This is a genomic window from Brachybacterium sp. SGAir0954, from assembly GCF_005490785.1.
Classification (GTDB): domain Bacteria; phylum Actinomycetota; class Actinomycetes; order Actinomycetales; family Dermabacteraceae; genus Brachybacterium; species Brachybacterium rhamnosum.
The window spans coordinates 2,655,845-2,769,262 of the sequence record NZ_CP027295.1 but is presented as its reverse complement, the minus strand read 5'-3'; the positions used below and the strand labels follow the sequence as shown (position 1 = coordinate 2,769,262).

Annotated in this window: 101 protein-coding genes, 8 tRNA genes, 3 rRNA genes and 1 riboswitch (2 of these 113 only partly in view); of the genes, 70 read left to right on the top strand and 42 right to left on the bottom strand. The window is 72.7% G+C overall.

Going from position 1 to position 113,418, the window contains the following annotated elements:
• The 4 genes from C1N80_RS12450 to C1N80_RS15915 all read right to left on the bottom strand — a co-directional run.
• Positions 1-1,060, bottom strand: the 5' portion of a protein-coding gene (locus C1N80_RS12450; RefSeq protein WP_137771055.1) for a lactate utilization protein B. Its footprint begins 524 nt before the window's first position; only the first 1,060 of its 1,584 coding nucleotides appear in the window; it begins with the start codon at positions 1,058-1,060; its stop codon lies beyond the left edge, outside the window.
• The gene (locus tag C1N80_RS12445) at positions 1,057-1,842 is read right to left on the bottom strand and encodes a (Fe-S)-binding protein (RefSeq protein ID WP_137771054.1); all 786 of its coding nucleotides are present in this window, start codon (positions 1,840-1,842) and stop codon (positions 1,057-1,059) included. Before C1N80_RS12445 ends, C1N80_RS12450 begins: the two co-directional genes overlap by 4 nt.
• Positions 1,843-1,886: 44 nt before the next feature.
• Positions 1,887-3,377, bottom strand: a complete 1,491-nt coding sequence (locus tag C1N80_RS12440; protein WP_137771053.1) for a malate:quinone oxidoreductase — start codon at positions 3,375-3,377, stop codon at positions 1,887-1,889.
• Between the two features lie 131 nt (positions 3,378-3,508).
• A complete protein-coding gene (locus C1N80_RS15915; protein ID WP_255430879.1) occupies positions 3,509-3,634 on the bottom strand; it encodes a hypothetical protein in 126 nt (41 codons plus the stop codon).
• Between the two features lie 60 nt (positions 3,635-3,694).
• Here C1N80_RS15915 and C1N80_RS12435 point away from each other — a divergent pair, with 60 nt between their 5' ends.
• From C1N80_RS12435 to C1N80_RS12425, 3 genes are all read left to right on the top strand, one after another.
• Positions 3,695-6,286: an ATP-dependent Clp protease ATP-binding subunit gene (locus tag C1N80_RS12435; RefSeq protein WP_137771052.1), complete on the top strand. Its 2,592-nt coding sequence runs from the start codon at positions 3,695-3,697 to the stop codon at positions 6,284-6,286.
• A gap of 86 nt (positions 6,287-6,372) precedes the next feature.
• Positions 6,373-7,185 carry a DedA family protein gene (locus tag C1N80_RS12430; protein ID WP_137771051.1) on the top strand — a complete coding sequence of 271 codons (813 nt, stop codon included), beginning with the start codon at positions 6,373-6,375 and terminating at the stop codon, positions 7,183-7,185.
• Positions 7,182-7,679, top strand: a complete 498-nt coding sequence (locus C1N80_RS12425) for an amino-acid N-acetyltransferase (protein ID WP_103384780.1) — start codon at positions 7,182-7,184, stop codon at positions 7,677-7,679. The genes C1N80_RS12430 and C1N80_RS12425 overlap by 4 nt, the downstream gene beginning before the upstream one ends.
• A 34-nt stretch (positions 7,680-7,713) precedes the next feature.
• On the opposite strand, the gene C1N80_RS12420 is transcribed toward C1N80_RS12425, so the two are convergent.
• From C1N80_RS12420 to C1N80_RS12400, 5 genes are all read right to left on the bottom strand, one after another.
• Complete coding sequence (locus tag C1N80_RS12420; protein WP_240811120.1) at positions 7,714-8,604, bottom strand: A/G-specific adenine glycosylase; 891 nt, start codon at positions 8,602-8,604, stop codon at positions 7,714-7,716.
• Positions 8,605-8,717: 113 nt separating this feature from the next.
• Positions 8,718-9,119: a large conductance mechanosensitive channel protein MscL gene (gene mscL, locus C1N80_RS12415; RefSeq protein ID WP_137771049.1), complete on the bottom strand. Its 402-nt coding sequence runs from the start codon at positions 9,117-9,119 to the stop codon at positions 8,718-8,720.
• Between the two features lie 48 nt (positions 9,120-9,167).
• A complete protein-coding gene (locus C1N80_RS12410; protein ID WP_137771048.1) occupies positions 9,168-9,815 on the bottom strand; it encodes an SAF domain-containing protein in 648 nt (215 codons plus the stop codon).
• Between the two features lie 128 nt (positions 9,816-9,943).
• Positions 9,944-10,273 carry an FmdB family zinc ribbon protein gene (locus C1N80_RS12405; RefSeq protein ID WP_137771047.1) on the bottom strand — a complete coding sequence of 110 codons (330 nt, stop codon included), beginning with the start codon at positions 10,271-10,273 and terminating at the stop codon, positions 9,944-9,946.
• Between the two features lie 68 nt (positions 10,274-10,341).
• Complete coding sequence (locus tag C1N80_RS12400) at positions 10,342-11,043, bottom strand: 5-formyltetrahydrofolate cyclo-ligase (RefSeq protein WP_137771046.1); 702 nt, start codon at positions 11,041-11,043, stop codon at positions 10,342-10,344.
• 38 nt (positions 11,044-11,081) lie between these two features.
• On the opposite strand from C1N80_RS12400, the gene C1N80_RS12395 reads away from it, so the two are divergent.
• The 8 genes from C1N80_RS12395 to C1N80_RS12360 all read left to right on the top strand — a co-directional run bounded on the left by C1N80_RS12395 (position 11,082) and on the right by C1N80_RS12360 (position 18,455).
• Positions 11,082-11,729, top strand: a complete 648-nt coding sequence (locus C1N80_RS12395; RefSeq protein WP_137771045.1) for a GNAT family N-acetyltransferase — start codon at positions 11,082-11,084, stop codon at positions 11,727-11,729.
• A gap of 123 nt (positions 11,730-11,852) precedes the next feature.
• On the top strand, positions 11,853-12,719 hold the full coding sequence (locus C1N80_RS12390) for a hypothetical protein (RefSeq protein ID WP_137771044.1): 867 nt from the start codon (positions 11,853-11,855) through the stop codon (positions 12,717-12,719).
• Positions 12,720-12,745: 26 nt separating this feature from the next.
• The gene (locus C1N80_RS12385) at positions 12,746-13,981 is read left to right on the top strand and encodes an alanine racemase (protein WP_137771043.1); all 1,236 of its coding nucleotides are present in this window, start codon (positions 12,746-12,748) and stop codon (positions 13,979-13,981) included.
• A gap of 41 nt (positions 13,982-14,022) precedes the next feature.
• Positions 14,023-15,348 carry a D-arabinono-1,4-lactone oxidase gene (locus C1N80_RS12380; RefSeq protein ID WP_137771042.1) on the top strand — a complete coding sequence of 442 codons (1,326 nt, stop codon included), beginning with the start codon at positions 14,023-14,025 and terminating at the stop codon, positions 15,346-15,348.
• 23 nt (positions 15,349-15,371) lie between these two features.
• Positions 15,372-16,289 (top strand): inositol monophosphatase family protein, encoded by a 918-nt coding sequence (locus C1N80_RS12375; protein WP_137771041.1) that lies wholly within the window; start codon positions 15,372-15,374, stop codon positions 16,287-16,289.
• 77 nt (positions 16,290-16,366) lie between these two features.
• Positions 16,367-16,439: transfer RNA gene (locus C1N80_RS12370), tRNA-Ala, on the top strand.
• A gap of 158 nt (positions 16,440-16,597) precedes the next feature.
• The gene (locus C1N80_RS12365; protein WP_137771040.1) at positions 16,598-17,314 is read left to right on the top strand and encodes a response regulator transcription factor; all 717 of its coding nucleotides are present in this window, start codon (positions 16,598-16,600) and stop codon (positions 17,312-17,314) included.
• Between the two features lie 4 nt (positions 17,315-17,318).
• Positions 17,319-18,455 (top strand): cell wall metabolism sensor histidine kinase WalK, encoded by a 1,137-nt coding sequence (locus C1N80_RS12360; RefSeq protein WP_240811119.1) that lies wholly within the window; start codon positions 17,319-17,321, stop codon positions 18,453-18,455.
• 24 nt (positions 18,456-18,479) lie between these two features.
• Here the strand turns inward: C1N80_RS12360 and C1N80_RS12355 are convergent, their stop codons facing one another.
• Positions 18,480-19,049, bottom strand: coding sequence for a DUF1541 domain-containing protein (locus C1N80_RS12355; RefSeq protein ID WP_137771039.1), 570 nt, complete (start codon positions 19,047-19,049; stop codon positions 18,480-18,482).
• Between the two features lie 199 nt (positions 19,050-19,248).
• On the opposite strand from C1N80_RS12355, the gene C1N80_RS15910 reads away from it, so the two are divergent.
• Positions 19,249-19,380: a hypothetical protein gene (locus tag C1N80_RS15910; RefSeq protein ID WP_255430878.1), complete on the top strand. Its 132-nt coding sequence runs from the start codon at positions 19,249-19,251 to the stop codon at positions 19,378-19,380.
• A gap of 58 nt (positions 19,381-19,438) precedes the next feature.
• Here the strand turns inward: C1N80_RS15910 and C1N80_RS12350 are convergent, their stop codons facing one another.
• The 9 genes from C1N80_RS12350 to C1N80_RS12310 all read right to left on the bottom strand — a co-directional run bounded on the left by C1N80_RS12350 (position 19,439) and on the right by C1N80_RS12310 (position 28,291).
• Complete coding sequence (locus tag C1N80_RS12350) at positions 19,439-20,566, bottom strand: Mur ligase family protein (RefSeq protein ID WP_168198106.1); 1,128 nt, start codon at positions 20,564-20,566, stop codon at positions 19,439-19,441.
• Between the two features lie 113 nt (positions 20,567-20,679).
• Positions 20,680-21,186 (bottom strand): DUF6314 family protein, encoded by a 507-nt coding sequence (locus tag C1N80_RS12345; protein ID WP_137771037.1) that lies wholly within the window; start codon positions 21,184-21,186, stop codon positions 20,680-20,682.
• Positions 21,187-21,190: 4 nt separating this feature from the next.
• The gene (locus tag C1N80_RS12340; RefSeq protein ID WP_137771036.1) at positions 21,191-22,663 is read right to left on the bottom strand and encodes a bifunctional hydroxymethylpyrimidine kinase/phosphomethylpyrimidine kinase; all 1,473 of its coding nucleotides are present in this window, start codon (positions 22,661-22,663) and stop codon (positions 21,191-21,193) included.
• Complete coding sequence (gene thiE, locus C1N80_RS12335; protein ID WP_137771035.1) at positions 22,660-23,319, bottom strand: thiamine phosphate synthase; 660 nt, start codon at positions 23,317-23,319, stop codon at positions 22,660-22,662. The genes C1N80_RS12340 and thiE overlap by 4 nt, the downstream gene beginning before the upstream one ends.
• Positions 23,320-23,324: 5 nt before the next feature.
• Positions 23,325-24,143: a hydroxyethylthiazole kinase gene (gene thiM / locus C1N80_RS12330; protein ID WP_137771034.1), complete on the bottom strand. Its 819-nt coding sequence runs from the start codon at positions 24,141-24,143 to the stop codon at positions 23,325-23,327.
• Positions 24,134-24,227: riboswitch (TPP riboswitch) on the bottom strand. (Overlaps the previous gene by 10 nt.)
• Before the next feature lie 80 nt (positions 24,228-24,307).
• The gene (locus C1N80_RS12325; protein ID WP_137771033.1) at positions 24,308-25,504 is read right to left on the bottom strand and encodes an MFS transporter; all 1,197 of its coding nucleotides are present in this window, start codon (positions 25,502-25,504) and stop codon (positions 24,308-24,310) included.
• Positions 25,501-26,178, bottom strand: coding sequence for a GntR family transcriptional regulator (locus C1N80_RS12320; RefSeq protein WP_168198105.1), 678 nt, complete (start codon positions 26,176-26,178; stop codon positions 25,501-25,503). The genes C1N80_RS12325 and C1N80_RS12320 overlap by 4 nt, the downstream gene beginning before the upstream one ends.
• Positions 26,179-26,345: 167 nt before the next feature.
• Positions 26,346-27,470 (bottom strand): Gfo/Idh/MocA family protein, encoded by a 1,125-nt coding sequence (locus C1N80_RS12315; RefSeq protein WP_137771031.1) that lies wholly within the window; start codon positions 27,468-27,470, stop codon positions 26,346-26,348.
• A complete protein-coding gene (locus C1N80_RS12310) occupies positions 27,467-28,291 on the bottom strand; it encodes a sugar phosphate isomerase/epimerase (RefSeq protein ID WP_137771030.1) in 825 nt (274 codons plus the stop codon). The genes C1N80_RS12315 and C1N80_RS12310 overlap by 4 nt, the downstream gene beginning before the upstream one ends.
• 118 nt (positions 28,292-28,409) lie before the next feature.
• Here C1N80_RS12310 and C1N80_RS12305 point away from each other — a divergent pair, with 118 nt between their 5' ends.
• From C1N80_RS12305 to C1N80_RS12295, 3 genes are all read left to right on the top strand, one after another.
• Positions 28,410-29,105, top strand: a complete 696-nt coding sequence (locus tag C1N80_RS12305) for a TetR/AcrR family transcriptional regulator (protein WP_137771029.1) — start codon at positions 28,410-28,412, stop codon at positions 29,103-29,105.
• Between the two features lie 189 nt (positions 29,106-29,294).
• On the top strand, positions 29,295-29,609 hold the full coding sequence (locus C1N80_RS12300) for a multidrug efflux SMR transporter (RefSeq protein WP_137771028.1): 315 nt from the start codon (positions 29,295-29,297) through the stop codon (positions 29,607-29,609).
• Between the two features lies 1 nt (position 29,610).
• Positions 29,611-29,952 (top strand): multidrug efflux SMR transporter, encoded by a 342-nt coding sequence (locus C1N80_RS12295; protein WP_137771027.1) that lies wholly within the window; start codon positions 29,611-29,613, stop codon positions 29,950-29,952.
• 31 nt (positions 29,953-29,983) lie between these two features.
• On the opposite strand, the gene C1N80_RS12290 is transcribed toward C1N80_RS12295, so the two are convergent.
• The 3 genes from C1N80_RS12290 to C1N80_RS12280 are packed head-to-tail and all read right to left on the bottom strand — an operon-like array spanning position 29,984 to position 31,843.
• Complete coding sequence (locus C1N80_RS12290; RefSeq protein WP_137771026.1) at positions 29,984-30,868, bottom strand: formate/nitrite transporter family protein; 885 nt, start codon at positions 30,866-30,868, stop codon at positions 29,984-29,986.
• Positions 30,865-31,467 (bottom strand): cation transporter, encoded by a 603-nt coding sequence (locus C1N80_RS12285; RefSeq protein WP_240811118.1) that lies wholly within the window; start codon positions 31,465-31,467, stop codon positions 30,865-30,867. Before C1N80_RS12285 ends, C1N80_RS12290 begins: the two co-directional genes overlap by 4 nt.
• Before the next feature lie 40 nt (positions 31,468-31,507).
• Positions 31,508-31,843: a hypothetical protein gene (locus C1N80_RS12280; protein ID WP_137771024.1), complete on the bottom strand. Its 336-nt coding sequence runs from the start codon at positions 31,841-31,843 to the stop codon at positions 31,508-31,510.
• A 142-nt stretch (positions 31,844-31,985) separates the two neighbouring features.
• Here C1N80_RS12280 and C1N80_RS12275 point away from each other — a divergent pair, with 142 nt between their 5' ends.
• On the top strand, positions 31,986-32,714 hold the full coding sequence (locus C1N80_RS12275; RefSeq protein WP_137771023.1) for an alpha/beta fold hydrolase: 729 nt from the start codon (positions 31,986-31,988) through the stop codon (positions 32,712-32,714).
• A 34-nt stretch (positions 32,715-32,748) separates the two neighbouring features.
• Here the strand turns inward: C1N80_RS12275 and C1N80_RS12270 are convergent, their stop codons facing one another.
• A complete protein-coding gene (locus tag C1N80_RS12270; protein WP_137771022.1) occupies positions 32,749-33,156 on the bottom strand; it encodes a PH domain-containing protein in 408 nt (135 codons plus the stop codon).
• 145 nt (positions 33,157-33,301) lie between these two features.
• Between C1N80_RS12270 and C1N80_RS12265 the strand changes: the two genes are divergently transcribed.
• The 4 genes from C1N80_RS12265 to C1N80_RS12250 are packed head-to-tail and all read left to right on the top strand — an operon-like array spanning position 33,302 to position 36,347.
• Positions 33,302-34,345, top strand: a complete 1,044-nt coding sequence (locus C1N80_RS12265; protein WP_137771021.1) for a hypothetical protein — start codon at positions 33,302-33,304, stop codon at positions 34,343-34,345.
• 58 nt (positions 34,346-34,403) lie between these two features.
• A complete protein-coding gene (locus C1N80_RS12260) occupies positions 34,404-35,222 on the top strand; it encodes a hypothetical protein (protein WP_137771020.1) in 819 nt (272 codons plus the stop codon).
• Between the two features lie 41 nt (positions 35,223-35,263).
• On the top strand, positions 35,264-35,812 hold the full coding sequence (locus tag C1N80_RS12255; RefSeq protein WP_137771019.1) for a LysR substrate-binding domain-containing protein: 549 nt from the start codon (positions 35,264-35,266) through the stop codon (positions 35,810-35,812).
• Between the two features lie 43 nt (positions 35,813-35,855).
• Entirely contained in the window at positions 35,856-36,347 is a 492-nt protein-coding gene (locus C1N80_RS12250; protein WP_137771018.1) for an S-ribosylhomocysteine lyase, read from the top strand.
• Here the strand turns inward: C1N80_RS12250 and malQ are convergent.
• Together malQ and C1N80_RS12240 are read right to left on the bottom strand one after the other, a co-directional pair.
• Positions 36,334-38,454 carry a 4-alpha-glucanotransferase gene (gene malQ / locus C1N80_RS12245; RefSeq protein WP_137771017.1) on the bottom strand — a complete coding sequence of 707 codons (2,121 nt, stop codon included), beginning with the start codon at positions 38,452-38,454 and terminating at the stop codon, positions 36,334-36,336. The two genes, C1N80_RS12250 and malQ, sit on opposite strands and share 14 nt — an antisense overlap.
• 22 nt (positions 38,455-38,476) lie before the next feature.
• The gene (locus C1N80_RS12240) at positions 38,477-40,081 is read right to left on the bottom strand and encodes a dolichyl-phosphate-mannose--protein mannosyltransferase (protein WP_137771016.1); all 1,605 of its coding nucleotides are present in this window, start codon (positions 40,079-40,081) and stop codon (positions 38,477-38,479) included.
• A gap of 49 nt (positions 40,082-40,130) precedes the next feature.
• Between C1N80_RS12240 and rsmI the strand changes: the two genes are divergently transcribed.
• A complete protein-coding gene (gene rsmI / locus C1N80_RS12235; protein WP_168198104.1) occupies positions 40,131-40,982 on the top strand; it encodes a 16S rRNA (cytidine(1402)-2'-O)-methyltransferase in 852 nt (283 codons plus the stop codon).
• A gap of 90 nt (positions 40,983-41,072) precedes the next feature.
• On the opposite strand, the gene rpmF is transcribed toward rsmI, so the two are convergent.
• Positions 41,073-41,243, bottom strand: coding sequence for a 50S ribosomal protein L32 (gene rpmF, locus C1N80_RS12230; protein ID WP_137771014.1), 171 nt, complete (start codon positions 41,241-41,243; stop codon positions 41,073-41,075).
• A gap of 243 nt (positions 41,244-41,486) precedes the next feature.
• On the opposite strand from rpmF, the gene C1N80_RS12225 reads away from it, so the two are divergent.
• Genes C1N80_RS12225 through C1N80_RS12215 form a run of 3 tightly spaced genes read left to right on the top strand, consistent with a single transcriptional unit; the run spans position 41,487 to position 44,262 of the window.
• Positions 41,487-42,443 (top strand): TatD family hydrolase, encoded by a 957-nt coding sequence (locus C1N80_RS12225; protein ID WP_137771013.1) that lies wholly within the window; start codon positions 41,487-41,489, stop codon positions 42,441-42,443.
• The gene (gene rsmA, locus C1N80_RS12220) at positions 42,440-43,324 is read left to right on the top strand and encodes a 16S rRNA (adenine(1518)-N(6)/adenine(1519)-N(6))-dimethyltransferase RsmA (protein ID WP_137771012.1); all 885 of its coding nucleotides are present in this window, start codon (positions 42,440-42,442) and stop codon (positions 43,322-43,324) included. Before C1N80_RS12225 ends, rsmA begins: the two co-directional genes overlap by 4 nt.
• The gene (locus tag C1N80_RS12215) at positions 43,321-44,262 is read left to right on the top strand and encodes a 4-(cytidine 5'-diphospho)-2-C-methyl-D-erythritol kinase (protein ID WP_137771011.1); all 942 of its coding nucleotides are present in this window, start codon (positions 43,321-43,323) and stop codon (positions 44,260-44,262) included. The genes rsmA and C1N80_RS12215 overlap by 4 nt, the downstream gene beginning before the upstream one ends.
• Positions 44,263-44,300: 38 nt before the next feature.
• Here the strand turns inward: C1N80_RS12215 and C1N80_RS12210 are convergent, their stop codons facing one another.
• From C1N80_RS12210 to C1N80_RS12200, 3 genes are all read right to left on the bottom strand, one after another.
• Positions 44,301-46,109, bottom strand: a complete 1,809-nt coding sequence (locus tag C1N80_RS12210; protein WP_137771010.1) for an ABC-F family ATP-binding cassette domain-containing protein — start codon at positions 46,107-46,109, stop codon at positions 44,301-44,303.
• Between the two features lie 64 nt (positions 46,110-46,173).
• A complete protein-coding gene (locus C1N80_RS12205; RefSeq protein WP_137771009.1) occupies positions 46,174-46,734 on the bottom strand; it encodes a MarR family winged helix-turn-helix transcriptional regulator in 561 nt (186 codons plus the stop codon).
• 37 nt (positions 46,735-46,771) lie between these two features.
• The gene (locus C1N80_RS12200; RefSeq protein WP_137771008.1) at positions 46,772-47,419 is read right to left on the bottom strand and encodes a TetR/AcrR family transcriptional regulator; all 648 of its coding nucleotides are present in this window, start codon (positions 47,417-47,419) and stop codon (positions 46,772-46,774) included.
• Between the two features lie 143 nt (positions 47,420-47,562).
• Between C1N80_RS12200 and C1N80_RS12195 the strand changes: the two genes are divergently transcribed.
• From C1N80_RS12195 to C1N80_RS12125, 15 genes are all read left to right on the top strand, one after another.
• Positions 47,563-47,634 (top strand) — tRNA-Gln (locus C1N80_RS12195).
• 58 nt (positions 47,635-47,692) lie between these two features.
• Entirely contained in the window at positions 47,693-49,201 is a 1,509-nt protein-coding gene (gene glmU / locus C1N80_RS12190) for a bifunctional UDP-N-acetylglucosamine diphosphorylase/glucosamine-1-phosphate N-acetyltransferase GlmU (RefSeq protein ID WP_137771007.1), read from the top strand.
• Positions 49,198-50,178, top strand: a complete 981-nt coding sequence (locus C1N80_RS12185) for a ribose-phosphate diphosphokinase (protein WP_137771006.1) — start codon at positions 49,198-49,200, stop codon at positions 50,176-50,178. Before glmU ends, C1N80_RS12185 begins: the two co-directional genes overlap by 4 nt.
• A 368-nt stretch (positions 50,179-50,546) precedes the next feature.
• Positions 50,547-51,170, top strand: coding sequence for a 50S ribosomal protein L25/general stress protein Ctc (locus C1N80_RS12180; protein ID WP_137771005.1), 624 nt, complete (start codon positions 50,547-50,549; stop codon positions 51,168-51,170).
• 117 nt (positions 51,171-51,287) lie between these two features.
• A complete protein-coding gene (gene pth, locus C1N80_RS12175; protein ID WP_137771004.1) occupies positions 51,288-51,902 on the top strand; it encodes an aminoacyl-tRNA hydrolase in 615 nt (204 codons plus the stop codon).
• Positions 51,899-55,471 (top strand): transcription-repair coupling factor, encoded by a 3,573-nt coding sequence (gene mfd / locus C1N80_RS12170; protein WP_137771003.1) that lies wholly within the window; start codon positions 51,899-51,901, stop codon positions 55,469-55,471. The genes pth and mfd overlap by 4 nt, the downstream gene beginning before the upstream one ends.
• A gap of 24 nt (positions 55,472-55,495) precedes the next feature.
• Positions 55,496-56,335: a MazG nucleotide pyrophosphohydrolase domain-containing protein gene (locus C1N80_RS12165; protein ID WP_240811117.1), complete on the top strand. Its 840-nt coding sequence runs from the start codon at positions 55,496-55,498 to the stop codon at positions 56,333-56,335.
• A gap of 66 nt (positions 56,336-56,401) precedes the next feature.
• Complete coding sequence (eno, locus tag C1N80_RS12160; RefSeq protein WP_137771002.1) at positions 56,402-57,694, top strand: phosphopyruvate hydratase; 1,293 nt, start codon at positions 56,402-56,404, stop codon at positions 57,692-57,694.
• A gap of 30 nt (positions 57,695-57,724) precedes the next feature.
• Entirely contained in the window at positions 57,725-58,444 is a 720-nt protein-coding gene (locus C1N80_RS12155; protein ID WP_137771001.1) for a septum formation initiator family protein, read from the top strand.
• Positions 58,441-59,031 (top strand): DUF501 domain-containing protein, encoded by a 591-nt coding sequence (locus tag C1N80_RS12150; protein ID WP_370296996.1) that lies wholly within the window; start codon positions 58,441-58,443, stop codon positions 59,029-59,031. The genes C1N80_RS12155 and C1N80_RS12150 overlap by 4 nt, the downstream gene beginning before the upstream one ends.
• Positions 59,028-59,987 (top strand): exopolyphosphatase, encoded by a 960-nt coding sequence (locus C1N80_RS12145; protein ID WP_137771000.1) that lies wholly within the window; start codon positions 59,028-59,030, stop codon positions 59,985-59,987. The genes C1N80_RS12150 and C1N80_RS12145 overlap by 4 nt, the downstream gene beginning before the upstream one ends.
• Before the next feature lie 78 nt (positions 59,988-60,065).
• Positions 60,066-61,442, top strand: coding sequence for an NAD(P)/FAD-dependent oxidoreductase (locus C1N80_RS12140; RefSeq protein WP_137770999.1), 1,377 nt, complete (start codon positions 60,066-60,068; stop codon positions 61,440-61,442).
• Positions 61,443-61,660: 218 nt separating this feature from the next.
• On the top strand, positions 61,661-62,416 hold the full coding sequence (gene nagB / locus C1N80_RS12135) for a glucosamine-6-phosphate deaminase (protein WP_137770998.1): 756 nt from the start codon (positions 61,661-61,663) through the stop codon (positions 62,414-62,416).
• A gap of 121 nt (positions 62,417-62,537) precedes the next feature.
• Entirely contained in the window at positions 62,538-64,025 is a 1,488-nt protein-coding gene (locus C1N80_RS12130) for an NCS2 family permease (RefSeq protein WP_137770997.1), read from the top strand.
• Positions 64,022-64,474 (top strand): MarR family winged helix-turn-helix transcriptional regulator, encoded by a 453-nt coding sequence (locus C1N80_RS12125; RefSeq protein ID WP_137770996.1) that lies wholly within the window; start codon positions 64,022-64,024, stop codon positions 64,472-64,474. Before C1N80_RS12130 ends, C1N80_RS12125 begins: the two co-directional genes overlap by 4 nt.
• Before the next feature lie 105 nt (positions 64,475-64,579).
• Here the strand turns inward: C1N80_RS12125 and serC are convergent, their stop codons facing one another.
• A complete protein-coding gene (gene serC, locus C1N80_RS12120) occupies positions 64,580-65,737 on the bottom strand; it encodes a phosphoserine transaminase (RefSeq protein WP_137770995.1) in 1,158 nt (385 codons plus the stop codon).
• 159 nt (positions 65,738-65,896) lie between these two features.
• Between serC and C1N80_RS12115 the strand changes: the two genes are divergently transcribed.
• The 4 genes from C1N80_RS12115 (at position 65,897) to rrf (ending at position 72,401) form a co-directional block, all read left to right on the top strand.
• Positions 65,897-66,643, top strand: coding sequence for a demethylmenaquinone methyltransferase (locus tag C1N80_RS12115; protein ID WP_137770994.1), 747 nt, complete (start codon positions 65,897-65,899; stop codon positions 66,641-66,643).
• Positions 66,644-67,223: 580 nt separating this feature from the next.
• Positions 67,224-68,742: ribosomal RNA gene (locus tag C1N80_RS12110) — 16S ribosomal RNA — on the top strand.
• A gap of 360 nt (positions 68,743-69,102) precedes the next feature.
• Positions 69,103-72,166, top strand: a 23S ribosomal RNA gene (locus tag C1N80_RS12105).
• Positions 72,167-72,284: 118 nt separating this feature from the next.
• Positions 72,285-72,401 (top strand): 5S ribosomal RNA (gene rrf, locus C1N80_RS12100).
• The 16S, 23S and 5S rRNA genes sit together here, the layout of an rRNA operon.
• Before the next feature lie 417 nt (positions 72,402-72,818).
• Here the strand turns inward: rrf and C1N80_RS12095 are convergent.
• A complete protein-coding gene (locus C1N80_RS12095; RefSeq protein WP_137770993.1) occupies positions 72,819-73,730 on the bottom strand; it encodes a hypothetical protein in 912 nt (303 codons plus the stop codon).
• 81 nt (positions 73,731-73,811) lie between these two features.
• Between C1N80_RS12095 and C1N80_RS12090 the strand changes: the two genes are divergently transcribed.
• The 12 genes from C1N80_RS12090 (at position 73,812) to C1N80_RS12035 (ending at position 87,753) form a co-directional block, all read left to right on the top strand.
• The gene (locus C1N80_RS12090) at positions 73,812-74,852 is read left to right on the top strand and encodes a hypothetical protein (RefSeq protein WP_240811116.1); all 1,041 of its coding nucleotides are present in this window, start codon (positions 73,812-73,814) and stop codon (positions 74,850-74,852) included.
• Positions 74,849-75,871: an HAD-IIA family hydrolase gene (locus C1N80_RS12085; protein WP_137770992.1), complete on the top strand. Its 1,023-nt coding sequence runs from the start codon at positions 74,849-74,851 to the stop codon at positions 75,869-75,871. The genes C1N80_RS12090 and C1N80_RS12085 overlap by 4 nt, the downstream gene beginning before the upstream one ends.
• Complete coding sequence (locus C1N80_RS12080; protein ID WP_137770991.1) at positions 75,868-76,752, top strand: TlyA family RNA methyltransferase; 885 nt, start codon at positions 75,868-75,870, stop codon at positions 76,750-76,752. The genes C1N80_RS12085 and C1N80_RS12080 overlap by 4 nt, the downstream gene beginning before the upstream one ends.
• Positions 76,749-77,693, top strand: a complete 945-nt coding sequence (locus C1N80_RS12075; protein WP_137770990.1) for an NAD kinase — start codon at positions 76,749-76,751, stop codon at positions 77,691-77,693. The genes C1N80_RS12080 and C1N80_RS12075 overlap by 4 nt, the downstream gene beginning before the upstream one ends.
• Positions 77,694-77,707: 14 nt before the next feature.
• Complete coding sequence (recN, locus tag C1N80_RS12070) at positions 77,708-79,423, top strand: DNA repair protein RecN (RefSeq protein WP_137770989.1); 1,716 nt, start codon at positions 77,708-77,710, stop codon at positions 79,421-79,423.
• Positions 79,420-80,589, top strand: coding sequence for a putative cytokinetic ring protein SteA (steA, locus tag C1N80_RS12065; RefSeq protein ID WP_137770988.1), 1,170 nt, complete (start codon positions 79,420-79,422; stop codon positions 80,587-80,589). Before recN ends, steA begins: the two co-directional genes overlap by 4 nt.
• A gap of 15 nt (positions 80,590-80,604) precedes the next feature.
• The gene (locus tag C1N80_RS12060; protein ID WP_137770987.1) at positions 80,605-81,645 is read left to right on the top strand and encodes a copper transporter; all 1,041 of its coding nucleotides are present in this window, start codon (positions 80,605-80,607) and stop codon (positions 81,643-81,645) included.
• Positions 81,642-82,445, top strand: coding sequence for a hypothetical protein (locus C1N80_RS12055; RefSeq protein ID WP_137770986.1), 804 nt, complete (start codon positions 81,642-81,644; stop codon positions 82,443-82,445). The genes C1N80_RS12060 and C1N80_RS12055 overlap by 4 nt, the downstream gene beginning before the upstream one ends.
• Positions 82,442-84,223: a murein biosynthesis integral membrane protein MurJ gene (gene murJ, locus C1N80_RS12050; protein ID WP_137770985.1), complete on the top strand. Its 1,782-nt coding sequence runs from the start codon at positions 82,442-82,444 to the stop codon at positions 84,221-84,223. The genes C1N80_RS12055 and murJ overlap by 4 nt, the downstream gene beginning before the upstream one ends.
• On the top strand, positions 84,220-85,305 hold the full coding sequence (locus C1N80_RS12045; RefSeq protein WP_137770984.1) for a glycosyltransferase: 1,086 nt from the start codon (positions 84,220-84,222) through the stop codon (positions 85,303-85,305). The genes murJ and C1N80_RS12045 overlap by 4 nt, the downstream gene beginning before the upstream one ends.
• Before the next feature lie 65 nt (positions 85,306-85,370).
• On the top strand, positions 85,371-87,116 hold the full coding sequence (locus tag C1N80_RS12040; protein ID WP_240811308.1) for a CTP synthase: 1,746 nt from the start codon (positions 85,371-85,373) through the stop codon (positions 87,114-87,116).
• The gene (locus tag C1N80_RS12035) at positions 87,109-87,753 is read left to right on the top strand and encodes an NUDIX hydrolase (protein WP_137770982.1); all 645 of its coding nucleotides are present in this window, start codon (positions 87,109-87,111) and stop codon (positions 87,751-87,753) included. The genes C1N80_RS12040 and C1N80_RS12035 overlap by 8 nt, the downstream gene beginning before the upstream one ends.
• Before the next feature lie 13 nt (positions 87,754-87,766).
• Here C1N80_RS12035 and C1N80_RS12030 read toward each other — a convergent pair whose 3' ends face one another.
• The 3 genes from C1N80_RS12030 to msrB form a co-directional block, all read right to left on the bottom strand.
• The gene (locus tag C1N80_RS12030) at positions 87,767-89,014 is read right to left on the bottom strand and encodes an HRDC domain-containing protein (RefSeq protein ID WP_137770981.1); all 1,248 of its coding nucleotides are present in this window, start codon (positions 89,012-89,014) and stop codon (positions 87,767-87,769) included.
• Positions 89,014-89,640, bottom strand: coding sequence for a DUF3000 domain-containing protein (locus tag C1N80_RS12025; RefSeq protein WP_137770980.1), 627 nt, complete (start codon positions 89,638-89,640; stop codon positions 89,014-89,016). The genes C1N80_RS12030 and C1N80_RS12025 overlap by 1 nt, the downstream gene beginning before the upstream one ends.
• Before the next feature lie 140 nt (positions 89,641-89,780).
• Positions 89,781-90,218 carry a peptide-methionine (R)-S-oxide reductase MsrB gene (gene msrB, locus C1N80_RS12020; RefSeq protein WP_137770979.1) on the bottom strand — a complete coding sequence of 146 codons (438 nt, stop codon included), beginning with the start codon at positions 90,216-90,218 and terminating at the stop codon, positions 89,781-89,783.
• Between the two features lie 170 nt (positions 90,219-90,388).
• On the opposite strand from msrB, the gene C1N80_RS12015 reads away from it, so the two are divergent.
• Entirely contained in the window at positions 90,389-91,744 is a 1,356-nt protein-coding gene (locus C1N80_RS12015) for a S9 family peptidase (RefSeq protein WP_137770978.1), read from the top strand.
• A gap of 19 nt (positions 91,745-91,763) precedes the next feature.
• Here C1N80_RS12015 and C1N80_RS12010 read toward each other — a convergent pair whose 3' ends face one another.
• Positions 91,764-92,516 (bottom strand): dihydrofolate reductase family protein, encoded by a 753-nt coding sequence (locus C1N80_RS12010; protein ID WP_240811115.1) that lies wholly within the window; start codon positions 92,514-92,516, stop codon positions 91,764-91,766.
• 65 nt (positions 92,517-92,581) lie between these two features.
• Between C1N80_RS12010 and zapE the strand changes: the two genes are divergently transcribed.
• The gene (gene zapE / locus C1N80_RS12005; RefSeq protein ID WP_137770977.1) at positions 92,582-93,625 is read left to right on the top strand and encodes a cell division protein ZapE; all 1,044 of its coding nucleotides are present in this window, start codon (positions 92,582-92,584) and stop codon (positions 93,623-93,625) included.
• Between the two features lie 29 nt (positions 93,626-93,654).
• Here the strand turns inward: zapE and treZ are convergent, their stop codons facing one another.
• From treZ to C1N80_RS11980, 5 genes are all read right to left on the bottom strand, one after another.
• Positions 93,655-95,451 (bottom strand): malto-oligosyltrehalose trehalohydrolase, encoded by a 1,797-nt coding sequence (gene treZ / locus C1N80_RS12000; protein WP_137770976.1) that lies wholly within the window; start codon positions 95,449-95,451, stop codon positions 93,655-93,657.
• Positions 95,448-97,991 carry a malto-oligosyltrehalose synthase gene (gene treY / locus C1N80_RS11995; RefSeq protein ID WP_168198102.1) on the bottom strand — a complete coding sequence of 848 codons (2,544 nt, stop codon included), beginning with the start codon at positions 97,989-97,991 and terminating at the stop codon, positions 95,448-95,450. Before treY ends, treZ begins: the two co-directional genes overlap by 4 nt.
• A 79-nt stretch (positions 97,992-98,070) precedes the next feature.
• Positions 98,071-100,209, bottom strand: coding sequence for a glycogen debranching protein GlgX (gene glgX, locus C1N80_RS11990; RefSeq protein WP_137770974.1), 2,139 nt, complete (start codon positions 100,207-100,209; stop codon positions 98,071-98,073).
• A gap of 134 nt (positions 100,210-100,343) precedes the next feature.
• Positions 100,344-100,418: transfer RNA gene (locus tag C1N80_RS11985), tRNA-Val, on the bottom strand.
• Between the two features lie 27 nt (positions 100,419-100,445).
• Positions 100,446-100,521: transfer RNA gene (locus tag C1N80_RS11980), tRNA-Gly, on the bottom strand.
• A gap of 287 nt (positions 100,522-100,808) precedes the next feature.
• Between C1N80_RS11980 and C1N80_RS11975 the strand changes: the two genes are divergently transcribed.
• From C1N80_RS11975 to C1N80_RS11960, 4 genes are all read left to right on the top strand, one after another.
• Positions 100,809-100,880 (top strand) — tRNA-Val (locus tag C1N80_RS11975).
• A 26-nt stretch (positions 100,881-100,906) separates the two neighbouring features.
• Positions 100,907-100,982 (top strand) — tRNA-Gly (locus tag C1N80_RS11970).
• A 67-nt stretch (positions 100,983-101,049) separates the two neighbouring features.
• A tRNA-Cys gene (locus tag C1N80_RS11965) sits at positions 101,050-101,123 on the top strand.
• Between the two features lie 24 nt (positions 101,124-101,147).
• Positions 101,148-101,219, top strand: a tRNA-Val gene (locus C1N80_RS11960).
• Positions 101,220-101,276: 57 nt separating this feature from the next.
• Here C1N80_RS11960 and C1N80_RS11955 read toward each other — a convergent pair.
• Both C1N80_RS11955 and C1N80_RS11950 read right to left on the bottom strand, forming a co-directional pair.
• A complete protein-coding gene (locus tag C1N80_RS11955; protein WP_137770973.1) occupies positions 101,277-101,984 on the bottom strand; it encodes a transporter substrate-binding domain-containing protein in 708 nt (235 codons plus the stop codon).
• A gap of 82 nt (positions 101,985-102,066) precedes the next feature.
• Positions 102,067-103,860: a BCCT family transporter gene (locus C1N80_RS11950; RefSeq protein ID WP_370297287.1), complete on the bottom strand. Its 1,794-nt coding sequence runs from the start codon at positions 103,858-103,860 to the stop codon at positions 102,067-102,069.
• A gap of 418 nt (positions 103,861-104,278) precedes the next feature.
• Here C1N80_RS11950 and thrS point away from each other — a divergent pair, with 418 nt between their 5' ends.
• The 9 genes from thrS to secD all read left to right on the top strand — a co-directional run.
• A complete protein-coding gene (thrS, locus tag C1N80_RS11945; RefSeq protein WP_137770971.1) occupies positions 104,279-106,279 on the top strand; it encodes a threonine--tRNA ligase in 2,001 nt (666 codons plus the stop codon).
• A complete protein-coding gene (locus tag C1N80_RS11940) occupies positions 106,276-106,836 on the top strand; it encodes an HIT domain-containing protein (protein WP_137770970.1) in 561 nt (186 codons plus the stop codon). The genes thrS and C1N80_RS11940 overlap by 4 nt, the downstream gene beginning before the upstream one ends.
• 283 nt (positions 106,837-107,119) lie before the next feature.
• On the top strand, positions 107,120-108,286 hold the full coding sequence (locus tag C1N80_RS11935; RefSeq protein ID WP_240811114.1) for a PrsW family intramembrane metalloprotease: 1,167 nt from the start codon (positions 107,120-107,122) through the stop codon (positions 108,284-108,286).
• An 87-nt stretch (positions 108,287-108,373) separates the two neighbouring features.
• Positions 108,374-109,132, top strand: coding sequence for a YebC/PmpR family DNA-binding transcriptional regulator (locus C1N80_RS11930; protein ID WP_137770968.1), 759 nt, complete (start codon positions 108,374-108,376; stop codon positions 109,130-109,132).
• 7 nt (positions 109,133-109,139) lie between these two features.
• Complete coding sequence (ruvC, locus tag C1N80_RS11925; protein WP_137770967.1) at positions 109,140-109,730, top strand: crossover junction endodeoxyribonuclease RuvC; 591 nt, start codon at positions 109,140-109,142, stop codon at positions 109,728-109,730.
• A 26-nt stretch (positions 109,731-109,756) separates the two neighbouring features.
• On the top strand, positions 109,757-110,377 hold the full coding sequence (gene ruvA / locus C1N80_RS11920) for a Holliday junction branch migration protein RuvA (RefSeq protein ID WP_137770966.1): 621 nt from the start codon (positions 109,757-109,759) through the stop codon (positions 110,375-110,377).
• Entirely contained in the window at positions 110,374-111,462 is a 1,089-nt protein-coding gene (gene ruvB, locus C1N80_RS11915; RefSeq protein ID WP_168198101.1) for a Holliday junction branch migration DNA helicase RuvB, read from the top strand. Before ruvA ends, ruvB begins: the two co-directional genes overlap by 4 nt.
• A 155-nt stretch (positions 111,463-111,617) precedes the next feature.
• On the top strand, positions 111,618-112,052 hold the full coding sequence (gene yajC / locus C1N80_RS11910; RefSeq protein ID WP_137770965.1) for a preprotein translocase subunit YajC: 435 nt from the start codon (positions 111,618-111,620) through the stop codon (positions 112,050-112,052).
• Positions 112,053-112,100: 48 nt separating this feature from the next.
• Positions 112,101-113,418, top strand: partial view of a protein translocase subunit SecD gene (gene secD / locus C1N80_RS11905; protein WP_137770964.1) — the 5' portion only. It continues 458 nt past the right edge of the window; 1,318 of the gene's 1,776 nt are visible here — the first part of the coding sequence; the start codon lies at positions 112,101-112,103; its stop codon lies off the right edge, out of view.

Genomic DNA, 113,418 nt, shown 5'->3' with positions numbered 1-113,418 from the left:
CGTGGCCGCCGGCGCGCGCGTACACGGGGCACACGTTCAGGCAGGCGGAGCAGCGGATGCAGTGCAGCGCGGAGCGACCGTCCGGGTCCTCGAGCACCGCGGAGCGGCCGTTGTCGAGCAGCACCAGGTGGAACTCCTGCGGGCCGTCGCCCTCGCGCACGCCCGTGAAGAGGGTCGTGTACGGGTTCATCCGCTCCCCGGTCGAGGAGCGCGGCAGGAGCTGGAGGAACACCTCGAGGTCCTGGAAGCTCGGCACGACCTTCTCGATCCCCACGACGGAGATGAGGGTGCGCGGGAGGGTCAGGCACATGCGGCCGTTGCCCTCGGACTCGACGACCACGAGGGTGCCGGTGTCCGCGACGGCGAAGTTCGCGCCGGAGACCGCGACGGAGCCGGGGGAGTCCAGGAACTTCTCGCGCAGGTAGCGGCGGGCGGCGCCCGCGAGCTCGGCGGGGTCGTCGGTGATCGAGGGGTCGAGGTCCGGCATCGACGCGAGGAAGATCTCGCGGATCTGTGCGCGGTTGCGGTGGATCGCGGGGACCAGGATGTGGCTCGGGGTGTCCCCGGCGAGCTGGACGATGAGCTCGGCGAGGTCCGTCTCGATCGCGCGGATGCCCGCGTGCTCGAGGGTCTCGTTCAGCGCGATCTCCTGCGTGGCCATCGACTTGACCTTGAGGATCTCGCGGGCGCCGCGCTCGATCGCGAGGGAGGTGACGATCTCGCCGGCCTCCTCGGCGTCCCGTGCCCAGTGCACGGTGCCGCCGGCCGCGGTCACGGACTCCTCGAGCTGCTCGAGCAGCTCCGGGAGGTGATCGGTGACCTGCCACTTCAGGGCGCTGCCGGCGTTGCGGAGCTTCTGCCAGTCGCGCACCTCGCGCACCACGCCGGCGCGCTTCGCCTGGATCGTGGTGGTCGCGTGGCGGAGGTTGCCGCGCAGGACCTCGTCGGTCAGCTCCTCGCGGGCGGCGTCGGGGAACCCGCGGGTCCCGCGCAGCGTCGAGGAGGGGGAGGCGTGCTGCGGGCGCACCGCCGGCATGCCCAGGTTCACGGTCGCGCTCATGAGGCCCTCCCGAGGATCGTCTCCGAGGGCACGAACGGCTCCTCGCGGGTCGAGGCGAGGATCTGCGCGAGGTGCACGGGCCGGGGCGCCGCGCCTGTGCGGTGCAGCTTCCCGCCGATGTTCATGAGGCACGAGGCGTCCCCGGCGACGACGAAGTCCGCGCCCGTGCGCACCACGTTCGCGGCCTTGTCGGTGACCATCGCGTCGGAGGTCGCGTCGTTCTTCACCGAGAAGGTCCCGCCGAACCCGCAGCAGGTGTCCGACTCCGGGAGGTTCACGACCTCGATGCCCTCGACGGCCCGCAGGAGCTTCAGCGGGCGCGGCCCCACCTTGAGCACGCGCATCGAGTGGCACGTGGGGTGGTAGGTGACGGTGTGCGGGAAGTAGGCGCCGACGTCGGTCACCTTGAGCACGTCCACGAGTAGCTCGGAGAGCTCGTAGGTCTTCGCGGCCACGCGGCCGGCGCGCTCCTCGAGCTCGCTGTCCCCCTCGTGCCGTGCGACGAGCGCGTGCTGGTCGCGGACGCAGCCGGCGCACGAGCCCGAGGGCATGACGATCGCGTCGACCTCGTCGAGCGCGGGCTCGAAGGTGTCCACGAACTGCCGCACCACGGGAGCGGCCTCGGTGTAATAGCCGGTGTTCGTGTGCATCTGCCCGCAGCAGGTCTGTCGGCGGTCGAAGACCACCTCGTGACCGAGCCGCTCGAGCAGACGCACCGTCGACGCGGCGACGTCGGGCGCCATCACGTCCACCAGACAGGTGGTCATCAGCGAGATGCGCATGGGGATCCCTCCGGGTCCGCGGCCCCGGGAGGGCCGCCTGGTGGTCAGTCGTGGGTGAGGCCGAGGGCCGCGGCGGTGCGCTCGAGGGAGGCGTGCGCGGCGTCGGCGTCCGAGGAGAGCTGGGTGCCCCAGCTGGGCACCATGCGCGCGATGATCGGGCGCCAGGCGTCCTCGCGCTCGGGGAACATGCGCGTCAGCAGGCGGATCATGATGTCCGTCGCGGTCGAGGCGCCGGGGGAGGCCCCGAGCATGCCGCCGATCGAGCCGTCCGCCGCGGTGATCACCTGCGTGCCGAACTGCAGCACGCCGTGCTTGTCCTTGTCCGGGGCGATGACCTGGACCCGCTGGCCGGCGGTGATCTGCTCCCAGTCCTCCGGCCGCGCCGAGGGCATGTACTCCTCGAGCGCCGCGAAGCGCTGCTTCGACGTCGCGGCGAGCTGGGAGGCGAGGTACGTCATGAGGTCGAGGTTCGGCGGCGCCACGGCCATCATGCGGGTGACGTTCTTCGGCGTGATCGACGTGAAGAGGTCGGTGTAGCTGCCGGTCTTGAGGAACTTCGGGGACCAGCCGGCGTACGGGCCGAACATGAGCGAGCGCTCGCCGTCGATGTACCGGGTGTCGAGATGGGGCACGCTCATCGGCGGGGCGCCGACGGCGGCCTTGCCGTAGACCTTCGCGTCGTGACGGGCGATCACCTCGGGGTTCGTGCAGCGCAGCCACTGCCCGGAGATCGGGAAGCCGCCGAAGCCGTCGATCTCGGGGATCCCGGCCTTCTGCAGCAGCGGCAGCGCCGCGCCGCCCGCGCCGACGAAGACGAACGGGGTGCGCACGACCCGGGTCTCGCCGGTGCTCGTGGAGCGGGACATGACGCCCCAGTCCGTGCCCATGCGGCGCAGGTCCACGACCTCCCAGCCGGTGCTGACGGTCGTGCCGACGCGGCGCGCGTGCTCGAGCAGCAGGCCGGTCAGCGCGCCGAAGTCGACGTCGGTGCCGTCTGGGGACCAGGTCGCGGCGATCGTCTCGGTGACGGGCCGCTCCTGCGCGACCAGCGGCGCCCACTCGGAGAGCTGCGCGTGCTCGGTCGTGAAGCGCATCCGGTCGAACAGGGGGTTCGCCGTGAGCGCCTCGTGGCGGCGGCGCAGGTAGTCCACGCTGTCGATCCCGTGGACGAAGCTCATGTGGGGCACGGAGTGGATGAACGCGCCGGGGTCCCCGATGCGGTCGTTCTCCACGAGGTGCGCCCAGAACTGGCGGCTCACCTGGAACTGCTCGTTGATCGCGATGGCCTTGGCGGGGCTCACCGAGCCGTCGACGTCCTGCGGCGTGTAGTTGAGCTCGCACAGTGCGCTGTGGCCGGTGCCGGCGTTGTTCCAGCCGTCGCTCGACTCGAGGCCGATGTCGTCGAGCTTCTCGATCACCTGCACGTCCCAGCCGGGCTCGAGCTCGCTGATCATCGCCGCGAGGGTCGCGCTCGCGATGCCCCCGCCGATCAGCACCGCGTCCGCGCGGGTCACGTCCACCCTGAGGTCAGCCATGTCTCTCCGTTCCAGCTGGTTCGTGTGCTCCCGGCGACGCACGGCCCCCGCATCGCCGCGGGGGTGCGGGCGCGCCTGCCGGGCGGCCGCGTCCCAGCGTATCCCCCCTGGCCTGTGCATGCTCCGCGCTCTCACCCCGGCCCGGGGTCCACGAGCCCGCTGCGGTCGGCGGTGACGACGGCCTGGGTGCGGTCGCGGGCGCCGAGCTCGGCGAGCGCACCGGGGGACGGCGTCGTCACGCCCGCGGCGAACAGCACTGGCCCCTCCGGGATTCGCGCGTAGTCTCGATCCATCACCACCACGAATGGGGGAGGACCATGTTCGAACGGTTCACCGACCGGGCCCGCCGCGTCGTCGTCCTGGCACAGGACGAGGCTCGCCTGCTCAACCACAACTACATCGGCACCGAGCACATCCTGCTCGGCCTGATCCACGAGAACGAGGGCGTGGGCGCGAAGGCCCTCGAGGCCCTCGGCGTCACGCTCGACGCCGTCCGCGAGCAGGTGCGCGACATCATCGGTGAGGGCAACCAGACGCCGAGCGGGCACATCCCCTTCACGCCCCGGGCGAAGAAGGTGCTCGAGCTGTCCCTGCGCGAGGCGCTGCAGCTGGGCCACAACTACATCGGCACCGAGCACATCCTGCTGGGTCTGCTGCGCGAGGGTGAGGGAACGGCCGTCAAGGTCCTCTCCCGCCTGAAGGCCGAGCCCGCCGCCGTGCGCCAGGAGGTCATCGAGCGCCTCTCCGGCTACCAGGGCAAGGAGCCGGCCGCCGCCGGTGGCCCCGCCGAGGGTCAGCCCGCCGGTTCGCTCGTGCTGGACCAGTTCGGCCGCAACCTCACCCAGGCCGCGCGCGAGGGCAACCTCGACCCGGTGATCGGGCGCGAGCACGAGGCCGAGCGCGTCATGCAGGTGCTCAGCCGTCGCACCAAGAACAACCCGGTGCTGATCGGTGAGCCGGGCGTCGGCAAGAGCGCCGTCGTCGAGGGCCTCGCCCAGTCGATCGTCGCCGGGGACGTCCCCGAGACGCTCAAGGACAAGCAGCTCTACACGCTCGACCTCGGCTCCCTCGTGGCGGGCTCCCGCTACCGCGGCGACTTCGAGGAGCGTCTGAAGAAGGTGCTCAAGGAGATCCGCACGCGCGGCGACATCATCCTGTTCATCGACGAGATCCACACCCTCGTCGGTGCCGGTGCCGCCGAGGGCGCGATCGACGCGGCCAGCATCCTCAAGCCGATGCTCGCCCGCGGCGAGCTGCAGACCATCGGTGCGACCACGCTCGAGGAGTACCGCAAGCACATCGAGAAGGACGCGGCCCTCGAGCGCCGCTTCCAGCCGATCACCGTCGACGAGCCCTCGATCGTCCACACCATCGAGATCCTCAAGGGCCTGCGGGACCGCTACGAGGCGCACCACAAGGTGACCATCACCGACAGCGCCCTCGTCGCCGCCGCGAACCTCGCGGACCGCTACGTCAACGACCGCTTCCTCCCGGACAAGGCGATCGACCTGATCGACGAGGCAGGCGCGCGCCTGCGCATCCGCCGTCTCACCGCCCCGCCGGAGCTCAAGGCCTTCGACACCCGCATCGAGGAGACGCGGAAGAAGAAGGAGGAGGCGATCGACGGGCAGGACTTCGAGCTCGCCGCGAGCCTCCGCGACGAGGAGCAGAAGCTCAAGACCGAGCGCGACGAGAAGGAGAAGGCCTGGCGTCACGGCGAGTCCGACGCCGTCACGACCGTCTCCGAGGAGGTCATCGCCGAGGTCCTCGCGGCCTCGACCGGCATCCCGATCGTCAAGCTCACCGAGGAGGAGTCCTCGCGGCTGCTCCACATGGAGGACGAGCTGCACAAGCGCGTCATCGGTCAGGACGAGGCCATCAAGGCGCTGTCCCAGGCGATCCGCCGCACGCGTGCGGGTCTGAAGGATCCCAAGCGCCCCGGCGGCTCGTTCATCTTCGCCGGCCCCACGGGCGTCGGCAAGACGGAGCTGGCCAAGGCCCTCGCCGAGTTCCTCTTCGGCGACGAGGACTCCCTCATCCAGCTGGACATGTCCGAGTTCGGCGAGAAGCACACGGCCTCGCGCCTGTTCGGCTCGCCCCCCGGGTACGTCGGCTACGACGAGGGCGGCCAGCTCACCGAGAAGGTGCGCCGCAAGCCGTTCAGCGTGGTGCTGTTCGACGAGGTGGAGAAGGCCCACGTGGACATCTTCAACTCGCTCCTGCAGATCCTCGAGGACGGCCGCCTCACCGACTCGCAGGGCCGGGTGGTCGACTTCAAGAACACCGTCATCATCATGACCACCAACCTGGGCACCCGCGACATCGCCAAGGGCGTGTCGATGGGCTTCCAGGCCGGCGGCGACCTGTCCACGGACTACGAGCGGATGAAGTCGAAGGTCCACGAGGAGCTCAAGCAGCACTTCAAGCCCGAGTTCCTCAACCGTGTCGACGACGTGGTCGTGTTCCCGCAGCTCTCGCAGTCGGAGATCGTCGAGATCGTGGACCTCATGGTCGCGAAGCTCGAGACCCGCCTCGAGGAGAAGGAGATGAGCCTCGCGCTCACCGCGCCGGCGAAGGCCCTCCTCGCGGAGAAGGGCTACGACCCGGTGCTGGGCGCCCGGCCGCTGCGCCGCACCATCCAGCGGGACATCGAGGACGTGCTGTCCGAGAAGATCCTCTTCGGCCAGGTGCGGGTGGGCGACGAGATCGTCGTCGACGCGCAGGGCGAGGGGCTCCTCGGGGAGCTCACCTTCTCCCGTCGCGGTGAGGACGGCTCCCTCGAGCCGATCAGCGACACCATCGACGTGGAGCGGATGACCGAGGCGCGGTCGGACGAGGTCGCGCATCCGGACGCCGACGGGCGCACGGACGCGGAGTCCTCCGACAGCGCAGAGGCCAACGCCTCCTGATCGCCGCGGGCCGGTCCCCACCCTCCGGGGCGGGGGCCGGCCCGTCCTCAATCCGGGCACGCGCCCGGGGAAGCGAGCGGCAGCCCGTGCAGCACTTCCTGGACCAGGTGCTCCACCTCTCGGGAATCCTCGAGGAGTGGATCCTCGGCGTCGCCGACGCCTGGTGGGTGCACCTGATGGTGTACCTCTTCGCCGCGTTCGACGGCTTCTTCCCGTCCGTGCCCAGCGAGTCGACGATCGTCACGCTCTCCTCGCTGTGGGCCTCCTCGGGCCGCCCGTCGATCATCCTCGTGGGCCTGGCCGCCTGGCTCGGCGCCTGGACCGGTGACAACCTCGGCTACCTGCTGGGGCGGACCATCGGCTGGCAGCGCTTCCGCTTCCTGCGCGAGGGCAAGGGCCGCCGGGCGGTCGAGGCCGCCGATCGCGGCCTGCAGCGGCGCGCGCTGATCTTCCTCATGACGGCGCGCTACATCCCCTTCGGCCGCACCGCCGTGAACCTCGTGGCCGGGGCCGTGCGCTACCCGCACCGCGAGTTCTGGCCGCGCTCGCTGCTCTCGACCTTCGTGTGGGCCGTGTACTCGTGCGCGATCGGCTCCCTCGCGGGCGCCTGGTTCGAGGACAACCACCTGCTCGCGATCACCGTCGCGCTCATCGCCGCGGTGGTCCTCGCGCTCGTCGTCGAGCGCGTCATCAACGCCGTCCACCGGGTGCTCGACCGGCGCGCCGACCGTCGCGCCGCCGAGGAGGGCGCCGCCGGGGCCGACGCTGCCGGCTCCACGTCCGAGGGAACCGCCGGAGCCGGCACCGATGCCGATACCGCGTCCGAAGGCGACCGCACCGGCCACCTCGTCGCCCCCGGCGCCGAACCGACCTCGTCCCCCGAGGAGACCCGCCCGTGACCATCTCGATCCGCCTCGCCCTGCCGGCCGACGTCCGCGGCATCAACGCGCTCGTCGAGCCGCTCGCCCACAGCGGGATCCTGCTGGGCAAGGATCTCGTCTCCTTCTACGAGGCGGTCCAGGAGTTCCTGGTCGCCGTCGACGAGGACGGGACGGTCGTCGGCTGCGGTGCGCTCCACGTCATGTGGGAGGACCTCGCCGAGGTGCGCACCCTCGCCGTGAGCGACGCCCTGCGCGGCACCGGCACGGGCCACCGGATGCTCGAGGCGCTGCTGCAGCGCGCCCGGGACCTGGGCTTGTCCCGCGTGTTCTGCCTGACCTTCGAGACGGAGTTCTTCTCCCGCCACGGCTTCGAGGAGATGGAGGAGGTCGTGGACCCCGAGCTGTACAGCCAGCTGCTGCGCTCCCCGGACGAGGGCATCGCCGAGTTCCTCGACCTCGCCCGCGTCAAGCCCAACACCCTCGGCAACACCCGGATGATCGTCCACCTCTGAGGCGCGGTGCACGTCCCCGCGCAGGGTCAGGCGCTCAGGGCAGCCGGACCTGCTCGTCTTCGCGCACCGCGAGGCCGTCGGCGAGCAGGGAGGCCAGGCAGCGTGCGACGCGGGCAGGGTCGGCGGGATCGAGCGCGTCGAGCGCCGGGACGGCGACGACGCCGTGCTCCCGCAGCTGCGCCATGATCAGGCCGCGCATCTCGCGGTCGGTGCCGGCGAAGGACTGGGTGCGGCGGGCCCCGGGCTCGGGCTCGGGCTTCCCCGCGGCGACCCAGGCGCAGGAATGCGCGGCGAGCGGGCACTGCTCGCAGCGCGGTGAGCGGGCGGTGCACACGAGCGCCCCGAGCTCCATGACGGCCTGGTTCCAGCGCACGGAGCGGGGGACGTCCTCGGGGACCGAGGCGGTGATCCGGGCACGCTCGGCGGCGGTGTAGGAGCGTGCAGGGAGCGGGTCGCCCTGCACGGCGCGGGCGATCACCCGGCGCACGTTGGTGTCCGCGACGACGGCACGATCGTGATGGGCGAAGGCGGTGACGGCCGCCGCGGTGTACTCGCCGATCCCGGGCAGGGCGCGCAGGGCGTCCTCCCCGCGGGGCACCACGCCGTCGTGCTCGCGGACGATCGCACGGGCGCAGTCCTGGAGGCGCAGCGCGCGGCGGGGATAGCCGAGCCGGTCCCACGCGCGCAGCACGTCGGCGGTCGGCGCGGCGGCGAGGTCCGCCGGGGTGGGCCAGCGCGTCATCCAGTCGATCCAGCGGGGGAGGACCCGCACGACCGGGGTCTGCTGGAGCATGATCTCGGAGACGAGGATGCCCCAGGCGCCGGCCTCCGGGAGACGCCACGGGAGCTCTCGTGCGGACTGCTCGTACCAGGCGAGGACGGCGTCGACCGCACCGGTCGTGAGCGGGGCGGGGGTCTCGGGCACCTCGGGACCGTACACCGCTGCGGCCCCCGCACGCACGACGGCGGGGCGGGACCGTGAGGTCCCGCCCCGCCGTGGGGGTCGGTCCGCGGAGCGGACCTGGCCGATCGCGTCGATCAGGCCTGGGGGTTCGAGTTCGTGCGCAGGGCGTCACGGATCTCGGTGAGGAGGACGATGTCCTCGGGAGCCGCCTCGGCCTCGACGGGCTTGTTGCGGTTCGCGAACTCGCGCGCCTTGGTCATCGGCATCACGAACACGAAGTAGACGACCGCGGCCGTGATGAGGAAGGTGATGATCGCGGAGATCAGCGCGCCGACGTTGACGAACGTGGCCTCGTTGCCCGGGCGGACCATGAAGCCCAGACCGATGCTGTCCGCGCCGCCGGCGGCCGCGACGATCGGGTTGATGATGTAGGTGACGAAGCCGGTCACGAGCGCGGTGAAGGCGCCGCCGATGACCACGCCGACGGCGAGATCGATGACGTTGCCCTGCATCACGAAGTCCTTGAAGCCCTTCATGGGTCTCATCCTTTGCTGGGGGAGGGGACGGGAATATCGGTGGGGACTCTAGCCGACGACCGAGACCGTCAACCATCCGCCACGCTGCGCGGCGGCGAGGTCGTCGGACTCCTCCCGTCCCACCGCCACGAGCAGCTCGACCGTGCCGGCGTCCGCGGCCCCCGCGATCGCCGCCCCTCCAGGTGACCCGTCGGTCACCTCGACCACCCGCGCGGGGACACGTCGGGCGAGCCCGCTCTCGGGATCCGGCGCGAGGATCTCGAGCGTCGTGCCGGTCGCCAGATGCGCGGCCAGCGCGGCCGGCGCGTCGACGACCATGAGCGCCTCGCCGCTCCCGGGGCCGGCGTCCCCGCCCCCGCGCATGAGCGCAGGGTGGAGCGTCGTGCCCGCGGGGATCGCGAGGGCGGTGCGGCTGCCCAGCAACGCGGCCGGGTCGGAGACGGCTCCCGGCGGCACGAGCTGATCCGCGACGCGCACGGTGGTGAGATCCGCCGAGGTCAGGGGCTGCGCCGGATCGAGATCCCGGGCCGCGACCACGACCTCCGTGCCGCGCGCGCCCGGCGGGACCACGGCCGCGGCGATGCCGGGCAGCGCGGTCGCGGTGAGCGCCGCGGCGAGCAGCAGCAGGAGCAGGCGGCGCCGGCGGCGCAGAGCACGGCGCCAGAGCGGGAGACGGGCACGGATCCTCGGGAGCATGCCCGCACCGTAGGGCGGCGCGGGGCGCGCGATGGCCGCCCGTCGGCCCGCTGTGGACGGGGCGGTGGTGGGGAGGAGAGACCCTCACGCCCCTCGGCGCCGGTGGGCCGAGCCCGGGCTCGCTCGGATCAGGAGGAGGCGGCCTGCGAGGAGGACGAGGAGCTGCTCGAGCTCGCGGCGGCCGGCGCGGAGGTGCTGGGAGCGGGCGTGGCCGGAGCCGGGGTGCTCGAGGTGGAGCCGCTCTCCGAGGAGCTCGCGGGACCGGTGCTGGCGCCCGCGGACTTCGCATCGGTCGAGTAGAAGCCGGAGCCCTTGAAGACCACGCCCACGGAGTCGAAGACCTTGCGCAGCGCGTCCTGCGCGCACTCGGGGCACGTCACGAGGGAGTCCTCGGAGAAGGACTGGTACTTCTCGAAGCGGTGACCGCAGTTCTTGCAGGCGTAGACATAGGTGGGCACGCGGGATCCTCCGGGATGAGCTGGGGCCCCGGCCTCGGGGCCGGGTCGATTCTACGACCGCGACGTGCTCACGCCCCTGTGCCGTCCCCCACGCGTTCGAGACCCTCCGCCGTGAGCACCTCGGCGACGGGCCGGTCGAAGCCTTCCCGGGGCAGCGCGCCTGCGGCGAGGACCTCGGCCGGATGCACGACGGCGACTACACGGACCCCCGCCGCCGGGGCGAGCGCCCGGTCGTAGTACCCGCCGCCGTGCCCGAGCCGCGTCCCCGAGCGGTCCACCGCGAGCGCCGGGGCCAGCACGAGGTGCGCCGCGGCGAGCGCCCCCGCGCCGAGACGGTCCCCGGTGGGCTCCGCCCCGAAACCCCCCGCGGGGGAGGGGGTGAAGGCCGTCTCGTCCCCGTCCCAGAGGACCCAGTCGAGCTCCTCCCCGCCGGTCGCGACGGGGAAGAGGATCCCGGCGCCGGCATCCGCGAGAGCGAGGGCGAGCGGCATGACGTCCGCCTCGGTGGGGAGCGGGCGGAAGCAGGCGACGAGGACGGGCTCCCGGCCGGCTCGGGCGACGACCGCCGTGACCTCGGCGATGATGCCGGAGGCGCCCGCGAGGATCCGTGAGGCCTCCTCCTCGCGCCGCCGGGCGCCCTCCTCCCCGGCATAGCGTGCGCGGCGTGCACCGCGCAGTGCACGGCGCAGTCGCCGTTTGACCTCCTGCGGTGCGTCCTCGCCGCCCTCCGCGCCGTGCGTGGGCTCGCCCGTGCCCCTGTCGTCCACCATCGCGCCAGGGTGACACAGATCGCGTCTACGATGGCGCGATGGTGCACGTGTGGCCGCTGACCCTGCGCGACGAGGAGCTCGTCCTGCGTCCGCTGCGCCGTCGGGACCGCTTCGTCCACGAGGGCCTGCGCGCCCGCAACCACGAGTGGCTCCGTCCCTGGGACGCGACCGACCCCACCCGGCCCGGCCGCCCGCCGGGCTTCACGGCGCTGCGCCGATGGAGCGAGTCGCAGGCCCGGCAGGGGCTCGCCGTGCCGCTCGTCATCACGGTCGACGGTCGCCTGCTCGGGCAGATCACCGCGGGTCCGCTCCAGTACGGGGCGCTGCGCACCGCCGTGCTGGGCTACTGGATCGACCAGGGCGCCGCGGGCCGCGGCTATGTGCCGCGCGCCGCCGCGCTGCTCATGGACCACCTGTTCGTCGAGATGGCCATGCACCGGGTCGAGATGACCGTGCGCCCGGAGAACACGGCCAGCCTGCGCGTGGTCGAGAAGCTCCACCTGCGCGAGGAGGGGCTGCGGCGCGGCGCGATCCACGTCGACGGCGCCTGGCGGGACCACCTCGTCTTCGCGATGACCGCGGAGGAGGCCGGGGAGATCGGCGAGGAGCACGATCCCCGCGGCGGGAAGGGCATCCTCGCGCGCCTGCACCGCGAGCACCCGCCGCACGTGCGGCGCCTCGCCTGAGCGCGCCCGCAGCGCGCCGGCGGCGAGGGAGCGGGCGGCCGACGTCCCGTCCGGTCGATTCGATGCCCGACACGCCCAGCGCGTGACCAGCTGAATCACACGAGTGTCATTACGCTGGCCCTCGTGGAGTCCATCAACCTCGGCGCCGTCCTGTTCGCCCTCCTGCTGCTGCTGTGGGTGCTGTACGCCCTGCCGCGCACCGCCGGTCGCCGCGACGTGATGGGCCGAGCCCGCCGGACCGAGTCCGCTCCCGTCGACGCGAAGTCCCGTGACCTCTCCGCGGCCGTCCACTCCCGCCGTACGTCCCGTGAGGTGAGTCCCCCCATGAACCAGGACCGTCTGCTGCTGCGTCCCGCCGATCCCACCAGCCGCCCCCGCTTCGACGCGACGCCGGGGGAGCGGGTGGACCCGCTCGTCGAGGGCACCCGCCGCCGCGGCGCCATGAAGGCCGCGCTCGTGGGGCTGGCCGCCGCTGTGCTGGGCCTCACCGCGGGTGCCGTGCTCGGCGCGGTCCACTGGGTGCTGCCGCTGCTCGCCGCCCTGGTGCTCGCCGCGTACGTCGTGGGGCTGCGTCGTGCCGAGCTCGAGCGCCGCACCCTCGCCCGCCGCGCCGCCGCTCTCGCCCGCCTCGAGGAGTCCGATCGCGCCGAGGCCGCCGCCCGCGCGGCGCGGCCCGCGCCCGCCGCGTCGCGCCCCGCCCCGGAGCTCCCCGCGCGCACGCCCCTCGAGGACACCGCCGAGCGCGCCCAGGAGCACGTCTCCGCCCCCGGCGAGTGGACGCCGCGCCCCGTGCCCCGCCCCACCTACGCCCTGCGCGGCGAGGTCGAGGACCTCGCGAGCCGCCACGCCGCGCACCGCGAGTCCCTGCGAGCCTCGGTCGTGCCGCTCGAGCGCGACGGCGTCGAGGCGATCGAGGCGGCGGACGAGGTCACCACCGCCCCCGCGGTGGACCTGGGCCTGGACGAGGTCCTCGCCCGCCGTCGGGCCTGAGCCCGCCCCACCGCCCGGGTCACCCGATGACCGCCGCCGGCTCGCGGATCGCCGCGATCGCCCGCGCCCTCGACGAGGAGGGGTACCGCGAGCGGCCGATCGCCGTCCTCGACCTCGACGCCTTCGACGCGAACATCGAGGACCTCGCCCGCCGTGCGGGCGGCACCCCGATCCGCGTCGCCTCGAAGTCCCTGCGCGTGCGCGGCCTGCTCGAGCGGGCCCTCGCCCATCCGGCGACCCGCGGCGTGCTCGCCTTCACCCTGCCCGAGGCGCTCTGGCTCGTGCAGCGCGGGGTCGACGACGTGCTGCTCGCGTACCCGACGGCGGAGATCGGCGGGATCCGGCGCCTGTGCGCCCAGCCCGGCGCCCTCGAGGCCGTGACCCTCATGGTCGACGAGACAGCCCAGCTGGACCTGCTCGTCGCCGCGACGCGGGACCTCCGCCCCGGGCGGGACCGGCCACAGCTGCGCGTCGCGATCGAGCTCGACGTCTCCTACGCGCCCGCGCCCGGGCTGCGCTTCGGCGCCCACCGCTCCCCGGTGCGCACCGCCGCACAGGCCGCGGCCCTCGCCCGGGAGATCGCCGCCCGGCCCGCGCTTCGGCTCGTGGGCATGATGGCCTACGAGGGGCAGATCGCCGGGGTCACCGACACGGCCCGCGGCCCCTACGGAGCCGCCGTCCGCACGATGAAGCGGCTGTCGAGGCCCGATGTCGCCCGTCGGCGGGCCGAGGCGGTCGCGGCGGTGCGGGAGGTGGCCGATCTCGAGCTCGTCAACGGCGGCGGCACCGGCTCGCTCGAGTCCACCGCTGCGGAGCCCGCGGTCACCGAGGTCGCCGCCGGGTCCGGTCTCATCGGCCCCGGCCTGTTCGACGGCTACCGCGACTTCGCCCCGCGCCCCGCCCTCCATATCGGGCTGTCCGTGGTTCGTCGCCCCGCGAGGGAGGTCGCGACGCTGCTGGGCGGCGGGTGGGTGGCGAGCGGGCCGCCCGGCGCGGACCGCCTCCCCACGATCGCGCACCCTGCGGGCCTGCGCTTCGCCCCGCGGGAGGCCGCCGGAGAGGTGCAGACGCCCGTCCTCGGAACCGCCGCCGAGCGGCTCCGGGTGGGGGACACCGTGTGGCTGCGCCATGCGAAGGCCGGCGAGCCCGCCGAGCACATCAGCGGCTACGTGCTCGTGGCGGGGGCGGGCACCGACGCGGAGCCGATCCGCGTCGAGGGCTGGGTGCCCACCTACCGCGGCGAGGGCGCCGCGTTCCTGTGAGCCGCTGACCTCCCGACCGTCCCGGAGCGAAGGAGCCCCGCATGCGCATGCCGCCCGTCCCGAACGGCACCTGGAGCGGCGCCCACAGCTGGACCCCACAGCAGGTGCTCACGCCCGGGAGCGAGGAGGAGGTCCTCGACGCGATCGCCCTCGCCCGCACGCTCGGCACCGCGCTGCGGGTCGTGGGCGGCGGGCACTCCTTCACGCCGCTCGCCGCGACCGACGGCGTGCTCGTCTCCCTGGACCGGCACCGGGGCCTCGTCGCCGCGGATCCCACGACAGGCCTCGTGACCCTGCGCGGCGGCACCCGGCTGTGGGAGGTGGCCGGCCTCCTCGCACCCCACGGCCTCGCCCTCGAGATCATGGGCGACATCGACCGGCAGTCGATCGCCGGCGCGATCCAGACCGGCACCCACGGCACCGGCGCAGCCTTCACCGGCTTCTCCGGCACCGTGCGCGCGCTCCGCCTCGCCCTCGCCGACGGCTCCGTCGTCGAGACCTCCCCGCAGCGGGACCCGGACATGTTCCACGCCGCCCGCCTTGGCCTCGGCGCGATCGGGGTGGTGCTCGAGGTGACGCTGCAGTGCGTGCCCCGCTACCGGCTCGCGCTCACCGAGGCGACGCGCCCGCTCGCTGAGACCGTCGGCGGGTTCCTCGAGCAGTCCTCCGCCGTCGACCACCACGAGTTCTTCTGGTTCCCGCGCACCGACCGCGCGACCGTGCGCAGCAGCACGCGCCTGCCCGCCGACGCCCCCGTGCACCGCCCCGGCCGTGCCGCGGACCTCCTGCAGCGGGAGGTGCTCGGCAACGGCGCCTGGGAGCTGCTGTGCCGCGCGGCGAGCACGGTCCCGGCGCTCAGCCGGCCCGTCGGCGAGATCGCCTCCCGGGTCTTCGCCGGATCCCCGATGACGGACGACTCCGCCGCCGTCTACGCCGCCCCGCGCCGCGTGCGCTTCCACGAGTCGGAGTGGGCGATCCCCGCGGAGCGCTTCGAGGAGGCCTTCGCGGCACTGCGCCGCCGCTTCGAGGAGGAGCGCGTGCGGGTCACCTTCCCGCTCGAGATCCGCCGCGCCGCCGCGGACGACGTCTGGCTCTCCACCGCCCACGGCCGCGACACCGTCTACCTCGCCGCGCACCGCTACCACCGCGAGGACCCCGGCCCCTACCTCCTGCTCGTCCAGCGCACCCTCGCCCCCTTCGCCGCCCGGCCGCACTGGGGCAAGATGCACTGGCTCGGCGCGCGGGAGCTGCGCGCCCTCCACCCGCGCCTCGCGGACTTCACCGCCGTGCGCGCCGCGGCGGACCCGCAGGGCCTGCTCCTCACCCCCTACCTGCGCCACCTGCTGGGAGCCGGTTCCCCTCCCTGAGCTGGACTCGTAGGCTGGCGGTGATGAACGCCGAGACCTCCGCCCCCGTGCCCACCGTCCCCGCCGTGCCCGCTCCGCAGGAGCTGCTCGCGATCGCCGTCGCCGCCGCCCACGAGGCCGCCGAGTACATCCGCTCCCTGGACCGCGACCACCTCGCCCGCGAGTACAAGACGTCCAGCCACGACATCGTCACCGAGCACGACAAGCGCAGCGAGGAGATCATCGTCGCCTCCCTGCGCACGGCGCTGCCGGGCTGCCGGATCGTGGGGGAGGAGGGCGGCGAGCGCGCCGCCGCCCAGGCAGGCCCGGAGCAGGTCAGCTTCTACGTCGACCCGATCGACGGCACGAGCAACTTCGCCGCGGGGCTGCCGCTGTTCTGTGTCTCGATCGGCGTCGCCGTCGGCGCGGGGGAGCAGGAGCGCCTCGTCGCCGGGGTGATCGACGTGCCGATCCTCGAGCAGGTCTTCACCGCGGCCGACGGCCCCGCCGCGCTCAACGGCCGCGAGATCACGCCGCGCGCCACCCACGCCGCGGCGGACGCCCTGCTCGTCACCGGCTTCCCGAGCCAGCGCATCATCGCGGAGGAGCCGGAGGTCGCCGCCCGCGCCGCGACCGATCTGCACGTGGGCGTCTCCGCCGTGCGGCACCTGGGCTCCGCCGCGATCGAGCTCGCCTACGTCGCGGCCGGCTGGGCGGACGCCACCGGCCTCGGCTCCATCAACGCCTGGGACGTCGCCGCCGGCTTCCACATCCTCGAGCGCGCCGGCGGGTCCCTGCGCACCTGGCCCGCGCTCGGCGACGCCCGGCTCCCCGCGCACCACCAGCCCGCGTACGTCGCCTGCACCGGCCAGGAGCGGATCGAGGTCTTCGACCGCCTGCAGGACGAGCTGCAGGCGGCGCGCGAGGCACGGGCCGCCGGCGCTCCGGGCGCGCACGTGTGATCCTCGTCAACGGCGGCTGACCTGGTGTGCGAGCACCCTCCCGGCAGTGCTAACCTTTCCAGGTCGCTCGTTGACATGGGGCTATGGCGCAGTTGGTAGCGCGTCTCGTTCGCAATGAGAAGGTCGGGGGTTCGAATCCCCCTAGCTCCACAAAATTTCATGATTCGAAGGGCCCCGGTTCGCCGGGGCCCTTCGTCGTCCGGTTCTCCACTCCGCGTGCTCGTCCGCACCTCAAGATCACGTCCAGATCTTCTTCATTCCGCAGGCCCTCGGCGCGGGCGCCGGGTCCCGGGGCGCAGACTGATCCCATGAGCAGCACGTCCAACGCCGGTGGAGCGATGATCCTCGTCGTCGAGGACGAGGAGGCGCTGGCCGGTGTGGTCCGCTCCTACCTCCATCGAGCCGGTCATCGGACCGCGGAGGCGAGGACCGGGCCCGCGGCCGTGCTCGCCGCACGGGATCTCGGCCCGGACGTGATCGTCCTCGACCTGGGGCTGCCGGGTCTGGACGGACTGGAGGTGATCCGCAGGATCAGGGCGTTCTCCGACTGCTACGTGCTGATCACGACCGCGAGGGCTCAGGAGCCGGACCGTCTGGCGGGCCTCGCCGAGGGTGCCGATGACTACCTCGTCAAGCCGTTCAGCGTCCGTGAGCTCGTCGCCCGGGTCGATGCCGTGCTGAGGCGTCCCCGCGCCATCGACGGGACCGCACCTCCTGTGGCCCCCACGTTCGCGGTGGGAGGGCTCGAGATCGACGAGGCGGCTCAGCAGGTGCGCCTGGAGGGGAGGGAGCTCGCGCTGACCCCCACGGAGCGAGGGCTCCTCCTGACCCTGGCCCGGAGGCCGGCACAGGTCTTCACCCGCCGTCAGCTGCTGGAGTCCGTCTGGGGGGACACCTGGCTCGGGGACGATCACCTCGTCGACGTGCACATCGCGAACCTGCGACGGAAGCTCGACGAGTCGGCGGCCGCCCCTCGCTTCGTCACCACCGTCCGCGGGGTCGGCTATCGGATGGGGAAGGGGTGAGGTGATGGGCGCAGCTGATGCGGAGGGCGCGCGACCCGGTCGAGGACTGTCCTCGCGGCTCATGGCCGGCCAGCTCGTCGTGCTGCTCCTCGGGGCGGTTACGATCGTGGCGCTGACCGCGCTGATCGGGCCCATGGTCTTCCACCGGCACCTGCTCCAGACCGATCTCCCGGTGGACGGGGAGGACCTCGTCCACATCGAACGGGCCTACCGGGATGCGCTCGCCGTGTCGCTGGGCGTCGGTGGGGCCGTCTCCCTCCTGGCGGCGACGGTCGTCACCTGGAGCTGGGTGCGACGCCTGCGGCACAAGCTCGCCGTGCTCGGGAGGGCGGCCGAGCTCCTCTCCCGCGGGCACTACGGAACCCGGGTCCCCGCGCTGGGCGCGGGCGCGGAGCTGGATGCGTTGGCGGGGGCCCTGGACGACATGGCCGGACGGCTCGATGCGGTCGAGCGGAACCGTCGACGACTGCTCACCGACCTCGCCCATGAGCTCAGGACGCCGATCGCCACTCTCGTGGCCCATCACGAGGCGATCGCCGACGGGATCATCGAGCTCGAGGATGCCCTGCCCGTGCTCGAGGCCCAGACCGGTCGTCTCTCGCGACTGGCCGAAGACGTCGACGTGGTCTCCCGTGCCGAGGAAGGGCGGCTCCCTGTCGTCCGGAGGGCCACCGCCCTGGCGGGTCTCCTTGAGCTGTCGATCGCGGAATGGCAGGAGGCGTACGCGAGCTCCGCCGTGACGCTCCATCTCGAGCTCGCACCATCGGCGGAGGAGATCGACGTGGAGGTCGATCCCCAGCGGCTCACCCAGGTCCTGGGGAACCTGCTGGGCAACGCCCTGCGACACACGCCCCGCGGGGGTCACGTGGTCGTCGCGTGCTCCGTCGAGGGGGAGCATGTCGTGATCACCGTGTCCGACGACGGCGAAGGGTTCACCGCCGAGGATGGTGCGCACCTCTTCGAACGGTTCTACCGCGCCGACCACTCGCGCAGCCAGGAGTCGTCGGGGTCCGGGATCGGCCTGACGATCAGCCGATCGCTCGTCGAGGCCCATGGTGGTTCGCTCGACGCCGCGAGCGAGGGGCCCGGACGCGGCGCCGTCCTCACGATCAGGGTCCCCCGCGGGAGCGCCCGGGGCTGACAGGGACCTCCGCTGCCCTCCTCGCTAGCCGAGAGGGGCGACCTCGCTCTCGACGACCCATTTGTGATGCGTGATGCTCATGCCGTCGGCCTCGTAGTCGACCATGTACACCGTCTCGTCGGTGGAGCTGTCGATCGTTCCGTGAGCTCCCTCCATGCCGGGCATGTGGTCGGCGGAGATGACCACATCGGTGCCGTCGGCCACGGGGGCCGCCCCCGGGTCCTGGAGCTCCTCCTGCACCACCCAGCGGTGATCGGTCACGGGCTCGCCTCCGTCGGTGGGCGTGTAGCTGACCGCGTAGGCGGTCGTGTCGAAGGCGCCGGAGATCGTCGCTGTGGCGCCCGTCATCCCGTCCATGTGGTCCGCGGTGATCATCACCTGCGTGCCGACCGGGTAGGTGGGCTCCTGCGCCGCGGTGATCCCTGCGGGTGCCGGCCCGCCGTCCATCGGATGATCCATCCCTGCATGGGCTCCGTCGCTCGCCTCGCTGGACGCGTGGTCGCTGTGGGTGGAGCCGTTCGAGCATCCGGAGAGTGCGACGGCGGTGGCGAGGGTGATGGCCGTGAGACGGCCGAAGCTGCGGCGTGTGCGCATGGGGGGCTCCTGTTCGAGGTCGGTACGTCTTCAACCTAAGTCGCTCGGATCAAGGTCCCGTCAAGGCTCGAGAGCGGTGCCGGAGACCCTGTCCACGAGGAATGCACGAGTCCGGAAAAGTTCGAGGATCCTCTGGCGTGTCGGTCGTGGAGAGCGTTGGATCACAGGTGCGCCACCCCGACGAGAGCAAGGCGGCCCCATGACCGACGCCGATCTGACCTCCCCGTACGACCCGGGCGGGGGTTACGACCCGGACGGGGGCTATGACCCGGGCGGGGGTTACGACCCCGACGATGGCCATGACCCGGACGGCGGCATCGGCCTCGTCTGACCCTGCTCGACATCGCTGACGTGCGGTGCCCGCCCTCCCGGCGGGCGCCGCGGGTCGTTCAGGCTCCGTCGACCCAGGCCCGCAGCAGCGCGCGGTCGTCGTGCGGCAGCCGGCGCGTGCCCACGATCTGCTCGGTCTCGTCGCCCTTGCCGGCGACGAGCACAGTGTCCCCGGGGCGGGCCATCGCGAGCGCCGCTCGGATCGCATCGGCCCGGAAGGGCACCTCGATGCACTCCGGGCAGCCGGCGCGCACCTCGGCGCGGATCCGCGCGGGCGGCTCGCGGCGCGGGTTGTCGTCCGTGAGCACCACGAGGTCCGCGAGCTCCGCCGCGATCGCGCCCATCTCCGGTCGCTTGGAGCGGTCCCGCTCGCCGCCCGCGCCGACCACGAGCAGCACGCGCCCGGCGGTGCGCTCGCGCACGCTGCGCAGGGCCGCCCGCAGCGCGCCGGGGTTGTGCGCGGTGTCGACCATCGTGCGCACGCCCTCGCGCTCGCCGATCACCTCGAGCCGCCCCGGCGGCGGCGTCACCCCGGCGAGGCCCTCCACGACCGCGCCCGGGTCCCCGCCGAGGCCGATCACGGCGGTGGCCGCGAGCAGCAGGTTCGTCACCGCGACCGCGTGCACCGTGGGCAGCACGGCCTCCCACATCCCATCCCCGATCCGCAGCCGGCCGCGCAGCGAGCCCTCCTCCTCGACAGCGTCGAGCAGCTCCACGTCGCCGCCCGAGCCCACGGTCACCAGGTGCGCCCCGCGGCCGGAGACGGCCTCCGCGACGAGGTCCCCGTGGGCGCTGTCCGTCGCGACGACGGCGAGACCGTCCGGGCGCAGGTGCTCCGCGAACAGGCGCAGCTTCGCGGCGCGGTACGCCTCGAGCGAGCCGAGGGTGTCGAGGTGATCGCTCTCGATCCCGGTGCTCACGGCCACGTCCACGGTGACGCGGTCCAGCAGGCCGTCCTTGAGGATCCCGACGAATGCCTCGAGGGACACCGCCTCCGCCCCGTCGCGGGACTCCTCCGCGATGATCCCGGGCAGGTGGTCGGGCGACTTCTGGAAGCGGGTGGGCTCCCGCGTGCCGTCGACGTGGGCGACGCCGAGCGAGTCCACGCCGGCCGCCGCCCACCCCGCGGCGCGCATCAGCTGCACCGTCGCGCTCACGACGCTGGTCTTTCCGTTGGTGCCGGTCACCGCGCTGATCCTCGGTGCTCCTGGCATGATCTCCACCCCTCGCAGCATGTGCCGCCCCCTGCCGTCGTCGAACGGGCCGGGGCGCCGACGCAAGCCGTCCCGGCCCCATCCCATCACGGCCTCGCGGAGGGCGGGAGCCCCCGGGCGGTCCCGTCGTCGCCGGGGCGGTGCGTCGGGATCGCGGTGTACAGGCCCGCGGGTCGCTCGAGCTCGCTCATGAGCAGCAGGTCCTTGCGCGGCCCCGTCACCTGCCAGGTGAGGGTCCAGCGATCCTCGCCCGGCAGCTCGAGCCGGCCCCGGTAGACGTCCTCGCCGCACAGGTGCACGAGCGGCGAGCGCGCCTGCCAGCGGTGGAAGGGCGAACCGTCCGGCAGATGCACCGTCCAGCCGTCGTCCCCGCGCAGGATCCGCAGGGTGCGGGAGACGGGGCTGCGGCGGCCGTCCCCGCGCCGCAGCTCGCCGCTCTCCGACCAGCGCACCTCGCCGGGTCCGCACAGCTCCAGCAGCGCCGTGCCCCGCACGCTCATCCGCTCGCCGGCGGCCCGGTCCTCGATGCGCCGGGTCAGGTCCCAGGCGCCGAGGAGCTGCGTCGGCTCGGGGGTGCGGTCGGACCCGTGCATCCGCTCACCGGCCCCCGCCGAGCGGCGCCGCGAAGAAGTCCCGCTCGTGCCGCACCGAGACCAGGAAGGCGGTGCGCATCGCGGCGCGCACCTCGCTGCTCGCCCGTGCCGCGCAGGCCGTGACCAGCTCGATCGCGCGCAGCGTCTCCGCGTGGAAGTCCGGGCCGCCGTAGGTCGCGAGCCAGTCGCCGTAGGGATGCCCGGCGGTCCCGGCCCGGGAGAGCCGGGCGCCCACGTCGTCGTAGATCCAGAAGCAGGGGAGCAGGGCCGCCGCGAGCTCCTCGTAGCGGCCGCGCGCCGCGAGGGCCAGGAGGTGGTCCACGTAGGCGCGGGTGGTCGCATCGGGCTGGGCCGCGAAGAGCTCCTCGGGGCCCAGGCGTCCCGCGTGCAGCTCGGTCTCCGCGGCGATCGCGCCCTGGGCGGCCCCGGCCCAGAAGGCCTGCTCCTCGGCGGAGGGGGCGAGGGTCGAGGCGGCGGCGAGGGCCCGCGAGTACTCCTGGAGGTAGAGGGCGTCCTGGGCGAGGTAGCGGTGGAACGCGGGGCGCGGGAGGGTGCCGTCGGCGAGGCCGCGCACCATGGGCAGCGCGTCGATCTGCGTGCGCAGCTCGGCGGCCGCCTCCCACCACTCCTCGGCGATCGTCGCCGCGGACGGGGCATGGGTGCCGGCCGCCTCCCACAGCGCCGCGAAGTGGGAGACCGGCCCGCTGCCGCGCCCCGCCTCGAGGGAGTCCGCGGCGGCGATCGCTCCGGCGAGCCAGTCCTTCGCCCCGCGCACGGCGCCGGCCCAGTCCTCGCCGCGTCCGCGGAGGGTCGCGATCGCGGAGGAGAGCGAGCAGCCGGTGCCGTGCGTGTTCCGCGTCGCGATCCGCGCGCCGGGCAGCTCGGCGAGCACCCCCTCGGGGCCGACGAGGGCGTCGGGGGAGTCCGGTCCGCTCAGGTGACCGCCCTTGGCGAGCACGAGCACCGCGTGGCGGGCGGCGAGCTCCTGCGCCTGGGCGAGGGCCTGCTCCCAGGTGCTCGCCTCGGGCTGCTCGGCGAGCACGGCGAGCTCGGGGAGGTTCGGGGTGACGAGGTGGGCATGGCGGAGCATGTCCCGCAGCGCCTGCTCGGCGGAGTCGTCGAGCAGGCGGTCTCCGCTCGCGGCGACCATGACCGGGTCGAGCACCACCACCGGGGGTCGCACGTCGTCCAGCCAGGCGGTGACCGTGTCGATGATCGTGCCGTCGAAGAGCATGCCGATCTTCACGGCGTCGATCGTGACGTCCTCGCTCACCGCCCGGAGCTGCGCGTCGAGGAAGGCGGGCGGCGGCACGTGGACCTCGCGCACGCCGCGGGTGTTCTGGGCGACGAGCGCGGTCGTCGCGGCCATGCCGTAGCCGCCGTTCGCGGCGATCGACTTGAGATCCGCCTGGATGCCGGCGCCGCCCGTGGGGTCGGTGCCGGCGATGCTGAGGACGCGGGGGACGGGGCGGCTCATCGGGCGTCCTCCCAGGCGCGGCGCAGCTCCGCCGCCGCGTCGAAGGGGGAGGGGGAGGAGCAGATCGCGGAGACGACGGCCGCGCCGTCGAGCCCCGCGCGGCGCAGGGCGGGGAGGTCCGCGGCACTGATCCCGCCGATCGCGACGGCGGGCAGGGCGGTCGCGGCGGCGACGGCGGCGACGCCCTCGACCCCGATCACGGCGGGGGCGTCCGCCTTCGTGGTGGTGCCGTGCACGGCACCGATGCCGAGGTGGTCGGCACCGGCGGCCTCGGCCTCGCGGGCCATGGCGGCGGTCTGCGCGGAGACGCCGATGACGGCGCCCGGCCCGAGGAGCCGGCGCACCAGATGCGCGGGGAGGTCCGACTGGCCGACGTGCACCCCGGCGAGGCGCACCCCGGTCTCGCGGGCGGCGAGGACCACGTCGACGCGGTCGTCGACGATGATCGCGACCGACGGGGGCAGCGTCTCCGCGAGGGCAGCGCAGAAGGCGAGCGTGTCCCGGGTGGGGAGCTGCTTGTCGCGCACCTGGACGGCGGTGACGCCGCCGGCGACGGCGTCGCGCACGGCGGTGACGGGGTCGTGGCCGGCCCGCTCGAGCTGCGGGCGGTCCACGACGAGGTAGAGGGAGAGGTCGACCTCAGGAGGGGTGCTCATCGTGGTCATCGCACCTTCGCCTGGTCGCGGACGTCCTGGGCGGTCAGCGCGTGCAGCCCGTCGAGGAGTCCCACGGCGAAGGAGCCCGGGTGCTCGGCGGTGCGGGCGGAGCGCTCGGCGGCGAGGGTGAGCACGGTCGTCGCGGCGACCGCGGCGACGAGGCGGTCCTCGACCACGGCGGCGAAGGCCGCGGTGATCCCGCCGAGCGCGCAGCCGGCGCCCGTCACCTTCGTGAGCAGGGGGCTGCCGGTGGCGACGCGCACCACTCTCTCCCCGTCGGTCACGAGGTCCACCGCGCCGGAGACGGCGACGACGGCGCCGGTGCTGCGGGCGAGGGTCGTGGCGGCTTCGTGGGAGTCGTCGGCGGAGTCGATCGAGTCCGCGCCGCGGCCGCCGGCGGAGAGCCCGGCGAGGGCGCGGATCTCGGAGGCGTTGCCGCGGATGATCGCGGGCTCCTCGGTCACGAGCCGCGCGGCGAGGGCCGTGCGCACGGGCAGGGTCCCGACGGCGACGGGGTCCAGCACCCAGGGGGTGCCGGCGGTGCGCGCGGCGTCGACGGCCTCGACCATCGCCTCCCGCTGCTCGGCGCCGGCGGTGCCGAGGTTCACGAGGACGCCGTCGGCGATGCCCGCGAAGATGCCGGCCTCCTCGGGCACCGCGACCATGGCGGGGGAGCCGCCCACGGCGAGCAGCGCGTTCGCGATGAGGTTCGTGGTGACCACGTTGGTCAGGCACTGCACGAGGGGGACCCGCGTGCGGACCTCCTCGAGGGCGGCCGCGAGGACGGCCGGGTCGGTGGGGGCAGAGGCGTGCGCGAGTGTCATGGCGACATCCCTTCGCTAGTCCGAGCTAGATCAGGTTCGACGGGTGTCATCTCAGCCCGGTCCCGGGCACCCCGTGTCACTGCAGGCCACCGTACGTGATCGCCGCCCGCGCGGGGGCGGCGTCCGCGGCCGGGCGGCCGACGTCGCCCCCGGAGGGGAGCGCCTCAGGCGGTGCGCAGGCCGCGCCGCACGAGGAGCAGGCACAGCGCGCAGAGCACCACGAGCATCGAGAGCGAGGCGGGATAGGCGAGCAGCGGCAGCAGTGCGGCGAGGATCGTGGGCAGCAGGAACCCGAGGTAGGCGAGGGCGTAGTAGACGCCGGTGAGCCCGGCGAGGTCCTCCGCCGTCGCGATGGCTTGCACCTGCAGCAGCCCGGCGACGACGAGCGTGCCGTAGGCGGCGCCGAGCACCATCGCCACGAGGATGCCGAGGACCGGGCTGCCGATGGCCGTCGCGAGCACCGCGAGCACCAGGCCCGCGCACATGGCCGCCTGGCCCACGGGCAGGGAGCGGCCGCCGGTGAGGCGGTCCAGCCGCGGCACGAAGGACTGCACGACCGCCCCGGTGCCGAGGGTGAGCACCGTCAGCGCCGTCGCGTACAGCGTCGCGCTCTCGCCGAGGTGACGCTGCACGCTCGCGGGGATGACCGCGTAGGCGACGCCGGCCGCGCCGAAGATCCACGGCGCCGCGGGGACCACGGCGCGGGTGAAGCGGCGGTGCCCGGCGGCGGGCACGCGGAGGTCCTGCCACCAGTGCCCGGCGGCGGGCCGCTCGACGTGGCGGGTCTCCGGGGCGAGCAGGAGCAGCGGGGTCGCGAGCAGGGAGAGTCCGCCGTGCACGAGATAGGGGAGGACCTCGGGGAGCGGCGCGAACTGGGCGAGCAGCCCGCTCGCCCCGGCACCGAGCGCGAAGCCGAGGGTGAGGGTGAGGGACGGGCGGCGGGCGCCGGCGACGGCCGGGGCGCCGATCTCGTACGGCGGCGCGGAGAGCTCCTTCATCCAGGCCGTGCCGACGGACATGGCCGCGCCCACCCCGAGGCCGGCGAGCACCCGGCCCAGGCACAGCAGCGCGAAGACGTGGGGGCTCGCGGCGAGCAGCGCGCTGCCGAGCACGGTCGCGGCCATGCCCACGAGCATCACGGGGCGGCGGCCGTGACGGTCGGAGAGCGCGGCGGCGACGAGCAGGCCGGGGGCGAGCCCGGCGACGTAGGTGCCCAGCAGGAGGTTCGCCTGCCAGGCGGCGTAGTGGCCGACGGACTCGTAGACGTGCAGGAGCGGGGTGAAGTGGTTGCCGCCCCAGGCGAGCAGGAAGGTCGCGGGGACCACGAGCCTCCAGGGGGCGCGGATCGCGGTGCGGCTCATCGTGCACCCCCGTCGAGCTCGTAGGCGTCCTCGACGTGCGCGCGCAGGCGCTCGGCGAAGGCCGCGGGGTCGCCTGCGGCGAGGAGCGCGGCGAGCTCCTCGTGCTCGGCGAGGAGGGAGGGCATGGTGCCGCTGCGCTCGTCGAGGACGGCAGCGGTGAGGCGGGCGAAGCGGGGGCCGAGGTCCTCGCAGATCCCGGCGACGACGCTGTTGTCCGCGGCGGCGATGAGGGCGAGGTGGAAGTCGAGATCCGCGGCGGCGAAGGCGAGCGGGTCCTGGGCGGTCGCGGCGGCGCGCTGCTGGGAGAGCAGCTCCGCGAGCTCCTCGGCGAGGGCGGGGATGGCGTCGGGCCTCGAGAGGAGGGCGGCGCCGGCGGAGGCCTCGAGCATGGTGCGCACGGCGATCAGCTCCCGGCGCTCCCGCGGCGTGACGGTGGTGACCAGGGCGCCCTTCTTGGGGAGCAGGCGCACGAGGCCCCAGCGCTCGAGCTGCAGCATGGCCTCGCGGGCGGGGGTGCGGCTGATGCCGGTGGCCTCGGCGAGGTCGTTCTCGCGCAGCAGCTCGCCGGCGGGCAGATCGCCCTCGACGATGCGGCGGGCGGCCTCGGCGGCGGCGCGATGGGCGAGGGTGCCCCGGTCGGGGTTCCTCCAGGGGAGGGCGTAGGCGATGTTCACGCTCCCGACCCTAGATGATGTATGCATCAAGGGATGCATCGGGGTGAGGAGTGAGACGTCGGCCTGCCGGCCGACGGGGCCTGCGGGCGCCCCGGATGCACCGGACCCCCGGGGAGCGTGCTCCCCGGGGGTCCGGTGCCGAGGTGGCGGGCAGGGCCCGCCGGGTCTCAGAGGGTGCTGGCGAAGGGGTCGAAGTCCGCCGGGACCGGCGGGACCGTGCCGACCGAGCTCGCGACCGTGACGAACTCGCCCGAGGCCGCGGACTCCTCGGCCGAGAGCATGATGTCGAGCACGTGGTAGCCGAGCTCGCCGCTCGCCACGTGGGGACGGCCCTCGCGGATCGCGCGGACCATGTCCAGCAGGCCCAGGCCGCGGCCCACGACCACGCCCTCCTGCGGGACCTCGATCCACTCCTGCTCCGGCGGCTTCTCCCCGAAGGACTCGAAGGGCTTCACGTAGGCGATCCGACCCTCGAACTGGTTGGGGTCGGGGACCACGAGGGAGCCCTCGGTGCCGTGGATCTCGACGATGCCCTGGCGGGCGAGCGGCGAGTCGAAGCTGACCAGGGAGGTGCCGGTCTGGCCGGCCTCGAACTGGGTGAGCACCGAGATCGTCGAGGGGACCTCGACGGGGAAGGTCTGCCCCGCGTTCGGGCCCACCTTGATCGCGCGCTCCTCGGAGGCGCGCAGGCCCACGGCGGCGACCTTCTCGACCGAGCCGAACAGGCTCACGAGGGTCGTGAAGTAGTACGGGCCCATGTCCAGCAGCGGGCCGGCGCCCTTGGCGAAGAGGAAGCCGGGGTTCGGGTGGAAGACCTCGGGGCCCTGGTACTGCATCGAGGTCTGCGCGAACAGCGGGCGGCCGATGGTGCCCTTGGCGATCTCGCGCTTGGCGGTCTGCACGCCCGGTCCGAGCACCGTGTCCGGCGCGCAGCCGACGCGCAGGCCAGCCGCCTCGGCCTGCTGCAGCAGGGCGGCGGTCGACTCGCGGTCCAGGCCCAGCGGCTTCTCGGTCCACACGTGCTTGCCGGCCGCGATCGCGGAGGAGGAGACCTCGGCGTGGACGGCGGGGATCGTCAGGTTCACGACGACCTGCACGTCCGGGTGGTCCAGGACGTCCTGGGCCGTGCCGTGCGCGGGGACGCCGTGCTTCTCCGCCTGGGCGCGGGCGCGATCGGTGTCGAGGTCGCCGAGGATGAGGACCTCGACGTCGGGGAAGGAGCTCAGGTTCTCGAGGTAGGTGTCGGAGATGACGCCCACGCCGATGAAGCCGACGCCGATGGGGCTGCTCATGCGACGAAGCCCCCGTCCACGAGGAAGCGGTAGCTGTTCTCGACGTCCTCGAAGACGTCGCCGGGGACGTTGTCGTACTCGATGACGGCGTACTTGACGTTCGTCGCGGCCTTGAGCGCCTCGACGGTGGGCACGTCGCCCTCGCCCGCGTGGCGCTGGTCGAGGTCCGAGGAGTTGAACTTCGGGGCGTCGGGCGCGAAGGGGTTCGAGGCCGGGGCCACGCCGTCCTTCACGTGCACGGCGACGAGACGGTCGCCGAGCTCCTCGACGAGCGCGACGACGTCCTGGCCGCCGACGAGGGCCCAGAACAGGTCCAGCTCGATCTCGACCGACGGGTCAACGAGCGAGAGGAAGCGCTGGTAGGCGGTCCGGCCGTCGAAGCTCGCGAGGAACTCCTGGGCGTGGTTGTGGTAGCCGACCTTGAGGCCGAACTCCTTCGCCTTCTCCGAGGCGGCGTTGAGGCGCTCGGCGATGTCCTTCACGCCGTCCTCGGTGATCCAGCGCTCGGTGGGGACCATCGGGTCGATGACGGTCGAGATGCCGATCTCCGCGGCGGCCTCGAAGACGACCTCGTTGGAGGGGGTGGGGATGGAGCCGTCCGGCGTCCACAGCTCGTCGGAGAGCAGCGGGGCGTGCCCGGTGGGGGAGGCGAGGCCGCTCTTGTCGAGGGCCGCGCGGATCTCCGCGGGGCGACGGACGAAGTCGAACGCCTCGACGTTCTTCAGCCCGATCTTCGCGAGCTTGTCGAGGGAGCCGTCCATGTCCGCAGTGAACTCTGCGGCCAGGGTGTACAGCTGAACGGAGGCAACGGGGAGTGCCACGGGGAACCTGCTTTCACGCGTCATCATCGGGCGAGAACCACGCCGGGGAGGCGTGCTGGTGGAACGCTAGCACGCAAAAGCCTCCATGTGGAGGTTTTCTTTGGGTACAGTGCGGTCCATGGCAGCGAAGCACTCCCTCCCCGCGGGTCCCGACCCCGACGCACCGGCCCCCGCCCCCGATGCGGCGGAGCCGTCGGACGCGGCCGCAGAGCGCGCCCCCGAGCCGATCGGCCGTCCGGGCGCGTACTCCAAGGGCGTCGCCCGCCGCCAGGAGATCCTCGACCGCGCGATCGAGGTGTTCCGCGAGCGCGGGGCCGACGGCACCTCCCTGCGCCGCATCGCGACCGCCATCGGCGTCTCCCACGCCGCGCTGCTGCACTACTTCGACTCCCGCGAGCAGCTCCTCGTCGCTGTCTACCAGCATGCCGAGACGCGCCGCGGGGAGAGCTCCGAATACCGCAGCGGCGTGAGCGCCGCGCTCGACGCGATGATCCGCGCGGCGGAGATCAACGTCGAGGTCCCCGGTCTCGTCCAGCTCTACTCGACCCTCGTCGCCGCCTCGCTCGAGACCGCGACCGGACCCGCGAAGGAGTACTTCGCCCCCCGCTTCGAGAGCCTGAGGGAGGAGCTCGAGCAGGGCCTGCGTGCGGAACAGGAGGCGGGCACCGTGCGGGCCGACGTCGACCCGGGGCACGTCGCCGCGCTGCTCATCGCCGCCTCCGACGGTCTCCAGATCCAGTGGCTGCTCGAGCCCTCGATCGCCCTGCGCAGCACCCTGGAGACCTTCGCGGTCATGCTCGCCCCGCCGGCCTGAGGGCTCGCGCCGAGGCACCGGCAGCCCGGGGGCCGGGAGGTCCCGGCAGGGCCGGGCCGGTCAGGCCGGTCACCACCGCTTCCGCCGCCGCGCGGGGATGGCTACCGTGAGGAGCGAGGCCCCGGACGGGCCTGCGGACGAGGGAGCTGTACCCGCACCACGACAAGACGGCCACGGAGGTGACCTGTCATGTCCTGGATCCTGCTCGTCGCGGCGGGGGTGATGGAGGCCGTCTGGGCCGCCGCGCTCGCCGCCTCCTACGGCTTCACCCGCCGCGTGCCGACCGCCCTGTTCGTGGCCGGTCTCGTGCTGAGCATGGCCGGGCTCGCCGTCGCCATGCGCGACCTTCCCACCGGCACCGCCTACGCCGTCTGGGTGGGCGTCGGCGCCACCCTCACCGTGATCTGGGGGTACCTCACCCACCAGGAGCGGCCCACCGTGCTGCGCGTGTCGCTGCTCGTGCTGCTCGTGGGCTCCGTGGTGGGCCTGAAGGCGGTGAGCTGACATGGCGTGGACGATCCTGCTCGCGAGCGCCGTCCTCGAGGCGGTCTGGGCGACGGCCCTCGGGGAGTCGCACGGCTTCACCCGCCTCGTGCCCACGCTCGTCTTCCTCGTCGCCCTCGCGCTGAGCATGGCGGGTCTGGGTCGGGCGGCGCGCGAGATCCCGCTCGGCACCGCCTACGCCGTGTGGACCGGGACCGGGGCCGCGCTCACCGTCAGCGTCGCCATGGTGACCGGAGGCGAGGACGTCTCCCTGCTGAAGATCCTCTTCCTGCTGGGCATCATCGGCGCGGTGATCGGGCTCAAGCTCGCCCCGTCCCCGTCCAGGGAGTCCGAGGCGGGCTGACCCGGGCGCGGCGCGGTGCGCGCCGCGGGGATCATTCCTCCGCGGTGCGGACCAGGCAGCCGTGCCCGTCGCCGTCCGCGCCGTGCACGGCGCGCTCGCGGCGCAGCAGCTCCGCGGTGCGCACGAGCCGGGGCAGCGTGATGATCGCGAGCCCGCCCAGGATGTTCAGGGGGATCACCCAGCACATCCAGACCAGCCACTGCGTGTACGGGATCGGGGCGCCCGCGTGCATCGCCGCGAAGATCACCACCGAGTTCAGGGCGCCGTGCAGCATGCCGAGCCCCACGACGAGGAAGCCCGAGAGCAGGGCGTTGGCGAGCGTCACGATGCCCTCCGAGGATCCCTGGCCCATCCGGGTGACGAGCGTGACCGTGAACCCCGCGAGCAGGGCGAGCGCGATCGTCTCCGCGGTGGGCCCCTTCTCGAGGTAGCCGGCCGCCGTGCTCGCGAGCACGTCCTCGAAGCGGGGGAACGCGGCGACCAGGATCCAGGTGAACAGCCAGCCGCCGGCCAGGTTCGTCACGAGCGTGACGGTCCACAGCCGCAGCAGCTGGGCCCAGGTGCCGTGACGGGCCAGGACCGCGTTGATCGGCAGCAGGAAGTCCTCGGTGAACAGCTCCGAGTGCGCGAGGCGGAGGGCGAACAGGCCGATCCCGAAGGCCGCTCCGCCCAGCAGCTTCGACCCCGTCGCGTCGAGCACCGCGAGCATCGCCATGAGGCCGAGCGCCACGTCGATCCCGCCGAACAGGCCGGTGATGATCAGCGCCCGCCAGGTGCGGTGCAGACGCTCGGCACCCTCGGAGACGGTCGAGCGGAACTCGGCGACGAGCTCGTCCTCGACCGGCTCGTCGGAGTCGCCGAGCCGGGAGCGCTCCTCGGCATCGTCCTGTCGCCGTCCCCTGCCGTGTGCGGTCATGCCCGTGCCTCCTCGTGCAGCGGTGCTCCGACGGCCCCCGGCTCCCGCCGGGCGGCCCGCCACACGTCCCGTGCGGCGTCGGCGTTCATCAGCCCGATCCCCAGCCCCACCACGATGTCGATCCACCCCGTGGCCCACCACAGGGTCGCGATGCCGGCCGCGATCATCGCGAGGTTCGCGACGGCGTCGTTGCGCGCGGAGAGCCAGGCGGCCCGGGTCAGGCCGCCCCCGCCCCGTCGGTGGCGGACCAGCAGGGCGGCGCAGCCGAGGTTCACCAGCAGCGCCCCCAGCGCGGTCACCGTGAGCGGCACCCCTCCCGGCGGGACGGGATCGAGGATCTTCGAGATCGCCATGACGATGGTGGCGATCGCCGGCAGCAGGATCACGACCGCCAGGAGGGATCCCACCCCACGTCGGCGTGCCGCGCTCCAGCCCAGCGCGATCGCGATGAGGAGGTTGATCGCCGTGTCCTCGAGGAAGTCCACGCTGTCCGCGAGGAGCGACACCGAGCCGATGGACAGGGCGACGACCGCCTCGACCCCCACATAGGCGAGGTTCAGGGCGGCGACCAGGAGGACCGTCCGGCGCAGCGAGCTCACCCGCACATGGTGACAGCTGCCGGGGCCCGATGCGCGCACCTCAGATAGGGATCGGGGTGAAGCGCCCGTGCGCCCCGCGCATGAGCAGCAGCGCATCGAGCGGGGCGACCTCGGCGCCGCTCACCTCGAGGTGCTCGATCACGGCGGCGAGCGCGGTGCGCGCCTGCTCGTCCTGCTCCTCGCGGGAGCCGTCCTCGACGAGGAAGCGCAGCACGATCCGCCCCACGCGCCGGCCGTGCACCAGCGGGGCCTCGACGTCGGTGCGCTCGACGACGTGGCGGCTGCCGAGCGCGAGCGCCGCCTGGTCCAGCAGATCCGGGGGATGCACCCCCGGCCGCAGCGCGCCGAGCGGGACGTGGAGGCGATAGCTGGCCATGCGACCAGCCTAGGGGCGCGGTGGTGCAGCGGAGTCCGCCCCCGCCGCCGGCGGCCCGGCTCCGGGCCGATGTCGAGGCGCGGCCGGTACCCTCCACCTCGGGCGGGAGCGCCGCCCCGCCGTCGGCCCCGGGAAGGTCACCATGACGCGGAGCATCGTCCTGATCCACGCCGTGCGCTCCTCGCGCACCATGTGGAAGGGGCAGACCCGCCGCCTCCGCGAGCGCGGGTACACCGTGATCGCCCCGGACCTCCCCGGGCACGGACGCCGGCGCGGGGAGCCCTTCACGCTCGAGGCCGCGCTCGCCACGATCGACGAGGCCGTCGCCGCGTGCGAGGAGCCGCCGCTGCTGGTCGGGCTGTCGCTCGGCGGCTTCCTCACCCTGCACTGGGCGGGCACCCATCCCGGGCGGCTCGCCGGCGTCGTCGCCGCGGACTGCACGATCGTCCCCGGGCCGGCGCTCGCCCGGCTCTACGGCCTCTGGATCACGATGAAGGACTGGCTGCCGGGGGACTCCGACGCCCGCGTCGCCCGTGCCTTCGCCCGCCGCCACAGCGACAAGGCCGCCCGCCGTTACTACGGCGGCGGCCGCGCCCACGGCGTGGTGCGCACCGTGGTGCGGACCATCGGCTCGCTCGAGCTCCTCACGGACGTCGCCGCGATCGACATCCCCGTCACCTTCGTCAACGGCGAGCACGACCCGTTCCGCCGGCACGAGGCGCTGTTCGTCGAGGCGGCGCGGGACGGGCGGCTCGTCATCCTCGACGACGCCGGTCACATCGCGAACCTGTCGCGCCCCAAGCGCTTCGCGAAGGTGCTGCGGCGCGCGGCGGCGGCCGGGGCGGAATCGCGGCTCGCCCGCGAGGGATGATGCCCGCCAGGGCGGGATCGTGCCGCCGCGGGCGTCAGGCAGGCAGCTCGCCCGTGCGCAGGAGATGCGCGAGCTCGCCGGCGAAGCGCTCCGCGTCCGCCTTGCGGTGCGGCATGAACGCGAGGTCGCGCCGCCCCTGCACGGCGAGCTTCACCCGGGAGAACGCCCCCGCCCGGTAGCTCACCCGCGTGACCGCGGGCGCCGGCACCTCGCGCTTGACCTTCGCGCCCATCAGGCCCCCGGTCACCTTCACCACGAGCAGCCGGCGCGCGGTCACGACGAGCACGTCGGGGAAGTCCCCGGCGACGCCCGGGAGGGCGAGCAGCACCTGCTCCTCGGGGTCGAGGACCTTCGGCACGTCGCGCTGGAGACCGGGCGAGGCGAACAGCTCGTTCCTCACCAGGGCGGTGGCATAGGACATGGAGGCGGGTGTCGAGGCCATGGCGCCCATCGTAGGAGGGGTGAGGAGGAGGGCGCCCATGGGGAGTCCTCCCCATGGGCGCACGGCCGGAGGGTCGCTACGGTCGACCTCGACACGGACACGCCGCTCCTCGCCCTCGGGCCGAGCGGTTCGGAAGGGGAGCGGGATGAGCGGGTTCTTCGGTGCGGACACCGATCGGCTGCGGGAGCACGCGGGCGTGCTGCGCGAGCGGGCGCAGCGGCTCATGGAGCTGCGCGAGTCGCTCGAGCCGCTGGTCATGGACGAGTCGGCGTGGCAGGGCCCGGACGCCGACGCGTTCCGCGCGCAGTGGAAGGGGAGCACCGCCGCGCAGCTCTCGCAGCGGGGCGAGGAGCTGAGCCGGCGCGGTGCGGACCTCGACGCGCAGGCGGAGGAGCAGGACACCGCCTCCGGGCAGGACGCCGGCGCCGGGAGAGGCGGCGGGAACGGCGAGGAGGGATCCGGCCCGTTCTCCTTCCTCAAGGACCTCCTGCGCAAGGGGCAGTCCCTCTACAAGAAGGGCGCCCAGCTGCTCGACTTCCTCAAGCGGATCCCCACCGCGGCGGACGAGTTCGCGCACCTCGCCGAGGCGGGACTGCAGAAGCTGTGGAGGGCCTCGTACCTCGACGAGCTCTTCAACGGCGGCAAGGGCTGGCAGAAGGCCGCGGAGAACCTCCTCGGCAAGCTCGGCCTTCCCTCCTCGATCGGCAGGTTCGAACCGGCGAAGTGGCTGAACAAGCTCGACGACGTCGCCCCGTTCCTCAAGACCGGCGGCAAGCTGCTCGGCAAGGCGCTGCCCTTCGTCGACATCGGCTTCGGCCTCCACCAGGCCTTCACCGCGGACAACGCCTACGACCGCTGGAGCGGCGGCATCGGCGCCGCGGGCGGCACCCTGCTCGCGATCGCCCCGTTCACCGGGCCCGCCGCGCCGATCGTCGGCGCGATCGGCGCGGGGCTCGGCGTCGTCTCGATCGGCATGGACGTCGGCAAGCTCGTCCACGAGAACTGGGACGGGATCACGGGGGCGGTGGGCGACGCGTGGAACGCCACGACCGGTGCCGTGAGCGATGCGGCGAGCACCGTGAGCGATGCCGTCGGCAACGCGGCGGAGTCCGTGAAGAACACCGTCAGCGACGTCGGCTCCGCCGTCAGCGACGGGATCGGCAAGGTCGGCGACGCCTTCGGGTTCTGACGCCGCTCCGATCACCGTCCCCTGTCCCCGCACCGCCCCCTGACCCTAGGATCGAGCCATGCCCCAGCAGTCCCTGCGCACCGAGCGCGATGCCGCCGCCGCCTACGAGCTGCTCTCGACGGCGAGCGAGGACCCCGCCGTCCTCGCCGTCCTCACGGACGAGGAGCTCACCGCCCTCGCCGGAGCCGAGGCCGCGGCGCTCGCCGGCACCCCCTTCCTCGACGAGTCCGAGCTCGAGCGCGGCGCCGCCGCCGCGATCGCCCTGCGCTCCCTGGTGGCCCGCGGCCTGGTGCAGCTGACCGACGAGGGTCGTGAGAACGAGGGCGAGGACCTCGCGACCGGAGCGGAGCCCCGGCGCGCCGCGCAGCTGGACCGCACCCTCGCCGGTCTCCTCACCCTGCGCACCTCCCCGCTCGCCCTCGTGCACCTCACGCGGCGCGTCGCGGACCAGACCACCTCGCTGCTGCTCTCGCTCCATCCCCACGGCGGCGTCCTCGAGGAGCTCATCACCGCCGACGGCTTCCACCACTTCAGCCTCCCTGCCCGGGAGGCCGTCCCGGGACGGCTCGCCCGGTACGTCGACGCCGACCAGGTCGCGGGCGAGGCCGACGGTGCGACCGCGACCGCGACCGCCGCCGAGCTCGACGCGGGGAGCACGGAGATCTCGCGGCGGCTGCAGGACGCCCGCGCGCTGACCGTCGTCACCTCGGCCGACGGCGGGACCAGCTCCCAGCTGACCGTCGTCGCGACGGCCGATGCCGTGCTCGCCATGGACACCCCGCAGGACGCCGGGGAGCGCGTCGAGGTGCGCGAGCTCGGGGCGAGCGGCCTCGAGGCCCTGCTGGCGGCCGCGCTCCCGGACCCTGCCGGCCTCTGACCCTCGCCCCGGCCTGCCGCGGCGCGCCGTACCCTGGGGACATGACCCGCCCCGTGCTGCGCGTCGGCTTCGTGCCCGGCGTCGAACCCGACCGCTTCGTGCGCCGCTGGAGGACCGGGCGCCGTGCCGCCTACCTCGAGGTGGTGCCCGTGCCGCTCTCGGGGCAGCGCCGCGCGCTCGCCGAGGGCGAGGTGGACATGTGCTTCGTGCGGCTCCCGCTCGACGCGGCGGAGGATCTCCACGTCGTCGCCCTGTGGGAGGAGCGCCCGGCGATCGTCGTGGGCGACGAGAACGTCCTCAGCCTGCACGAGGAGATCTCCCTCGCGGATCTCGAGGGGGAGACCGAGATCCCCGCCGCCCACGAGGACGACGCCGCGGACCGCGTCGCCGTCGTCGCCACGGGCGTCGGCTTCACGCGACTGCCGCTCTCCCTCGCCCGCCTGCACCATCGCAAGGACACGCGGCAGATCCCGCTCGTGGACGCCGAGCCCACCCGGATCGCCCTGGTGTGGCCGCGCGCCGCCGACGACGAGCTGCGCCAGGAGTTCGTGGGGGTCGTCCGCGGGCGCACCTCCCGCTCCAGCCGATGAGCCCCGCAGAACCGACCCCGAGAAGGCCCGGAAAGGACCCGACATGACCGAGCAGACCACGCCCGACGAGCAGTCCCGCATGAACGTCGAGAGCTTCAACCTCGACCACCGCACCGTGGCCGCGCCCTACGTGCGCATCGCCGACCGCAAGGTGCTCCCCGGCGGGGACGTGCTGACGAAGTTCGACCTCCGCTTCACGCAGCCCAACGTCGACCACCTCGACTCCGAGACGGTCCACTCGCTCGAGCACCTCATGGCCGAGCACATGCGCGACCACACCGGCGACGTCATCGACGTGTCCCCGATGGGCTGCCGCACCGGCTTCTACGCGCTTCTCTCCGGCGCCCACACCGCCGAGGACCTCGCCCCCGTGCTCGCGGCGACCCTCGAGGACGTGCTCACGGCGACCGAGGTGCCCGCCGCGAACGAGGTCCAGTGCGGCTGGGGCGCCCACCACACGCTCGAGGGCGCGCAGCGGGCGGCCCGGGCGTTCCTCGACCGTCGCGCCGAGTGGGGCACCGTCACCGCCGGCTGATCTCCTCCCGCACGGCCTGCAGCAGGCGGGCCGTGCGCGGGTCCTCCGCCAGGTCGTCCACGGTCACGGGCCGCAGCGACGGATCGGCGAGCGGGATCCGCCAGTTGGGGTACTCCTCGTCCGTGCCCGGCTGGTTCTGGATGCGCCGCTCGCCCACGCAGTCCACGAGCGAGACGCCCAGCAGCAGCGAGGGCGTCCGCGCGAGATGGCGGTGCAGGGCGATCACCGTCTCCTCGGTGCTCGCGCCGGGGGCGAGCAGGCCCTCCGCACGGAGCACGTCGAGCACCCGGTCGCGGGCCTCGGCGTCGATCCGCCGCTCCTCCTCGAGCGGCCGCTCGAGCAGCCCCAGCTCGTGGCGCAGCGCCACGTGGTCCCCGGCGAGGTAGCCGGCCGTCGGCGGCAGGTCGTGCGTGTTCACCGAGGCCATGCACAGGTGCCGGTACCGCTCGGGCGGCAGGGGAGCGCCGTCCTCGTGCTCGAACCACAGGATCGAGGTGCCCAGGACCCCGCGGCCGGCGAGGTACTCGCGCACCCACGGCTCGAAGGTGCCGAGGTCCTCGCCGATCACGAGGGTCCCCGAGCGCTCCGCCTCGAGCGCGAGGATCCCGATCATCGCCTCGTGGTCGAAGAACACGTACGCGCCGTCGGCCGCCTCGTTCCCCTCGGGGATGCACCACAGGCGGAACAGGCCCAGCACGTGGTCGATCCGGAGCGCGCCGGCATGGCGCATGAGGGAGCGGAGCATGTCCCGCCAGGGCCGGTAGCCGGCCTCGCGCAGGTGCTCGGGGTGCCAGGGCGGCTGGTGCCAGTTCTGGCCCTGCTGGTTGTACTGGTCCGCGGGCGCGCCGACGGACAGGCCGCTCGAGAGCACGTCCCGCAGCCGCCAGGAGTCCGCGCCCACCTGCTCCACGCCCACGGCGAGGTCGTGCATGACGCCGATCCGCATGCCGGCCTCCCGCGCGGCGGCCTGGGCGGCGGCGAGCTGCTCGTCCAGCAGCCACTGCACCCAGGTGTGGAAGGCGACGGATCCGGCGAGCTCGATGCGCGCCCGCTCCACCGTCTCCTCGTCGAGGTCCTGCAACCGCGCCTCCCCGGGCGTACCGCGCAGGCTCTGCGCGATCGCGGACCACAGGGCGAAGTCGGCGAGGCCCTGCCCCTCGCGGGCGGTGTAGGCGTCCAGCAGCGCCTGCCGTCCCGCGGTGCGGGGAGCGGCGAAGAGCTCCTCGAGGGCGGCGAGCTTCGCGCTCAGCACCTCGTCCCGCTCGAGGTGGTCGACGCGATCGTTCCAGGCGGCGACGGGCTCCCGCGCCAGCGCGATCCGCTGGCGGGCGTGCTCGGGCAAGTCCCGGTACTCGGGGACGTCCTCGATGCGCAGGTACAGCGGGCTCGTGAAGCGCCGGGTCACCGGGAGGTACGGGGAGGGCTCGACGGGCGGGGTGGGGTAGGAGGCGTGCAGCGGGTTCACGAGCAGGAAGTCCATGCCGTGCCGGGCCCCGGTGATCGCGGCGAGGTCGCGGAGGTCCGCGAGGTCGCCCACGCCCCAGGAGCGGTCCGATCGCACGGAGTACAGCTGGGCCTGCACGCCGACGGCGCGGCGCGCGCCGAGGGCGTCCGCCGTCGTGACGCGCGGCGGGGTGACGACGAGATCCGCCTCCTCGCGTCCCTGCGGGGTCTCCGCGACGAGGCGGTGCCAGCCCAGCGGCAGGTCGCCGGGCACGGCGAAGCGGGCGCGTCCTCGCAGGCGGCCGCCGATCTCGCGCGGTGGGGTGTTGTCCTCGGTCTGCTCGAGGTCGCGGAAGTCGCCGTCCTCGAGGACGAGGCGCACCGTGACCGCGTCGCCGTGGTCCACGTGCACGGGGAGCGAGGAGCCCTCGCCGGCCCGCAGCACGGTCGCCGGCGGCAGCGTGCGCGCCCACGGCGCGTCCTCGCGGGCGGCGCGCGCGGCGGCGAGGTCCGCATCGTCGGCGACGTGGTGGCCGAGCCCGGCGAGCACCGCGACGAGGGTGTCGTCGGCGACGTCGCGGCGCACGCCGTCCCATCCCCAGTAGTCCGTGCCGACGCCGAGGTCACGGGCGAGTTCCCGCAGAGCGGAGGAGGTCAGTGCCATGCGCACATCGTAGCGGCGTGGATCACGTCCACGAGGGCAGCCACATGCGCCACTGCCACTGCTCGAGGTCGATCACCTGGCCGGTCCAGACCGGCCAGAAGAACGCGGAGACCATGACGATCAGCGTCAGCAGGGAGCCGACGAAGAGCCCGCCGGCCAGGCGCCTCTCCCTCTCCGCGCCCGGCGGGCCCAGCAGCAGCCCCAGCACGTAGGCGAGGCACAGCACCACCCACGGCTCGAAGGCGACCGTGTAGAAGGTGAAGATCGTGCGGTCCATGTACATCAGCCACGGCAGGTAGCCGCCCACGATGCCCGCGAGCGCCGCGGCCGCGCGGCCGTCGCGGTGGCGGATCGCGAGGACGACGCACGCGAGGATCGCGAGGGTGCCGAGCCACCAGATCAGCGGGTTGCCGACGGAGAGGATGTGGGACGCGCAGCGTGCCACCTCGCAGCCGTGCTCCCCGTAGTCGTAGCCGCGGTAGTAGAAGTTCGTGGGCCGGATCATCAGCAGCCAGCCCAGCGGGTTCGCCTGGTACGGGTGCGGGGTGTCGAGGTGGACGTGGAAGTCGTAGGCCTGGGAGTGGTAGTGCCACAGGGACCACAGGGCGTCCATCACGGCGTTGCCGCTGCCGCCGCCGGGCTGCTCGGCCGCCCACTGCCGGTCGTAGCCCTTGGTGCTCGCGAACCACCCGGACCACGAGAGCAGGTAGGACAGCAGTGCCACGCCGACGGTCGAGAGGAAGGCCGGGACCGCGTCGAGCACGAGGCCACCCGTGAACCAGCGCCGCTCGCCGATCGCGCGCCGCGTCCACCAGTCCCACAGCACGATCATGATCCCGAAGGCCGCGAGGAAGTAGAGCCCGGACCACTTCACGCCGCACGAGAGGCCGAGCATGACGCCGCCCACGATCCGCCAGGGACGCACGCCGCCCGGCAGGCCGAGCGCGGGGGAGGACTCCGCGGCGACGTGGAGGCGAGCGGCGAGCTGCGCCATCCGCTCCCGGTGCCGGTCGCGGTCGATCAGCAGCGCGCCGAAGCCCGCGAGCGCGAAGAACATGAGCACGAGGTCCAGCAGGCTCGTGCGGGACTCGACGAGGTGGACGCCGTCCACGGCGAGCAGGAGCGCGGCGATGAGCCCCACGGTCGTCGAGCGGAACAGGCGTCGGCCGATCCGCGCGACCATGAGCACACTGATCGCGCCGAGCAGGGCCACGGAGATCCGCCAGCCCCACGGGTTGTCGGCCCCGAGCAGCTCCATGCCCAGGCCGATCACCCATTTGCCGACGGGCGGATGCACCACGTAGGCGCCGGTGTCCTCGTAGGTGTCGACCTCCCCGCGCTCCCAGGCGGCGTCCGGCTCGTCCGGCCAGTCCATCTCCACACCCTGCTGGGTGATCGTGTAGCCGTCCTTGACGTAGTAGGTCTCGTCGAAGATCAGCTCGCCGATCGAGCCGAGACCCCACAGGCGGAGCACGAGCGCGAGCCCGAACACCGCGAAGGCGGCGGCCCAGGCCCAGCGGGAGAAGGGCAGCGACGGGGCGCCCAGGCGCCGGCGGTACGAGTCGAGCACGGCGGCGGGCTCGTCGTCGATGTCGGCGCGGTGGCGCGCGTCGGGGGCCGTCTGCACCCGGACATGCTAGGTCATCGCCCCTGGGGACCTGCGGACCGGCCCTAGCATGGACCCCATGCTCGAACCTGGAGTCCTCACCCTCGCCGCCACCCCGATCGGCAACCCGCTCGACGCGAGCGTGCGGCTCCTGCGGGCCCTCGAGCAGGCGGAGCTGATCGCCGCGGAGGACACCCGTCGCCTCCACCGTCTCGCCGACGCCCTCGAGGTGACCCTCACGGGGAAGGTGCTCAGCTACCACGAGCACAACGAGGCCGAGCGGACGGACGTGCTGCTCGAGGCGCTCGCGGCGGGCCGCTCGGTGCTCGTGGTCACCGATGCGGGCATGCCCGTCGTCTCCGATCCCGGGTTCCGCGCCGTGCAGGCGGCGGTCGAGGCCGGGCACCGGGTCACGGTGATCCCGGGGCCCTCCGCCGTGCTGACCGCGCTCGCGGCCTCCGGGATCGCGCCGGACCGCTTCAGCTTCGAGGGCTTCCCGCCGCGCCGGGACGGGAAGCGCCACGCGACCTTCGCCCCGCTCGCGGAGGAGCGGCGGACGATGGTGTTCTTCGAGTCGCCGCGGCGCACGGCGGCGACCCTCGCCGCGATGGCGGAGGACTTCGGGCCGCAGCGGCGCGCGGCGGTCGCGCGCGAGCTCACGAAGACCTACGAGGAGGTGGTCCGGGGGACGCTCGCCGAGCTCGTCGCCTGGGCGGAGGGCACGGAGGTGCTCGGCGAGATCGTCATCGTCGTCGCGGGCGCCGAGCCGCGGGCGGCGAGCGCCGAGGAGCTCCTCCCGGTCGTGCTCGAGCGGGCGGCCGCGGGGGAGCGGCTCAAGGAGGCGGCGAAGGCGGTCGCCGCCGGGGCGGAGGGCGTCAGCTCCCGCGAGCTCTACGACCTCGCCCTCGCCGCGCGCGCCTGATCCGCGCGCAGGGCAGGGGAGCACGACGGAGCCCCCGGTCGATGACCGGGGGCTCCGTGGATGCTGCGCTGCGGGCTCGGCCCGCCGCGATCAGTCGTCGATCGAGAGCAGACCGCGCTGGTAGGCCTTGGCCAGGCGACGCGGCACGGCGGCGCTGCGGCCGCGGACGGTGACCTGCACGAGGTCGGCGTTGTTCGCCTTCCACTGCGAGCGGCGGGACCGGGTGCGAGCCCGGGACATCTTGAACTTGGGCACTGCCATGGGAACGCTCCTTGACGGTCCGGAGGATGAACGAGCGAAGGTGTCCGCCCCGAGCAGCGACCCGGACCCGTATCACGAGAGGGGCGCTCGGGTGCCGGTGTGGACACGCAACGAGGAATCATTGTGCCACAGCGCCGAGGTCGGCGCCCCCTCGCAGGAGGTGAGGTGGCCCACCTGGTCGCGTATGCCGCAGGTCGGACCGGACCGGCGGGGCGCGCGCCCCGGAGATCCTACGATGAGCGCATGCCGCCAGCCGAGAACCCCCTGCCCGCTCCCGTGCGCGCCCGCGAGGACATCGACCCCCGCGGCAGGTCCCGCGACCGCTCCTGGCCCCCGGCCCCCGCGCCGCTGCCCGTGCCCGTGGTCGACAACCACTGCCACCTCGACTTCTCCGACGGCGACGAGCAGCGCGACGTCCACGAGCACGTGCGGCTCGCCCGCGAGGCCGGCATCGAGGGGCAGATCACCATCGGCTCGGACATGCTCGCCGCCCGCTGGACCGCGGAGCTGCTCGCCTCCCCGCACTGCCCGCCGTCCCTGCGCGGCGGGGTCGCCGTGCACCCGAACGAGGCGCCGCTGCACGCGCGCGGCCACGACCACGAGGGGCGCGCCCTGCCCTCCCTCGACGAGGCGCTCGCGGAGACCGCGGACCTCCTGCGCGGTCCCGGCATGGTCGTCGTGGGGGAGACCGGGCTCGACTGGTTCCGCACCTCCCGGGACGACGACGCGGCGCGCCGGGCCCAGATCGACTCCTTCCGCGCGCACATCGCGATGGCCAAGGAGCTGGGTCTCCCGATGCAGATCCACGACCGCGACGCCCACCAGGACGTGCTCGACGTGCTCGACGCGGACGGCGCCCCCGAGCGCACGGTCCTGCACTGCTTCTCCGGGGACGCGGCGTTCGCCCGCGCCTGCGCGGACCGCGGATTCCTCCTCTCCTTCGCCGGCACCGTCACCTTCAAGAACTCGACCGGCCTGCGGGAGGCGCTCGCGGAGGTGGGCCTCGGCCAGGTGATGGTCGAGACCGACGCCCCCTTCCTCACCCCCGTGCCCTATCGGGGCCGCCCCAACTCCTCCTACCTGATCCCGCTCACCATGGCGACGATCGCCGAGGTGACCGGGGTGACCCTCGAGGAGGCCTGCACCGCGGTGAGCGCGACCACCCGGCAGGTCTACGGCCCGATCGGGGCGGCGGCATGAGCGCGGCGGAGGGCCCGGGGCCCCTGCTCAGCGCTCGCGACATCCGGGAGCTGGCCGCGGCGGCCGGCATCCGGCCCTCGAAGCAGCGCGGTCAGAACTTCGTCATGGACCCGAACACGGTCCGCACGATCGTCGAGCGCGCGGGTCTCGAGCCCGGGCAGGCGGTGCTCGAGGTGGGGCCGGGGCTCGGCTCGCTGACCCTGGGTCTGTTCGAGGCGGGGGCCGATGTCGCCGCGATCGAGCTGGACCGCGGGCTCGCGGAGCTGCTGCCCGCGACGCTCGCCGCCCGGGGCATCGACGAGGAGCGCTTCCGGCTGCTCCATGCCGACGCGCTGCAGGTCACCGAGCTGCCCGTGCTGCCGCGGGCGGGCGTGCCCACGGCGCTCGTCGCGAACCTGCCCTACAACGTCGCGACCCCGATCCTGCTCACCGCGCTCGAGCGCTTCGCGTCCCTGCGCACGGCCCTCGTGATGGTGCAGACCGAGGTCGTCGAGCGGCTCTCCGCGGGACCGGGCTCGCGCATCTACGGGGCGCCCAGCGTGAAGGCCGCCTGGTACGGGCGGGCGGAGCTCGCGGGCCGCATCTCCCGGCAGATCTTCTGGCCCGTCCCCAACGTCGACTCCGCCCTCGTGCGGCTGGTCCGGCACGAGGTGCCGCTGGGCGACGACGCGGAGCGGATCGCCGTCTTCGCCGTCGTCGACGCCGCCTTCGCGCAGCGCCGCAAGACCCTCCGCGCGGCGCTCGGCACCTGGGCGGGCAGCCCTGCTCGGGCCGAGGCCGTGCTGCGGGAGGCCGGGATCGACCCCGGCGCCCGCGGCGAGACGCTCGACGTGGACGGCTTCCGTGCGATCGCCCGCGCCGATGCGGTGGTCGCCCGATGACCGTTCCGGCGGCCCTGCCGCGCCGCGTGGTGGTGCAGGCCCCCGGCAAGATCAACCTCTCCCTCGCCGTCGGGGCCGTCGACGGCCGCGGCTACCACGAGCTCGCGACCGTGTTCCACGCCGTGGACCTGCTGGAGACGGTGACCGCCCGCGCCGTGGACGGCGAGGAGCTCACCCTGGCCGTCGACTCGGGGGTCCCCGGGGACGTCCCGCTGGACGGGACGAACCTCGCCCTGCGCGCGGCGGCCCTGCTGCGCGAGCGCACGGGCACCCGGCGCGGCGCGGCGCTGCACGTCGACAAGCGCGTCCCGGTCGCCGGCGGCATGGGCGGCGGCTCGGCCGACGCCGCCGCGGCGCTCGTCGCCCTCGACGTGCTGTGGGGCCTGGACCTCGGTCCCGCCGCCCTCACGGACCTCGCCGGGGCGCTCGGGGCCGACGTCCCCTTCGCCCTCCTCGGCGGCACCGCCCTGGGACGCGGGACGGGCGGGGACCTCACCCCGGTGGAGACGGCCGCGGCCCCGTGGTGGGTGCTCGCCGTCCCCGGCGGTCACCTCTCCACCCCGGCGGTGTACCGGCGCGCCGACGAGATCGCCGACGCCTCGGGGCGCACCCTGCCCGCGCGCCCCGAGATCGACGCGCGCCAGCTCGGAGCGCTCGCGGCGGGGGACACGACGATGCTCGCCGCGACCCTCTCCAACGACCTGCAGGAGGCGGCGCTGAGCCTGCACCCGGGTCTCGCCCCGGTCCTCGCCGCGCTGCGGGACGCGGGCGCCCCGGGCGCCCTGGTCTCCGGCTCGGGGCCGACGCTCGCCGCCCTCGCCCGGGACGAGGCGCAGGCCCGCGCGATCGCGGAGCGGGTGCGCGCGACGGACGCCGTCGAGCAGTGCCTCCTCGCCCGCGGCGGCGCGCCCGGCGCCCGGGTGCTCGAGCAGGACTGACCGCGGCCGGGGGAGGGACCCCGCCCCGGCCGGGGGGATCAGCCCAGCTGCTCCGAGAGCTCGAGCCAGCGCTCCTCCGCGCGGTCGTTCTCGTCCTGCAGCGCCGTCATCTCCGCGGTGAGCGCGGCGAGCCCGGTGTAGTCGGACTGGTCGTGCTCGGCCATCCGTGCCACGAGCGCTTCCCGCTGCGTCGCGAGCTTCCCCATCCGCCGCTCGAGCGCGGAGAGCTCCTTCTGGGCGTCCCGCTGCTCCTTGCCGCTGAGGACCGGGGAGGCCGGGGCCCCGGCGGGGTCGGGGCTCCCGGAGGCGGCCGGTGCGGCGGGGGCCACGTCGGCCGCCCGCTCCTGCTCCTCGCGCAGGGAGAGATACTGCTCCACGCCGCCCGGGAGGTGCCGCACGTGCCCGTCGAGCACCGCGTACTGCTGATCGGTCACGCGCTCGAGCAGGTAGCGGTCGTGCGAGACGACGAGCAGCGGGCCCGGCCAGGTGTCCAGCAGGTCCTCCATCGCCGCGAGCATGTCGGTGTCCATGTCGTTGGTGGGCTCGTCGAGCACGAGCACGTTGGGCTCCTCGAGCAGGGTCAGCAGCAGGTCAAGCCGTCGCTGCTGCCCGCCGGAGAGGGCCTTGACCTGCACCTTCTGATGTGCGGTGGTGAAGCCGAGACGCTCGAGCAGCTGGCCGGGGGAGACCTCGTCCTTACCGGCGCGGAAGGTCGTGCGGTAGCGGCCGACGACGTCGCTGATGCGCTCCTCGCCGAGATCCGCGAGCCCCTCGAGGCGCTGGGACACCTGGCGCACCGTGACGGTCTTCCCGCGCTTCACCCGCCCGCTCATCGGGGTCACCGTCCCCCGCACGAGGCCCAGCAGCGTGGACTTCCCGGCGCCGTTGGGGCCGAGGATCCCGATCCTGTCCGCCGGGCCGATGTGCAGCGTCACGTCCTCGAGCACCGGCGTGCCGTCGTAGCCGGCGGTCACGTCGAGCACGTCGATGACGTCCCGGCCCAGCCGGGAGGTCGCGAGCTGTGTGAGCTCGACGGTGTCGCGCACGGGCGGCTCCCCGGCGATGAGCTCGTTCGCCGCGTCGATGCGGAACTTCGGCTTCGAGGTGCGCGCGGGGGCGCCGCGGCGCAGCCAGGCGAGCTCCTTGCGCATGAGGTTCTGGCGCTTGGACTCGATCGCCGCCGCCTGCCGGTCGCGCTCGACGCGCTGGAGCACATACGCCGCGTAGCCGCCCTCGAAGGGGTCGACGACGCCGTCGTGCACCTCCCACATGCGGGTGCACACGGCGTCGAGGAACCAGCGGTCGTGGGTGATGACCACGAGCCCGCCGTCGCGCACGGACCAGCGCCGGCGCAGGTGCTCGGCGAGCCAGGCGATGCCCTCGACGTCGAGGTGGTTGGTGGGCTCGTCCAGCAGCAGCACGTCCCAGTCGCCCACGAGCAGCTCGGCGAGGTGGACGCGCCGCAGCTGGCCGCCGGAGAGGGCGGTGAGCTGCAGGTCCAGGTCGATGCCGCCGAGCAGACCGGCGAGCACGTCCCGGATCCGCGGGTCCGAGGCCCACTCGTGCTCGGGGCGGTCGCCCACGACGCGGTCGCGGACGCTCACCCCGGGGGCGGCCTCGTCCTGCTGGTCGAGCACGCCGACGCGCACCCCGCCGCGCACGGTGACGCGGCCGGAGTCGGGGGTGCGCTCGCGCGAGAGCAGGCGCAGCAGGGTGGACTTGCCGTCACCGTTGCGGCCCACGACGCCGATGCGGTCGCCCTCGTCGATGCCGAGGGTCACGTCGTCCAGCAGGACGCGGTCGGGGAGGGCGAGGTGGAGCGACTGGGTGCCGAGCAGGTGGGCCATGCAGGAGGGTCCTCAGGGACGAAGTGACGGGGTGATGACGAGCGGAGCCGCGGAGCCGGGGAGGTCACTCCCCGGGGCGGGCGTCCGCCTCGAAGGTGAGCAGCAGCTCGCGCAGCAGGCGGATCAGCAGGTCCTCCTCGTCGTCGCCGAGCGGGGCCAGGAGCTCCCGCTCCGCCGCGAGCAGGCTCTCCATCGCGGCGTCGACGCGCGCGGCGCCCTCGGGATGCAGCCGCACCTCGACCGCGCGCCCGTCCCGGGGGGAGCGGGCACGCGTGACGAGGCCCTTGGCGACGAGCTTGTCGAGCCGGGCGGTCATGGTGCCGGAGGTGACGAGGGTCTGCTGCATGAGCGCCCCCGCGGAGAGCGCGTCGTCCCCGCTGCGGCGCAGGGCGGAGAGCATGTCGAACTCCCAGCCCTCGAGCCCGGCCCCGGCGAACGCCTCGCGGCGCGCGCTCTCGAGATGGCGGGCGAGGCGCGAGATGCGCGAATACACCTCGAGGGGACGCGTGTCGAGATCCGGCCGGGCGTTCGCCCACCCGCGCACGATCCGCTCCACCTCGTCGGACGGGGCGGACGGTGCGGCCGCTCCGGACGTCTCGGAGTGCTCGGTGGAGGCGGAGGACATGGGCGTGAGTCTAGAGGGCGACCCGCGCCGGGACCGATCAGACGTCGGCGCCGCCACGGAGCACGGGCTTCTTCTCCATCGCCGCGAGCCCGAACCAGGAGAGGTTCACGAGCCGCGCGGCCAGGACCTCCTTGGAGGGCTTGTGCGTCTCGAGCCACCACTGGCCCGTGTACGCGACCATGCCCACGAGCATCTGCGCGTACACCGGGGCGTCCTTCGTGGGGTAGCCGCGCAGCTTCAGCTGGGCGGACAGGATCCCCTCGACGCGGCGGGCGACGTCGCTCAGCAGGGAGGAGAAGGTGCCGCCGCTCTGGCTCACGGGGGAGTCCCGCACGAGCATGCGGAAGCCGTCCTCGTTGTCGTCGATGTAGGAGAGGAAGGCGAGCGCCGCGCGCTCCATGAGCACCCGCGGGTGCGAGCGCTGGTCCTGGAGGGACCGCTCGAGGGCCGCGAGCAGGGCACCCACCTCGCGGTCCACGATGACGGCGTACAGGCCCTCCTTGCCGCCGAAGTGCTCGTAGACGACGGGCTTGGAGACCTTCGCACGGGCGGCGATCTCCTCGACGCTCGCGGCGTCGTAGCCCTTCTCAGCGAAGAGGCGGCGACCCACGGTCACGAGCTGCTCGCGACGCTCCCGGCCGGTCATCCGGACGGAGCGCGGGCGCGGGGCCTGGTCGTTCGCCATGGGGCGAGTCTGGCACAGGCCACGTGCTCCCGGCGGCGGACGGGATCGGCGGCGGATAGGATCGGTGCGGCCTCGCACCGGTCGCCGTCGGCCCCGCAGGGAGTCCCCTGCAGCCCGCCCGCGGACCTTCCGGTGCGCGTCCCTCCGCCATGGTGTAATCGGCAACACCTCAGATTTTGGTTCTGATGTTTCAGGTTCGAATCCTGATGGCGGAACGCCCTCCGCCTCCCCGTCCGGGGATGGAGATGTCGTCGATCCCGAGGAGCAGCCCCCGTGGAAAACCCCGCACCCGCCGCCGTGGTGGTCCTGGCCGCCGGGGCCGGGACCCGCATGCGGTCCCGGACCCCCAAGGTCCTGCACGAGATCGGGGGCCGCTCGCTCCTGGTCCACGCCGTGACCGCCGCCGAGGGCACCGGGCCCGGTGAGCTCGTCGTCGTGCTCCGCCACGAGCGCGACCGCGTCGCCGCCCACCTCGCCGACCACGCCCCCGAGGTCACCGTCGCCGACCAGGACGAGGTCCCCGGCACCGGCCGCGCCGTGCAGTGCGGCCTCGAGAAGGTCGCCGCCGCGACCGGCACCGTGCTCGTCACTTACGGCGACGTCCCGCTCCTCGAGCCCGGCACGCTGCGCGAGCTCGTCGCCGCCCATGAGCAGGCGGGCGCCGCCGTCACCGTGCTCACGGCGAAGGTCCCCGACCCCACCGGATACGGCCGCATCCTCCGCAGCCAGGACGGCACCGAGGTGCTCGGGATCGTCGAGCACAGGGACGCCACGGAGGAGCAGCGGGGGATCGACGAGATCAACTCCGGCATCTACGCCTTCGACCTCGCCGTCCTCCGCGACGCGCTGGGCCGCATCACGACGGACAACGCCCAGGGCGAGATGTACCTCACGGACGTCCTCGCGATCGCCCGCGAGGACGGCGGCTCGGTGCGCGCGCTCGTCACCTCCGACCTCATGATGGTCGAGGGCGTCAACGACCGCGTGCAGCTCGCCCAGCTCGGCGCGGAGATGAACCGCCGCATCCTCGAGCGCCACATGCGCGCCGGCGTGACGATCGTGGACCCGGCCACCACCTGGATCGACGCCGACGTCACCATCGGCCAGGACGCGATCATCCGCGCCGGCGTCCAGCTCCAGGGCGCGACGGACATCGGCGAGGACGCCGAGATCGGCCCGGACACGACCCTGAAGGACACCGAGGTCGGCGCCGGGGCGAGCGTGCTGCGCTCCCATGCGGTGCTCGCGGAGATCGGCCCGGGCGCGACCGTCGGCCCGTTCTCCTACCTGCGCGCGGGCACCTCGCTCGGTGCGAAGGGCAAGATCGGCGGCTTCGTCGAGACGAAGAACGCGCGGATCGGCGAGGGCGCGAAGGTCCCGCACCTCAGCTACGTGGGGGACGCGGAGATCGGCGAGGGCACCAACATCGGCGCCGCGACGATCTTCGCGAACTACGACGGCGTCGAGAAGCACCGCACCACCGTCGGCCGCCACGTCCGGGTCGGATCGGACAGCGTGCTCGTGGCCCCCGTCACCATCGGCGACGGTGCCGCGACCGGCGCCGGCACCACGGTGCGCAAGGACGTGCCGCCGGGGGCGCTCGCCGTGAACGCGGGCTCGCAGCGGAACGTGGAAGGATGGACCCTGCGACGCCGTGCGGGGACCGCGGCCGAGGCCGCGGCTCGTGCCGCCCTCGACGGGACGGATCCCTCCGCCGCCGACGCCGCGTCCGGAACGGCCGAGGGGCACAGCGACGACAGCAAGGAGCAGGGGCAGCGATGAGCGGAATCGTCACCACGGGGGAGAAGCGGCTCGTGCTCGCCTCCGGCAGGGCCCACCCGGTCCTCGCGCAGGAGGTCTCCCAGGAGCTCGGCGTCGAGGTCCTCCCGATGGACGCCTGGGACTTCGCCAACGGCGAGATCTACGTGCGCTACGGCGAGTCCGTGCGCGGCAGCGACGCCTTCGTCCTGCAGTCCCACCCGGCGCCCATCAACACCTGGGTGATGGAGCACCTGATCATGATCGACGCGCTCAAGCGGGCCTCCGCCAAGCGCATCACCGCGATCTCCCCGAGCTTCCCCTACGCCCGCCAGGACAAGAAGCACCGCGGCCGCGAGCCGATCTCCGCCCGCCTCATGGCGGATCTCTACGAGACCGCCGGCATCGACCGCATGATGTCCGTGGACCTCCACGCCCCGCAGGTGCAGGGCTACTTCAGCCAGCCGGTGGACCACCTGATGGCGCTCCCGATCCTCGCGGACTACGTGAGCCGGAAGTACGGCTCCGAGGATATCGCCGTCGTCTCCCCGGACGCCGGGCGCATCCGCGTCGCGGAGCAGTGGGCCAAGCGCCTGGGCGGCGTGAACCTCGCGTTCATCCACAAGTCCCGCGACCCGAAGCGGCCCAACCAGGCGGTCGCGAAGCGCGTGATCGGCGACATATCCGGCAAGACCTGCATCCTCGTGGACGACATGATCGACACCGCCGGCACGATCGTGCAGGCCGTCGAGGCGCTCACGAAGAACGGCGCCTCCTCGGTCGTCATCGCGACGACGCACCCGATCCTCTCCGACCCGGCCGCGCAGCGCCTGCGCGACTCCGGCGTGCGCGAGGTGGTCTGCACCAACACCCTCCCGATCCCCGAGGAGAAGCAGTTCGAGGAGCTCACGCAGCTCTCGATCGCGCCGCTCATCGCCCGGGCGATCCGCGCGGTCTTCGACGACGGCTCGGTGACGAGCCTCTTCGACGGCGAGGTCTGAGACCCGCCCGGGACCGCCGCCGCGCCGCGAGGGCCCGCATCCCCACCGGGGATGCGGGCCCTCGGCACGGAGGCCGGCTCCGTCTGCTCGCGCCGGCGTGATCGAGTCCAGCAGGCTCCGTCGGCCGCTCGGCGAGACCAGCGTCCTTGCCCGGAGCGCCGGGTCCGGGCCCGCGGGCAGCGATCGTCGTCACCTCCCCTACGGCCAGGGCGCGGGTGCGTGCTATCTTCTCGAGGTCACTTCGGCGAGGGGACGCCCCGGGCGTCCCGTGATCGACGCGGTGCGGTCCCTCCGGCGCCCGGCGCCGGATCGGGTCCGTCGTGTCCTCGCCCCGCGATGCACGACCCCCGATCACGAGGAGAACCCCCATGGCTGAGACCCTGAACGTCGAGCTGCGCGACGAGTTCGGCAAGGGCGCCGCCCGCCGCATCCGCGCCGAGCACAAGATCCCCGCCGTCCTCTACGGCCACGGCGAGGCCCCCCTGCACCTGGTGCTCCCCGGCCACGAGACCGCGCTGGCGGCCCGCAACTCCAACGCCCTGCTGGACCTCCAGCTGGCCGACGGCACCTCGCACCTGGCGCTCATCAAGGAGATCCAGCGCCACCCGCTGCACCGGACGCTCACCCACCTCGACCTCATCATCGTCAAGCGCGGCGAGAAGGTCGAGGTCGACATCCCCGTGACCGTCACCGGCGAGCCCGTCGCCCCGGCGATCTCCGTCGTGGACCTCCAGGCCCTCACCCTCTCCGTCGACGCCCTCCACGTGCCGGAGCACGTCGAGATCTCCGTCGAGGAGAAGGTCGACGGCGACCAGGTCTTCGCCGGCGACGTCACCCTCCCCGCCGGCGCCGAGCTGGTCACCGACGCCGAGCTGCTCGTCGTCGCGATCCAGATCCCGCGCGTCGAGGAGGAGCCGGAGGCCGAGGACGCCGAGGGCGCCGAGGACACCGAATCCGAGGGTGCCGGGGAGGAGTCCTCCGAGCAGGAGTGACGATCCTCGGATCACACCGACCCGCCGGGGCGTCGCGCAGCAGCGCGGCGCCCCGGTAGGTTTCTCCCGGGGCCCCGGTATGCCGGAGGCCCCTCTCGTCATGTTCAGGAGGAGCACGTGAGCACGTCCGACCGCAGCGCGGGCACGTATCTGGTGATCGGCCTCGGCAACCCCGGCGACCGCTACGCCGCGACCCGCCACAACGTGGGCCAGATGGTGCTGGACCACATCGCGGCCACGACGAGGTCGCGGTTCTCCGCCGCCCGCCGCGCCCAGGCCGTCGTCGTCGAGGGCAGGCTGGGGCTCCCCGGCGCGGACGAGCGGGTCGTGCTCGCCAAGCCCTCGACCTACATGAACACCTCGGGCGGTCCCGTCAAGGCGCTCGCGAGCTACTACGACGTGCCGCCCGAGCGCATCGTCGTGGTCCACGACGAGGTGGACATCCCCTTCGACTCCGTGCGCCTCAAGCGCGGCGGCGGCGAGGGCGGCCATAACGGCCTGCGTGACATCACCAAGGCCCTCGGGACGAAGGACTACCTGCGGGTGCGGGTCGGCGTGGGCCGGCCCCCGGGCAGCAAGGACACCGCGGACTTCGTGCTCTCCCCGTTCAGCTCGACCGAGCGCAAGAGCCTGGACCTCCTCGTCTCCGACGCGGCGGACGCCGTCGAGGCGCTCGTGCTGCAGGGCCTCACCGCCGCCCAGCAGCGATTCCACTCCCCGGAGGCCCGATGACCCCCACCGCCCCGCTCGCCCCGCTGCTCGACCTGATCGCCGACGGGCGCGACCTCACCGCGATCCGCGAGCTCGTCACCACCGGGACGGCCGACGGCAGTGGCGGCGACATGGTCGCGGCGACCGGGCTGTTCCCCTTCGCCGTCGCGGACCTCGCGCGCGCCTCGAGCGCCGAGAGCCCGCTCGTCGTCGTCACCCCGACGACGCGCGCCGCCGAGGACCTCCGCTCCGCGCTCGGCGCCCTCGTGGGCACCGAGCACCTCGCCGAGCTCCCCGCCTGGGAGACCCTTCCCCACGAGCGTCTCTCCCCGCGCGCGGACACCGTCGCCCGGCGCCTCGCGACGCTGCGGCGGATCGCGCATCCCGAGACCGAGCGTCCCGTGCACGTGCTGCTCATGCCCGTGCGCTCCCTGCTCCAGCCGATCGCCGCGGGCCTCGGCGACCTCCGGCCGGTCCGCGCCGCGGTGGGGGACACCTATGCCCTCGAGGACCTCGAGCAGGACCTCGTCGACGCCGCCTATGCGCGCGTGGACATGGTGGAGAAGCGGGGGGAGTTCGCCGTGCGCGGCGGCATCCTCGACGTCTTCCCGCCCACGGAGCCGCACCCGGTGCGCGTGGACCTCTTCGGCGACGAGGTGGACGACGTCCGCTACTTCTCCGTCGCCGACCAGCGCTCCCTGGATCCGGCCCCGCACGGTCTCGACGCCCCGCCCTGCCGGGAGATCCTGCTGACCCCGGCCGTGCGCGAGCGCGCCCGGGCGATGGCGGAGGACCTCCCCGGTGTCGCCGAGATGCTCCAGCGCATCGCCGCGGGTATCGCCGTGGACGGCATGGAGTCCCTGAGCGCCGTGCTCGTCGAGGAGATGCAGCAGGTGGCGGACGTCCTCCCCGCCGGCGCGCGCTTCCTGCTCATGGAGCCCGAGAAGATCCGCGCCCGCGCCGCGGAGCTCGTCGCGACGACGGACGAGTTCCTCGCGGCGGCCTGGTCGAGCGCCGCCGCCGGCGGAGGGCTCCCGATCGACGTGGGCGCCGCGAGCTTCGTCCCGCTCTCCGAGGCGAAGGGCCACGCCCGCGCGGGCGGCCGGCCCTGGTTCACGCTCGCCGCCTTCGGTCTCGAGACGGACGTCGACCTCACGGCCACGACCGCGACCACGCATCCCGGCTACTCGGGGAAGCCCGGGGACGCCGCCCAGGACCTCGAACGCCGTCGGAAGGACGGCTGGCGCATCATCGCGACGCTCACCGGCCAGGGCTCCGCCCGCCACGCGAGTGAGAACCTGCGCGCGGAGGGGCTGCCCGCCGTCTACGCGGACCACCTCGAGGGGCCGGTCGCCGAGGGCGAGGCCGTGGTCACCGTCGGCCCGTTCCCCGAGGGTCTCGTCGACGAGGACGCGAAGGTCCTGCTCGCCTCCGAGCGCGACCTCACGGGCAAGTCCGGTGCCCGCCGCGGCGAGGAGCGGCGCATGCCCGCGCGCCGCCGCAACGTGGTGGACCCGCTGCAGCTGCGGCCCGGCGACTTCGTCGTGCACTCCCATCACGGCGTGGGCCGGTTCGTCGAGATGACGAGCCGCACCGTGGGCGCGGGGGCGAAGGCCACGACCCGCGAGTACCTCGTCATCGAGTACTCGGCCTCGAAGAAGGGCCAGCCCGGCGACCGCCTGTACGTCCCGAGCGACCAGCTCGACCAGGTCACGAAGTACGTCGGCGGCGAGGAGCCGAGCGTCAACCGCATGGGCGGCGCGGACTGGGCCAAGACGAAGTCCCGCGCCCGCAAGGCGATCCGGGAGATCGCCGACGAGCTCGTGCGCCTGTACTCGGCGCGGCAGTCCGCGCCGGGCCACGCCTTCGCCCCGGACACGCCGTGGCAGCGGGAGCTCGAGGACGCCTTCGAGTTCATCGAGACCCCGGACCAGCTCTCCGCCCTCGACGACGTCAAGCGGGACATGGAGAAGTCGGTGCCGATGGACCGGCTCATCCTCGGCGACGTCGGTTACGGGAAGACGGAGATCGCCGTGCGCGCGGCCTTCAAGGCCGTCCAGGACGGCAAGCAGGTCGCCGTGCTCGCGCCCACGACCCTCCTCGCCCAGCAGCACCTCGATACCTTCACCGAGCGGTACACGGGCTTCCCCGTGACCGTGAAGGGCCTCAGCCGCTTCCAGTCCGCGGCGGACTCGCAGGCGACGATCGACGGTCTGCTCGACGGCTCCGTCGACGTCGTGATCGGCACCCATCGCCTGCTCACCGGGCAGGTGCGCTTCAAGGACCTCGGGCTGCTCATCATCGACGAGGAGCAGCGCTTCGGCGTCGAGCACAAGGAGACGCTCAAGGCGCTGCGGACCGACGTCGACGTGCTCGCCATGTCGGCCACACCGATCCCGCGCACGCTCGAGATGGCGGTCACGGGCATCCGCGAGATGTCGACCCTCGCAACGCCGCCGGAGGAGCGCCACCCGGTGCTCACCTACGTCGGCGTCCAGGAGGACAAGCAGGTCACCGCCGCGATCCGGCGCGAGCTGCTGCGCGAGGGCCAGGTGTTCTACGTGCACAACCGGGTCGAGGACATCGACCGGGTCGCCGCGCACCTGCGCGAGCTGGTCCCCGACGCCCGCGTCCAGGTCGCCCACGGCAAGATGAACGAGCACCAGCTCGAGCGCGTCATCCTCGACTTCTGGGAGCGGGAGTTCGACGTCCTCGTGTGCACCACGATCGTGGAGACGGGGCTGGACATCGCGAACGCGAACACGCTCATCGTGGAGAACGCGGATCGCTTCGGCCTCTCGCAGCTGCACCAGCTGCGGGGCCGCGTGGGCCGCTCGAGCGAGCGCGCCTACGCCTACTTCCTCTACAACGCCACGAAGCCGCTCACCGAGACGGCCCACGACCGGCTCACGACCCTCGCGACGAACACCGACCTCGGCGCGGGCATGCGGGTCGCGATGAAGGACCTCGAGATCCGCGGTGCGGGCAACCTGCTGGGCGGCGAGCAGTCCGGCCACATCGCCGGGGTGGGCTTCGACCTCTACGTGCGGATGGTGGGGGAGGCCGTCGCGGCCTTCCGCGGCGAGTCGACCGCGCCGGAGAAGGAGATCCGCGTCGAGCTCCCTGTGGACGCGCACCTCCCGCACGACTACATCCCCTCCGAGCGGCTGCGGCTCGAGGCGTACTCGAAGCTCTCGGCGGTGCGGGAGGTCTCCGAGATCGAGCAGGTCGCGGCCGAGCTCGTGGACCGCTACGGCCCGCTGCCGGAGCCGGTGTCCCTGCTCCTGGACGTCGCGAGGTTCCGGATCGACGCCCGCGCCGCCGGCATCGACGAGGTGCAGGCCCAGGGCAAGATGATCCGCTTCGCGCACATCGAGCCCGCGGACTCGGTCGCGATGCGCATGAAGCGGCTGTTCCCCGGGACGATGCTCAAGCCGGCCGTGCGGCAGGTGCTCGTGCCGCGGCCGACGACCGCGCGCTTCGGCGGCACCGAGCTGCGCGACCACGCGCTGCTCGACTGGGCGCGCGAGGTCATGCGCACCCTCGTGCCGGCCGCCGCCGAGCAGATCTCGCGGTCCGACGGCGAGTGATCCGCCGCGGGTAGCCTCGGGGACGTGAGCGAGCACCGAGACCGGACCCCGGCCGCACCGTCCTCCGAGGCCCCCGCCGGGGCCGTCCTCCCGCGGGACGGTGCTCCGAGAGGGGAAGCCCTGCTGCGGGCGGTGGAGGTCATGGAGGCGCTGCGCGCCCCGGACGGCGACGCCTGGTCGCACACGCAGACCCATGCCTCGCTCGCGCGCTACCTGCTCGAGGAGACCCACGAGGTGCTCGAGGTGATCGACGACCCCGCGGCGCACGGCCCCGGGGCGCTGCGCGACGAGCTCGGCGACCTGCTCTTCCAGATCCTCTTCCACGCCCGGATCGGGGAGGAGGAGGAGCCCGCCTGGGGCGTGGACGACGTGGCCCGGTCCTTCGTCGCGAAGATGGAGCGCCGCAACCCCCATGTGTTCGGGGCGGGGCGGGACGACGCGCTCGAGGACCCGGCGGACGTCGAGGCGATCATCGCGCAGTGGCATGCGGTGAAGGCGCAGGAGAAGGCCGCCGGCTTGGGGAGCGCGGGCGGCCCCGACCCCCGGCGCGCCTGGTCCGAGGGGATCCCGGCCGCGCTGCCGGCGCTCCAGCGCGGGGCCAAGATGGTGCACCGCGCCCGCTCCGCCGGGGCCCTCGACGCGCTGCTCGCCGCCGCGGACGCCGAGGTGGTCGCGGGGTCGTCGGACCCCGGCGAGCCCGGGACCGCGGCCGAGGACGACGAGCTCGCGAGGGCCCTGCTCGACCTCGTCGTCGCGGCGGAGGAGCGGGACACCGATCCGGAGACGGCGCTGCGCTCGCTGCTCGCCCGCGCCGACGCACGGGTCGCCCGGGCACGCGGGACGCACGCGGACGGGACCGCCTAGACTGTCCGGCGGTGGGTCAGCGTCGACCGGCCATGACGGAACTTCATCCGATGGAAGGAACAGCACATGGCAGCTCTGATCGATGCCGTCCACGCCCGCGAGATCCTGGACTCCCGCGGCAACCCCACCGTCGAGGTGGAGGTCCTCCTCGACGACGGCACCTTCGCCCGCGCCGAGGTCCCCTCCGGCGCCTCGACCGGCGCCTTCGAGGCCGTCGAGCGTCGTGACGGCGACAAGGGCCGTTACCTGGGCAAGGGCGTCGAGCAGGCCGTCGCGGCCGTCATCGACGAGCTCGGCCCGGCCGTCGTCGGCTTCGACGTGCAGGAGCAGCGCGCGATCGACCAGGCGATGCTCGAGCTCGACGGCACCGCCAACAAGGGCAAGATCGGCGCCAACGCGATCCTCGGCGTCTCGCTCGCCGTCGCGAAGGCCGCCGCGGACTCCGCCGGCGTCCCGCTCTACCAGTACCTGGGCGGCCCGAACGCCCACGTGCTGCCCGTCCCGATGATGAACATCCTCAACGGCGGCTCCCACGCGGACTCCAACGTCGACATCCAGGAGTTCATGATCGCGCCGATCGGCGCGGAGACCTACGGCGAGGCCCTGCGCACCGGCGCCGAGGTCTACCACCAGCTGAAGTCCGTGCTCAAGGAGCGCGGCCTGTCCACGGGCCTGGGCGACGAGGGCGGCTTCGCGCCGAACCTCGAGTCCAACCGTGCGGCGCTCGACCTCATCGTCGAGGCCATCGAGAAGGCCGGCTTCGTGCCGGGCAAGGACGTCGCGCTCGCGCTCGACGTCGCCGCCTCGGAGTTCTTCTCCGACGGTGCCTACACCTTCGAGGGCGCGAAGAAGTCCTCCGCGGAGATGGCCGCGTACTACGCCGAGCTCGTCGCCTCCTACCCGCTGGTCTCGATCGAGGACCCGCTGGACGAGGAGGACTGGGAGGGCTGGAAGACCATCACCGCCGAGCTCGGCGACAAGGTCCAGCTCGTGGGCGACGACCTCTTCGTCACGAACCCGGAGCGCCTGGGCCGCGGCATCGACGAGCGCGCCGCGAACGCCCTCCTGGTGAAGGTGAACCAGATCGGCTCGCTCACGGAGACCTTCGACGCCGTCGAGCTCGCGCACCGCGCGGGCTTCAAGGCGATGATGTCCCACCGCTCCGGCGAGACCGAGGACACGACCATCGCGGACCTCGCCGTCGCCACCAACTGCGGCCAGATCAAGTCCGGCGCTCCCGCCCGCGGCGAGCGCGTCAACAAGTACAACCAGCTGCTCCGCATCGAGGAGGAGCTGGACGAGGCGGGCACCTACGCCGGTGCCGCCGCCTTCCCGCGTTTCACGCCCGCGAAGGGCTGAACCCTCAGGTCGAGGCGGTAGCCTTCGGGCATGACCTCGAAGCGACCGGGCGCCCCGCGATCAGCGAGGCGCCCGGTCCCTGCATCCGGGGGCCGACGCGCCGGCGGCGCGCCCGGCGCCGGCCCGTCCGCCCGGGGCTCCCGGGCATCGGGCCGCTCCTCCTCCGCGGGGACCACCAGCGACCGCCATCGCGGCCCCGCCGCGGCCTCCCGACCCCGCACCACCTCGTCCGCCTCCACGGCGGAGGACGGCCCGGGCATCACGATCACCCGTCGCACGCTCGTGCTGGTGACCCTCGTCGTGGTCGCCCTCGCCGCGCTCGTGCCGACCATCAACTCCTACGTCGCGCAGCGCCAGCAGCTCGCGGCCCTGCACGACCAGGTCTCGCAGCAGCAGGACGAGGTCGACGAGCTGCAGGCCGAGGTCGACCGCTGGCAGGACCCGGCCTTCGTCGCCGCCCAGGCCCGCGAGCGGCTCCTGTTCGCGATGCCGGGGGAGACCCAGTACCGCCTCACCGACACCTCCGGCCGGGACGTCCCCCTCACCGAGGACGAGCAGGCCGTGGAGGCCTCCGCGAGCGGTGAGTGGTTCTCGACCCTCTGGGACAGCCTCGAGGGCGCGAGCCGCCTCACCGCGGAGGACATCCCCGACGAGACCGGATCGGACTCCCCGGAGGACGCCGAGACCACCGACCCCGCGGACCCCGCCGACACCCCGAACCCCAGCAGCACCGAGGACGCCACCCCGTGACCACCGCTCCCGCCCCCGACGCCGCGGCCCTGCCGCCGCTCCCCTTCGAGTCGCCCGCGACCGCCGAGGACCTCGCCGCGATGCGCGAGCAGCTCGGCCGCGACATGCGCGGCGTCGTCTCGATCGCCCGGCGCTGCGGCTGCGGCCGCCCCGCGGTGGTCCGCACCCGGCCCCGCCTCGAGGACGGCACGCCGTTCCCCACCTCTCTGTACCTCACGCTCCCGTGGCTGACCCTGGACATCTCCCGGATCGAGGCGACCGGGCGCATGGCCGAGCTCACCGAGCGGCTCGGCGAGGACGCCGAGCTCGCCGCCGGCTACGCCCGCGCCCATGAGCGCTACATCGCGCGGCGCGACGAGCTCGGCCGCGCCGAGGAGGTCGCGAGCGTGAGCGCGGGCGGCATGCCCACCCGCGTGAAGTGCCTGCACGCGCTCGCGGGCCAGGCCCTCGCCGAGGGGCCGGGGGTGAACCCCGTGGCGGACGAGGTCCTCGCGGGGATCCCCGGGGTGATCCCGGAGCTGGTCTGCCGCTGCGCCTCCGAGGACGACGCCTCCGACGTCGCCGGTGCCCCGGGGACCACCGCATGAGCGCCCCCGTCGCCGCGATCGACTGCGGCACCAACTCGATCCGCCTGCTCATCGCGCGGCGCGACCCGTCCACCGGCGCCCTCGTGGACCTCGAGCGCCGCCTGGAGATGGTCCGCCTGGGGTACGGCGTGGACCGCACCGGTCGCTTCGACCCCGCGGCCGTGGAGCGCACGCTCGAGGCGGCCCGCGGCTATGCCGCGTTCATCGCGCAGCACGGGGCCCGGGAGCTGCGCTTCGTGGCGACCTCGGCGACCCGCGACGCGGCGAACCGCGATGTGTTCATCGACGGCATCCGCGAGATCCTCGGCGTCGAGGTCGAGGTCATCAGCGGCGAGGAGGAGGCGGCGCTGTCCTTCCGCGGCGCCGTGAGCACGCTGCCGCAGCTCCCCGCCGGCCCGCGCGTCGTCGTCGACATCGGCGGCGGGTCCACGGAGCTCGTCCTCGGCACCGAGGAGCCGGAGGCGCGGATCAGCCTGGACATCGGCTCCGTGCGGCTCACGGAGCGCCACCTGCGCTCGGACCCGCCCACGGCGGAGGAGATCGCGGCCGCGGCGGCGGACGTCGACGCCCTGCTCGACACGGCCGCGGAGCGCCTGCCGCTGCAGGAGGCGACGTCCCTCGTCGGCACGGCCGGCACCGTCACGACGGTCACGGCGGTCGCGGAGGGGCTCACCGAGTACCGGCCCGACGTCGTCCACGGCGCCTCGCGGACGATCGAGGAGGCGGTCGCCGTGTGCGAGCGCCTCCTCACCATGACGCGCGAGGAGCGCGGCGCGCTCGGGATCATCCACCCCGGTCGCATCGACGTCATCGGCGCCGGCGCGCTCATCTGGGCGCGGATCCTCCGGAGGGTCGCCGGGGTCTCCGCGGTGATGACGACGGTGACGAGCGAGCACGACATCCTCGACGGGATCGCGCTCGACGTCCTGGACCGCACGGAGGCCCGCGAGGGCTGAGCGGGCGTCGGTTCCTCCAGACGTCCGAGGAGCGCACCCGTTTTGGAACCGGGGCCCGACGGTTCTAGGCTGGGCGACATGAACACCACCTTCGGCGGCAAGCCCCATGTCCTGATCCTCGGCGGCGGATCCGTCGGTCTGACGACCGCGTCCGAGCTGCGCAAGACCCTCGGCACGGAGGTGGCGATCACGATCGTCGACCCGCGCCCCTACATGACCTACGCGCCCTTCCTCCCCGAGGTCGGCGCGGGCAGCATCGATCCCCGCAACGTCCTCGCGCCGCTGCGCAAGATCCTCCCCGGCACCAAGGTCGTCACCGGCGGCGTCTCGGCGATCCGCAGCGCGGACAACACCGTCGTCGTCACGACCGAGGACGGCGCCCAGCTCGAGATCGCCTACGACTACCTCGTCGTGGGCCTCGGCGCCGTGCCGCGTCTCCTCCCGATCCCCGGCCTGGCCGAGAACGCGATCGGCTTCAAGCAGGTCGAGGAGGCCATCACCGTCCGCGACAAGATCCTCGCGAACCTCGCCGAGGCCGCCTCGACGAAGGACCCGAAGGTCCGCAAGCGCCTGCTCACCTTCACCTACATCGGCGGCGGCTTCGCCGGCGGCGAGGCCGTCACCGAGGCCGAGGACATGGTCCGCGACGCGCTGCGCTACTACCCCGACCTGCACGCCTCGGACATCCGCTTCGTGCTCATCGACGCTGCGCCGTTCGTGTTCCCCGAGCTCACCGAGGACCAGCGCGCCTACGTCCTGAACCAGCTCCGCGAGCGCGGCATCGAGGTCAAGCTCGAGACCTTCCTGAACTCCGCCGAGAACGGCGTCATCAAGACGTCCGACGGCGACGAGTTCGAGACGGACCTCCTCGTGTGGAACGCCGGCGTCAAGCCGAATCCGATCCTCATGGACGAGGAGTCCTCGGACCTCCCCGTGGTCACGGAGCGCGGCCCGCTCATGGGCAAGCTCGACACCCTCGCGGATCTCCGCGTGAACGGCGCCGAGGGCCCGATCGACAACGTCTTCGCCGGCGGCGACTGCGCCGCGGTGCCGGATCTCGCCTCGGGCGAGGGCAAGTTCTGCCCGCCCAACGCCCAGCACGCCACGCGTCAGGGCAAGCGGATCGCGGACAACGTCGCGCGCTCCGTCCAGGGCCGTCCGCTCGTGGACTACTACCACAAGAACCTCGGCGTCATGGCGACGCTGGGCATGTACAAGGGCGTCGGCCGGCTCATGCTGGGCGACAAGGAGATCGACGTGCGCGGTCTCCCGGCGTGGGCCATGGCCCGTGCGTACCACGTGTACGCGATGCCGACCCTGGGTCGCAAGGCCGCCGTGCTCGCGGGCTGGGCCTCGAACCTGGTCTCGCGTCGCGACATCATCGGCATCCCGCAGTCGGCCGATCCCCGCGCCGCCTTCGAGCTCGCCGCGAACTCCGGTCCCAAGAAGAAGTGACCGCCGGGCGGCATCGCCGCCTACCCCGCCGACCTCGTCGGCGCCGCTCGTGAAGGGCCCCGGACCTCGTGTCCGGGGCCCTTCCGCATGCCCGCGTCCTGTCGGTCACCTCCGTCGGCCGCTGGCGACGGGACACGCTATGCTGTGACCGAATGTGATCAGAAGGTGCAGCACCCGAGCACGAACGGTCATCTCGGGTGGGGAGAGGGAGGACGGCCATGGAGATCGTCATCGCGCAGGACGCGGCCGCCGGGGCACGCGCCGTGGCCGACGAGTTCGAGCAGGTCCTCCGGGACGGGGACGCCCCGGTGCTGGGCCTCGCGACCGGCTCCTCGCCGGTCGCCGCCTACGCGGAGCTGATCCGCCGCCACCGGGAGGAGGGGCTCTCCTTCGCGGGCGCCCGCGCCTTCCTCCTGGACGAGTACGTGGGCCTGCCCGCCGACCACCCCCAGAGCTACCACCGCTTCATCCGCGAGCAGCTCGTGGACCACGTGGACCTCGAGAGCGCCGCCGTCCTCTCGCCGGACGGCGCCGCGACGGACCCCGCGGTGGAGGCCGAGCGGTACGACGCCGCGATCGCCGCCGCCGGGGGAGTGGACCTCCAGATCCTCGGGATCGGCGTCAACGGCCACATCGCCTTCAACGAGCCCGGCAGCTCGCTCGCCTCCCGCACCCGCGTCGTCGCCCTCACGCGCTCGACCATCGAGGCGAACACGCGCTTCTTCGACCGCGCCGCGGACGTCCCGCGCCATGCCCTCAGCCAGGGCCTCGGCACCATCCGCGAGGCGCGTCGGATCGTGCTCACGGCGACCGGGGAGCAGAAGGCCGCCGCGGTCGCCCAGCTCGTCGAGGGCGCGGTGAGCGCCCGCTGGCCCGCGACGGTGCTGCAGCTGCACCCGCACGTGACCGTGGTCGTGGACGAGGCGGCCGCGTCCCGGCTCGAGCTCGCCGAGGACTACCGCGCCGCCCGCTGATCGGCGAGCCTGCGCCCCAGGGGCGGCTCCTGTCCTGGGTGCGGGCGGAGGCTGGTCACAGTTCGGGGCCCCGGACGGTCCCGAGCGGGAGCGCGGAGGGCCCGGCCGATACGATTCCCGCATGCAGGCTGATCCCTCCTCCGGCGGCGCAGCGAGCGTCGCGACCCGATCCCCCCTGGACCGCTACTTCCACCTGAGCGAGCGCGGGTCGACCGTCGCGCGCGAGGTGCGCGGCGGCCTCGTCACCTTCTTCTCGATGTGCTACATCGTGGTGCTGAACCCGCTCATCATCGGCACCGTGCCCGATTCGACGGGGCACTACCTGGGCGGTGGCACCGAGCCCAACCTCGCGGCGGTCGCCGCCGGCACCGCCCTCGTGGCCGGCGTGCTGACCCTCCTCATGGGCGCCTGGGCGAAGTTCCCGCTCGCCCTCGCGGCCGGCCTGGGCCTGAACGCCTACCTCGCCTACTCCGTGGTCTCCCTGCCGGGAATGACCTGGGCCGGGGCGATGGGCCTCGTCGCGATCGAGGGCGTGCTCGTGCTCGTCCTCGTGCTCACCGGCTTCCGCAAGGCCGTCTTCGACGCCGTGCCGGCCTTCATGAAGACCGCGATCAGCGTGGGCATCGGCCTGTTCATCGCCTTCATCGGCCTGTACAACGCCCGCTTCATCACCCACGCCGCCGGCACGCCCGTGCAGCTGGGCAACGACGGCTCCCTCACCGGCTGGCCCACGCTCGTCTTCGTCGTGGGCCTCGTGCTCATGCTCGTGCTCTGGGTGCGCAAGGTGCCCGGCGCGATCCTCATCTCCATCGTCACGGCGACCGTGCTCGCGACGATCATCGAGGCGGTCACCGGCATCGGGGCGTACTCCGACGGCACGCTCAGCGCCGCGAACCCCGAGGGCTGGAGCATGAACGTCCCGGCGCTCCAGGGCTCCCCGATCGCTCTTCCCGACTTCGCGACGCTCTTCCAGGTCGACCCGTGGGGCGGGATCCAGGCGGCGGGCGTCGTCGGCGCCTCCGTCATCGTCTTCTCCCTGCTGCTCGCCGACTTCTTCGACACCATGGGCACCATGGTCGCCGTCGCCGGCGAGGGCGACCTGCTCGACGAGAAGGGCGACATCCCCCATTCCCAGCGCATCCTCGTCGTCGACTCCCTCGCAGCGCTCGGCGGCGGCGTCGGCGGCGTCTCCTCGAACACGAGCTTCGTCGAGTCCACCTCGGGCGTGGCCGACGGCGCCCGCACGGGCCTCGCCTCGATCGTCACGGGCCTCGCGTTCCTGCTCGCGACCTTCCTGTCCCCGCTCGTCGCGGCCGTGCCCTACGAGGCGGCGACCCCGGCGCTCGTCATGGTCGGCTTCCTGATGATGACCAACGTGACCTCGATCGACTTCACGGATCCCGAGATCGCGATCCCGGCCTTCCTCACGATCATCTTCATGCCCTTCGCCTACTCGATCACCGTCGGCATGGGCGCCGGGTTCGTCATGTATGTGCTCATCCGTCTCGTCCGCGGCAAGGTCCGCGAGGTGCACTGGCTCATGTACGTCATCGCCGCGATGTTCGTCGTGTACTTCCTGCGCAGCGCGATCGAGGGCCTGCTGCTGTGAGCACCCAGGCGGGGACCGGGGAGGTCGGCGACAAGCAGCTCGCGGCGGAGCTGCGCCGCGTGCTGCTGGTCTCCTCCCGTGTGCTGCGCTCGCACACGGCCTCAGACGAGGTCTCCGCCTCGCAGTACTCGGTCCTCGCCTACCTCGAGCGCTCGGGGGAGTCCACCCCTGGGACGCTCGCGAGCTTCGAGCACGTCTCCCCGCCCGTGATGACACGGATCCTCGCGCGGCTCGAGGAGGCCGGCCTGGTGGCCCGCACCGCCCATCCCCAGGACGGCCGGCAGGTGCTCGTCTCGCTCACGACGACCGGGGAGGAGCTCGTCCGCCGCGGCCGCGAGGAGCGGGACGAGTGGCTGCGCGGCCGGATCGGGAAGATCACCGACGCGGAGCGACGCACGCTCGGCGAGGCGGTCGCGATCCTGCGCCGCACCCTCGTCGGCCCCTGCTGAGGGGCGACTCCTCCCGGGACCCGTCCCGCCACCGGATGCACGAACGGCCGGCCCCCTCAGGGGCCGGCCGTTCGTCGTGCGGGGAGGGAGCGATGCCCGCGCGTCTCAGGCGGTCGCGTCGAGCACGTGGTCGAGCACCGCGACGAGCGCCTCGACGTCGGACTCGGGCACCGCGGGGAAGGTGGCGATGCGGAGCTGGTTGCGCCCCAGCTTCCGGTACGGCTCGACGTCGACGACGCCGTGCGCACGCAGCACGGAGGTGATCGCGGTGGCGTCGATCGACTCGTCGATGTCGAGCGTCGTCACCACCTGGGAGCGGGCGGCCGGATCGGTCACGAAGGCCGTCACCTCGGGCCGACGGTCAGCCCACTGGTGCAGGAGGCCGGAGGTCGCCCGCGTGCGGGCGTCGGACCAGGCGAGACCGCCCTGCTCGAGCAGCCACTCGACCTGGTCGGCGAGCAGGGCCAGCGTCGCCACGGCGGGCGTGTTGAGCGTCTGGTCCTTGCGGGAGTTGTCGATCGCGGCCTGCAGGGAGAGGAACCCGGGCACCCAGCGGTCGGACTGCGCCTCGAGCCGGCCCGCGCGCTCGATCGCGGCGGGGGAGAGGAGGGACAGCCAGAGCCCGCCGTCGGAGGCGAAGGCCTTCTGGGGCGCGAAGTAGTACGCGTCCGTCCGGGAGACGTCCACCTGGGCGGCGCCGGCGACCGAGGTCGCGTCGACGAGCACGAGCTGGTCCTCGCGGGCGCCGGCGGGACGCTCCACGGGGACCATCACCCCGGTGGAGGTCTCGTTGTGCGGCCACGCGTAGGCGTCCACGTCCTCGTCGACGACGGGGCGGGGAAGGCTCCCCGGCTCCGCGGAGATCACGAGCGGGTCCAGGAGATGGGGAGCGGTGGTGGTCTCGGTCGCGAACTTCTGCGAGAACTCGCCGAGCACGAGGTGCTCGGAGCGCCGCTCGACGAGGGCGATCGCCGCCACGTCCCAGAAGGCCGTCGAGCCGCCGTTGCCGAGGACGACCTCGTAGCCCTCCGGGAGCGAGAAGAGCTCCGCGAGGCCGCGACGCGTGCGGGCGACGAGCTCCTTGACGGGCTTCTGGCGGTGGGACGTCCCGAGGACGCCGCGGTAGGTCGTGCCGAGCGCGTCCACCTGCTCGTCACGCAGTCGCGACGGACCGGAGCCGAACCGGCCGTCGGCGGGCAGCAGCGAGGTCGGGATGCTCAGCGCGCGGATCGCCTCGGCGCGGGCGGTGCGGGGATCGGTCATGGATGTGCTCCTCCGTCTCGTCGGCCCGGATGCTCTTCGGGGCGGGCCGAGGTCGAGGCCCATCCTGCCAGCGCGCCGCGCCCGGGGCGTGCCCGGTCCGGGCTCCGGGCTCCGGCGCTCCCGGCATCGCCATGGAGGTTTCCCTGGCATGATCGGGGCATGAGCCGTGCCGATCTGGACAAGAAGCCCTACGACGTCGCCGGGATGTTCGACAGCATCGCCGGCCGGTACGACCTCATGAACGACCTGGCGGCGCTGGGGCAGGTCCGCATGTGGCGCGAGCTGATGGTGGATGCCCTCGAGCTCGACGAGGACGATGCCGTGCTCGACCTCGCCGCCGGCACCGGGACCTCCTCCACCGCGATCGCGCGAGCAGGCGCCCGTGTGGTGGCCGCGGACTTCTCCCTCGGCATGATGACCGAGGGCAGGCGCCGCGGCGCACCGGTCCCCTTCGTCGGGGCGGACGCGCACCACCTCCCCTTCGCGGACGACTCCTTCGACGCGGCCGTCATCTCCTTCGGCCTGCGCAACGTCCAGGACCCCCGCCGCGGGATCGCGGAGATGACCCGCGTGGTGCGACCCGGGGGCCGGGTCGTGGTCTGCGAGTTCTCCACCCCCACGGCGCGAGTCGTGCGCACGGTCTACGAGCGCTACCTGCTGCGCGCCCTCCCTGTGGTCGCCTCCCGGTTCGCCACGAGCTCGGATGCCTACGACTACCTCGCCGAGTCGATCCTCGACTGGCCGGATCAGCACGAGCTGCGCGGCTGGTTCCAGGAGGCCGGCCTCGAGCACGTCCGCTACCGGAACCTCACCGGGGGGATCGTGGCGCTGCACCGCGGGTACGTCCCCACAGCGGGGGAGGGGCCGACGGGCACCTCGGCAGGCGGGGCACCGCAGGCGCTCTGAGGAGCCGGCGGTCGTCCCGGACGAGCCCGTGCACAGGGGGTCCGCACGCCGTCTGTTCCGACGGTGGATCCCCGGGGCGGCACCCCCGCCGAGGGCAGGGGACACGGAACGCCCGCCCCGCCGGGCCTGTTCAGGGCTCGGATTCCCCTCTGACCTGCGGTGATGCCGGGAGCGAGAGGAAAGTGGCCGAGGCCACTCCGAAAAGGGGCCTCTCGAGTTGACCGGGCCCGGGGATCCACGTAATGTTCTTCCTCGTGCCCGGGAGATCGGGACAGCGGGAAGGCCAGCAGTGGCGGAACGCGAAATCGACTCCCACCAGGCGCTTCGGATAACTTCAGAACTGATGAGGCGCGGTTCACACCGCACCGAATTGACATGGAGAACCAGATCCCCTAAGTTATAGGGGTTGCCTCGGAGTGAGGAACTCGGAAGGGTTCTGATACTGAGTGCGCGTGTTGCTTGATATCTCAATAGCGTGTCTATTTGTTGATGCCAATATTTGATTGGCAGAATATACGGATGATTAGCAGTTAAATGCTGGTTGTTTGTTTTTTTGTCAGGTTTATAGTTTTTCATGTTTTTCATGGAGAGTTTGATCCTGGCTCAGGACGAACGCTGGCGGCGTGCTTAACACATGCAAGTCGAACGATGACGACCGAGCTTGCTCGGTCTGATTAGTGGCGAACGGGTGAGTAACACGTGAGCAACCTGCCCTTCACTCTGGGATAACCTCGGGAAATCGGGGCTAATACCGGATATGAGCTCCTGTCGCATGGCGGGTGTTGGAAAGTTTTTCGGTGAAGGATGGGCTCGCGGCCTATCAGTTTGTTGGTGAGGTAGTGGCTCACCAAGGCGATGACGGGTAGCCGGCCTGAGAGGGCGACCGGCCACACTGGGACTGAGACACGGCCCAGACTCCTACGGGAGGCAGCAGTGGGGAATATTGCACAATGGGCGAAAGCCTGATGCAGCGACGCCGCGTGAGGGATGACGGCCTTCGGGTTGTAAACCTCTTTCAGCAGGGAAGAAGCGAAAGTGACGGTACCTGCAGAAGAAGCGCCGGCTAACTACGTGCCAGCAGCCGCGGTAATACGTAGGGCGCAAGCGTTGTCCGGAATTATTGGGCGTAAAGAGCTTGTAGGTGGCTTGTCGCGTCTGCCGTGAAAACCCGAGGCTCAACCTCGGGCGTGCGGTGGGTACGGGCAGGCTAGAGTGTGGTAGGGGAGACTGGAACTCCTGGTGTAGCGGTGAAATGCGCAGATATCAGGAAGAACACCGATGGCGAAGGCAGGTCTCTGGGCCATTACTGACACTGAGAAGCGAAAGCATGGGGAGCGAACAGGATTAGATACCCTGGTAGTCCATGCCGTAAACGTTGGGCACTAGATGTGGGGAACATTCCACGTTTTCCGCGTCGTAGCTAACGCATTAAGTGCCCCGCCTGGGGAGTACGGCCGCAAGGCTAAAACTCAAAGGAATTGACGGGGGCCCGCACAAGCGGCGGAGCATGCGGATTAATTCGATGCAACGCGAAGAACCTTACCAAGGCTTGACATGCACCGGACGACTCCAGAGATGGGGTTTTCTTCGGACTGGTGCACAGGTGGTGCATGGTTGTCGTCAGCTCGTGTCGTGAGATGTTGGGTTAAGTCCCGCAACGAGCGCAACCCTCGTTCCATGTTGCCAGCGCGTAATGGCGGGGACTCATGGGAGACTGCCGGGGTCAACTCGGAGGAAGGTGGGGACGACGTCAAATCATCATGCCCCTTATGTCTTGGGCTTCACGCATGCTACAATGGCCGGTACAAAGGGTTGCGAAACTGTGAGGTGGAGCGAATCCCAAAAAGCCGGTCTCAGTTCGGATTGGGGTCTGCAACTCGACCCCATGAAGTCGGAGTCGCTAGTAATCGCAGATCAGCAACGCTGCGGTGAATACGTTCCCGGGCCTTGTACACACCGCCCGTCAAGTCACGAAAGTCGGTAACACCCGAAGCCAGTGGCCCATCCTCGTGAGGGAGCTGTCGAAGGTGGGATCGGTGATTGGGACTAAGTCGTAACAAGGTAGCCGTACCGGAAGGTGCGGCTGGATCACCTCCTTTCTAAGGAGCTACACCAATGATTGGTGGCTGTCTGCTCACCCGCGTGTGGTGAGGATGGTTGCTCAAGGGTGGAACATCAACGAAGAGGCACTTCGCCGGCGGTGACCGGCTCCAGTACGACCTGCTCTCGAGTGGGTGTGGAACGAGCGGTGGTCATGGTGGGTTCGAGGTGGAGGCACGCTATTGAGTTGTGAGGCTGCACGCAGCCCTGTCACCGGTCTTCGGGTTGGTGCGGGGTGTGTGGCTGGTCCTCCCCTGCATGGTCGGCGCGGTTGCGTTGGTGGTGTGGGTGTGGGGTTGCTTCTTGAGAACTACATAGTGGACGCGAGCATCTTGTAAGCAATTTTAGTGTCTTTGTGTTGCCAAGTCTTAAAGGGCACACGGTGAATGCCTTGGCAAGAGGAGCCGATGAAGGACGTGGGAGTCTGCGAAAAGCCTCGGGAAGGTGACAACCGACCTGTGATCCGAGGATGTCCGAATGGGGAAACCCACCAGGGGTCATGCCCTGGTACCCGCCACTGAATGTATAGGTGGTGTGGAGGGAACGCGGGGAAGTGAAACATCTCAGTACCCGCAGGAAGAGAAAACAAATAGTGATTCCGTGAGTAGTGGCGAGCGAAAGCGGATGAGGCTAAACCAAGCCTGTGTGATACCCGGCAGGGGTTGCAGGTTGGGGGTTGTGGGACGTGCTGGACTGTTCTGCCGGACGGTCGACGTGAATGTGTGATGGTAGTCGAAGTCGTGTTGAGTGCGACGGCGTAGAGGGTGTGACCCCCGTAGACGAAACTGTTGCATGGCGTTGAGTGCTGTTCCCGAGTAGCACCGGACCCGTGAAATCCGGTGTGAATCTGCCAGGACCACCTGGTAAGCCTGAATACTACCTCTTGACCGATAGCGGACAAGTACCGTGAGGGAAAGGTGAAAAGTACCCCGGGAGGGGAGTGAAATAGTACCTGAAACCGTGTGCTTACAATCCGTCGGAGCCTTACGGGGTGACGGCGTGCCTTTTGAAGAATGAGCCTGCGAGTTAGTGGTCGGTGGCGAGGTTAACCCGTGTGGGGTAGCCGTAGCGAAAGCGAGTCTGAACGGGGCGTTCAGTCGCCGGCTCTAGACCCGAAGCGAAGTGATCTATCCATGGGCAGTGTGAAGCGCGGGTAAGACCGCGTGGAGGCGCGAACCCACTTCAGTTGAAAATGGAGGGGATGACCTGTGGATAGGGGTGAAAGGCCAATCAAACTTCGTGATAGCTGGTTCTCCCCGAAATGCATTTAGGTGCAGCGTTGCGTGTTTCGTGCCGGAGGTAGAGCACTGGATAGGCGATGGGCCCCACCGGGTTACTGACCTTAGCCAAACTCCGAATGCCGGTACGTGAGAGCGCAGCAGTGAGACTGTGGGGGATAAGCTTCATAGTCGAGAGGGAAACAGCCCAGAACATCAGCTAAGGCCCCTAAGCGTGTGCTAAGTGGAAAAGGATGTGAAGTTGCTGAGACAACCAGGAGGTTGGCTTAGAAGCAGCCACCCTTGAAAGAGTGCGTAATAGCTCACTGGTCAAGTGATTTTGCGCCGACAATGTAGCGGGGCTCAAGTACACCGCCGAAGCTGTGTCATTCCGGTTCTGCCGGGATGGGTAGGGGAGCGTCGAGCAGCCAGCGAAGCCGCGGGGGAACCCAGTGGTGGAGGCTGTTCGAGTGAGAATGCAGGCATGAGTAGCGAAAGACGGGTGAGAAACCCGTCCGCCGAATGATCAAGGGTTCCAGGGCTAGGTTAATCCGCCCTGGGTTAGTCGGGACCTAAGGCGAGGCCGACAGGCGTAGTCGATGGACATCGGGTTGATATTCCCGAACCGATCGTAGGAGGACCCATACCGAGGCAGTCGATGCTAACCACCCGATCAGTCCTCTTGCCCTTCGGGGTGAGGGATGCTGTGAGGCTGGGAACCAAGGTTGTAGTAGGTCAGCGCGAGGGATGACGCAGAGAGGTAGCTTCCGCGGACTTAATGGAATAGTCCGTCTAAGCGTGCAGCCCGACCCCGGGTAATGCTGGGGTCATCAAGGGTGAGACGTGATGGGGATCCCGTATGGGCGTAGGTGAGTGATCCTGTACTGCCAAGAAAAGTTCCGGCGTGACGAATACGGTCGCCCGTACCCTAAACCGACTCAGGTGATCAGGTAGAGAATACCAAGGCGTTCGAGAGAATCGTGGTTAAGGAACTCGGCAAAATGCCCCCGTAACTTCGGGAGAAGGGGGGCCTGAAGGGTGAGAGCCCTGAGGGCCGCAGAGACCAGGGAGAAGCGACTGTTTACTAAAAACACAGGTCCGTGCGAAGTCGTAAGACGCTGTATACGGACTGACGCCTGCCCGGTGCTGGAAGGTTAAGAGGACCGGTTAGCTCTTTGGAGCGAAGCTGAGAATTTAAGCCCCAGTAAACGGCGGTGGTAACTATAACCATCCTAAGGTAGCGAAATTCCTTGTCGGGTAAGTTCCGACCTGCACGAATGGCGTAACGACTTCTCCACTGTCTCAACCGCGAACTCGGCGAAATTGCATTACGAGTAAAGATGCTCGTTACGCGCAGCAGGACGGAAAGACCCCGGGACCTTTACTATAGTTTGGTATTGGTGTTCGGAACGGCTTGTGTAGGATAGGTGGGAGACTGGGAAGCATTCACGCTAGTGAGTGTGGAGTCGTTGTTGAAATACCACTCTGGTCGTTCTGGATTCCTAACCTCGGTCCGTGATCCGGATCAGGGACAGTGCCTGATGGGTAGTTTAACTGGGGCGGTTGCCTCCCAAAAAGTAACGGAGGCGCTCAAAGGTTCCCTCAGCCTGGTTGGCAATCAGGTGTTGAGTGTAAGTGCACAAGGGAGCTTGACTGCGAGACAGACATGTCGGGCAGGTGCGAAAGCAGGAACTAGTGATCCGGCACCTCATTGTGGAATGGGTGTCGCTCAACGGATAAAAGGTACCCCGGGGATAACAGGCTGATCTTGCCCAAGAGCTCATATCGACGGCATGGTTTGGCACCTCGATGTCGGCTCGTCGCATCCTGGGGCTGGAGTTGGTCCCAAGGGTTAGGCTGTTCGCCTATTAAAGCGGTACGCGAGCTGGGTTTAGAACGTCGTGAGACAGTTCGGTCCCTATCCGCTGCGCGCGTTGGATATTTGAGAAGACCTGTCCCTAGTACGAGAGGACCGGGATGGACTGACCTCTGGTGTGCCAGTTGTTCTGCCAAGAGCATGGCTGGTTGGCTACGTCGGGAAGGGATAACCGCTGAAAGCATCTAAGCGGGAAGCCTGCTTCAAGATGAGATATCCGTGCCCCTTGTGGGTGAGAGGCCCCCAGTAGATGACTGGGTTGATAGGCCAGATGTGGAAGCACAGCAATGTGTGGAGCTGACTGGTACTAATGGCCGATGACTTATCAACATCAAAGTTTTTGTTTGCTGGTGTTCGCGTCCACTGTGTGGTTCTGGAGAAGCAACTCCTGCCACTGCGTCCCCTGGTCGGGGGTGTGGTTGGTCAGGGCTGGTTGGTCTCGCCGTGTTACGGCGGTCATAGCATCGAGGAAACGCCCGGTTCCATTCCGAACCCGGAAGCTAAGCTCGATTGCGCCGATGGTACTGCACTCGGGAGGGTGTGGGAGAGTAGGTCGCCGCCGGACATCTTCATCGGGAAGGGTGGAGGACGTCGCTGGGGTGCTCGTGAGAGTGTCTCGCCGTCCCCCACCCTTCCCTTTTTTCACGCCCAATTCTCGGCGCTGCACTCGTGTCGGAGTCCCACGGCAGGGTGAAGGCGTGCCCCAGGGCCGCGCTGCGGCGTGGGCCGGCACCTCACGGGTGGTGCCACCGACTGATCGGAGGCGCAGTTCGGAGCGCCCGATAGGTGTCCTTGTCCTCGAGCGCGCCGGTCGCGTCGCGCGGATCGGTCACCTCCTGCGGGCGCGTCCCCGACAGCGAGGACGTGGGCTGCCGGGGTGCTGCGGACCTCGGTCGCAGAGCCGTGGCGACTGTTGACCATGCCGCGCGGGCGCCGTGCCCGCGCTGTGACGAGGGGCTGTGACCGGCGTCGTCACGGCCCGTCACACCCTGGTGAGAGCAGTCACGGGAGGCGGGGTTACCCACGCGTCGGGTCTGCGGGGTCCCCTACAGTGGGTGCGCGGAATCATCAACTGAAGAGGGACGGTCGCGTGGCTGAGCACAGCAGGAATGAAGGCGACCGCGGGGACGGCCAGCAGCGCCGGGAGGCCCGCGGTTCGTCGCAGGGAGCCCGGGACCAGCAGCGCCGCGACGGGGATCGCGGACGTCGTCCCGGGGGCCAGGACCGCCGCGACTCCGACCGTGGGTACCGAGGCTCCGATCGACCGCGCCGCGACGGAGATCGTCCGTTCCGCGGAGGGGATCGCCCGCACCAGGACGGTGCTCGTTCCTACGGGAACAACGATCGTCCGCGCAGGGACGGGGGCCGTCCGTTTCGCGGCGACGACCGCCAGCGCCGTGAGGGTGACCGCCCCTTCCGCAGCAACGATCGACCGCGTCGCGAGGGTGAGGGCTCCTTCCGCGGCAGTGACCGTCCGCGTCGCGATGGTGATCGGCCGTACCGCGGCGACGATCGACCGCGCCGTGAGGGTGACCGTTCCTTCCGCAGCAACGACCGTCCCCGCCGTGAGGGCGAGGGATCCTTCCGCGGGAACGATCGACCGCGCCGTGACGGTGATCGTCCCTTCCGCAGCAACGATCGTCCCCGTCGCGATGGCGATCGTCCCTTCCGTGACGACGACCGCCCCCGTCGTGACGGTGACCGGCCGTTCCGCGGCGACGACCGTCGCGGGCAGCAGGGACGCGGAGATCGTGGACCGTGGCGTGAGCACGGTGGCCGTCAGGAGCGCGACGAGCGTTCGCCGCGCCGCGGCGACGATCGCCGTGGGTCCTGGGAGCACCGCGGTGGTCGCCGTGATGACGATCGCGGCCGGCGCCCGTCCCGCGACGGGCACGGCTCGCGGGAGGACCGCGGATCGTGGTCCGGGGGCTCGCGCTCGTCCCGTCCGGGGCAGGAGGCGCGTGCGCAGCGCCCCGTGGAGCCGGAGATCCCCGAGGGCATCACCGGCGCGGAGCTCGACAAGGAGATCCGCGGCGAGCTGCGCGGCCTGAGCAAGGAGACCGCGGAGCGCGTCTCCCAGCACCTCGTCGCCGCCTTCGCGCTCGAGGAGGTTGCGCCGGAGGTCTCGCAGGAGCACGCCCGCTTCGCCGCCCGTCTGGGCGGTCGCGTCGGCGTCGTCCGCGAGATGAACGGCATCCTGGCCTACCGGGCCGGCGACTACAGCACGGCCGTGCGCGAGCTCCGCACCTCGCTCCGCATCACCGGCCGCACCGATGTGCTCCCGATGATCGCGGACGCCGAGCGCGGCCAGGGCCGGCCCGAGCGGGCCCTCGACATCGCCGCCTCCGACGAGGCCGCGGGTCTCGGTGTCGATGCGTCGATCGAGCTGATGATCGTCGTTGCTGGTGCCTACGCGGACACCGGCGACGTCGAGACGGCCCTGCGCACGCTCGACATCCCCGCGCTGCGCCATAAGGTCAACGGTCGCTGGCAGGTGCGGCTCTGGGTCGCCTACGCGGATCTCCTCGAGCCCGCGGGCCGCGGGGACGAGGCCCACCGCTGGCTCGTCCTCGCCGCCGATGCGGATACGGAGGGGCTGACCGATGCGGGGGAGCGCCTGGGCCGTCCGGCCCCGGAGGTCGCCCCCGAGCCCTCCTGGGAGGACGACGAGCAGATCTCCGTCCTTGACGCCTTCGACGCGGAGGCCGAGGAGCACGAGCGTGCCGAGGCCGAGGTCGAGGCGGAGGACGTGGAGCCGGCAGAGGCCGACGCCGGTGCCGTCGAGTCCGAGGACATCGATGAGGTCGAGTCCGACGGCGCTGCAGCTGCCGACGACGCCGACTCCGATGCCGACGCGCCCCATGAGCCCGAGGCCGACGAGGATCCGGAGGACGGGACCGACACGGAGACCGCGGTCTCCGGCGACGGTGACGACGCGACGTCGCCTGACGCCGGGTCGGAGACGAACCCCGAGGTCGAGGCGGAGCAGGCCGAGCAGGCTGAGGGGGCCCGGTGATCCGCAGGCCGGACCTCTCCCTGCTCGAGCAGTACGACGCCTTCCTCTTCGACCTCGACGGCACCTTGATGCACGGTGCCCGCCAGATCCCCCACGGCGGGGACGCCGTCGAGGCCGTGCGCGCCGCGGGACACCCCGTTGTCTTCGCGACGAACAACGCCTCCCGCACCCCCCAGCAGGCCGCCGACCACCTCGGCGTGGTCGGCATTCCCGCCAGGGCCGAGGAGTTCGTGACCTCCCCCCAGGTGGCAGCGCGGCTGCTCGCCGATCGTGTCCCCGCCGGCGCGACGGTCCTGGTCGTCGGCGGGCCGAGCCTCGCGGCCGAGGTCGAGGCCGCGGGCATGGTCCCCGTGGAGGAGGACCGTGAGGACGTCGCCGCCGTGATCCAGGGCTGGAGCCCGGACCTCGGCTGGTCCCGCCTCGCCGAGGGTGCCTACGCGATCCGCCGCGGGGCCGTCTGGATGGCCACCAACGTCGACGCGACGCTCCCCACCGAGCGCGGCCTCGCCCCCGGCAACGGCTCTCTCGTCGCGGCGCTCTGCCATGCGACCGGGGCGGAGCCGCTCGTCGCCGGCAAACCCGAGCCGGGCATGTTCACCGTCGCCGCGCAGCAGGTCGGCGCGCGTCGGCCGCTCGTGATCGGTGACCGCCTGGACACCGACATCGAGGGCGCGAACCGGGCCGGCATCGACGCGCTGCTCGTGCTCACCGGCGTCGACGGCCTCGAGGACGCCCTGCGCGCCGATCCGGTGCGTCGGCCCTCCCACGTGCTGCCGGACCTCGAGCGCCTCGGCGCCCCGTTCGCCCTGCCCGTCGTCGAGGGCGACCACGCGCGCTGCGGCGCCGTCGGCGCGACCTGGACGGATCAGGGGGACATCCGCCTGGACCACGGCGACATCGCCGACGACCGCCAGCAGCGGGCCGTGCTCGCCCTGCTCGCCGTGCACTCCGCCGACCGCGCCTGGACGGGCCGCCTCCTGGATGCGCGGGGGACCGTCCTCGGCCCGATCCCGCGGTGAGCGGGGAGCGGCTGGACCGGGCGCTCCTCGCGGCCGGCCTCGCCCGCTCCCGCACCCACGCCCGGCGCATCGTCGAGGAGGGGCGCGCGCGGATCGGCGGGACGCCGGCGACCAAGGTCTCCCAGCAAGTCCCCTCCGGTGCCGAGCTGGCCGTCGTCGACGTGCCCGACGGCGTCGAGTACGCCTCCCGCGCCGCCCACAAGCTGCTCCATGCGCTCGAGCAGTCCGGAGTGGACCCTGCTGGTCTGCGCTGCCTCGACGCCGGGGCCTCCACGGGCGGCTTCAGCGACGTGCTGCTGCGACGCGGGGCCGCGACCGTGGTCGCCGTGGACATCGGCCACGACCAGCTCGCCGACCACGTCCGCGCGGACGACCGCGTGATCGTCATGGACGGGACGAGCGTCCGCGACCTCACCCCCGGGCTGATCGGCGGGGAGGTCGACCTCGTGGTCGCCGATCTATCCTTCATCTCCCTGCGCACCGTCGTCGCCGCCCTCGCCGGGGCGGTCCGCGAGGGAGGGGACCTGCTGCTCATGGTCAAGCCGCAGTTCGAGGTGGGGCGGGAGGCGCTCCCGCGCACGGGCGTGGTCAGCGACCCCGCCGCGCGCGAGCAGGCCGTGCTCGGTGTGGCCCGTGAGGCCGCGCTCACAGGGCTGCGACCGCTCGCTGCCCGCACGAGCGCCCTCCCCGGGCAGGACGGCAACCGTGAGTACTTCCTGCACCTGCGCCGCACCGGCGCGACCTGCGGGCTCGACGCCGAGGCCTATGACATGATCGGGGACGCCGTGCACGGCGAGGACCGCTCCGCGAGGAGCCGTGGTCCCCGGCGCCCGGCCGGCCATCAGCCCCCGCAGCACATCCAGGAGGACCCACGAGCATGAGACGGTTCCTCCTCTACGTGCACTCCGGGCGCGCCTCCGCGCTCACCGCGATGCTCACCGTCCTCGCCGAGCTCGGCAACCGCGGGGTCCGCGCCGTGATCATCGACGAGCAGTACGACGAGATCCGCTCCGCGCCCGCGAGCGCGCTGCCGCCGACCCTGCTCGACATCCTCGACTCCGAGGAGGTCGACGTCGTCGACGCCGTCTCCGCGGCGGACATGGTCGAGCTCGGGATCGTCCTCGGCGGCGACGGGACCATCCTGCGCGCCCTCGAGGTGGTCCGCGCGGCGGGGGTCCCCGTGCACGGCGTGAACCTCGGGCACGTCGGCTTCCTCGCCGAGAGCGAGGTCGCCGAGCTCTCCACGACCGTGCGACGGCTCCTGGACGTCGATTACGAGATCGAGGAGCGCGCGACGCTCGACATCGTCGTGCGCGACTCCGCCGACCACGTCCTGCACACCGACTGGGCGCTGAACGACGCGAGCCTCGAGAAGGCGGACCGCCAGAAGATGATCTACGTGGTCATCGAGATCGACGGCCGCCCCGTCTCCTCCTTCGGCTGTGACGGCGTGCTCCTGTCCAGCCCCACCGGCTCCACCGCCTACGGCTTCAGCGCCGGCGGACCGATCGTCTGGCCCGAGGTGGACGCCTTCCTGCTCGTCCCGCTCGCCGCCCACGCCCTGTTCGCGCGCCCGCTCGTGCTGGGCCGCTCCTCCGAGGCCGCGATCGAGATGACGATCGACAACCGTGACGACGGCGTGCTCACCCTCGACGGCCGCCGCGTGGTCGACATCCATGCGGGGACGCGCATCGAGGGCCGACTCTCCCCACGCTCCGTGCGACTGGTGCGCCTGAAGAACACCCCCTTCGCCGACCGCCTCGTGGAGAAGTTCCAGCTCCCCGTCGTGGGCTGGCGCGGCCGCGTGGGCCGGCAGGTCTGACCCGGGGTCGCCGCGTGCTGTCCACCCTCCGCATCCGCCACATCGGCGTGATCGACGACGCCACCCTCGAGTTCGGACCCGGCTTCACCGCCCTGACCGGTGAGACCGGCGCCGGCAAGACGATGATCGTCACCGGTCTCACCATGCTGCTCGGCGCCCGGCTCGACCGCGGCCGCACCGAGGTCGCCTCGACCGTCGACGGCACCCTCGCCCTCGCCGGCCACGAGCGTCTCGCCGCGGCGCTCGACGACCTCGGCGCCGAGGACGAGGACGGCGAGGTGCTCGTGGTGCGCCGCGTGACCCGTGACGGCCGCTCCCGCGCGCAGCTCGGCGGGGTCCCCGTTCCCATCGGCACCCTCGCCGATCTCGTGGGCAGCGCCGTGACCGTCCACGGCCAGTCCGACCAGCAGCGTCTCCGCGACCCCGATGCGCAGCGCGAGGCGCTGGACCGCTTCGCGTCCGGCGCGCTCGGGCCGCTGCTCGAGCGCCACCGCGCCGCCTGGGGCGAGCGCTCCGCCGCCCGCGCCCGCCTCACCGAGCTCGACGAGCTGCTCGCCGACCGCGAGCGCCGCGGCGCTCGGCTCCAGGAGGCCCTCGAGCGCATCGAGGCGACCGACCCGCAGCCGGGGGAGGACGACGAGCTGCGCGCCGAGCTCGAGCGGCTCGGGAGCGCCGAGGAGCTGCGCGGGGCAGGCGTGACCGCCGCCGACGCCCTCGTCGGCGACGACGGCCCCTCGGCCGGCGCCCTCGTCGACATCGCCGCGGAGGCCGTGGGCCGCGCGGCCCGCACCGATCGGACGCTCGAGCCGATGCTCGAGCGCCTCGACGCGCTCCGCATCGAGATCTCCGACCTCGCCTCGGAGCTGTCCCTGTACGCGGAGGGGATCGACGCATCCCCCGGGCGGGTCGACGCCGCGAACGAGCGGCTCGCCGAGCTCACCGCCCTCGTGCGGGATCTCGGCGTCCTCCTGCCTGGCCCCGACGGCCCCGCCGAGGACGTCACCGCGCTGCTGGAGACGTCCCGCACCGCCGCCGTGGACCTCGACCGCTTCGAGGGGGCCGAGGCCGAGCGCGCCTCGCTCTCCGAACGCCTCACCCGGCTCGAGAGCGAGCTCGACGACGCCGCGACCGAGCTGACCGCGGCGCGCACGGCCGCCGCGGCGGAGCTCTCCGCCGCCGTCCAGGAGGAGCTGCGGCTCCTCGAGATGCCGGACGCCGCCCTCACGGTCGAGGTCACGGAGCAGGCCCACCGCTCCCACGGCCGCGATGCCGTCGCGATCCTGCTCGCCCCGCACCCCGGCGCGACGCCCCGCCCCGTGGGCACCGCGGCCTCCGGCGGTGAGCTCTCCCGCGTCATGCTCGCTCTCGAGGTGGCGCTCGCCTCCTCGCGCGAGGACCGCACGGCCGCCCCCGTCTTCGTCTTCGACGAGATCGATGCCGGGATCGGCGGCCGGGCCGCGCTCGCCGTCGGCCAGCGCCTCCAGCAGCTCGCCCGTCACGCCCAGGTCATCGTCGTCACCCATCTCCCGCAGGTCGCGGCGCATGCGAGCACCCACCTGCAGATCGTGAAGTCCTCCGCGGAGGGCGCCACGAGCTCGACCGTCGAGGTCCTCGACCGCGGCGAGCGGATCCGTGAGCTCGCCCGCATGCTCGCGGGCGACGACCACTCCGACCTCGCGCTCGCCCACGCCGAGGAGCTCCTCGACGACGCCCGGGCGGGAGCCCGATGAGCCCCGCCGTCTCGGGCACGGCGCGGCTCGGCCGCCGCACGAAGGACCTCACACAGCGACTCGAGGCCGGCGACATCGCCGTCATCGACCACGAGGACATCGACCGCGTCGCCGCGGAGGCCCTCGTCGAGCGTCGTCCCGCCGCGGTGATCAACGCCGCGGCCTCCACCTCGGGGCGTTACCCCAACGCCGGCCCCCGGATCCTCGTCGAGGCGGGCATCGTGCTCGTCGACGCCGTCGGCCCCGCCCTCTTCGAGACCCTCCGGGACGGCGACGCGATCACGATCGAGAACGGCGCCGTGCACCGGGACGGCGAGGTGGTCCTCCGCGGCGAGGCCCAGGACGAGGCGACCGTCGCCGCCGCCCAGGAGGCGGCCCGCGAGGGGCTCTCCGAGCAGCTCGAGCTGTTCGCGGAGAACACGATGGAGTACATGCTCCGTGAGCGGGACCTGCTGCTGGACGGCGTGGGCGCCCCGGACGTGCGCACCCCCCTGCACGGCCGCTCGGTGCTGATCGTCGTGCGCGGCTACCACTACAAGGAGGACCTCGCGACCCTCCGGCCATTCATCCGCGAGAACCGGCCCGTGCTCATCGGCGTCGACGGCGGTGCGGACGCGGTCCTCGACAGCGGCCTGCGCCCCGACATGATCATCGGCGACATGGACTCCGTCTCCGATCGGGCCCTGCGCTCCGGGGCGGAGCTCGTCGTCCACGCCTACCGCGACGGCCGCGCTCCCGGCCTCGAGCGGCTGGGCGAGCTCGGCCTCGAGGACCGCGCGGTCGTGTTCGCCGCCTCCGGCACGAGCGAGGACATCGCCATGCTCATGGCCGACGAGAAGGGCGCGAGCGTGATCGTCGCCGTCGGCACCCACGGCACCCTCGAGGAGTTCCTGGACAAGGGACGCGCCGGGATGAGCTCCACCTTCCTCACGCGGCTGCGGATCGGGTCCAAGCTGGTCGATGCGAAGGGCGTCTCCCGGCTGTACCGCCAGCGCATCTCCACCCTGCAGCTCGTGCTGCTCGCCCTCGCGGGCCTCGTCGCCCTGGGCGCCGCCCTCTGGTCCACCGAGGGCGGCCAGGCGCTGTTCCAGATCGTCGGCGCCCGCCTGGACGGTCTGCTGTCCGCCTTCACCCTGCTGTTCGAGCCCCGGCCCGCCGGGCCGTAGGAGGGAACCGGTCCCGTGATCGACTTCCGTTATCACCTCGTCTCGCTGATCTCCGTGTTCCTCGCCCTCGCGGTGGGGATCGTGCTGGGAGCGGGACCGCTGCGCGACACCCTCGGGGACCAGCTCTCCGGGCAGGTCGAGCAGCTCCGCACCGAGCAGGACACCCTGCGCGGCCAGGTCGACGAGCTCGAGGCGAGCAACGACCAGCTCTCCTCCTTCATCAGCGGCGTGGGACCCCAGATCGTCTCCGGTGCCCTCGCCGGCCAGGACGTCGCCGTCATCACCGACGACGACTCCACCCGCAGCTCCGTCTCGGCGCTCGGCACGCTGCTCGAGGACGCGGGCGCCGGGACCACCTCCCCGGTCGCCCTCGGCGCGACGCTCTGGGACCCCGCCGAGGGCGACGCCCGGGACGAGGCCGTCGCGGAGGTCGAGGAGATCGCCCCCGGGGCGATGATCAGCCAGGGGGCGGACGACGCCACCGCACCGACCTCCTCGGAGCAGCTCGCGACCCTCGTGGTCACCCTGCTCTCCGCCGACGACCCCGCAGGGCTCACCGACACGCAGCGCGAGCAGCTCTGGAAGGTGCTCCAGGACCACCAGCTCGTGACCCTCGCCGACGGCGTCCCCGGCACGGTCGACGCCGTCGTCTACGCGAGCGCGGACCCGGCCGAGTTCACCGTCGAGGCGGACGACGAGGCCACCGCGACCGAGCGCGCCCAGGGGCAGCTCGCCGCGCAGTCGGCCCTGCTCGCCCGGCTGGTCGAGGACGATGTCCCGGCCGTCGTCGCCGCCGTCACCCCCGCGAACGACGCCTCCACCGGCATCCTCCGCACCGTGCGCGGCGACTCCCGCTTCACGACGCTCTCGACGACCGACCGGCTCCAGGAGGCCGACGGCCCGGTCCTCGCCGTCCTCGCGCTCGTCGAGCAGACCCGCGGCGGATCCGGCGCCTACGGCACCACGACCGACGCGGACGCCCGCCTCCCGCAGCTCCCGGAGACGCAGGGGCTCGGCACGGGCGGCGGCGCCTCCGACGGCGGGGGAGAGGGATGACCGGGGGATCGCTCCGCGCGGAGCTCGAGCGCACGAACTACGCGGGCCGCACCGTGACCCTCGCCGAGGGCGCGGCCGTCGTCGGCGCGACGACCCTGCTCTCCCTCCGCGCCGGGCGCGCGGACGCCCTCGTGATCGGCGCCATCGGGGCGCTCGGCCTCGCCGACGACCTCATCGAGCCGCGACGTCGCCGCGCCGGGCTGCCCGTCGAGAAGGGCCTGCGCGGCCATCTCGGGGCGCTGCGCCGCGGGCGCCTCACCACGGGCGCCGCGAAGGCGATCGGCATCCCCGTGGTCGCCGGCATCGGGGTGCTGCTCGCACCGGGGCCCCGGCGGCCGGTGGGGCTGATCGTCGACGCGGGCCTCGCCGCGGGATCCGCGAACCTCGTCAACCTGCTCGACCTCCGCCCGGGGCGGGCGCTCAAGGTGGTGCTCCCCGCCGCCGCGCTGCTGGCGGCCGTGCCCGCTCGCGCCGGCGCGGAGCGGGAGGCTCGTGAGCGCAGCGGTGCCGCGCTGGCCCTCGCCGCGCTCCTGCCGGGGCTCGCCGCGCTGCCGGCGGACCTGGGGGAGCGCGGCATGCTCGGCGACGCCGGTGCCAACGCCCTCGGCGCCGCCACAGGGGCCGCCGCCGCCCGCCGTCTGCCCGCGCCTGCGCGCGTGGCCCTGCTCGCCGGCATCGTCGCGCTCACCGCGGCGAGCGAGAAGGTCAGCTTCAGCGCGGTCATCGATCGCACGGCGCCGCTGCGCCGGATCGACCGCTGGGGGCGCCGCCCGCTGCCGGGCGACGAGGGGACCCGATGAACGCCGCGCCTGCGCCGCACGCGGCCGAGCCCGCGAAGGGCGTCGGGCCCGGGGCGGCCTCACTCGGCCGTACCGTCCTGCGCGGCGCGGGGATCATCCTCGTCGTCACCCTCGCCGCGCGCATCGCCGGGTTCGTGCGCTACCTCGTCTTCGGGGCGAGCGTCGGCGCCGGGGACGTGGGGACCGCCTACTCGACCGCGAACCTCCTGCCCAACGTGCTCTTCGAGGTCGTCGCAGGCGGCGCGCTCGCCGCCGTCGTCGTGCCGCTCGTCGCCGGGCTGGTCCCCGAGCGGGACCGTCCGGCCGCCGCGGAGAGCGACGCTGTCGCCGCGGAGCGGGCCGACGGCGCCCGCCGGGCGGACGCGATCATCTCGGCGCTGCTGGGATGGGCGCTGCTGCTGACCGTCCCGGTCGCTGTCCTGGTCTCCCTGTTCGCGACCCCCATCGCGGGGTACCTGCTCGCGACCGACGGCACCGGCGCCTCCGGCGTGGCGCTCGGGGCACGACTGCTGCGGATCTTCTCGGTGCAGCTCCCGCTGTACGCCGTCGCCGTGGTGCTCGGTGCCTACCTGCAGGCGCGCCGGCGGTTCTTCTGGCCGGCGATGATGCCGCTCATCTCCTCGCTCGTGGTGATGGGCGCCTACCGGGTCTACGCGCTGCTGGTCCCCGCCGTCGCGACCTCCACCACGATCTCCTCGGGCGCCGCCGCCTGGCTCGGCTGGGGGACGACGGCCGGCGTCGCCGCGATGGCCGTCCCCGTCGCCGTGGCCGCCCACCGCTCGGGACTGCGACTGCGCCCCACGCTGCGCATGCCCGAGGGGACCGGGCGTCGCGCCCTGCGGCTCGGGGCCGCCGGTCTCGGGGCGGTGGGCGCCCAGCAGGCCGTCATCGCACTCGTGATGGTGCTCGCGATGCGCGCCGGCGGAACGGGCACGCTGCCGGTCTTCCAGTACGCCCAGGCGCTGTACCTGCTGCCCTTCGCCATCCTCGTGGTGCCGCTGGTCACCGCCGGGTTCCCGCAGCTGTCGGAGCTGCGCCTGGTGGGGGACACGATCGGCTTCGCCCGCGCCACGACCGCCGGGCTCCGCTCCGTCATCGCGGCCTCGGTGCTCGGCGCCGCGGCCCTCATCGCCGCCGCACCCGCGCTCGAGCAGTTCTTCCGGCTCGTGGACCGCGCCGGCGCCGGCGGCGTCGGCTCCGCGACAGCCGCCCTCGCTCTCGGGCTGCCCGGCTTCGCCGTGGCGACCCAGTGCACCCGCGTGCTCTCGGCCGCGCTGCGCGCCCGCGACGCGCTCCTCGTGGGTTCCGCGGGCTGGGTGGTCGCGGCGCTCCTCATCGTGATCCTCGTGCTGCCCTCCCCGGGGCGCACGAGCGCCATGGCCGCCACGGCCTTCGGCCTCTCGATCGCCGGCGGCATGGCGCTCTCCGCCCTGGTGGGGCTGGGACGGGTGAGCGACCTCGTCGCCCCCGGCGGCCAGATCCGTCAGCTGCGCCGCATGGCGATCGTGGCGCCGCTCGCGATGGTCGTCGCCTCGGCGCCCGGCCTCCTCGTCGTCAAGGCGCTGGTGACCGCGAGCACCGGGACGCTCGGCGCGGTCGCGTCGGGGGTGCTCGCCGCGCTGGTCTCCGCCCTGGTCGCGGCCCCGCTGCTCGCCCTGGGGGATCCGCTGCTCGCACGCTCCGTGATGCGCCGCCTGCGGCGCCGCGGCGGCGAGGAACCGCTCGCGGCGACGGCGACGGGCGTGGGGGAGCGCACCGACGAGGACACCTCCGCATGAGCCTCCGGGTGCTGCTCGTGCGCCCGCGGGCGAGCGGCGGGCTCGCCGCGCACGTGGACCAGGAGCACGCCGCGCTCGAGGCGGCCGGCGCCGAGGTCCACGCCTCGGCGGCGCTGATCGGGGAGCGTCCCTCCCCGCGCGCCGACGGCGCCGCGCTGCGCGGTCTGCGCCGGGAGGTGACCGCGCTCCGATCGACCGGGCCGATCGCCGTGCACGCGCACGGGCTGCGGGCCGGCGCCCTCTCGGCGCTCGCCGTGCGCTCCCTGGGACCGGCGCGCGGCGCGGCACCGGTGCGGCTCGTCGTGACCCTGCACAACCGCACCGTCGGCGGCACGGCCGTGCGCGCCACGGGGGCGGTGCTGCTGCGGATCCTCACGAGCCGCGCCGACGTCGTCCTCGCCGTCTCCCCGGATCTCGCCGAGCAGGCAGCCCGCGCCGGGGCGCGCGAGGTGCTCCACGCCGTCGTCCCGGCTCCGGCAGGTCTGTCGGGTTGCATCGATCCTGTCGATCCCGCCCGTCCTGCTGACCCTGCTGGCGCCGCCCGTCCGCTCGACGTGCTCGTCATCGCCCGCCTCGCTCCGCAGAAGGGGCTCCCGGACCTCCTGGATGCCGTCGCGGCGCTCGAACGCGATCCCGGCACCCGGGGGCGGGTGCGCGTCGGGATCGCCGGCGACGGGCCGCTGCGGCAGGCGCTCGCCGAGCGGATCGCCGCTGAGCGCCTGCCGGTCGAGCTGCTGGGACGCCGTGAGGACGTCCCCGCGCTGCTCGCCGGCGCGGACCTCGTGGTCTCCGCGGCGCGCTGGGAGGGGCAGCCGGTGGCGCTCCAGGAGGCCCTCCGCGCCGGCCGCGCGATCATCGCGACGGATGCGGGCGGGACCCGCTGGGTGACGCAGGAGGCCGCGACACTCGTGCCCGTGGGCGACGCTCCGGCTCTCGCGTCTGCGATCCTGGAGCATCTCGACCCGGCGGTCCGCCGCCACCGGGAGCAGGCCTCGCGACAGCGGGCCCGCTCCCTCCCCGGAGCACGTGACATGACCGACCAGCTCCTCGACGTCCTGGCCCCCCGCGATCCCCGATGGTAGGTTGACAGTCCGTGGCAGATACCAGCGTGAACACCCCCCGAACCGGTACCGGACCGATCCCCAGGATCGGCCAGAGCGCCTCGACGAAGCCGTTCCGGAATCCCGGCACCTCCAAGCACATCTTCGTGACCGGGGGTGTCGTCTCCAGCCTCGGGAAGGGCCTGACCGCCTCCTCGCTCGGCATGCTCCTGCGCTCCCGCGGCCTCGCGGTGAAGATGCAGAAGCTCGACCCGTACCTCAACGTGGACCCGGGCACCATGAACCCGTTCCAGCACGGCGAGGTCTTCGTGACCGAGGACGGCGCCGAGACCGATCTCGACATCGGCCACTACGAGCGCTTCCTCGACGAGAACCTCGGCGCGAACGCGAACGTGACCACGGGCCAGGTCTACTCGAACGTCATCGCCAAGGAGCGTCGCGGCGAGTACCTCGGCGACACCGTGCAGGTCATCCCGCACATCACGAACGCGATCAAGGAGTCGATGCGCGCGCAGGCCGGTGAGGGCGTGGACGTCATCATCACCGAGATCGGCGGCACCGTCGGCGACATCGAGTCCCAGCCGTTCCTCGAGGCCGCCCGCCAGGTGCGCCAGGACCTGGGCCGCGAGAACGTGTTCTTCGTGCACGTCTCGCTCGTGCCCTTCATCGGCCCCTCCCAGGAGCTGAAGACCAAGCCCACCCAGCACTCGGTCGCCGCGCTGCGCTCGATCGGCATCCAGCCCGACGCGATCGTGCTGCGCGCGGACCGCCAGCTGCCCACCTCGGTCAAGGCGAAGATCTCCTCCATGTGCGACGTCGACATCGACGCGGTCGTCACCTGCGCGGACGCCCCCTCGATCTACGACATCCCCCACGTCATCCACGACGAGGGCCTCGACGCCTACGCGATCCGCCGTCTCGACCTGCTCAGCCACGACGTGGACTGGTCGCAGTGGGACTCCTTGCTCCAGCGCGTCCACCACCCGGTGCACACCGTCGAGGTGGCGCTCGTGGGCAAGTACGTCGACCTCCCCGACGCCTACCTCTCGGTGACCGAGGCGGTGCGCGCGGGCGGCTTCCACCACAGCGCCAAGGTCGCGATCCGCTGGGTCGAGTCCGACTCCTGCGCGACCGCGGAGGGCGCCGCCGCGGCGCTCAAGGGTGTCGACGCGATCGTCGTCCCCGGCGGCTTCGGCGTGCGCGGCGTCGACGGGAAGGTCGGCGCCCTGCGCCACGCCCGCACCCACGGCATCCCCGCCCTGGGCCTGTGCCTCGGCATGCAGTGCATGGTCATCGAGTACGCCCGCACGGAGCTCGGCTGGGCCGACGCCCACTCCTCCGAGTTCGACCCGACGACCGCCCACCCGGTCATCGCGACGATGGCGGAGCAGCAGGACATCGTCTCCGGCGAGGGGGACCTGGGCGGCACGATGCGCCTGGGCTCCTACGACCACCAGCTCACCGAGGGCTCGCTCGCGGCGACCGTCTACGGGTCCACCCGGGTCGCCGAGCGCCACCGCCACCGCTACGAGGTCAACAACGGCTTCCGCGAGGAGATCGAGAAGGCCGGCCTGCGCATCTCCGGCGTCTCCGCGGACCGCTCGCTCGTGGAGTTCGTGGAGCTGCCCGTCGAGGAGCACCCGTACTACATCGGCACACAGGCCCACCCGGAGCTGAAGTCCCGTCCCACCAAGGCGCACCCGCTGTTCGCGGGTCTCGTCGGCGCGGCGATCGACGCCCAGAAGGCCACCCGTCTGCTCGAGGTCGACCCGGTCGAGGTGGACCCGGTCGTCGAGATCGACGACGCCGCGGCGGACGCCGAGGATGCCTGACCAGCACGAGGGGAAGGTCCCGCAGGAGCTGCGGGACCTGCCCGCCCCCCGACCCGTCGCCGAGCGCACCCTGCTGCACGACGGCATGGTCTGGGACCTGGTGCGCGACACGATCGACTTCGCACCGGGCGTCCGCTTCGACCGCGAGTACGTGTGGCACACCGGTGCCGTCGCCGTGCTCGCGGTCGACGACGCCGACCGTGTGCTCATGATCCGTCAGTACCGCCACCCCGTGGGCCACGAGCTCTGGGAGATCCCGGCCGGACTGCTCGACCTCGACGGCGAGGCGCCGCATCTGGCGGCCGCCCGCGAGCTCGCCGAGGAGACCGGCACCGAGCCGCTGTCCCTGGCCACCCTGGTGGACCTGCGCCCCAGCCCCGGCGGGAACGACGAGGTCATCCGGGTCTACCTCGCCGACGGCGTCCGGGCCAGCGAGCAGGAGTACGAGCGCACCCACGAGGAGGCGGAGATCGTCACGCGCTGGGTGCCGCTCGCGGAGGCGGTCACCGCCGTGCTCGAGGGCCGCATCACGAACGGCACGACCGTCTCGGCGCTGCTCGCCCTGCAGGCGGCGCGGACGACGGGCACCGCCCTGCGTCCGGCCGACGCCCCCTTCATGGAGCGCCCCGGGCGGTGAGCCCGGGGCGGGCTCAGGCCCGCTCGACGAGCGCCCCTCGGATCACCGGCGCGGCCAGCTCGACCTGCCATGGCCGCGCGCCGAGGGCGAGCAGCTCCTCCTCGACCTGGGCGACGTCGCCCGGCGTCTCGTGCTCCCAGGTCCAGGTGCGCAGCACCCCCGGCTGGAGGAGGTTCTCGGTGGGCACGTGCAGCTCCTCCGCCCGCTCGCTGACGGCCGTGCGCAGCAGCTGGTACCGCTCCCAGACCTCGGGGTACTTCTTCGACCACAGCTTGTGGGGCGGGGGATAGGACGCCTCGGAGCGGTCGGGCAGGTGCGCGGCGGGGAGGTCGAGGCCCGAGCGGGCCGCCTTCCACCAGGTGTCCTTCTTGCGCAGCGGCGCGGGCAGCGAGCGGTCGAAGGCCTCACGGCCGCGGGGCGACTCCTTGGCCGCCGCGACGATGTCGCGGTCCTTGATGACCCGGTGGGGGGAGAGGTCCTCGCGGGAGGCGATCTCGTCGCGACGCTCCCACATGGCGCGCGCCGCCGCGAGCTGCTTGGCCGATCGCAGCCCGCCGATGCCGTGCAGGCCCCGCCAGGTCGAGGAGCGGGTGGGGCCCTGCTCCCGGGTCGCCTCGTGGGCGAACTCCTCGCGGGCCCACTGCTCCTTGCCCGCCTCGCGCAGGCGCGCCGCGAGCACGACCCGCACCTCGACGAGGACCTCGACGTCGAGCGCCGCGTAGACGAGCCAGCTCTCCGGGAGCGGACGCTTGGACCAGTCCGCGGCGGAGTGCTCCTTGGCCAGCGAGAGACCGAGGGTGTCCTCGACGACCGCGCCGAGGCCCACGCGCTCCATGCCCAGCAGGCGGGCGGCGAGCTCGGTGTCGAAGAGGGAGCCGGGACGCAGGCCCAGCTCGGCGAGGCTCGGGAGGTCCTGGCCCGCCGCATGGAGGACCCACTCGCGCTCCGCGAGGAGCGTGGGGAGGGTCGAGGGCATCGTGAAGGCGAGGGGGTCGACGAGCGCCGTGCCGGCGGCCTCGGTGCGCAGCTGGACGAGATAGGCGCGCGAGCTGTAGCGGTAGCTCGAGGCGCGCTCGGCGTCCACCGCGACGGGCTCGTCGGGAGCGCTCGCCGCGGCCTCGCACCAGGCGAGGAGCGGCTGGATCCGGTCGATCACGGGCACGAGCCCGTCTCGCGGCGCGGTGAGCGGGGTCGGGGCGGGGCGCTCGACGTCCTCGGCCGCGGGGTCCGGGGTGGTCTGGTCGCGGACGGGACCGGTCATCATTCTCCTGGGGAGGGGGCAGTGCTGGGGGAGCCGGGGGAGCGGGGTGCGCGCGCCCGGTGGCTCGGGGCGATCGGTGCGACGCGCGCCGGGGCGGGCGGCAGGCCCCCCGCGGCGGCGAGCATCGCGGTCCAGGCGTCGAAGTGCGGGGCGAGGTCCTCGCCCACGGGGGTCCACGAGACGCGCATCTCGACGTCGACCGTCGACGGACGCGAGGCGAGGGAGCCGTAGGACTGCGAGACCACGCGGGTCGCCGTGCAGCCCAGCTCTCGGGACTCGGCCTCGTGCAGCTCGAGGGACTCGGTCACCCAGGACCAGGCGACGTCGCCGAGCATCGACTCGATCGCGAACTCGGGCTCGAGCTGCGCCTGCACCAGCGCGACCATGCGCACCGTGCCGTCCCAGGCCTCCTGGCCCTCGGGGTCGTGGAGGATGACCAGGCGCCCGCTCGCGAGCTCCTCGTCGTGAACCACGATCTCCGCGGTCGCCGCCCACGCGGAGGGCGCCATGCGGGAGGGGGCGGGGATCTCCCGCCATTCCAGCTCGGGGCGCAGCGCGGTGGCGGTCATCGCCGCGACGGCGGAGCGGAAGGCGTCGTCGCCGGGACGGAATCGATGCACGGACACGCGTGGGAGCGTATCCGGACGCACCGGGCGCACGACGCAGGCGCGCCGCCCGCCGGGGAACCGGCTCCCGCGGTCCTGCTGGCGGTCACGGGAGCGGCGCCGGGCCCGGCCCGGAGGCGGGGTCCCGGCACCGATGCGGCTCAGGCGCCGGCGGCGTCGTCGGAGTGGACGAGGCTCACCGAGTTGATGCAGTACCGCTCGTCCGTCGGGGTGGGGAAGCCCTCGCCCTCGAAGACGTGGCCCAGGTGCGAGCCGCAGCGGGCGCAGCGCACCTCGACGCGCCGCATGCCCAGCGACGTGTCCTCGAGGAGCTCGACGGCGTCGGAGTCCGCGGGGGCGTAGAAGGCGGGCCATCCGCAGTGCGCGTCGAACTGGGTCTCGGCGGTGAACAGCTCGGCGCCGCAGGCGCGGCAGGCGTAGGTGCCGGCCTCGCGGACTTCCTCGTACTCGCCCGTGAAGGGGCGCTCGGTGGCGCCCTCGCGCAGCACCTGGTACGCGGCGGGGTCGAGGCGCTCGCGCCACTCCTCCTGGCTGATGGCCACGGGATAGGGGTGGGATCCGATGGGCTGGTGGGACACGTGGTCCTCCGATCTGCGGGAGCGGTCGCGGCGGGCGGTGGGAGCGCCGGGGGCGGCTCCGGGGGAGCGGGACCGGCCGTGCACACGACGTCGGGGACGTGCAGCTCGGGGCCGATCGCTCCCAGCGGGCGCCCTGACTCGATCCTAGGCCGATGTCTAGACTGCTGGGCATGAGCCGCGACACCTCCGGGACCACCCTCCGCCGCCGCGAGCAGGCCCCCCAGGAGCGTCGCACCTCCCTGCTCCCGCAGATCCGGTGGGCGGACGCCGCCGTCGTCGGAGGGATCGGCGCCGCCGGGGCCTTCGCCCTCAGCGCCGGGCTGCTCGCCCTCGGCGCGCGCGTCATGGCGCGCCTCCCGCTCGTGCCCCAGATGGGGATCCGCCAGCGGCCCGATCTCGCGGTCCGTGCCGTCTTCCCGGACCGTGTCCACCTCGACGAGTCCTCGGAGTCGCGCCGGGCCGGGTACCTCGCCCTGCGCCAGGGCGGGGGCGGCGTGCACCTCCGGCTGGGCCCCGTGGAGGGACGCCCGACGCCGCGCACCGTCGCCCGTCCCGTGCTCGCGAGGGACACGGACGCCCCGCTCCAGGTCGCCCGCACCAACGTCAACGGCTTCTTCTGGGCGGGCACCCCGTGGACGGCCCACGGCCTGCCCACCGAGGACGTCCAGGTCGACTCGCCGGTCGGGTACATGCCGGCGTGGCTGGTGCGGCCGGACGAGGCGGCGGGCTCCGCCCCGGGCAACGCCGACACCTGGGCGATCTTCGTGCACGGCCACGGCTCGACCCGCGGCGAGGCGCTGCGCAGCATCCCGCTCCTGCACCGCCTGGGGATCACGACGCTCGCGATCACCTACCGCAACGACGCCGGCGGCCCGGCCTCCGCCGACAGCATGTACCACCTCGGCTCGGACGAGTGGGAGGACACCGAGGCGGCGATCGAGTACGCGCTCGCGAACGGTGCCCGGCGCATCGTGCTCTTGGGCTTCTCGATGGGCGGCGGCATCGTCCTGCGCACTTCCGTGCGCTCCGCGCACCGCGAGGCGATCGCGGCGCTCGTGCTCGACTCCCCGGCCGTGGACTGGCAGGACATCCTCATCTACCACGCGACGGCGCTCAAGGCCCCGCGCCCCATGCGCCGGCTCGCGCTGTGGATGATGACCTCGAACCGGGGCGCGCGCATCGTGCGCCTCCACGAGCCGCTCGCGCTCGCCGAGATGACCCCCGACTTCTACGGCCGCACCCTGCGCCATCCCACGCTGCTCTTCCATGCGCTGGACGACGCGACGGTGCCGCCGGCCCCCAGCCGCCGGCTCGCCGCGCTGCTCCCGGACCTCGTGCGCTTCGAGCCCTTCGAGGGCGCGTCCCACACCCGCGAGTGGAACCGGGACCCCGGCCGCTGGGAGCGGATCCTCGCCGAGTTCCTCGTGGACACGCTCGATCTCGGGGTCGACGTCGGCGCGCTCGAGCTCCCGCTGCGGGACCCCGCCTCGCCGCCGCTGCCGCAGTCGGTCGGCACGCGGGTCTGAGCGGTCCCGGAAGGCGGTATCAGCCCCGTCGCCGCCAGCGCGGGATCATCGCCTCCTCGCCGAGCAGCAGCGAGTCCAGCGTCCAGCGCTGATCACGGGGCGCCCCGTCGATCACGTGCGGGGAGCTCCCTCCCACCGTGCGCGCCGTGACCGAGAAGCACAGCTCGTCGAGCCGACCCGCGGCGGCGAGCGTGCCCAGGGTGCCGGGCCCGCCCTCCGCCTGGATCGCGAGGAGGCCGCGCCCGGCGAGCACGTCGAGCGCCTCGACCGCGCCGGCGGCGGGGAGCACCTGCTCGGCCGGCAGCCCCGACCGCTCCCGGGCGGCGTCGAGGCCCGTCGCCGGGGTGAGCAGCAGCAGCGGCCAGTGCGCATCCAGACCCTCCGGGAGCTCACCGGTAGTGGAGAGCACGGCGAGCACGGGGGTGCGCGCACCGCCCGGTCGGTGGTCCCCGCCGGTGAGGTGCGCGTCCTCGGCCGGGTGCGTGTAGTCCTCGGCCCGCACGGTCCCCGCGCCCACGAGCACGACGTCCGCGAGGGCGCGCAGCACGCCGAAGACGAGCGAGTCGTCGGGATTGCGCAGCGGGCCGCTCGTGCCGTCGGCCCCGGTCACGGAGCCGTCGATCGTCGTGTTCATCATGGCGCGCACGCTCGTGCGGCCGGCGGGCGGCGCGTACAGCTCGGCGAGCGCGCGCGCCCCGGCGGCATCGTCGTCGATCCGGAGGGGGCGGGGGAGGAGGGCGCCGTCGCGCCGGACCAGCTGCAGGGAGCTCATGCCCCGATCATCCCGCACCTCCCCGTGGACCGGGACAGGCCCCGCGCGCCTCTACACTGGCCCGCGTGACCGCTGCCCTCGCCGACCGCCGCCCCGAGCCCACCCTGGACCGCCTCCTCGCGGACCTGGTGCCGCCGCCCCGGTTCGCGCAGGCGCGGCTGGAGACCTATCGCCCGGACCCCGAGCACCCCTCCCAGCAGCAGGCCAAGGAGCGGATCACGGCCTTCGCCGCAGAGCTCTCCCGCCCGCGGAAGGCCGGTCTGCTCTCGCGGCTGCGCCGGCAGAGCACCGAGGCGCGCGGCATCTACCTCGACGGCGGCTTCGGCGTGGGCAAGACCCACCTGCTGACGTCCCTCTTCCACGCCGTGCCCGGCAAGCGGGTCTACGGGACCTTCGTGGAGTACACGGACCTCGTGGGGGCGCTCGGCTTCCAGCGGGCCGTGGACCTGCTGGGCGAGAGCGTCCTGGTGTGCATCGACGAGTTCGAGCTCGACGACCCCGGCGACACGCTGCTCATGACCCGTCTGATCCGTGAGCTCTCCGACCGGGGCGTCGCCGTCGCGGCGACCTCGAACACCCTGCCGGAGGCGCTCGGCGAGGGACGCTTCGCCGCCCAGGACTTCCTGCGCGAGATCCGCTCCATGTCCGAGCGCTTCGACGTCATGCGCATCGACGGCGAGGACTACCGGCGCCGGGACGGGATCCGGGAGATCTCGGCGCTCCCCACCGAGCGGGTGCGCGAGCACGCCGCCGCGCAGGAGGGAGCGACCCTCGACTCCTTCGAGGGCCTGCTCGACCACCTCGCGACCCTGCACCCCTCCCGCTACGGCGCCCTCATCGACGAGGTGACCGCGGCGCACGTGACCGGGCTGCGCGTGCTCAGCCACCACCACCATGCGCTGCGCTTCGTCGTGCTCGTGGACCGGCTCTACGACCGCGAGGTGCCGATGCTGGTCTCCGCGGAGGACGACGCCGCCGTGGTGCCGACCCTGTTCACCGAGGAGCTGCTGCGCAGCGGTTACCGCAAGAAGTACTACCGCTCGCTCTCGCGGCTCGCCTCGCTCGCCCACGACGGGCTCGCGCTCGCCGAGGAGCCCGCGGGGCGCTGAGCCGGGCCCGGGACCCGGGGGTCGGCGGGTCAGACGGTGCGCGCCACGAGGACTCCCGGGCCGTCCAGCCCCGTCACGCCGCCGCCGTCGGCCCCGCGGAGCGGCGCGCCGAAGCGGGCGAGCACCTCGCCCGCGACGGGGAGCGTCGCCCGGCCCTCACCCCGATGGGCGAGCACGGCGACGTCGCCGCGGCGCAGGAGCACGGTCTCCTCGGCGAGCACCTCGACGCTCGTCGCCCGCAGATCGGGGTCGCGCAGGGCGGGCAGGGCGCGGCGCAGGCCGATCAGCGTGCGGTACCAGGCGAGCATGCGCGCGTGCTCGTCCCGGGAGCGCTCCTCCCAGCGCAGGATCGAGGCGGTGAAGGTCGCGCGGTCCTGAGGGTCGGGGACCTCCTCCGCCCAGCCCATCCGCGAGAACTCCTCGGTGCGGCCCGCGGTGACGAGCCGTCCCAGCTCCTCGTCGTGGTCGGTGACATAGGCGAAGGGGGTCGAGGCGGCCCACTCCTCTCCCTGGAAGAGCATCGGGGTGCCCGGTCCCAGGAGGATCAGCGCGGCCGCCGCGGCATGGCGCCGCGGGTCCAGTCCGTGGTGGATGCGGTCGCCGGCGGCGCGGTTGCCCACCTGGTCGTGGTCCTGGAGGAAGGTGACGAAGGAGTGGGAGTCGTAGTCCGCCGAGGCCGGGTCGACGGGGGCGCCCCAGTCCTGACCGCGGAAGCTCGAGTAGCCGCCGTCGTGGAGGAACACCCGCGTCAGGACCGTCGCGAGCACCTCGGCGGAGCCGAAGTCCTCGTAGTAGCCCTCCCGCTCCCCGGTGATCCAGGCGTGGACGCCGTGGTGGACGTCGTCCGCCCACTGCATGTCCATGCCGAGGCCGCCGCCCGCGACCGGGCTCACGGTCGCCGGGTCGTTGCGGTCGGACTCGGCGATCAGGAGCAGGGGACGTCCGGTCTCGCGCTCCCAGCCCTCCACGGCGAGCGCGAGCTCGGCGAGGAAGGGGAGCGCGGAGTCGTCGTGCAGCTCGTGCACGGCGTCGAGCCGCAGTCCGTCCAGGCCCATCCCCACGAGCCACTGGTGGGCGGCGCCGATCAGGAACGCCCGGACCTCCGGCGACCCCGGCTGGTCGAGGTTCACGGCCTCGCCCCAGGGTGTGTGGTGGCGGTCGGTGAAGTAGGGACCCTGCAGGCCGAGGTAGTTCCCGGCGGGCCCCAGGTGGTTGAACACCACGTCGAGCAGCACGGCGATCCCGCGCCGGTGGGCGGCGGCGACGAAGCGGGCGAGGGCCGCGGGCCCCCCGTACGCGGCGTGGACCGCATACAGCCCCACCCCGTCGTAGCCCCAGCCGCGGTCCCCGGGGAAGGCCGCGAGCGGCATGAGCTCGACCGCGTCCACCCCGAGCTCCACGAGCTCGTCCAGACGCCCGATCGCGGAGTCCAGGGTGCCGCCGCGGCCGTCCGGCCCGGGGGTGAAGGTCCCCACGTGCAGCTCGTACAGGACACGGCCCCGCAGCGGGCGACCCTCCCAGGGGGAGCCCTCCGCGGCGAGCGAGCGGAGCGCCGCGAGGTCGACGACCTCGCTCTCGCCGTGGACGCCGTCGGGCTGGGACAGCGAGCGCGGATCGGGGATCCACGGTCCGTCCCCGTCCAGCCGGAAGGCGTAGCGCTCGCCGGGGTGGGCGGGGGAGTCCGGCAGCGTGTGCCAGCCCCGCTCGTCCCGTCGCAGGGACGAGACCTCACCGTCGCGGCGGATCTCGACGTGCTCGGCCGACGGTGCCCAGACCGCGTGGCCACCGGCGAGATCGTGGGAGACGGGCGGCGGCGTGCCGGTCATCGTCCCGCCCCCTCCGCCTCGCGGACCAGCAGGGCGACGGGCAGCTCCTCGAGCAGCTCCCGCAGCGGCACGAGGCCGCCCTCGACGTCCCGCCCGGTGAGCAGATCCCGCCAGCGGCCCTCGGGCAGGGAGAGCCGCGCATCGCCCCAGCCGCCGCGCTGGGCGAGACCGTGCGCGAGGCGCGTGGCGACCGTGACCGCCTCGAGGGGCCCCTCGTCGACGGCACGGCCGAAGGCGACGGCGTGGGAGGTGGTGGTCGGCAGCGGGCGGTAGGCGGCGTGGCGGCCGGCGAAGAGCTCCGGCCGCTCCCGGCGCAGGCCCAGCGCGCGGTGCGTGAGCCAGAGCTTCTCGTCGCCCACGCCGCCGGCTCCGGCGCCCTCGATCATCCGCTCGAGCCGCGCCGCATGGGCCGCATGGTCGACGGGACGACGGTTGTCGGGATCCACCAGGGACAGGTCCACGGTCTCGTTGCCCTGGTAGACGTCCGGCACGCCCGGCATCGTGAGCTGCACGAGCTTCTGGCCCAGGATCGCCGCCCGCTGGGCGGGCAGGGTGCGTCGGGTCCAGTCGGAGAGGACGGCGTCCACCTCGGGGGAGGCGAGCGCCGCCCGCGCGAGGTCCTGGACCTCCTGCTCGTAGGCGGTATCCGGCTCGGTCCAGCTGGTGCGGGTCTTCGCCTCGCGCATCGCCTTCTCGAGGTAGCCGGTGAGGCGCTCCTCGGTGATCCGCGGGGCGTCCGCCCCGGGCAGGTCCCAGCACGCCGCGAGCACCTGCCACAGCAGCAACGCGATCGCGCCGTCGACCCGGTCGCCGCGCGATCCGGCGGTCGCCTGCTCGAGCGCCTGCACCGTCACGGCCCAGTCGAGCGGCGCCTCCGTGAGCACCGCGAGCCGCGCGCGCACGTCCTCGCTGCGCTTCGTGTCATGGGTGGACAGCGTGGTCATCGAGTCCGGGCGGGTGCGGACCATCATCAGGGCGTGGTCGTGGAGGTCGTCCGGCTCCACCCCGATCCGGTCCGGGTCCGCGCCGACCTCCGTGACGGGCAGGAAGCGCGGGTAGCGGTAGAAGGCGGTGTCCTCGTGCGCCTTCGCGTGGACGGGCCCGCAGGTCTGCGCGAAGCGCACCACCACCTCGGCGCGGTCGGCGCTCGCCGTGCGTCCCGCGCTGCCCACCTCGTCGCCGCACACCAGGGCGACGACGAGCTCGAGCGTCGCGACGACGTCCTCGTCCTCCCCGAGCGCGAGCCGTGCGCGCGCGGCGGCGTGCTCGATCACGGCCCGCTCGGAGCCCGGCGCGGGCTCCCCGGGCACGATGTACGCGCGGTAGCGGTCCATCGAGCCCAGCAGCGCGACGACGACCTTCTGCAGGTTGCGCCGGGTCGTGTCGCGCAGGCGGATGTCCTCCTGGCAGATGCGGTGGATGAGGGAGGTGAGCCTCTCGATCTCCGCCCACAGGCTCGTGGACACGACGAGCCGGGTCGACTCCTCCGCGACCTGGTCGAAGCTGCGCTGGTCGCCGGTCATCCGCTGCCAGAGCTGCGTGAGCCCGAGCGCACCCCGCGGGTCGTGGAACAGACCGCCCACCCGCCACAGGGCGTCGTAGCCCGTCGTCCCGTCGCACGGCATGTCCCCGGGCAGGGTCTCCTCGCCCTCGAGGATCTTCTCCACGACGGTCCAGGCGGCCCCGCTCGCCGCCTCGAGGTCCCGCAGGTACCCACGGGGGTCCGCGAGGCCGTCGGGATGGTCGATGCGGTAGCCGTCGATCACGCCCTCGCCCTGCAGCCGCAGCAGGGTCGCGTGCGTGGCCTCGAAGACCTCGGGCAGCTCGACCCGGATCGCGGCGAGGGTGTCCACGTCGAAGAAGCGCCGGTAGTTCAGCTCGTCGTCCGCGACCTTCCAGTAGGCGAGGCGGTACCACTGGCGCTCGAGGAGATCGGCGAGGCCCAGGTGCTCGGTGCCCGCCGCGAGCGGCAGGACGTGGTCGAAGTAGCGCAGCACCTGCTCCTCGCGGGCGGTGCCGTCGCCCTGCGGGATCATCGCGGTCCCGACGGAGAGCTCGCCGTCGGCGAGCACGGAGCCGATGGGCCGCCCGAGCACGGGCACGAGGATCCCCTGCCCCGCGGGGTCGAGGTCGAACCAGTCGGCGAAGGGGGAGGCGGGGCCGTCCCGCAGCACGGACCACAGGGCGTGGTTGTGCCAGATCGGCGTCGGGATCGCCATGTGGTTCGGGACCACGTCGACGATCATTCCCATGTCGTGCTCGTGGGCGGCGGCTGCGAGCCGGTGCAGCGCCTCCTCCCCGCCGATGTCCTCCGAGACGCGACGGTGGTCGACGACGTCGTAGCCGTGCATCGACCCGGGGGCGGCCTGCAGCACGGGGGAGCAGAACACGTGGCCGACCCCGAGCCGCGCGAGGTAGGGCACGAGCGCGGCGGCGTCGTCGGCCGTGAACCCCGCGTGCAGCTGCAGGCGGTAGGTCGAGGTGGGCGGTGCCGGGCGGTCCACGGCGGGGACGGCTCCGGTGCGATGGGCGGTGGTCACGGTGTGCCTCCCGGGGATCGATGGTCCGGCGGCTCCCCGGCCCGGTGCCGGGGAGCGCTCTTCAGCCGTGCGGGTGGTCTCAGCCCTGGTCCGTGCCGGCGGGGTCCTCGATCGCCGGCCGCATGAGCAGCAGCATCGAGTGCGCGGGGCGCGTGATCGTGGTCCCCGCGGCCAGCTCGGTGTCCACCTCGTCCTCGCCGTCGGTGCCGAGGACGGTGGTCCACACGGGGCCGTGGTCCTCGCCGGGCAGCGTGAACTCGACCCCGTTCCCGGAGGCGTTGAACAGCAGCAGGGCGGAGTCGTCGACGATCTGGGCGCCGCGGGCGTCCGGCTCCGGGATCGCCGAGCCGTTGAGGAACACCGTGAGGCACTTGTTCTCCGCGGCGTTCCAGTCCTCGTCCGTCATGGGGGCGCCGTCGGTGCCGATCCACTCCACGTCGGGGAGGCTCGAGGCGGAGCCCTCGCGCACCACGCCCTGCAGGAACCGCCGGCGGCGGAAGATCGGGTGCTCGCGGCGCAGGGCGATCATCCGCTGCGTGAACCAGAGCATGTCCATCTGGTCCGGCTCGAGCTCCCAGTGCATCCAGGAGATCTCGTCGTCCTGGCAGTAGGTGTTGTTGTTGCCGCCCTGCGTGCGGCCCATCTCGTCGCCGTGGAGGATCATCGGGACCCCCTGGCTGACGAGCAGCGTCGCCATGAGGTTCTTCGCGCGGCGCAGGCGGAGGTCGAGCACCGTGCGGTCGTCCGTCGGCCCCTCCGCACCCGAGTTCCAGGAGCGGTTGTGGGACTCGCCGTCGTTGCCGCCCTCGCCGTTGGCCTCGTTGTGGCGCTCGTTGTAGGAGACCAGGTCGCGCAGCGTGAAGCCGTCGTGGGCGGTGACGAAGTTGATCGAGGCGATGGGGGTGCGCCCGGTGTGCTGGTAGAGGTCCGAGCTGCCGGCCAGGCGGGAGGAGAACTCGCCGATCATCCCGGCCTCGGAGCGGTGGAAGTCGCGCACCGTGTCGCGGAAGCGGCCGTTCCACTCCGACCACAGCGGCGGGAAGCCGCCCACCTGGTAGCCGCCCTCGCCGAGGTCCCAGGGTTCCGCGATGAGCTTGACCTGGGAGATGATCGGGTCCTGCTGGATGATGTCGAAGAAGGCGGAGAGCCGGTCCACCTCGTGCAGCTCCCGGGCGAGCGTCGAGGCGAGGTCGAAGCGGAAGCCGTCCACGTGCATCTCGGTGACCCAGTAGCGCAGCGAGTCCATGATCAGCTGCAGCACGTGCGGGGTGCGCATGAGCAGCGAGTTCCCGGTGCCGGTGGTGTCGTAGTAGTGCGCCCTGTCCTCCTCCACGAGGCGGTAGTAGGACGCGTTGTCGATGCCGCGGAAGGAGAGCGTGGGCCCCATGTGGTTGCCCTCGGCGGTGTGGTTGTAGACCACGTCGAGGATGACCTCGATGCCCGCCGCGTGGAGGTTCTTGACCATGGTCTTGAACTCCTGGACCTGCTGGCCCCGGTCCCCGGCGTAGGCGTACTCGTTGTGGGGCGCGAAGAAGCCGATGGTGTTGTAGCCCCAGTAGTTGCGCATCCCCTTCTCCACGAGGTGGCCGTCCTGCACGAACTGGTGCACGGGCATGAGCTCGACGGCGGTGACCCCGAGCTCGGTGAGGTGCTCGATGATCGCGGGGTGCCCCATGGCGACGTAGGTGCCGCGGATCGACTCGTCGACGTCGGGGTGGAGCATCGTCAGGCCCTTGACGTGCGCCTCGTAGATCACGGTGTCGTGGTACTCGTGGGCGGGGGAGTGGTCGCTGCCCCAGTCGAAGTAGGGGGAGACGACGACCGAGTGCATCGTGTGCGCCGCGGAGTCCTCCGTGTTGCGCGCCTCGTGGTCCTCGAAGTCGTAGCTGTACAGCGAGGGATGGTTGCTGGCCATCCCCGAGATCGCCTTCGCGTACGGGTCCAGCAGGAGCTTGCTGGGATCGCAGCGCAGGCCGGCGGCCGGGTCGAAGGGACCGTGCACGCGGTAGCCGTAGCGCTGCCCGGGCTGCACCGCGGGAAGGTAGACGTGCCAGACGAAGGCATCGACCTCGGTGAGCTCGATGCGTGTCTCGGTGCCCGCGTCGTCGAGCAGGCACAGCTCCACGCGCTCGGCGACCTCTGAGAACAGGGCGAAGTTGGTGCCGGAGCCATCGAAGGTGGCTCCCAGGGGATACGACTGACCGGGCCAGATCTGCATGGGCACAGGCTAGCGGCACGGGGCCGGGGAACTCCCGTGAGCCGCACTCCTGGTCGGTTCCGCGGCCGAGTCGTGACCGGGGGGGGCGAGGCCCGGGGACGACGAAGGCCCCGGCGTGAGCCGGGGCCTTCGGATGGTGGGCGATACTGGGATCGAACCAGTGACCTCTTCCGTGTCAGGGAAGCGCGCTACCGCTGCGCCAATCGCCCGGTGCGCCCTGGGGCGCGGGGGAGGGATGGAGCGGACGACGGGACTCGAACCCGCGACCCTCACCTTGGCAAGGTGATGCTCTACCAACTGAGCCACGTCCGCACATCGGCCAGGCCGACGAAGAGCAACATTAGACCGACCTGCGGGTCGAGGCAAACCGAGGGGCCCGGTCGTGGCCGAGGTCACCGTCCTGCGCCGTCGTCCTGCCTGTGCGGCGCCCGCGCCGTCCCTGCGGAGCCGGCGGCCCGCCCTCGGGTGCGCGTCGGGGGCCGACGGGAGCGGCGAGGGGGAGGGGCGCCGTGACGACGTAGGTCACATCGGATCTGGTCCGGAGCTCGCCGAGGAGCGTGTAGGCTGTTCCAGGTCCGCTCGAGAGAGCAGGCCCCCGAGGGCGATTGGCGCAGGGGTAGCGCGCTTCCTTCACACGGAAGAGGTCACTGGTTCGATCCCAGTATCGCCCACGCAGGATCCCTGTGGATCCCGCACTGCGGACGTGGCTCAGTTGGTAGAGCATCACCTTGCCAAGGTGAGGGTCGCGGGTTCGAGTCCCGTCGTCCGCTCCACAGGGACGGCGCGCCCGACGAATCGTCGGACGCGCCGTCTCCGTATCGAGGGTGCACCGCACCCCGTGGTGGGTTGGCCGAGAGGCGAGGCAACGGCCTGCAAAGCCGTGTACACGGGTTCGAATCCCGTACCCACCTCCACCGCGTCCCCCCGGGACGCGGAGCGGGCGATTGGCGCAGCGGTAGCGCGCTTCCCTGACACGGAAGAGGTCACTGGTTCGATCCCAGTATCGCCCACCGACACGAGCCCCCGGCCGGGAGTCATCCCGGCCGGGGGCTCGTCCGTGTCCCGGCTCAGCGGGCGGGAGGGGCCGCTAGCTCCGGCGGTCGGCCGTCGGCGCTGAGGGACCGCGCCACGAAGCCCGCGGCGAGCAGCTCGCGCACCGCGCCCGCCAGCGCGTCCAGGTCCACCGCGGGCGTCGCTGCAGGGACGGCCACGCACTGCGGGATCCGCAGGAACGCGGGCTCGAGCAGGCGCCAGCCCGGGGACGCCCGGAGCGCGGCCGTGAGCGGGTCCCGGATCCCCGTGATCACGTCGAGCGCCGGGTCCTCGCCCGGCAGCGGGTGCTCGGGCAGGGGGACCAGCTCGGCGCTGCCGACCATGCGCGCGAGATGCAGGTGCAGCGCGGAGCCCCGCTTGGTGCCGATGCGGAGCCCGGGGCGGTCGACCTCGTCGGCGACCGTGGGCGGTGCGGCCTCCGGGACGGCGAAGCATCCCTCGATCATCACGTAGGGATCCGTGAAGGCGAGCGTCCGGGAGCGCTCGGGGTCGTGGGCGAGGAAGCCGAGATCCGCCGCGCCCGCCTCGAGGGCCTCCACGGCGTCACGGGCGGCGGTCACCGCCCGCAGCTCCACCGCGCGGCCGGCGCGCCGAGCGAGCTCCCGCGCGAGGTCGACGCTCACGCCCCGCGGGTCCTCCGGGTCGCCGTGCGCGAGCACCGCGTTGCCGAGGTTGATGACCGCGCGCAGCGGTGCGTCGTCCGATCTCCGTGCGTCGCCCATGACCTGACCCTAGGACGGGTCCCCGGGACGGGACGAGCCCCGGACCTCGAGGAGGTCCGGGGCTCGCGACGCAGCGGGGCGGTCAGGCCCGCGCGGGGCCGTCCTCGGGGGACGCGCCCGCCTCGACGGTCGACTCCGCGGTGGCGGACGACGCCGCCTCCGAGGAGGTGCCGGCCGACGTCGCCGGGCGGCCGTCGGACAGACGCTTCGCGTCCTCCGGCGTCACCTCGACCACGGCCTCGACCGTGTGCAGGGCGAAGGGCTCGCCGTCGTGCTCGTCGATCGCGGACTCGATCGCGTCCTCGAGCACGTGCCGCGCGAGGCGGTTGCGGATCATGAGCGGGTCCTTCGAGAGATCCTTCCAGATCGCCACGCACAGCAGCAGCATGACCAGGACGAACGGCAGCGAGGACACGATCGTGATGTTCTTCAGGCCGTTGAGGGCCTCCGCGGGCTCGTCACCGCCGGCCAGCAGCATGATCGCCGCGACGGCGCCGGTCGCGACGCCCCAGAAGACGACCGCCTTGCGGGTGGGCTCCTCCGCGCCGTGCTCGGAGAGGCCGCCCATGACGATGGAGGCGGAGTCCGCGCCGGTGATGAAGAAGATCGCCACGAGCACCACGGCCAGGACCATGAGGATGATGGTCACGAAGCCGGGGACGGGCAGGGCGTCGAGCGTCGAGAACAGGATCGTGTCGAAGTTGATGTCCGGCACGCCGTCCACGACCTTCGAGAGCATCGAGCCCTCGTCCTGGGCGCGCTCGGCGCGCTCCTGGATGCCGATCGCACCGCCGCCGAAGATCGAGAACCACAGCAGGGAGACGACCGAGGGGACCAGCAGCACGCCGGTGACGAACTGACGGATCGTGCGGCCGCGGGAGATGCGGCCGATGAACAGGCCCACGAAGGGGCACCAGGAGACCCACCAGGCCCAGTAGAAGACGGTCCAGCTGCTCATCCACTCGGCGAGCGACTCGTCACCGGCGGCAGCGGTGCGCGAGGCCATCTGCGGGAGCTGGTCGATGAAGCCGCCCACGGCGTTCGGGATCACGTTGAGGATGAAGAGCGTCGGGCCGCCCACGAAGACGATGACCGCGAGGACCACGGCGAGCACCATGTTGGTGTTGGAGAGGAGCTGGATGCCCTTCTCGATGCCGGAGACCGCGGAGGCCACGAAGCACGCGGTGAGGACCGCGATGATGAGGACGAGGACCGGGGAGGTCACCTTCTCCATGAGGCCCGTGGAGGTGATGCCGCCGCCGATCTGCAGGGCGCCGAGACCCAGCGAGCAGGCGGAGCCGAACAGCGTCGCGAGGATGGCGAGGATGTTGATGATGCGGCCGCCCACGCCCTCGGAGACCCGCTCGCCGAAGATCGAGGCGAACATCGCGGAGAACAGCTGGGCGCGGCCCAGGCGGTAGGTGCCGTAGGCCATGCCGAGGCCCACGATCGCGTACATGGCCCACGGGTACAGGGTCCAGTGGAAGAGCGTCGTGCCCATGGCGGTGGTCATCGCCTCGGGGGTCTGCGCCTCGACCGTGCCCGGCGGCGGGGACATGTAGAAGAACAGCGGCTCGCCCACGCCGTAGAAGATGAGGCCGATGCCCATGCCGGTCGCGAACATCATGGAGATCCACGAGGCGGTCTTGAACTGCGGCTCCTCGCCGTCACGGCCCAGCGGGATGCGGCCGAAGCGCGAGAACGCGACGACGAGCACGAAGATCGTGAAGACGGAGGCGGCGATGACGTACAGCCAGCCGAAGTTGCCGATGACGCCCGCGAGGGCGCTGTCCGCGACCGCGCCGAGGCCGGCGGGGGAGACGAGCCCCCAGATCACGAAGGCGATCGCGAGGACGGCGGCGACGCCGAACACGATGCGGTCGGTGCCCTGGGTGTGCTTCCGTCTGCGCCGTGGCTTCGCGTCGCGGAGATCGTCGAGGAGCTCCTTGGTCGTCTGTGTGTTCTGACTCATGGGGAACGTCGCCTCGGGCGGCCGCGATCGGGGATCGGCCGGAGGAGGGACGACTCCTTCCTGGGGTCGGGGATGTCGTTCCCGGACACCATAGCGGCGGCCGAAACGGTCAGAAGCGGCGAAAAGCGAGGTCGGTCCGGTCCGGGGCATGTCTGACGTGCACCGATTCACCCCGGGGGAGTGATGCCGGTCTCATCGTCCCGGGCGTGGTGAGGGCCCCGTCGGCCCGGATCGGGGTCGTGGTCGGAGACGGTTCCCCGATACCATCGGCCGCGGAGCCGGCATCGTCGGCCGGCTCGACCCGCACACCAAGGAGCATCCCGTGGCCCAGATCGCCATCACCCTCGACGGTTCACCCCAGCGAATCGAGGAGGGGACCACGGGCACGACGCTCTTCGAGGGCACCGCCTCGATCGTCGCGCTGCGCATCGACGGCGAGCTGCGTGACCTCGCCACGGCGCCCGTCGAGGGCCAGGTCGTCGAGGGTGTCGACATCTCCAGCCCCGACGGCCTCTCGATCCTGCGCCACAGCACCGCCCACGTGCTCGCGCAGGCCGTGCAGAAGGTCAACCCCGAGGCGAAGCTCGGCATCGGACCGCCCATCACCGACGGTTTCTACTACGACTTCGACGTCGCCGAGCCCTTCACCCCCGAGTCGCTCAAGGCGCTCGAGAAGGAGATGGGTCGCATCGTCAAGGAGGGCCAGCGCTTCGTCCGCCGCGAGATCAGCGACGACGCCGCCCGCGCTGAGGAGGCCGCCGAGCCCTACAAGCTCGAGCTGATCGGCCTGAAGTCCACCGCCGACGACGCCGGCGAGGGCGCGAGCGTCGAGGTCGGCGCGGGCGGCCTGACCATGTACGACAACGTCAACCGCCGCGACGAGGTCGTCTGGACCGACCTCTGCCGCGGCCCCCACCTGCCCACCACCAAGCTGATCGGCAACGGTTTCGCGCTCACCCGCTCGGCCGCCGCCTACTGGCGCGGCAGCGAGAAGAACCCGATGCTGCAGCGCGTCTACGGCACCGCCTGGCCCACCAAGGACGAGCTCAAGGCGCACCAGCAGCGCATCGCCGAGGCCGAGCGCCGCGACCACCGCCGCCTGGGCAGCGAGCTGGACCTCTTCTCCTTCCCGGACGAGATCGGCTCGGGCCTGCCGGTGTTCCACCCCAAGGGCGCCATGATCAAGATGGAGATGGAGGACTACTCGCGCCGTCGTCACGTCGAGGCCGGCTACTCCTTCGTCTCGACCCCGCACATCACGAAGAAGAACCTCTTCGAGACCTCCCGCCACCTCGAGTGGTACGCCGAGGGCATGTACCCCCCGATGCACGTGGACGAGGAGGTGGACGCCGACGGCAACGTCACCAAGCAGGGCCAGGACTACTACCTCAAGCCTATGAACTGCCCGATGCACAACCTCGTCTACCGCTCCCGGGGCCGTTCCTACCGCGAGCTCCCGCTGCGGCTGTTCGAGTTCGGCAGCGTCTACCGCTACGAGAAGTCCGGCGTGGTGCACGGACTGACCCGCGCGCGCGGCTTCACCCAGGACGACGCGCACATCTACACCACCCGCGAGCAGATGAAGGAGGAGCTGACGAGCCTGCTCGGCTTCGTCCTCGATCTCCTGCGCGACTACGGGCTCGACGACTTCTACCTCGAGCTCTCCACCCGCGACCCCGAGAAGTCCGTGGGCGACGACGCCACCTGGGAGGAGGCGACCCGCACCCTCGAGGAGGTCGCCACGGCCTCCGGGCTGGAGCTGGTCCCCGATCCGGGCGGCGCCGCCTTCTACGGCCCCAAGATCTCCGTCCAGGTGAAGGACGCGATCGGTCGCACCTGGCAGCTCTCCACGATCCAGCTCGACTTCTTCGAGCCCGAGCTGTTCGAGCTCGAGTACACGGCGACCGACGGCTCCCGCCAGCGGCCCGTGATGATCCATCGTGCGCTGTTCGGGTCGATCGAGCGCTTCTTCGGTGTGCTCCTGGAGCACTACGCCGGCGCGTTCCCCGTGTGGCTGTCCCCGGTGCAGGTGGTCGGCGTCCCCGTCGCCGCCGAGTACGCGCCCTACCTCGAGGAGATCGCGACGAAGCTCCGGGAGCGCGGCGTGCGCGTCGTCGTCGACGACTCCGACGACCGCATGCAGAAGAAGATCCGCACGCACACCAAGGAGAAGGTGCCCTACCTGCTCATCGCCGGCGGCGAGGACCAGGAGAAGGGCGCGGTCTCCTTCCGCCTGCGCGACGGCAGCCAGGACAACGGCATCCCCGTCGACGAGGCCGTCGAGCGGATCGTCGCCGCGATCCGGGACAAGGCGCAGGTGTGAGCGAGGCCCCCGAGCCCACCGTCGAGGACGCCCGCGGCTTCGCGGGCGTCCCCGACACCACGCAGCGCCTGTGGACCCCGCACCGGATGACGTACATCGGCGGGAAGGACAAGCCCGAGGACCCGGACGACGCCGAGCAGTGCCCGTTCTGCTCCGCGCCGGGCCGCGGTGACGAGGACGCGCTCGTCGTCCATCGCGGCGAGGTGGCGTACGTGATCCTCAACCTGTACCCGTACAACACCGGTCACCTCCTCGTGTGCCCGTACCGCCATGTCGCGGACTACACGGATCTCACCGAGGCGGAGGTCGCGGAGGTCGCCGCCCTCACGCGGACCGCGATGCGCGTGGTCCGCGAGGTGTCCTCGCCCGCCGGATTCAACCTCGGCATGAACCAGGGGGAGGTCGCCGGGGCGGGCATCGCCGCGCACCTGCACCAGCACGTCGTCCCGCGCTGGATGGGGGACGCGAACTTCCTGCCCATCGTCGGCCGCACCAAGGCGCTGCCGATCCTGCTCGCGGACACCCGCGCGATGTACGCCGAGGCCTGGCCCGCCTGAGGGCCGGGCGGTCCGCGGGCGGGACGGGGCGCTGGGCTACGATGCGACAGGTCGACGGGCGCGCCGGGGGAGGCGCGCCGCACCACCGCCGCGGGAGGAGACCGGAGCGATGAGCACGATGCCGGCGCCGCCGCGCGCACCGCAGCCGGGCCCCGCCGGTCCCGGCACCGCGACGGTGGGGCCGTCGGACGGGTACGGATACGACGTCCAGCGGGTCGACCCCCAGGGGCCGGGCCGCCTCAGCGAGCCCCGGGGCCAGGAGCGTCGACCGCGCCGTGCTTGGGTGCAGCGCCTCTACTGGATCCTCTCCCTGCTGGGGCTCGCCGCCACCGGTGCGGCCGTCTGGTTCTTCGTCATCCGCCCGCTCGGGCTCGGGACCTCCCTGGTCGCGTTCACCTCGGCGCTCGTGCCGGTCTCGATCGTGCTCACCGCCGTGTGGTGGGTGGACCGGTACACGCCCCAGCCGCGGATCACGCTCGTGTACGCCTTCGTCTGGGGCGCTGCCGGCTCGGTGGCGCTGACCTTCGTCATCGGCGGCGTCTTCACGGAGCTGGCCCTGCCGGAGGCGGAGCCGGGATCCGTGACCGAGAGCTTCCTCGGCGCCGCCGTGCAGGCGCCGCTCGTCGAGGAGTCGATGAAGGCCCTGGGCCTCGCGGCGCTGCTGATCTGGGGTCGGCGCTTCCTGGGCGGGCCGATCGACGGCGTCGTCTACGCCGTGCTCATCGCCGCGGGCTTCGCGTTCACCGAGAACATCCTCTACTTCGGCCGCTCCTTCCACGAGGCGCAGGCCGCCGGCACCGTCGACGTCTTCTGGCAGACCTTCCTCCTGCGCGGGCTGCTCTCCCCCTTCGCCCATGCCTCCTTCACGGCCCTGTGCGGGCTGGGCCTCGGCATCGCGGCCGAGCGCCGCTCGCTCATGCTGTACTTCGGGCTCGGCCTGGGCGGCCTCTCGCTGGGCATGTCCCTGCACGCGCTCTGGAACGGCTCGAGCTTCTTCCTCGAGCCGGATCCCGAGCACCCGCTCGCCGGCTTCCTGCGCTACTACCTGACCGTGCAGGTCCCGATCTTCCTGCTGCTCGTCGCGATCGTGCTCTTCCTGCGGCTGCGGGAGAAGCGGATCCTGCGCCGCCAGCTCTCCGAGTACGGCCGCGCCGGCTGGTTCTCGCCGGCGGAGGTCGAGGTGCTCATCTCCATGAGGGGCCGCGCCCGCGCCGAGCGCTGGGCCGCGCGCCACGGCGCCGTCGCCCGGATGGCGATGCACGATCTCATCCTCGCCTCCGTCGAGCTGGGCATGGAGCGCCACGGCGTGCTCCAGGGCCGTCCCACCGAGCGCACACGCCGGCGCGAGCGCGAGCTGCTCGAGCGGATCACCGTGGACCGCCGCCAGGTCTCCGCCCTCGAGCGGCCGGTGGTGCGCGGCGCGGGGACCTCCGCCCCCGTGCCCGTATGATGGTGCGGCGGTCCGCACCTCCCGCGGGTCCGCACGCGCTCGGCTCACCGTGCGCGGGAACTCGCTGATTCCTTCGAGAGGGGACCGATGTCCGGGCACTCCAAGTGGGCGACCACGAAGCACAAGAAGGCTGCCATCGATGCGAAGCGCGGCAAGCTTTTCGCCAAGCTGATCAAGAACATCGAGGTCGCCGCGCGTGTGGGCGGTCCCGACCTGGCCGGCAACCCCACGCTCTTCGACGCCGTCCAGAAGGCGAAGAAGTCCTCCGTCCCCAACGACAACATCGACCGCGCCGTCAAGCGCGGCGGCGGGCTCGACGGCGGCGGCGTCGACTACCAGACGCTCATGTACGAGGGCTACGCCCCCGGCGGCGTCGCCCTGCTCGTCGAGTGCCTCACGGACAACAAGAACCGTGCGGTCTCCGAGGTGCGTCTCGCCTTCACCCGCAACGGCGGCAACATGGCGGACTCCGGCTCGGTGTCCTACATGTTCAACCGCAAGGGCGTCGTCACGGTGCCCAAGGAGGGCAACACGGAGGACTCCCTGCTCGAGATCGTCCTGGACGCGGGCGCCGAGGAGATCACCGACGAGGGCGAGACCTTCGAGATCCTCTCGGAGGCGAGCGACGTGGTCGCGGTGCGCACGGCGCTCCAGGAGGCCGGCGTCGACTACGACAGTGCCGAGGCGCAGTTCGTGCCGAACCTCCGCACCCCCGTGGACCTCGAGGGAGCGCAGAAGGTGTTCCGCCTCATCGACGCGCTCGAGGACAGCGACGACGTCCAGAACGTCTACTCCAACGTCGACATCCCCGAGGATGTCGCCGCGCAGCTCGACGCGGAGGACTGATCGCGAGATGAGCCTGCGCGTCCTCGGTGTGGACCCCGGGCTCACGCGCTGCGGCTACGGAGTGATCGACGCGGGCTCCGGCCGCAGCGCCTCCCTCGTGGACGTGGGGGTCGTGCGGACCTCCCCGGAGGACACGATCGACGTGCGCCTGCTCGCGATCTCCCGCGGGCTCGAGGCCAAGATCGAGGAGCACGCCCCGGACGTCGTCGCCATCGAGCGGGTCTTCGCCCAGGCGAACACCCCGACGGTGATGAGCACGGCGCAGGTCACGGGGGTCGCGATCGTGCTCGCCGCCCAGCGCGGCATCCGCATCGCCCTGCACACGCCCTCCGAGGTGAAGGCCGCCGTCACCGGCAGCGGGCGGGCGGACAAGAAGCAGATCCAGGCCATGCTCGTGAAGCTGCTGCGGCTGGACGCCGCGCCGCAGCCGGCGGACGCCGCGGACGCCGTCGCGATCGCGCTCACCCAGCTGTGGCGCGGGCCGGGACCGGTGCGCCGCGACGCGAGCGGCGGGGCGCGCACGAGCGCCCAGTCCGTGTGGGCGGAGGCGGAGCGCGCCGCGCGGCGCGCCCGGGACACCTCGACCTCCCGCTTCTGATCGAACAGCTGTTCTAAGGTGGTCGCGTGATCGCAACCCTGACCGGGACCGTGGCCTCGATCGGCCTGGAATCCCTCGTGCTCGACGTCCATGGTGTGGGCTACCTCGTCCGCACCACGCCCGCCGCCCTCGCGCAGACCGGCCACGGCGCCGAGCTCACACTGCACACCGAGCTCGTGGTCCGCGAGGACTCGATGACGCTCTTCGGCTTCCCGTCCGCGCAGGACGCCGACGCCTTCCGCGTCGTGCAGTCCGTGAGCGGCATCGGCCCCCGTCTCGCGCTGTCCGTGCTCGCCGTGCTCTCCCCGGACGACCTCGCCCGCGCCGTCGCGGAGCAGGACGTCAAGAGCATCACCCGCACACCGGGCATCGGCCCCAAGGTCGCCAGCCGCATGATCCTCGAGCTCGGCGGCAAGCTCGCCCTCCCCGCGGAGCCCGAGGGCGGCGCACCCGTCGGCGCGCCGGCCCCCGCCGCGTCCGCCGCCGTGGACGCCCAGGTCGTCGAGGCGCTCGTGGGACTGGGCTGGCCGGAGAAGTCCGCCGCCGGGGCCGTGGAGCGCCTGCGTGCCGAGGCCGGCGAGGAGACGGAGCTCGAGCCCGCGTCCCTGCTGCGCACCGCCCTCCAGTCGCTCGGCGGTGCCCGGTGACGGCGGAGGGTGCGGACGGGATCGACGCGACCGCCGACGTCCCCGCGGAGGACGGCGTCGCGCTCACGAGCGCGACCTCCGGCGCCCTCGAGCGGGCGGCCGAGGCGGCCCTCCGGCCGCGCCGGCTCGCGGACTTCGTGGGGCAGGAGGTCGTGCGGGAGCAGCTCTCCCTCGTCCTGGACGCGGCACAGGCGCGCGGTCGCGCCCCGGAGCACATGCTCCTCTCGGGCCCTCCCGGCCTCGGCAAGACCACCCTCGCGATGATCATCGCCGCGGAGCTCGGCGCCCCGCTGCGGATCACCTCGGGGCCGGCCGTCCAGCACGCGGGGGACCTCGCCGCGATCCTCTCCTCCCTCGAGGAGGGCGAGGTGCTGTTCATCGACGAGATCCACCGCCTCGCACGCCCCGCCGAGGAGATGCTCTACATCGCGATGGAGGACTTCCGCGTCGACGTGATGGTCGGCAAGGGCGTCGGGGCGACCTCGATCCCGCTCGAGCTGCCGCCGTTCACGGTGGTCGGGGCGACGACCCGCGCGGGGTTGCTGCCGGCACCGCTGCGCGACCGCTTCGGCGTCGTCGGGCACCTGGACTACTACCGCGCCGAGGAGCTGCACCGCGTGGTGCTCCGCAGCGCGGGCGAGCTCGGCGTGGACATCGAGGGCGGCGCCGCCGCGGAGATCGCCTCCCGCTCCCGCGGCACGCCCCGCATCGCGAACCGGCTCCTGCGCCGGGTGCGCGACTGGGCGCAGGTGCGCGGCACGGGGGACCTGGACCTGGAGGCCGCCCGCTCCGCGCTCGCCATGTACGAGGTGGACGAACGGGGCCTGGACCGCCTGGACCGTGCGGTGCTCAGCGCCCTGTGCCGACGCTTCGCCGGGGGACCGGTGGGGCTGTCCACCCTCGCCGTCGCGGTGGGCGAGGAGACGGAGACCGTGGAGACCATGGTCGAGCCGTACCTCGTGCGGGAGGGGTTCCTCGTGCGGACCCCCCGGGGCCGGGCCGCGGCGACGGCCGCCTGGGAGCACCTCGGGCTCGAGGCGCCGCAGGGCGGCTCCGGCGCTGCCCCCATGCTCGGCAGGTTCTGAGCCGCGCCCGCCTCGGGGCACGGGAGCGGGGGTCCTGAGGGTGGGACTCCCACCGGACTCGGAGGGAGCGGCGGGTACAGTGGTCCGGTCAGCCGTCCGCGGCCGGTGGAGCCGCGTCACGTGCGCGGGCTGCCCGGTCCGTCGAGAGGATCTTCGTGGATCTCCTGCCCCTCCTGCTCATCTTCGCCGTCATGCTCGTGCCGCTGATGTTCATGTCCAGCCGTCAGCGCAAGGCCCAGCGCGAGCAGCAGGCGAAGGTCGCCCAGCTCGGCGTCGGCGACGAGGTCCGCACCCATTCCGGCTTCTACGGGCTGATCGTCGAGGAGTTCGACGACGTCGTGATCCTCGAGTCCGAGAACGGCGCCCAGACCAAGTGGGCCCGCCAGGCGATCGCCGGGGCCGTCGCGCCGACCGAGGACTCCGCCGCCGCCGCCGAGGACGACGACGCCGTCGTCGAGGGGACCGCGACCGACGCGGACACCGCCTCCGACGCGCCCGTCGAGCCCGTCGAGCCCGTCGAGGACGGCACCGTCCCCGGCGTCACCGCCCGGGACACCGACACCACCACCGACGGCCGTCGCGACGCCTGAGGCGCCCCCGCGCCCCGGCTCCCGCCGCACACCGAGGAACCCCGCTCCATGCCCGTTCGTCGCATAGCCCTCACGGCGCTCGCGGTGCTGATCCTGCTGCTCGGCGGTGGGATCGGCGCCGGGGTGCAGTGGGGCGGCTGGAACGCCGCCCCCAAGCTCGCCCTCGACCTCGAGGGCGGCACGCAGATCATCCTGCAGGCCCAGACCACCGACGGCTCGACGATCGACCGCGACGCCATGGAGCAGGCGCGGCAGATCATCAGCCAGCGCGTGAACGCCATGGGCGTCGCGGAGACCGAGATCTCCGTGCAGGGCGGCACGAACATCGTCATCGACGTGCCGGGCACGCTGGACCAGGCGACGTCCGACGCCCTGCGGCAGACGGCCGCCATGGCCTTCCGACCGGTGCTCGGCGCGGTCGCCCCCGAGGGGGACGGCAGCGCCCTGCCCTCCGACGGCGGCGGTGCCTCCGACGCCGGAGGCGACAGCGGCACGGGGGAGACCTCGAGCGCTCCCGCGGACCCCGCGCAGGGGCAGTTCACCGGGGCGCTCTCCTCGGACCAGACCCTCGCGGACCAGGCCGGCACCGATTCCGGTGAGCCCGCCGCCTGGTCCCTCGACCAGCTCGACGCGGACGTCCAGGCCGAGCTCGGCGCCGTCGACTGCACCGATCCCTCCGCGCAGCAGGAGCGGATCGCCCAGGCGAAGTCCGACGAGCCGATCGTGGCGTGCGCACCGGACGGCTCCGCGAAGTACCTGCTGGGCCCCGAAGTCGTCCCCGGCTCGGCGGTCGAGGACGCGAGCGTCGGCGCGGAGACCAGCTCGACCGGCCAGGCGACCGGCTACTACCTCGTGAACATGCGCTTCACGGACGCCGTCGGCCAGGACTTCGCGGACATGACCTCCGCGCTGTACAACGGCCAGGGCGCGACGAGCGCCTTCGCGATCGTGCTCGACGGCCTCGTGATCTCCGCGCCCACGGTCGAGGAGCCGTCCCCGGGCGGCGAGGCCTCGATCTCGGGCAACTTCACCCAGGACCAGGCGTCCCAGCTCGCCGACCAGCTGAAGTTCGGCGCGCTCCCGATCCAGCTCGACGTCGCCTCGGAGCAGCAGATCTCCGCGACGCTCGGCGCCGACCAGCTGACGATGGGCCTCATCGCCGGCCTGATCGGTCTCGCGCTCGTCGTGCTCTACGCCTTCCTGCAGTACCGCGTGCTCGCCATCGTCACCACCTCGAGCCTCGCGATCATGGCGGTGCTCACCTACGCGGTGCTCACTGTGCTCTCGAACCTCCCGGAGATCGGGTACCGCCTCTCCCTCGCGGGCGTCGCCGGCCTGATCGTCGCGATCGCCTTCACCGCGGACT

Bases quoted from the DNA above. Each gene is read 5' to 3' on its own strand.
- C1N80_RS12345 (WP_137771037.1), bottom strand. From the start codon at position 21,186: ATGCACGGGTCCGACCGCACCCCCGAGCCGACGCAGCTCCTCGGCGCC.
- malQ (WP_137771017.1), bottom strand. From the start codon at position 38,454: ATGGCACTGACCTCCTCCGCTCTGCGGGAACTCGCCCGTGACCTCGGC.
- rsmA (WP_137771012.1), top strand. From the start codon at position 42,440: ATGAGCGCGGCGGAGGGCCCGGGGCCCCTGCTCAGCGCTCGCGACATC.
- C1N80_RS12435 (WP_137771052.1), top strand. From the start codon at position 3,695: ATGTTCGAACGGTTCACCGACCGGGCCCGCCGCGTCGTCGTCCTGGCA.
- C1N80_RS12075 (WP_137770990.1), top strand. From the start codon at position 76,749: ATGAGACGGTTCCTCCTCTACGTGCACTCCGGGCGCGCCTCCGCGCTC.
- C1N80_RS11930 (WP_137770968.1), top strand. From the start codon at position 108,374: ATGTCCGGGCACTCCAAGTGGGCGACCACGAAGCACAAGAAGGCTGCC.
- nagB (WP_137770998.1), top strand. From the start codon at position 61,661: ATGGAGATCGTCATCGCGCAGGACGCGGCCGCCGGGGCACGCGCCGTG.
- C1N80_RS12140 (WP_137770999.1), top strand. From the start codon at position 60,066: ATGAACACCACCTTCGGCGGCAAGCCCCATGTCCTGATCCTCGGCGGC.
- C1N80_RS12360 (WP_240811119.1), top strand. From the start codon at position 17,319: ATGGGCGCAGCTGATGCGGAGGGCGCGCGACCCGGTCGAGGACTGTCC.
- C1N80_RS12010 (WP_240811115.1), bottom strand. From the start codon at position 92,516: ATGAGCTCCCTGCAGCTGGTCCGGCGCGACGGCGCCCTCCTCCCCCGC.
- C1N80_RS12115 (WP_137770994.1), top strand. From the start codon at position 65,897: ATGAGCCGTGCCGATCTGGACAAGAAGCCCTACGACGTCGCCGGGATG.
- C1N80_RS12015 (WP_137770978.1), top strand. From the start codon at position 90,389: ATGAGCCGCGACACCTCCGGGACCACCCTCCGCCGCCGCGAGCAGGCC.
- mfd (WP_137771003.1), top strand. From the start codon at position 51,899: ATGACCCCCACCGCCCCGCTCGCCCCGCTGCTCGACCTGATCGCCGAC.
- C1N80_RS12365 (WP_137771040.1), top strand. From the start codon at position 16,598: ATGAGCAGCACGTCCAACGCCGGTGGAGCGATGATCCTCGTCGTCGAG.
- murJ (WP_137770985.1), top strand. From the start codon at position 82,442: ATGAACGCCGCGCCTGCGCCGCACGCGGCCGAGCCCGCGAAGGGCGTC.
- C1N80_RS12205 (WP_137771009.1), bottom strand. From the start codon at position 46,734: ATGTCCTCCGCCTCCACCGAGCACTCCGAGACGTCCGGAGCGGCCGCA.
- C1N80_RS12045 (WP_137770984.1), top strand. From the start codon at position 84,220: ATGAGCCTCCGGGTGCTGCTCGTGCGCCCGCGGGCGAGCGGCGGGCTC.
- C1N80_RS12385 (WP_137771043.1), top strand. From the start codon at position 12,746: ATGACCGCCGCCGGCTCGCGGATCGCCGCGATCGCCCGCGCCCTCGAC.
- C1N80_RS12400 (WP_137771046.1), bottom strand. From the start codon at position 11,043: ATGGTGGACGACAGGGGCACGGGCGAGCCCACGCACGGCGCGGAGGGC.
- C1N80_RS12340 (WP_137771036.1), bottom strand. From the start codon at position 22,663: ATGAGCCGCCCCGTCCCCCGCGTCCTCAGCATCGCCGGCACCGACCCC.
- C1N80_RS12155 (WP_137771001.1), top strand. From the start codon at position 57,725: ATGACCTCGAAGCGACCGGGCGCCCCGCGATCAGCGAGGCGCCCGGTC.
- C1N80_RS12225 (WP_137771013.1), top strand. From the start codon at position 41,487: ATGCCGCCAGCCGAGAACCCCCTGCCCGCTCCCGTGCGCGCCCGCGAG.
- C1N80_RS12250 (WP_137771018.1), top strand. From the start codon at position 35,856: ATGACCGAGCAGACCACGCCCGACGAGCAGTCCCGCATGAACGTCGAG.
- mscL (WP_137771049.1), bottom strand. From the start codon at position 9,119: ATGAAGGGCTTCAAGGACTTCGTGATGCAGGGCAACGTCATCGATCTC.
- C1N80_RS12055 (WP_137770986.1), top strand. From the start codon at position 81,642: ATGACCGGGGGATCGCTCCGCGCGGAGCTCGAGCGCACGAACTACGCG.
- C1N80_RS12375 (WP_137771041.1), top strand. From the start codon at position 15,372: ATGAACGCCGAGACCTCCGCCCCCGTGCCCACCGTCCCCGCCGTGCCC.
- C1N80_RS12265 (WP_137771021.1), top strand. From the start codon at position 33,302: ATGAGCGGGTTCTTCGGTGCGGACACCGATCGGCTGCGGGAGCACGCG.
- rpmF (WP_137771014.1), bottom strand. From the start codon at position 41,243: ATGGCAGTGCCCAAGTTCAAGATGTCCCGGGCTCGCACCCGGTCCCGC.
- C1N80_RS15910 (WP_255430878.1), top strand. From the start codon at position 19,249: ATGACCGACGCCGATCTGACCTCCCCGTACGACCCGGGCGGGGGTTAC.
- C1N80_RS12295 (WP_137771027.1), top strand. From the start codon at position 29,611: ATGGCGTGGACGATCCTGCTCGCGAGCGCCGTCCTCGAGGCGGTCTGG.
- C1N80_RS12440 (WP_137771053.1), bottom strand. From the start codon at position 3,377: ATGGCTGACCTCAGGGTGGACGTGACCCGCGCGGACGCGGTGCTGATC.
- C1N80_RS12325 (WP_137771033.1), bottom strand. From the start codon at position 25,504: ATGAGCCGCACCGCGATCCGCGCCCCCTGGAGGCTCGTGGTCCCCGCG.
- rsmI (WP_168198104.1), top strand. From the start codon at position 40,131: ATGGACCCCATGCTCGAACCTGGAGTCCTCACCCTCGCCGCCACCCCG.
- serC (WP_137770995.1), bottom strand. From the start codon at position 65,737: ATGACCGATCCCCGCACCGCCCGCGCCGAGGCGATCCGCGCGCTGAGC.
- thiE (WP_137771035.1), bottom strand. From the start codon at position 23,319: ATGAGCACCCCTCCTGAGGTCGACCTCTCCCTCTACCTCGTCGTGGAC.
- C1N80_RS12275 (WP_137771023.1), top strand. From the start codon at position 31,986: ATGACGCGGAGCATCGTCCTGATCCACGCCGTGCGCTCCTCGCGCACC.
- C1N80_RS12145 (WP_137771000.1), top strand. From the start codon at position 59,028: ATGAGCGCCCCCGTCGCCGCGATCGACTGCGGCACCAACTCGATCCGC.
- C1N80_RS12180 (WP_137771005.1), top strand. From the start codon at position 50,547: ATGGCTGAGACCCTGAACGTCGAGCTGCGCGACGAGTTCGGCAAGGGC.
- C1N80_RS12280 (WP_137771024.1), bottom strand. From the start codon at position 31,843: ATGGCCAGCTATCGCCTCCACGTCCCGCTCGGCGCGCTGCGGCCGGGG.
- C1N80_RS11955 (WP_137770973.1), bottom strand. From the start codon at position 101,984: ATGGGCGACGCACGGAGATCGGACGACGCACCGCTGCGCGCGGTCATC.
- C1N80_RS12305 (WP_137771029.1), top strand. From the start codon at position 28,410: ATGGCAGCGAAGCACTCCCTCCCCGCGGGTCCCGACCCCGACGCACCG.
- C1N80_RS12255 (WP_137771019.1), top strand. From the start codon at position 35,264: ATGACCCGCCCCGTGCTGCGCGTCGGCTTCGTGCCCGGCGTCGAACCC.
- C1N80_RS12130 (WP_137770997.1), top strand. From the start codon at position 62,538: ATGCAGGCTGATCCCTCCTCCGGCGGCGCAGCGAGCGTCGCGACCCGA.
- C1N80_RS12410 (WP_137771048.1), bottom strand. From the start codon at position 9,815: ATGCTCCCGAGGATCCGTGCCCGTCTCCCGCTCTGGCGCCGTGCTCTG.
- C1N80_RS12185 (WP_137771006.1), top strand. From the start codon at position 49,198: ATGAGCGGAATCGTCACCACGGGGGAGAAGCGGCTCGTGCTCGCCTCC.
- C1N80_RS12215 (WP_137771011.1), top strand. From the start codon at position 43,321: ATGACCGTTCCGGCGGCCCTGCCGCGCCGCGTGGTGGTGCAGGCCCCC.
- C1N80_RS12380 (WP_137771042.1), top strand. From the start codon at position 14,023: ATGCGCATGCCGCCCGTCCCGAACGGCACCTGGAGCGGCGCCCACAGC.
- glgX (WP_137770974.1), bottom strand. From the start codon at position 100,209: ATGCAGATCTGGCCCGGTCAGTCGTATCCCCTGGGAGCCACCTTCGAT.
- C1N80_RS12290 (WP_137771026.1), bottom strand. From the start codon at position 30,868: ATGACCGCACACGGCAGGGGACGGCGACAGGACGATGCCGAGGAGCGC.
- eno (WP_137771002.1), top strand. From the start codon at position 56,402: ATGGCAGCTCTGATCGATGCCGTCCACGCCCGCGAGATCCTGGACTCC.
- C1N80_RS12200 (WP_137771008.1), bottom strand. From the start codon at position 47,419: ATGGCGAACGACCAGGCCCCGCGCCCGCGCTCCGTCCGGATGACCGGC.
- C1N80_RS12270 (WP_137771022.1), bottom strand. From the start codon at position 33,156: ATGGCCTCGACACCCGCCTCCATGTCCTATGCCACCGCCCTGGTGAGG.
- C1N80_RS12315 (WP_137771031.1), bottom strand. From the start codon at position 27,470: ATGAGCAGCCCCATCGGCGTCGGCTTCATCGGCGTGGGCGTCATCTCC.
- C1N80_RS12035 (WP_137770982.1), top strand. From the start codon at position 87,109: ATGCCTGACCAGCACGAGGGGAAGGTCCCGCAGGAGCTGCGGGACCTG.
- C1N80_RS12030 (WP_137770981.1), bottom strand. From the start codon at position 89,014: ATGACCGGTCCCGTCCGCGACCAGACCACCCCGGACCCCGCGGCCGAG.
- treZ (WP_137770976.1), bottom strand. From the start codon at position 95,451: ATGACCGGCACGCCGCCGCCCGTCTCCCACGATCTCGCCGGTGGCCAC.
- C1N80_RS12395 (WP_137771045.1), top strand. From the start codon at position 11,082: ATGGTGCACGTGTGGCCGCTGACCCTGCGCGACGAGGAGCTCGTCCTG.
- C1N80_RS12355 (WP_137771039.1), bottom strand. From the start codon at position 19,049: ATGCGCACACGCCGCAGCTTCGGCCGTCTCACGGCCATCACCCTCGCC.
- C1N80_RS12260 (WP_137771020.1), top strand. From the start codon at position 34,404: ATGCCCCAGCAGTCCCTGCGCACCGAGCGCGATGCCGCCGCCGCCTAC.
- thiM (WP_137771034.1), bottom strand. From the start codon at position 24,143: ATGACACTCGCGCACGCCTCTGCCCCCACCGACCCGGCCGTCCTCGCG.
- C1N80_RS12445 (WP_137771054.1), bottom strand. From the start codon at position 1,842: ATGCGCATCTCGCTGATGACCACCTGTCTGGTGGACGTGATGGCGCCC.
- C1N80_RS12210 (WP_137771010.1), bottom strand. From the start codon at position 46,109: ATGGCCCACCTGCTCGGCACCCAGTCGCTCCACCTCGCCCTCCCCGAC.
- steA (WP_137770988.1), top strand. From the start codon at position 79,420: ATGAGCCCCGCCGTCTCGGGCACGGCGCGGCTCGGCCGCCGCACGAAG.
- C1N80_RS12300 (WP_137771028.1), top strand. From the start codon at position 29,295: ATGTCCTGGATCCTGCTCGTCGCGGCGGGGGTGATGGAGGCCGTCTGG.
- ruvC (WP_137770967.1), top strand. From the start codon at position 109,140: ATGAGCCTGCGCGTCCTCGGTGTGGACCCCGGGCTCACGCGCTGCGGC.